Genomic DNA, 115,343 nt, shown 5'->3' with positions numbered 1-115,343 from the left:
ACGTGTAGGTGCTGGTCCATTCCCAACTGAGTTGCATTATGATGCTGCGACAGATACAGGTGATGCGATTGGTCGTCATTTGGGTACAGTAGGTCATGAATTTGGTGCGTCTACTGGTCGTCAACGCCGTTGTGGTTGGTTTGATGCGGAAATTCTACGCCGTTCAGTTGAAGTGAATTCGTTGTCTGGTATCTGCCTAACCAAGCTTGATGTATTGGATGGTTTAGAAGAAATCAAAATCTGTGTAGGTTATGAAGATGTTGATTCAGGCTGTGCAGGTTCTTCTGATGCAGTTTCATTTGAAAGCTTAAAACCAATCTATGAAACAATGCCAGGTTGGAGTGAGTCTACAGTAGGCTTAACCCAAATTGATCAACTTCCTGCGAATGCCTTGGCTTATGTAAAACGTCTTGAGCAGCTCATTGAATGCCCAATTGATATCGTTTCTACAGGTCCAGACCGTGCGGAAACCATTATTTTACGTCATCCATTTTCAGCTTAAATTGAATAGATAACGTCAAAAGCCTCTTTTTAAAAGGGGCTTTTTTATTTTTATGAATTTATATATCAAAAATATCTAGCAAAAAATCAGCTTTTTATTCCAGTCATTGTTATTTCACAGCGTGGAAAATCCCCGTTATATTAACTCTACATTCAAACAAAGAGGGGTTTAACCATGACGAAAAAAACAATTCGCTATAATGGATATGAACTGGCATGCCAATGTTAGATTATATCAAGGCGATTAAAAGGGTACAAACCAGTTCTGATCAGGTGGGGAAAGGAATTGGTTTGAACATTTTGATACAATAAGAATAATCCTGAATATTAAATAAAATTTTAATAAGAAATCTAGGGGAATCTATTGATTCCCTTATTTTTTTCTAAAAATAAAAACTCTTATGCTTTGGAGTGGATAGTACAACAGTTGTAATCAGTATACATAATCGTATTGTGAGCTAAATAAAATGGTCTTAGAATTTTAAATTGATAAGATATAAAAATGAAACGGGATCAGCAATGGCAGGTGGTTGGGCACGTGACGGTGCAGAGCAGGAGCAGATTGATGCAACAATTCATGATGCGATTGCAAAAGCAAGACAAGGTCTTTCTCATAATGAAGATGGAGAAGCCGCACTATATTGTGAAGAATGTGGCGAGCCCATTCCTCAAGCCCGCCGTGAAGCGATGAAAGGCGTGAAATATTGTATTCGTTGCCAGCAACAACTTGAGGAAAAGAGCAAAGCACTGGAGCTATTTAATCGGCGGGGAAGTAAGGATAGTCAATTACGTTAAATCTTTTGCCTTGTTAATCTTCTATCTCTTTCACAGCATTATATACAATGCTCGGTTCAATATTGAGCAGCTTTTTACCAAAGCTGCGTAACCACCACACCAGTTGAGACGTAAAGGGAACCGTTGCGTTCACCTCAACAATATTTTCCTCTAGTGCCGTAATGGTCTGGTCTTTGCTCAACTGGCTTTCATAAAAGCTTTTGGCTGTATTTTCCGTCATGGTTAGCTTTAACTGAATTTGTTCAGTTGGTTTGCTGTAATCCACGCGGAAACCCAGTGCACCTGAGTCAATGTAATGATCAATATCAAAATTGACAGGATGCAGTGCCCGACTATCCAGAACCGTGGCTGCCTTAAAACGGTGCAGGGCAAAAGTTTGCACTTCAGTTTTATCATTTCTGGTACAGATTAAATAAATCACTGCACCTTTTTGTACCAGTGCCAGAGGATTGAGGATATAGGTTTTATCTTCTCCCTGATGGGTTCTGGCACGATAGATACATTCAATTTGCTTGTCTTGTAACAGTCCCTCATAAATTGCCTGCTGTGCATGTTTATCCACAATTGGCGGAATGAGCGGCTGTGTCGCTGGAACAATGCGCACACGGTTGATCCATTGTCTGACATTGTTTTGTGTGGAAAGACTGCGTTTTGCCAAGTCGAACCACGGCATCATTTCTTCAAGCAAGCTGGGTGGAAGCAAATGGCGTAAATGCTCTTCCACCATCATAAAGGTGACCGCCTGTGAGCTGGTCATGTGCGGCAAACTCTGGATGGGCGCGTCTGAACGCCAGCGCCATCCTTGCGGAACCGTTTTATTGCTTTCAATGGGAAAGCGTTGTGCAATCTGGTTTAAATCACGCTGAATGGTACGCAAACTAATCTCAATACCCTCACGTTCCAGAATTTCCTGCAATTCACGCGTGCCCATCCATTTACCCGTAGAAAGGCGGGACAAGATTTGCCATTGACGATAAAGGCTGTTTGACGTTTCTTTTTCTTGTATGGATGACATAGGCGTAATATGCAATTCAATGAGCTAGAGCTGACACAATAAAAAAACTCCGATTATTTAGCAAGTACATCACATTTAGATTACGTATTTACGACTGAAACCAATGCAGATTTGCTTAAAACTTTTAAAACTGCTTCAAAAATGATCATTTTATATAGGTGGCATTGAAATTGCTTACTTAACTTAAGAGATAAATAAATGATGAGATGAGGTTTCTATGCCAGAACAAGAACACAATCTAAATATCAGTACAGATTATTATTCTCCAGACCAAACGGCAGCGGTTTCGGTATATTCGTCCACATTTATTCCAGATATTCCAGAGCTGAGCAGTATTACCACTAACCTGTTTGAACAACTCAAATCACAGTTTTTTAATGAAATGCTCGATGATAAGAGCTTTAATGGAGAGGCATCAAAAAAGATTGAACAATGGTTAAGTATCCGTAGCCTTGATGAGTTAAAGGTACTGGGAGCGCAGGCAAAGCAGCATTTTTTGTATCAGGGCATCACCTTTAATGTGTATGGGGATCAGGAGGGAACAGAGCGGACCATTCCTTATGACTTAATCCCGCGTGTCATTGAGAAAAAACAATGGGAGAAAATATCATCAGGCTGTGCACAACGTGTTAAGGCGCTAAATCTATTTCTGGATGACATTTACCATGAACAAAACATTCTTAAGGATGGGCTGATTCCCGCACATCAGGTGATGGCACATGAAGCCTTTCAGCCGCATATGCTCAGGCATCATCTTAAAGGCAAGGTTTATTCACAAATCAGCGGCATAGATATTATTCGAGATGGGCGAGGTGATTTCTTTGTGCTTGAGGACAATTTAAGAACGCCATCAGGGGTGTCTTATATGCTGGAAAGCCGAAAAATCAGCCAAAAATTGATGCCTGATTTGTGCAGTAGCAATAATTTACAGGGGATTGAACAATACCCAACTTTATTAAGGGCTATTCTGGAAGAGAATGCCTATGTTGATAAGCCCTTTATTGTGGTGCTGACTCCAGGCCGTTTTAACAGTGCCTACTATGAACACGCCTTTTTGGCGCGTGAAATGGATGTGCCGCTGGTGACAAGTCGTGATCTTTTTGTTGAGAATGACAAGGTCTTTGCAAAAACCATTCGTGGCCGTCAGCAGGTGGATGTGATTTATCGCCGTGTTGATGATGAGTTTCTAGACCCACTGGTATTCCGTGCTGACAGTACGCTTGGTGTGGCGGGTTTGATGTCGGCCTATCTACAGAACAATGTGGTGATTGCCAATGCACCAGGAACAGGGGTTGCCGATGACAAGTCGATCTACCCTTATGTTGACCAAATGATTCAGTATTATCTGGGTGAAAACCCTATCTTGAGCAATGTGCCAACCTATCAATGCCGAGACAGTGAACAACTGGATTATGTGCTCAACAATCTGGAAAAGTTGGTGGTTAAGGAAGCACAGGGTTCAGGTGGATATGGCATGTTGATTGGGCCTCAAGCGGATCAACAGCAAATTGAGCAATTTAGACAGAAAATTATGCAGACCCCGCATTTATATATTGCACAGCCAACCTTGGCACTGTCAGTTGCACCGACATTGACCACAGATGGCGTTGCTGAGCGACATATTGATTTACGCCCATTTGTTTTGAGTTCACCTTACCGTACGGAAATTGTGCCAGGAGGATTAACACGTGTGGCCATGCAGGCAGGTTCGCTGGTGGTCAACTCTTCTCAGGGTGGCGGCATTAAGGATACCTGGGTGGTGGAATCGCTGCACTCCTAACATCTTTCCTATGCAGCAATAACATTGCACATATCCTTTGTGTGCAGTGCGATATTTCACAGGAATTTATGATTAATAAGGGAGGAGATTTATGCTTTTACTTAGCTCAAGTGCTCAACATATTTATTGGTTAGGTCGTTATTTATTTCGTATTGAGTATATGGCGAGTCATTTGCCCTTTACAGATGACCAACAGGCAGCAAGATTTGCACAGGCATTGTGTCTGCATATTGATGATGCTGAAAGTTTGAACCAATTTATGCTGGATCGGCAACAGCCATATTCCTTGATGAGCCAGCTTGAGATTGCTCGGGATAATATTCAGGAGCTTAGGGGATTGTTGAGTTCTGAAACTTATGCTGAGCTGAACCACTTAATAAAAAATGTCGTGTCTGATGTGCCAACTATCCAGAATATCGTAAAGGAATGTTGTGCAATCCTGAAAACAGAACAAGAGGATATTGCTTTATTTTTCCATATTGGACAGGGTATGGAGCAAATTGATACCTGTTTTCGGTTGCAGCATAATATTCATGATGTGCTGAAGAAGACTGATCCAGTGATTGAACGATTATTTCATTTAGGTTGGGATGACTTGCAACCAAGTTGGAAAATATTGAAAAATCAACCTGACTTGAACCAGTTTTATGCATTTACCTATAAACTGGAAAATCAATTTGAGGCGTTCGCATGAAACTGATGGTGAATCACCAAACGCATTATCATTATACGCAGGCTGCACGGAATAGTGTGCAGTCGATTAAAATGATACCGCAGAGTTCACGGCACCAGTTGGTTGAGTCCTGGCATATTTGCGTTCCAGGGCAATACACCAGTAAACTTGATGCCTTTAACAACCTCTGGATTACGGCAAGCCAGCGACATGACTACCATTACCTGACCATTATGGCGCAGGGGGTTGTTGATTTGTATGATACTGAACTGGGTTATGTGGACACTGGTGTTTCACCAATATTGTTTTTACAGGGCACAAACATGACCTGTTGCGACTTAATGATGCGGGATTTTGCCCAGACCATTGTAAAGGTGAACGACCGCCATCATCTTGTGTTACTGGCAGAGCAGATTTTACAGCACATCCCTTATCAGCCTGAAAGCACATCTGTAACGACTTCTGCAATAGATTCATTTTATGCTGGGCAAGGTGTATGTCAGGATCATGCACATGTGTTCATTGCCATGTGTCGTGCGTTACAATTACCAGCCCGTTATGTGTCTGGCTATTTGTATGACCAAAACCAGCCACACCTTGCCAGTCATGCATGGGCAGAAGTTTTTGTGGAAAATGAATGGTATTGTTTCGATATCAGTAACCAGATATTTACACCCAAAAGTCATATCTATGTTGCAATTGGCCGTGATTATCTGGATGTTGCGCCCGTACGGGGTGTGCGTGAACAGGGTGGCATTGAAAGTATGACATCCAGTGTTCAAGTTTTGGCTTGTTGAGTGTGAAGAGAGAAAGATGACCTATTGTTGTGCATTAAGATTAGAGCAAGGTTTGGTATTGATTAGTGATACTCGAACTAATGCAGGGGTCGATCATATTTCTGTATTTCGTAAATTACATACCTTTGGTATTGAGGGTGAGCGTTTTATTGCATTGCAAACGGCAGGTAATTTAGCAACAACCCAAGCTGTTATTGGTCATTTACAAAATGCTTTAGCATTACATCAAGAGCCAAATTTATATAGCGCAAATACCATGTTTGAAGTTGCTGAATTAATTGGGAAGACTTTGCGTAAGGTGCTTGAGGATGTTACGACTGATACTCAGGAACAGATGAATTATTCCTGTAGTATTTTGGTAGGTGGACAGATACAGGGTGATGAGATGCAACTTTATAATGTCTATCCTCAAGGCAATTTTATTTGTGCCACAACTGATACACCATATTTTCAGATTGGTGAAAGTAAATATGGAAAGCCAATTTTAGATCGTGCACTGCACTATACGATGCCATTAGATGATGCATTACGTTGCAGTTTGATCTCTTTTGATTCAACATTAAGGTCTAATGTTTCTGTTGGATTACCTTTAGACGCGTTGGTCTATCATAAAGACAGTTTTATGATTCCAGAGGGCAAGCGCATCAGTGAGGAAGACCCTTACTTTAGCCAAATTAGTAAGCAGTGGTCTGATACCTTGCGCCGTGGTTTGCAGGAACTACCAAAACCAACAGTAGATTATTGGGGCTAGTCAGCAAAGACAGGCATAATGAACTAAAATGCTTTATAAGTGTAAGAAAAAAATGATATTTCAACTTTGTTATGCCAGTACCAGTACTTCTGAAAAATCATATTTGCCACTTGATTTAAGAGAAGTTTTAAATGAGGCACACCATTTTAATTATGTGAATAATATACATGGTGTGCTGTACTTTGCAGATGGTTATTTTTTCCAGTGTCTGGAGGGAGAACAATCAGTTATTTTGGAACTGCTTGATAAAATCAAGAAAGATCCTCGCCATCATCAGATTTATATTTTTAATCCTCAACGCATCTCACAAGGTCATTTCAAAGATTGGTCAATGAAATTTGTGCGGAAAAATAGTCAAGTTTCAGAGTTTTTCCAGCAGCATCTACAACAGGCCGAGTTTAATCCCTATTTGTTAAATGAGGGTTTGATTGCAGCATTGATTCCATTGCTTGCGGATATACAAATGGATGAAGTGGCTTAAAAATCCAAGATATTGGTTTGTGCTTGTTTTTGGTTTAAGCTAATTTTTATAATACATCGAATAGGTCAGTGATCATAAATTCCTGACCTATCTTTTAATCTGCTTAATACAAGAGTTGACGTTTTGGACGTTGGCTCAGGCGACATAGCAGTTCATAGCCAATGGTGCCATTTGCGGTAGCGACATCATCTACCAAACGGTGTTTGCCCCATAATTCAACTTGCGTGCCTAATTCAACGTCCAAACCAGTGACATCAATGGCAATCATATCCATACTGACACGACCAATAACAGGAACAAGTTGTTCATCAATCGCCACAAAATTTGGTTTGATATAAGCTCTTGGATAACCATCACCATAGCCAATTGAGACGATGGCAATATTCATAGGCTGTGCTGCTGTAAAGGTTGAACCGTAACCTACAGATTCGCCTTGTTGAATAGAATTAAGCGCAATAATTCTAGCACTAAATGTCATCACAGGTTTGAGATCAAGCGTATGGACGTTTTGATCGGCAAAAGGCGTTGCACCATACAACATGATCCCTGGACGAACAAAGTCGAAATGTAGTTCAGGATATTTATAGATTGCCGCAGAATTGCAACACGATGCCAGAATCGGTTCACATGCTTGTTTTACTTGTAGAAACTGGTTTTTTTGTTGTTCATTTAATGGATGATCTGAATCAGCGTTGGCAAAGTGCATGGTGAGTACACAGGTAAAACCATGTGATTTTAAGCGTTGAATCACTTCAATAATTTCTGTCGGTTTAAAACCCAAGCGATTCATACCGCTATTCAGCTTTACCCAGACCTTTAGGTTTAAAGCGTTATAATGATCTTTATGGGCAATTAACCATTCAACCTGCGGGGTCTGATGAACAACACATTCCAGTTTTTGTCCAATCACTTGAATCATTTCATTTTCAGAAAAAACACCCTCAATCAGGGTGATGGGCTGTGTATATCCCAACTCTCGGATTTCTAAGGCTTCTTCAACGCAAGCGACACCGAAAGCATCGCTATCCTTTAAGGCTGCTAAGCATTCTTTTACACCATGTCCGTAAGCATTGGCCTTGACCATGCTGACAATTTTCGCTGTTGGGGCAAGTTGTTTGACACGGTTTAAATTATATTGCAGTGCCTGACTGTCAATATAAACTGTTGCTTGGCGCACCCTCGTTACTCCTTGGGAATGACAATTGGTAATTTGTGTTAGATACACTGTTGAGTGATAAATAAATACTAAAAATAGTTCTATTTAAAAATATTCACTATTGTAGACTTATCAAGCTCAAATAGACACGAACATCTAAGTTTTTGATCATAAATTAACTTAAGATCGAAAAATATATAGGTTATTGATTGCAACTAATTTGTAAAAGTTTCAGGCTTTATTTTTATATAAAATTATACATTCTAAAAGCTATCATGGCGTTAGATGCTCTCACTTAGGAAAATTCTGAACTTTACGAGTTAGGGCAAGAATCAGATGATGGTGGAGCGTGGGTTTGTAATTTAAATGAACTCAAAGAGAGATTAAACAATGCATTTTAAACAAGGATATGCTGAATAAATGATGAAAATATTTTGTTATCTGGGATGGAGTACATTATTTTTCTGTCAGTCAGTTATGGCTTGTATGCCACATTCACCCAATGACGTATTTATTGCCCGTTACCACGATTCATTGGCATTACAGGGGAGTTCAGACTTCATCTTTCAACTCAGTTCAGGTCAATTTATTTTTCGCTCAAAACTAGATGAAGTTAAATATAAAAAACCTACACAATGGAAAAGTGCATTTTCTAGTCAAAATATTGAAAAGGGCAGTTTGATCATAGGTTTAGCTTATACTCCCGATGGTGCTAAACCTGAACAATATCAAATTGCTTCATTTGCAACTTTGAGTTGTGCTCATAATCAGCTCAGTGTTTCTAGACCAGTGCAGCCGTTTTTAGCTTGGAATCGACAGATGGCAAAATGTACAATCGGGGGGCGGAAAACAATTGGTATCTTGGATGGGTTTATACAATATGATCAATCACATTACTTAGCAAAACTTCAACAAAAATATCCAACATGTGAACAACTCAATAAAGCATTTCCATCATTTGAAATGGAAGAAAATAGCCAAGATTCGAATTTACTCTCAAGCTGGAAACTATGGTGGGCAAAGTTAATAAGTCAGATTAAATCATGGTTTTAATAAAAAAGAGCAATGCAGGCATTACTCTTCATCATCATACTGAGCATAATACTCAGGAGATAAGTTACTAAAACGCGTATATTGTCCTTCAAAAGCAAGACGCACCGTACCAATTGGGCCGTTACGCTGTTTACCAATAATAATTTCGGCTGTGCCTGCTTCTTTAGATTCTTTATTGTAGACTTCGTCACGGTAAATAAACATGATTAAGTCCGCATCCTGTTCAATTGCACCAGATTCACGCAAGTCTGACATCACAGGGCGTTTATTAGGTCGGTTCTCTAAGGAACGGTTCAGCTGTGAGAGGGCAATCACTGGACATTGCATTTCTTTTGCCAATGCTTTCAGGCTTCGGGAAATTTCCGAAATCTCACCAACACGGTTATCACCCATACCTGGCACTTTCATTAACTGCAAGTAATCGACCATGATGCAGCCAATTTTACCATCGTGCATTTTAGCAATACGTCTGGCGCGTGCCCGAACCTCTGTAGGTGGCAGAGCAGAGGAATCATCAATATAAAGATGTTTTTCCTGTAACTGCAAAATCGTGCCTGTGACCTTTGACCATTCATCTCCATCCAGCTTACCTGAACGCAGATGGCCTTGATGCACTTTGCCATAGGAGGAAATCAAACGCATGGCGATAGAATCCGCAGGCATCTCCATTGAGTAAACAAGGGCAGGAAGATTGCTGTTAAATAAAACGCTCTCAACTAGATTCATGGCAAATGTGGTTTTACCCATAGAGGGACGAGCCGCCACAATAATTAAATCACCTGCCTGCATCCCATAGGTTTTATTGTCCAGTTCAAGGAAACCTGTGGAAAGGCCTGTGATATTGCCATCCATTTTGGACAGCTCATCCAGTTTGCTAATTACATCCGCAGTGACTGAACTGATTGATTTTGGGCCTGAATCCTTTTTATTGTTGTTATGCTGTTCTGCCAAAGAGAAAATATTGGTTTCAGCCAAGTCCAGAATTTCGCTGACAGGACGGCCCTTGGTGTCATAGGCATTTTGTAAAATATCTGTGCTGACCTTGATCATGCTGCGTAAGGTTGAAAATTCCTTAATCTTACTGGCATAGATTTCAAGGTTATAGAAGCTTGATGGAGAATCTGCCATCAATTGCATTAAATACTCTTCACCACCAATCGCATCCAGCAGGTTTTGCTTGAGTAACCAGTCATTGACCAAAACAGCATCGTAAGGGGAGTTTTCCTGTGCCAGTTTTTCAATGGCACGGTAAATATATTTATGGCGTGTGGCGTAAAAATCATTTTCCTTAAGCAGGTCACCGACTTGTTCAAATGATTCAGCGACCGTCATTAAAGCCGCCAGTACTGCCTGTTCAATCGCCAGATTGTGCGGTGGCGTTCTAAATTCTTTCAATTGACCTGAGTCATTCACGTTACTCTCTGTCTTTGGAGTATTTTTTGCAAAATTGGCATTTGCCTGTGACATAACAAGACCTAATAAAAAGATGAAACCGTAAAAGAGTGACTATCTTAATCCAAATGGATGCAGACAGGAGCGTTTAATTGGAAGAAAATTGTGTAAGTGGTGAAAATACAGCTTGATGGTTTTGGCAAAATTGAGACGTAAAAAAGGGCATGTAAAAACATGCCCTTTTCTTTGCAAAAATTACTCAGATACGATTGTAACGAGAACTTCAGCAACAACATCATGGTGCAATTGGATTGCGATGTTGAATTCACCAGTGTGACGAAGCGCACCGTTCGGTAAACGAACTTCTGCACGGTCTACAGCAAGACCAGCATTGGTCAAGGCATCAGCGATGTCACGAGTACCGATGGAACCGAACAGTTTACCTTCATCACCAGCTTTAGCTGTGATGACGATATTCACTTCGTTCAATTGGTCAGCACGTGCATTTGCAGCAGCCAAAATAGCAGCTTCCTGTTTTTCAAGTTCAGCACGACGAGCTTCAAAAGCAGCAGTGTTTGCTTCAGTTGCAGCTACAGCTTTACCTTGAGGGATTAGGAAGTTACGACCGTAACCAGCTTTAACTGATACTTTGTCGCCCAATTTACCAAGGTTCTTAATGCGTTGTAATAAGATAATATCCACGGCTCAACCTCACTTATGATTGTCAGTGTAAGGAATCAACGCTAAATAGCGCGCTTGTTTAATCGCTAACGCTAATTGACGTTGATAACGAGCTTTAGTACCTGTAATACGGCTAGGAACGATCTTGCCGTTTTCAGTGATGTACTGTTTTAAAGTGTCGATATCTTTGTAGTCGATGTACGCAACTTTCTCAGCTGTAAAGCGGCAGAACTTGCGACGACGGTAAAAACGTGCCATTGATGTTCTCCTTATTCAGCTTCTTGAACTGCGTGTTGTGCTTCTTCACGTTGCGCCTTACGGGCACGTTTTTCTTCAGCACTTTTCGCAAGTAGAGATTCTTCAGTGATTGCGTGTTCACGACGGATGATGATGTTGCGAATGATCGCGTCGTTATAACGGAACAATTCTTCTAGTTCATCAAGAGTCGTTTGACCACATTCAACATTCATAAGAATGTAGTGTGCTTTATGAATCTTGTTAATTGGGTAAGCCAATTGGCGACGGCCCCAATCTTCTAAACGGTGAATTTGACCTTCAGCTTCTTTGATCTGAGAGATATAGCGTTCAACCATACCTACAACTTGATCGCTTTGGTCTGGGTGTACCAATAGTACGATTTCGTAGTGACGCATTGTCAGCTCCTTACGGTTTAAGCAGCCCCTGACTTGATAAAGCCAGAAGCAAGGAGTCATAACTAATTTAGTTATGTCGCAAATTGCGAAGCGACAATTCTAGTCATGTTTGGCTTAAATCGCAAGTTATTATATTGATATTTGGAATTGAGATACGTAGTCAATAAGGATATCTCAAGGAGGTTTCATTGGGTTTGATTCTGGCTATGGACTATAGAATGTTTTTATTGCCCGAAATGATTACAACGAGGGGAGAATAAAAAGATAGAGTGTTCTCTATCTTTTTAAAAAATAGGGAGGAAAGGTGCAGGACTTTTAAAGGTAAAGCTAAAGCTTAGACTAATCACAGTGATGAGGATCACGGAGAATAAGAAAAAGCGTTTTGCCCAAAGCTGGTCATCTTCAGCTTTAAATCCTAAAATACCAATGTAGAACCAATAGGCACAAAGCAGGTTACAGATCACCAGAAAAACAACATTGGTGTATCCATAAACATATAGAGCATTCATCGCAACAGTGAATAAAACCACATAGATCAATGATTCTATTTTCGTTCTATAGATAGAGCGAGCTACAGGTAAGATTGGCACTCCTGCATTTTTATAATCATCAAAACGATAGATTGCAATTGCCCATGAATGCGGCATTTGCCATAAGGCATAGGCTACAAAAATCAGTAGGGCCGCCATATCGAAATGGTGACTTACAGCCGTATAACCAATGACAGGTGGACTCGCTCCAGAAATACTACCAATGACGGTTTGATGGATCGTGGTACGTTTCGTCCACAAACTATAAAAACCGACATAGACGACAAAACCAATGACTGCGAATAAAAATGCATAGGCATTGACATAGAACCAGAGCATGCTAAAACCAATCACACCTAATACAAGAGCATAAAACATTGCAATAGTAGGAGATATGGTTTTCTTAACAAGAGCACGATTCATGGTGCGTTGCATTTTTTGATCGATGTCTTGATCAATCACATTATTTACGACACAACCAGACGCAACCACAAAAGTTGTTCCAATCAGCGTAAGTAATAATAAGAGGCAGTCTATGGAGCCTTGGGCGGCTAAGAAGAAGCCGCCCAAGGTGGTAATAAAATTACCGAAGAGAATTCCTGGCTTAGTCAGGAATAAATACTTTTTAAACATGACGACCAGTTTAGATCATCATGTTGTAGTGTAGGTAGTTCATTACCCACACAGAACCGACTAAAAGTACCGCAATACAAAGAATCGTATAGATAAATGCAATCAGGTTCCAGCGTTGTTCAGATGAGGTATTCATGTGTAGGAAATACACAAGCTGTACAATAACCTGAGCAACAGCAGTGATTGCAATCACAGTCACTAAAACGCCACGACCGAAACCACCTGCCATCACCATCCCGAATGGGATGATGGTAAGGATGACAGATAGGATAAAACCAACCGTGTATTGCTTAAAGTTACCGTGTGATGCACCAGCAGCATTATGGTCATGACTCATTAGATAACTCCCAGTAAGTAAACAACGCTGAATACACAGATCCAAACGATGTCAAGGAAGTGCCAGAACAAGCTTAGGCAAGCAAGACGACGAGTGTTTGGAAGTGTCAAACCATATTTCTTGATTTGGAACATCAACACAAGCATCCATACCAAACCAGAAGTTACGTGAATACCGTGCGTACCAACTAGAGTAAAGAACGCAGATAAGAACGCACTTGTGCTTGGGCCATGACCAGCATGAACTAAATGATTGAATTCATAAAGTTCCATACCAATGAAGGCTGCACCGAATACCCAAGTAACTGCTAACCAAGTTAAAACTTGATTAACATTTTTCTTGTATGCTGCAAGAACAGCGAATCCAAATGTTACCGAAGAGATCAAAAGGGCAAAGGTCTCAGTTAAAACAAAACCTAAAGAATCACCAAAAAGATCTTTCGCACTTGGAGTACCAGGCGGAATATGACTGCTTAATACAGCGAACGCAATGAAGAGTGATCCGAAAAGAATCAAGTCACTCATCAAATATGTCCAGAAACCAAAGACCGTTAAGTCTGTGTCATCGTGTTCGTGATGACCGTCATGACCGTGGTTGTCGTGATGAAGTACTTCAGCCATTTCCTTAGTCCTTCTTCAAGTGTTTTTCAAGTAACGCATAGCGTTCGTTTTCAATACGCTCTACTTCAGCAGCAGGAACATAATAATCAACATTCTTGGTGAATGAGCTTACGATCAAGCTAACAACTGCAGCAACGAATGAAACAACGACTAGCCACCAAATATGCCAGATCAATGCAAAACCAAGAACAGTAATGAACAATGCAATGATGAAACCAGCTGCACGATTAGTCGGCATATGGATATCTTCATATTTAGTATCGCGTGCGTATGCTACACCATTTTCTTTGTCAGTCCAGAAACGGTCAACACCGTCAGCTGCTGGAAGATGCGCAAAGTTATAGAATGGAGCAGGGGAAGACGTTGCCCATTCAAATGTACGGCTATCCCAAGGATCACCTGTATAGTCCATGTTGTCTTTGCGTTGTAGGAAGCCAACGATGATTTGCATAAGGAAACATGCAATACCGATAGCAATCAATACTGCACCGAACAATGCAATTGCCAAATATGGGTCCCATTCAGGGTTGTCATATGTATTCAAACGACGCGTCATACCCATGAAGCCAAGGATATAAAGTGGCATGAATGCAAAGTAGAAACCAATAAACCAGAACCAGAACGCAGCTTTACCCCAAGCTTCATTGAGCTTCCAGCCAAACATCTTCGGCCAGTAGAAGATGATGCCAGCAAACATACCGAACACCACACCACCGATAATCACGTTATGGAAGTGAGCAATCAGGAACAGTGAGTTGTGTACAAGGAAGTCCGCAGGTGGAACAGCCATAAGTACACCAGTTAAACCACCAATACCGAATGTTACTAGGAAGCCAAGCGTCCATAACATTGGAGTAGTAAAGGTGATGCGACCTTTATACATGGTGAATAACCAAGAGAAGATTTTCACACCTGTAGGAATCGCAATAATCATGGTCATGATACCGAAGAACGCATTCACGTTCGCGCCAGCACCCATGGTGAAGAAGTGGTGAAGCCATACAACAAATGCAAGTACAGTGATTGCAATTGTTGCATACACCATTGACTTGTAACCGAACAACGCTTTACGAGAGAACGTCGCCACGATTTCAGAGTATAGACCAAATGCTGGTAATACCAGGATGTATACTTCAGGGTGACCCCATGTCCAGATCAGGTTTACGTAAAGCATTGGGCTACCGCCAAGCTCATTGGTGAAGAAATGGAAGCCGAAATAACGGTCTAGCGTCAACATTGCAAGTGTACCTGTTAATACAGGGAATGATGCAATGATCAGTACTGCCGTACAAAGTGAAGTCCAGGTAAAGATTGGCATGTCCATGAGTTTCATGCCAGGTGCACGCATTTTAATAATGGTAACGAAGAAGTTAACACCTGTTAATAGCGTACCTAAACCTGAAACTTGCAGTGCCCAAATGTAGTAGTCAACACCTACACCAGGAGAATATTCGATGCCAGATAGAGGTGGATAAGCCATCCAACCTGTCGCAGCGAATTCACCTAACGCTAGTGAAGCCATCATCAAACCAGCAGCACCAGCAAATAACCAGAAACTTAGTGAGTTCAATAATGGGAATGCAACGTCACGAGCACCAATTTGCAATGGAACACAAATGTTCATCATACCTACAACGAGACCCATTGCCACGAAGAAGATCATGATTACACCATGTGCGGTAAAAATCTGATCGTAGTGTTCTGGGTGTAGGTAACCTTCACCACCGCCTTTAGCGAGGAAAAGTTGTAAACGCATCATGATTGCATCAGCGAAACCACGCAATAGCATGATTACAGATACAAAGATATACATGATACCAATTTTTTTATGGTCTACAGATGTGAACCATTCGTTCCACAAGTAGCCCCATTTTTTAAAGTAGGTGATACCAGCAACAACTGCGATACCGCCAAGAATCATCATTGCAACTGTAACCAATACGATTGGATCGTAAGGAATTGCATCTGGACCTAACTTACCTAATAAGCTCATGTCTTATTCCCCTTGAGAAGCAGTCGCATGTTCAACTGCTACATGAGTTTCAGAAGCAGGCGCTTCACCAGCCACTACTGGAGCTGAATGGTCAGCACCATGGTAGTTACTCATATAGTTATTGATTACTGATTCAAACAAGCCTTGCTCAACAGAAGAGTAATAAGTCACAGGATGTGGCTGAGTCTTATATGGACCTTCTTTTAAAGCTGTTGCAGCAAGTTTTTTCTCTAATTCAGTTTTGGCGTTACGAACCATTGCATCAATTTGTTTCTGTGAACGGTTACCATCACGTAAAGAAGCAAACTCAGCTTGATCTAAAACTGTTTTTTGAACAGCTTGAGGATTGATAGTCGTACCTTGACCCGCTTTAACAGCTTCTACCCATTGTGCAAACTCTGGTTCAGTTACGCTATGCGCCTTGAAGCGCATTTGTGAGAAACCATAACCTGAATAGTTTGCTGAGAAACCACGGAATACACCAGGTTCATCTGCCAATAAGTGAAGGTGAGTCTGCATACCCGCCATAGCGTAGATCTGACCACCTAACTGTGGAATGAAGAATGAGTTCATTGTGAAGTTAGAGGTGATCTTGAAGCTAATAGGTGTTTTTTCTGGGAAGCGTACTTCGTTTACCGTTGCAATGTTTTGCTCAGGATAAATAAAAATCCATTTAAACTGTTCAGCGACGGCTTGAATAGTTAAAGGCGCTTTATCTGACTCTAACGGACGGTAAGGGTCGTACTTGTGGGAACCCCACCAAGTTAACCAAGCTAAAATACCAATAATAATGACAGGTACACCCCAAACAACGATTTCAATTGTCGTAGAGTGTGCCCAAGTAGGTTTATAGTCTGCATCTTTATTCGATGCGCGATATTTCCAACTAAACCATAATGCCATCACGATTGATGGAATTACCACCAAAAGCATTAGATAGATCGCAGTCATCATGAGGTCACTTTGACCTTGACCAACTGGACCTTTAGTGTTTAGTAGTACCATATCACCGCCACACCCAGTCAAGAGTGCAGCCATCGTTGATAAAGACAATACAGCTAAAATCGTTTGTCTCATTTTACAACCTCGGTGAAGAGTCCCATTCCCTAATTAAATTATGGGATAGCGATTAAAGTGTCGCACGATTGATAAGAAATAATTGTGAATTGCTTAGTAATCATGCGACACCGCTACGTTGTAGGGCATTATGCCTCATATTGAAAAACTAAGCTACTGATAAAGTGGTCTGAAATACTTGTTTTAAAACCCGATTTATTTAGCAGGGATTGGATTAAAGCCTGATCTTTTTTTTATATATCAACACGCTATATTGAAAGGCTGTATAAAATGTATTTTATATACAGCTTTGTGCAAATAATTGATGAGGCTTATTTCTGAACCACTTTGGTCTTTGCCAATTTGTCATGTAATGCCTGACGATTTTTCCCTAATGCAAACAGCGATTCAATCACGGAAATCAATGGCACAATGATCATGTTTAAAATAACAAAAACCATACTTCTGAGCCAGAATGCCCTTACTGAGCTGACAGGAGCAGAGGTTTCAGCATCCACAATCTTGATTTTTAGCAATTTTTTGCCAATGCTTTGACCTGATTTTCCAATCAGGAAAGCCTGTACCATAAGCATGGCAATGATATAGACACACATGGCCATCCAGGCTTGGGTGGGAATAATCGCAAGAATTTCAGTCTGGACTTTCTGGGCTAGGGCAATGTCTGATGAGCGGTCTGCCATTAGTCGAAACAGTTGTTCATTCAACTGGGTAAACTTTTGTGCCTGTTCGGGTGTAAAAAAAGCGGTGAGTAGGAATGTTGCGGGAAACCATAAAAATACATCAATCAGTTTTGCAAAAAAACGTGAATGGATGGAGGCTAACTGAGATGTCTTTTGTTCGACTTTGATATTAAATGCTGAGTTGGGATGAGTCTCAGTTTTAATCTGGGCACTAAAGGGAGCGTAACCGACAGGTTCGTATACCAGTTTCCCTTGTGTAAGTTCACCAAGCGTTTTCCATTCTGCCATACCCTTATGCCAGGCCAAATCTGTGAGTAGAACTTGTTGACTGGCAAGCATTTGGTTCACTTGTTCTAAACTATAAGGTCCCGCTTGTTGGTTGTTACGAGCCAAGTAAATTTGCATAATTTTAAAATCTCAATGACTAAAGATAAAAAAGACCCTGCGAAAGAGGGTCTTTTTCTAAAAAAAGACTAGGCTTTCTTGATTTGTTCTTCAGCAAGGAAGAACCAGGTATCAAGCACTGAATCAGGATTCAGTGACACAGATTCAATACCCTGTTCCATGAGCCATTTAGCCAGGTCAGGGTGGTCTGAAGGACCTTGACCACAAATACCAACGTATTTTCCTGCTTTACGGCATGCATGAATTGCCATAGAAAGAAGGGCTTTAACCGCTGGATCACGCTCATCAAATAAGTGAGATACGATACCAGAATCACGGTCAAGACCAAGTGTTAATTGTGTTAAGTCATTTGAACCAATTGAGAAACCATCAAAATGTTCAAGGAATTGCTCAGCCAATAATGCATTGGTTGGCAATTCACACATCATGATGATTTTCAAGCCGTTCTCACCACGTTTCAAGCCATTTTGAGCAAGTAGCTCAATCACACGTTTCGCTTCATTTACAGTCCGAACGAACGGGATCATGATTTGAATATTGGTGAGACCCATTTCATCACGTGCTTTTTTCAAGGCACGGCATTCAAGCTCGAAACAGTCGCGGAAATTGTCAGAAACGTAACGGCTGGCACCACGGAAGCCCAACATTGGGTTTTCTTCTTCCGGTTCGTATAACTTACCACCAATCAGGTTTGCGTATTCATTTGACTTAAAGTCAGACATACGCACAATCACTGGTTTTTCAGCAAATGCGGCTGCCAGCGTTGAAATGCCTTCCACCAGTTTTTCAACATAGAATTCGATTGGGGAAGAATAACCCGCAGTACGTGTCATTACAGCGGCACGCGTTTCACGTGGCAGGCTCTCAATATTCAACAATGCTTTTGGATGCACACCAATCATACGGTTGATGATGAACTCAAGACGTGCAAGGCCAATCCCTTCATTTGGAATCTGGGCAAAGTCAAACGCACGGTCAGGGTTACCCACGTTCATCATGATCTTGAACGGAAGCTTCGGCATCGAGTTGATCGAGTTACGTTGAACCTCAAAGTCCAGTGCACCCTCATAGATGAAGCCCGTATCACCTTCGGCACAGGAAACAGTCACTTCCTGACCATCCGTTAACAGTTCAGTGGCATTGCCGCAGCCCACAATTGCAGGAACACCCAGTTCACGTGCAATGATTGCCGCGTGACAGGTACGTCCACCACGATTGGTGACAATCGCAGCGGCACGTTTCATTACTGGTTCCCAGTCTGGGTCAGTCATGTCAGATACAAGTACATCACCGTCTTGTACTTTATCCATTTCTTTAATCGAAGTTACGACACGAACTTTACCTGAACCGATGCGTTGACCAATAGAACGACCTTCACAGATAACCGTACCGCGTTGCTTTAACAGGTAACGTTCCATTGTGCCGACATTTTGGCGACTTTTTACGGTTTCTGGACGTGCTTGAACGATGTAGATTTGACCATCATCACCATCTTTTGCCCACTCGATATCCATCGGTGAACCGTAGTGTTGTTCAATGATTAATGCTTGTTTTGCAAGTTCATGAAGCTCATGGTCGTTTAACGCGAATTGTTGGCGCTCAGGTTTTTCAACATCAACTACAACAACAGATTTACCCGCAGCACCTTCTTCACCATAAATCATTTTCTGGTGCTTGGAACCCAGGTTGCGGCGTAGGACAGCGTGTTTACCACCCTTTAAAAGTGGTTTTGACAGATAGAATTCGTCAGGGTTGACGGCACCTTGCACCACCATTTCACCCAAACCGTATGATGCAGTAATAAATACCACGTCACGGAAACCCGATTCTGTGTCTAGTGTAAACATCACACCCGCAGCACCCGTTTCAGAGCGAACCATGCGTTGCACGCCCGCAGAAAGAGCAACCACACTGTGTTCAAAACCTTGGTGTACACGATATGCAATCGCACGATCGTTATATAATGATGCAAAAACTTCTTTAATCGCGATCAGGATATTATCGATACCACGAATATTGAGGAATGTTTCCTGTTGGCCTGCAAATGAGGCATCTGGTAAATCTTCAGCGGTGGCAGAAGAGCGTACAGCCACGGCAATGTCTGGATTACCGTTTGAAAGTGCTGCAAATGCTTCACGAATTTCTTGTTCTAATGCGGCAGTCAGTGGAGTATCAACAATCCATTTACGGATTTTTGCACCTGTTTCAGCAAGTGCAAGCACATCATCAACATTCAGTTGAGTTAGTTCAGCCTGAATTCGAGCATTTAAGCCGCTTTGATCCAGGAATTCACGATAGGCAGCGGCAGTTGTTGCAAAACCACCTGGTACCGATACACCAGCATTGGATAAATGACTGATCATTTCACCCAGAGATGAGTTTTTCCCACCTACGAGTTCGACATCGTGTTTCCCTAATTTTTCCAGACCGATTACGCGCGCTTCCAAAGTATTTACTCCACTTTTTTTGCAGTATGAATGACTATCATTGGTATGAAATTATACGAAAGTGCCTAGATATAGTGTTTACTAAGCGACAGTCATGTTAGATGAGTTTACTATAAAGATTATAGTGCACTAAGACAAATGTTTAAGGAGAATTTTGATGCCCGAAAGTAAACAAATTAAACGGAGCGTATTTTTTATATCAGATGGTACGGCAATCACCGCGGAAACCCTTGGACATTCACTACTTGCGCAATTTCCAAACGTGGATTTTGACATTCATATCATGCCTTATATTGCCACTGAAGAGGCTGCTATGGTCGCGGTTGCAGAGATCAATGCATGCCAGTCCCGTGATGGTTCCCTACCACTGGTTTTTGACACTTTAGTTGATCCATTGGTACGCGATATTATCAATACTGCCAAAGCCGTTAATCTGGATGTGTTTGAGGGTTTGATCAGTAAACTTTCAGAAGAGTTGGGAACGTTGCCAACCACATTGGTTGGGCAGACCCATGCGGTGACTGACTCTGAATATTATAAGGCACGTATTGATGCGGTTCATTTCGCGCTGGACAATGACGATGGTGCCCGAACACGTCACTACGATAAAGCCGATATTATCCTGATTGGCGTGTCACGTTCGGGTAAAACACCAACCTCGATCTATTTGTCATTACAGTTTGGTATCCGCGTGGCAAACTATCCACTTACTGAAGAAGACTTAGACGACAACCGTTTACCAAAAGTTTTAAAAGAGCATAAAAACAAGCTGTTTGGTTTGATGATTGATGCGGAGCGTCTGGTTGCGATTCGTAATGAACGTAAGGCCAATAGTCGCTATGCAAGTTTTAGCCAGTGTCAGATGGAACTGCGGGCGATTGAGGGGATTTATATTTCAGAAGGCATTAAGTATTTAAATGTCACTGAAATGTCGATTGAGGAAATCTCAACCCGTATTTTACAAATGACAGGTTTAAAACGCCGTATTGGCTAAATATGATATTCAAATGAGAAGCGTGGGGATGGGGGTGGTGAAATAAGCATTGCGGAACAGGGCAATGCTTATTTGAAAATAGGATTGCCTACTGGTTTTTCAGCTCCATGAGTAAGCTAAAGTTTTCCAGACGTTTATGTGTGTCGTAAATATCACAGGTGAAGATAAACTCATCCACATCATATTGTGCGGCAATTTTTTCCAACCCCGCTTTGACAGTTTCCTGCGAGCCAATTTGAGCCATTGCATGGAAATTCTGAATAGCGAGTTGCTCAGCGCTGCTTGCCAGACCTTGTATTGATTCAGTTGGCGGTTTGAGTTTTAGACTGTGCCCCCGAATCAGGTTTAAAATACGCTGATAAGAACTGGTAGCTAAATATTGTGCTTCTTCATCAGTTGCCGCAACGACTGTTGGTACGCCCATTGACACATAAGGTTGATCCAAATACTCAGACGGCTGGAAATTATCCCGATAAATCTGGATGGCCTGTCCCAGCATTCTTGGCGCAAAATGGGAGGCAAACGAATAGGGAAGTCCCAACTTTGCAGCAAGCTGTGCGCTAAACAGACTTGAACCTAGCAACCAGACAGGTACATGAGTGCCTTGACCTGGGGTGGCAATGATTTTTTGGTTGGGTTGCGGGTCTTTAAAATATTGCAGAATTTCCAGTACATCCTGCGGGAACTGATCTTCAGTTTCCTGACGGCCACGGCGTAAGGCCCGCATGGTCAGTGGATCAGTTCCAGGGGCACGGCCTAAGCCAAGCTCAAAACGGTTTGGGTAAAGTGTCGCCAGTGTACCAAATTGCTCAGCCACTACCAAAGGTGCATGGTTTGGAAGCATGACACCACCTGAACCTAGGCGAATCTTTTGGGTGTGGGCGGCAATAAATCCTAATAGAACGGCAGTTGCCGAACTGGCGATACCATCCATGTTGTGATGCTCAGCTAACCAAAAACGTTCATATCCCAGCTTTTCAGCATGTTGAGCCAATTCAAGTGCGTGGCGTAGAGAAAACTCAATATTTTTATCCTCTCTAACAGGTGCCAACTCTAGAATGGAAAACTTTATGTCTTTTAATATTTTCATCGCTGATTCTCGAAACTATATATCGAAATAATACGATATAAGTTTGGTTTTGTATATCGTTTTTATTCGATTTAATGTTTCTATATTTGTACATGAAAATATATAAATAAAAAAAGGCACTCGAAAGTGCCAAAGGGGTAAGGATAAAATCTATTAACGATGTTTGTACCAGCCATGGTGCTTGCCATTGTCATGACGATAGTTATAGCGTGAGTTGTAGTAGCGGCGGTCATTGTACGAACGGCGGTTGTCATAACGACGGTCATAGCGTTCCTCTTCGGCACGATCCTGACCTACTTTTTGACCCAGTGCAGCACCACCAGCCGCACCCAGTGCCGCACCGATATAGCCGCCATTGGTTCCACCCATGTTACGGCCTACGGTATAACCACCAGCACCACCTAGACCACCACCAATTGCGGCTTCAGTACGGTCACGCTTATTGCTGGATGCGGCGGCCCCACCTGCGCCACCAAGCGCAGAACCAATCATGGCACCTGTTTGTCCACCAAGCTGTTGACCAATCGCGGTACCGACCACACTACCAAGGGCAGAGGTTGCTGCAACACGTGTTGCATTGTCCGCATGTGCAACAGACACTATTGATGTGGTTGCTAGGATAACGCTATATAACCAGATATTCGATTTCATGGGAAAACTCCTTGTCCTTTGTTTTGGGACAGCATTTTTTTACTTGAGACCAATTTAGCAGGACATTTGAGTGAAAATGTGGAGCAGCTCGTCCTGTGTACGATGTTTTAATGAGGGTTTTGTATCTGTTATATTGCAGATGGAGGAAATATGAACAAATTATAAAAATAAAGAATGAATGTCCAGCGAACAGCAGCGAACAGTTTAATCGAGTACAATAAAGTGATTTCGCTTAGGGTACTTTTATGCTGCTGGAAAAAATTTTGCAATCTCAAGGCTTTGGTTCACGTAAATATTGCCAGCAGTTGATTAAGAATGGCTCTGTCCTTATTGAAAATCAGGTTTATGACAATCCCAAACAAAACTTGAATACGGATGATCTTAATTTCACTGTTTTTGGTGAACCATACCAATATAGGGAAAATGTCTATATTGCCTTGAATAAGCCACAGGATTATGAATGTTCGCATCAGGCGACACATCACCAAAGCGTATTTAGTTTACTACCTGAAATCCTGATTCATCGCGGCGTGCAATGTGTGGGGCGCTTAGATCAGGATACGACAGGATTATTATTATTAACGGATGATGGTCAGTATCTACAGTCACTGACGCATCCCAGAAAGCATGTACCCAAGATTTATCATGTCACCACAGCCGATCCAGTGACTCCTAAACAAATTCAGGCTCTGGAGCAGGGTGTCGAACTTCGTAATGAAAAAGGGATTTTCGCTGCAACAGATGTACAGTTGATTTCTGCGAACCAGCTTTGCATGACCGTTCATCAGGGGGTATATCATCAAGTTAAGCGTATGCTTGCAGCTGTAGGCAACAAGGTTGACGCGTTGCATCGCCATCAAATTGGGCAGCTTGAACTACCTGATTTAGCGGAGGGTGAATGGATATATTTAACGGCTTGGCAAAAACAGTTAAGTCAAAATATTGTGCTGGATTACTAGACTGCTTGCAAAACCCCCTATAATTCCCCCTTGGCAAGGGGGAAAACAAAGGGGTTTCGCAAGCAGTTTACTGATTATTTTAAAAAACAGTGGAAAATCTTGAACTCATCGTCCCGAATAAAGCCCATCTGTTCATAAAGACGATGGGACTGGTAATTGTTCTTTTGTGTTTCGAGGCTGATACGCTGGGCATTTTCATGGCGTGCGAAGAGAATGGCTGTATCAATCAATTGTTTCGCTGAACCTTGTTTGCGATAAGTGGGAGTCACATAAACATCATCCAGAATATAGTAGGTTTCACAGGCCACAGAGGAAAAAGCGAGATAAAGCATAACAAAGCCTGTAAACACATCATCCTTAACATGGATAAAAATGACACTGTCTTTATTGTCGAAACGATGTTTGAGAAATTGATAGGATTGTTCAATATTTGATGATGCGCCATAGAACTGACGGTATTCGTCAAACAAGACAGCAAGTTGATGAAGATCTTCTTTGTTGGCTCGCTTAACAATCATCCTGACCTACCCTTAACCTTATTATTTTAGTTGGAATTACAGGATAGCGAAAAAAAATCAGCTTAAAAAATAAAAACTTGTGTATAAATGCAACATTGTTAAGTTTTGTCACTTTCACCTAAAAGTGCGTTGAGTTCTTCAAACAGGTCTTCGTGGTCATCTTCAAGGTGATTGGAAGCTGAATCTTCGGTTGTTTGGTTTGCTTTGGATTTACGCAGTTTAAGCAACTGTTCCATATTGATATTCTGGTTTTCAATCGCAAAGGGAATGGATTTGGTCAGTACCACCTGTTTAAAGAAAAGTCGCACAGCCTGAGCAGGGGAGATACCGAGCTGCTTAAAAACGGCAAATGCCTGTTTCTTTTCCTGAGAATCAAGACGAACCTGATAAACTTCTGTTTTTCGCATGAAAGATATGACCAAATATTTTTAGTTATCGCCATGTATTTTAAACGATCACAGGCTAATTTCAATATTTTTGAAGTGAAAATAGTAATTTTTTGTCATTACGTTGTGTTTACAGTGTGAGTTCAAAATTGGAAATAAAATGCATTTTCTGTTGGGAAATGGGATCAACAAACTGAATCTGCTTGGCCAGTAATTGCAATGGGCAGCTAAAGTCATCATCTGCCTTATGCTGGACAGTTGGGTAAAAAGGGTCGTGGAGGATTGGGATACCCAGGTAATTGAGGTGTACACGGAGTTGGTGTTGTTTGCCCGTTTTGGGTTTAAGCAGATATTTGGCTTTGTGCTGTGTATGTTCCAACAGTTCTATGTGTGTTTCTGTATTGCTTGGTTTTTCTGGCTTAATTTGCATGGTGTAAAAAGGATTACCCTTTTCTAGATGCAGTTGAACAGTCTGTGGAAATTTGAGTTTGGGATGATAGGCAGCAATCGCATGATAGACTTTCTGAACTTTGCGTTCGGCAAAAAGTTGTTGGTAGATTCCCCGCGATTCAGTTTTTTTGCTGAATAAAACCACGCCTGCCGTTTCCCGATCCAGTCGATGAATCGGGGTTAGGTCTTGATTAGTTGTTTGTCTTTTCAGGCGAACCAGTAAGGTTTCCTGAACGTATTGTCCAGTTGGTGTCATGCTCAGGAAGTGAGGTTTATCCACCACCAGTAAATTTTCATTTTCAAATAAAATTTCATGTTGAAAAGGCACATGAATTTCATGGGCCAGAAAACGATAATAAAAAATATGGCTATTGGGCGTATAGATACTGTCTATTTTTAATTTTTCACCGTTCGCAGCATAGATTAATTCATCGCTAAAACGTTGTTGCCATTCGCTTGATTGAATATGTGGAAAGTGTTGGCAAAGATAAGCAAAAATGGTAGGTGCAGAAATGTCATCGGGTAAAAAGACTTTACTGGCACTGACAGCATTGATGAGAGGCGGGGAGAAATTTTTATTGTTAAGTTTCATCTTCAATACAATGTTGCACTAATTTTTCTGTTTCTTTCGGAGGACTAACTTTCCATTTTCATAGGAAACCTCATCATATTCTTTGTAAACAGCAATAATGAGAGCAAGCCCAATTGAAGCAGCTGCGATAATAGCTACAATTTCAACTCCTGTTAGTGCCGCTACTGGTGCAGCAGCAAAAGCGGTTATACCACCTGTAAATGGTGTCGCAGCTAATGCTGCTGTTAATATCCCAATTGTTACAGTACCAGCAAAGGCAATTTTCTTTGATTTTTTGAGGTCATTAGCAAGTTTGCCAGTAATAATGATCTCTGTAATACCTTGTTCTTTAGCTGACTTGAGTTCTTCTTTTGTTGAAACAATTTTAGGTGTCATGAGTTCCTCTTTTAAAAATAGGTTGCATGTTAAATGTATATTAATTGATAGGGCTATTAATTAACAAGTTAGGCTTTACCTCAGGGCAATGTTATCATAGCGGTTATCCCAATTTTATTCTATTTGCCATGTCATATTCAGTGAAATTTACTTTAAATCATGAACAAGACACTCAAAAATTTGCGAAAGTGCTCTCACAACAAGTGCATTCAGGCGTTATATATTTGATTGGTGATTTAGGTGCTGGGAAAACAACATTCACCCGTTATTTCCTACAAAGTTTAGGGCATCAGGGTTCTGTTAAAAGTCCGACCTATACTTTGGTTGAACCGTATAGCATTCAAGGAAAAGAAATTTTTCACTTCGATTTATACCGTTTAGATGATCCCTACGAACTGGAACTGATGGGAATCCGTGATTATCTGGAAACACCTGACGCTTTATTCCTATTTGAATGGCCATCCAAAGGTGGTGATGAAATTCCTCAGGCCGATGTAATCATTGATATTCAGAAATCGGATGATGAACTGACCCGTTTTGTGACCTTAAGTGTAAATTCACAAGCGTTAGCTCAATCTTTGCAGGAACAATTGAATGGCGCATGATGCAATCCGCCGTATCCACACCCTTGATGCTGCTCTGGCCAACCAGATTGCAGCAGGTGAAGTGATTGAACGCCCAGCTTCAGTCATCAAGGAACTATTGGAAAACTCAATTGATGCAGGTGCAACTGAACTGATTATTCGGGTTGCTCAGGGTGGTTCAACGCTGATTGAAATCATTGACAATGGGCATGGTATTCATCCAGACGATTTACCTTTAGCAGTCATGCGCCATGCCACCAGTAAAATTAGAAGCTCGGAAGACTTGCATGCCATTGTGAGTCTGGGATTTCGGGGCGAGGCATTGGCCTCGATCGCGGCGGTATCCCGTTTAACCTTAACCAGCTGTCAGGATGAACAGGGGGTGGGTTATCAGGTTGAGGTCAATGGCACCGCTTTTGACCATCAACAGGTTCAGGCGGTGGCGGCAAAAAAAGGCACACATATTCGTGTACAAGATTTATTTTTTAATGTGCCTGCACGCCGTAAGTTTTTAAAAAAACCAACTACAGAATTTGGTCATATTGAAGAAATTGTACGCCGATTGGCTTTAACTCATTTTGAAATTCGTTTTGTACTCGAACATAACGATAATATTCGTTTAAATTTGCCGATTGCTGATAGTGGTGAATTACGTTATCAGCGTGTCCAGCAGTTATTAGGTCAACAGTTTATTGAAAATGCCTACTGGATGGATGCAGAAAGTATCAATATGCGTTTGTCTGGTTGGTTGGGGCATCCTTCAGATGCACGTGCGCAAGCAGATTTACAATATGTATATGTGAATGGGCGTATTGTGAAAGATAAAACCATTTCGCATGCTTTGCGTATGGCCTATGAAGGCATTTTGCATGGACACCAATATTCCTCTTATTTGCTGTTTTTAGAGGTTGATCCTGAAAATATCGATGTCAATGTACATCCAACCAAGCATGAAATTCGCTTTTTAAATCAACGTGAAGTGCATGAGTTTGTACGGCATTATGCTAAAGCAACATTGTCGCAATTTCAAACAGCAAGCACTGATTTAGCCCAAGCTATGAAAATGGATGATGCCGCGACAGAGAATTTTAATTATCAGCCACAACCGAAATACCAAGAACAATTTAATTTACATCGTGCAATTGTAGAATCTGAGCCACAAGCCAATCAGCAAGTAGAAATATCAACAGATTTGCTGACTGAGTTTAATCAAAGCCGTCCGCAAGCAGTTCAATATAATGCATCGCAACCACAACAGCCGCGTTACAGTGGTTCCGTACAACTCAACAATGCCTTAAAAAGTTATCTGGCTCCCTTGCGTGAAGAGGTTGATTCTGAGCAGGATCAAACAGTAGCAAAGGTAGATGAATTTCCACTGGGTATTGCCATTGCACAACTTCATGGCATTTATATTCTGGCGCAAAATACTGAGGGTTTAATCATTGTTGATATGCACGCTGCGCATGAGCGGATTTTGCTACAGCAGATGAAAGCGGCGTGGGATAAGCCTGAATTCTGGGTGTCACAGCAACTACTGATTCCAAAGGTGGTTTCGATTACTCGTATGCAGGCTACACGTATTGAGGACTTGCAACCTCAATTGCAACGGCTGGGGCTGGAAATTGACCAATATGGTGATGAACAAGTGATCGTGCGTGGTGTGCCAGCCATTTTGCATAAGGCAGATTTTGGCAATTTAATTCCAGAACTGTTAAATGACCTTGACCCGAATGATGAGGCGAGAGGGTTATTGCAAAAACGTGATGAACTGTTGGCTGGAATGGCCTGTCATGGGGCTGTAAGAGCACACCGACAACTCAGTCTGTCTGAAATGAATGCATTGTTGCGCCAAATGGAGCAAACCGAGTTTGCCAGCCAGTGTAACCACGGTCGCCCCACCTGGCGGTCATTTCCACTACATCAACTAGATAAATTATTTGCTCGAGGAGAGTAGGGTTTCATGTCAAATCAATTGCCCGTGATTAATTTAATGGGGCCTACCGCAAGTGGTAAAACCGCTTTGGCATGTGAACTGTATGAGCGTGGAAATTTTGAACTGATTTCTGTCGATTCAGCCCTGGTCTATAAGGATATGGATATTGGAACGGCGAAACCGACTAAAGAAGAGCAGCAACAATATCCACATCATTTGATTGATATTATTACACCATTGGAAGTGTACTCGGCGGCCCAGTTTGTTGAAGATGTTTGCCCCTTGATTGACGATATGCACGCACGGGGCAAGACACCAATTCTGGTCGGCGGAACCATGCTGTATTTCAAGTCGCTGCTTGAGGGACTTGCCGATAACCTGCCCAATGCGGATCAGGCGATTCGTGATACCATTATTGCCAAGGCTGAACAGGAAAGCTGGCAGGCGGTTTATGATGAACTGGTTGCTGTTGACCCCATCGCAGGTCAAAAGTTTAAGGTTTCAGATCGGCAACGTATTATTCGGGCATTGGAAGTGTACCGAATTACGGGTGAACCAATAACAAAACTACAGGCAGAACAACCTAAAAATCAACCATATCGTTACAATTTTTATAACTACGCCCTTATGCCAGATCGGTTAGAATTACATCAACGCATTGAGCAAAGATTGAGCAAGATGTGGAATATTGGTTTTTTAAATGAAGTAGAGGAATTAATTAAAAAATACGATTTAAATGATAATTTACCCGCTATGCGGTCTGTAGGTTATCGTCAAGCTTTAGATTTTTTATTGAAAAGTGACTTGAGTCTCAAAAATAGGGTTGAAATGGAGACTAGAGCACTATTTGCGACACGACAACTTGCCAAACGTCAATACACTTGGTTACGTTCTTTGCAAGAATTACACGATTTTAAAACTTATGTGACGATAAAGCAGGCGAAAGAAGACTTGCGAAACTTCTTTTGATAACGCAAAATTCGCAGGCTGTCTTTTTATAATTTTTAGTTAAAAAATAAAGATAGTTTTTTGCGCTGATTTAAAATTTTTTGGAGTTAAAAATGTCTAAAGGTCAAACTTTACAAGATCCGTTCTTAAATTCTCTCCGTAAAGAACGTATTCCAGTTTCTATTTTCCTTGTTAACGGTATTAAACTACAGGGGCATATTGAATCTTTTGACCAATATGTGGTTTTACTTAAAAATACAGTAAGCCAAATGGTTTATAAGCATGCGATTTCGACTGTCGTTCCTGCACGCAATCCACGTCCAGCTGGTGCTCAGGGCACTGGTGGCTTCCCTGCACAGGGCGCTGCTGGCGGCTTTGGTGGTGGTCAGGCTACAGGTGGCGGCTTCGGTGGTCATGGCGGCTTCGGTGGTCAGGGCGGCTTCGGTGGTCAGGGTGGCTTCGGTGGTCAGGGTGGCTTCGGTGGTCAGGCTGGCTTCGGTGGTCAGGCTGGCTTCGGTCATCAGGGCGGCTTCGGTGGTCAGGGTGGCTTCGACGGCGAAACTAAATTTGAAGATGGTCAAGAAGACGAAAATAATCGTTAATTGATTGATGATCTTTAAAAAATGCCAATCTGTTTTCAGATTGGCATTTTTTTATGTCTAAAAAGCTAGAATACATCTCATGGAAATTATTGTTGCGGCTGCCTGTTGCAGCGTTATCGTGTCAATTTTGCTGAAATATCTGAAAGAAAAAGGTTTTGATGTTTGGCAAATGATTGCGTGGAACTATTTAAGTGCCAGTGTGTTATGCGCCTATTGGTTTAAAACGGATATCACCCATGTTTCATGGCAGCATACGCGGTGGTGGCTGATTTTAATTTTGGCGGTGTTGTTACCTAGCATCTTTCTATGTTTAGCCAAGTCATTGCAGTTTGCGGGTATTGTGAAAACGGAGATTGCCCAGCGTTTGGCAGTGATTCTTTCTTTATTGGCTGCCTATTTTATATTTGGTGAGCAGTTTAGCCTGTTAAAGCTGATTGGCGTTGCTTTAGGTGTGGTGGCAATTTTTTTCATTATTCTTGGGCAGGCGGCGGAGAAAGCCACACAAGGCCTAAATCTAAAATCTGCCCTATTTCTGTTTTGTGTCTGGGCAGGTTATGCTGCGGTTGATATCTTACTTAAATATAGCAGTAGCCTGGGTCTACAGTTTGCAGTCACATTAAATCTCATCTTCATTGTGGCGTTTGTTTTATCAATTGCGTATCTCGCCATCACCCAGCCGAATTGGCAGCCCAAGAATATTTTTGCAGGTCTAGTCCTTGGTGCGATCAATTTTGCCAATATTGCCCTGTATGTGAAAGCACATATGATGTTGAAAGACACACCAGCGATTGTGTTTGCAGGCATGAACATTTTTGTGGTGATTTTTGGGGTAATTAGTGGGGTGGTGCTGTTTCGGGAACGGCTTAAAGCCTATACATGGATTGGCCTAGTATGTGGAGTACTGGCTGTATTGTGTTTGGCAAAAGCGATGATGTTGTAGCGGTTAATGGTCTCATTCCAGCAGAACACAGTTTAATTTGGGTAGATGGTTATCTGCCCTTACAAACAACCTCAATCGTTATGATAATTATAAACGGGTAAAAATCACATCATCCGCAAGGCGTGATTTGGGTAGCTTCGCATTAAAATCATTTTCGCTACGATAGCCCAAAGCCACAATCACGGAGGCTTTCAAGCCTTTTTCAGCCAAACCAAATTCCTGATTAATAATATTTCTGTCAAAGCCTTCCATTGGTGTGGCATCAATGTGTTCAAGGGCTGCGGCGAATAAGAGTTGTCCGAGCGCGATATAAGTCTGGTTTTCCATCCATGCTGAAAGGTTCTTCAATTCATTTCGGTAAAACTCAACATAACCCGAACGGGTATCTCTTTGTCCCTGTTTTGCTGCCTCATCCTTAAAGCGGCCACTGACATCATCTTGTTCAAGTAACTGCTCAAGATATTCATTGGAAATATCGGTACGTGTACAGAAAACCAGGGTATGTGAAGAATTGAGCACTTTTGCGGCATTATAGGCATAGCTACCTGTTAAACCTGCTGCAATACGTTGTTTTGCCTCATCTGTTTCTGCGATCAGAAAATGCCAGGGTTGAATATTTACCGAAGAGGGGCTGAAACGTAAAATTTCTAATAATTTTTCAAACTGTTCTTTTGGAATCTTTTTACTCGCATCGTATGCCTTGATGGTGTAACGTGTTTTTGCGGTGTGTAGGGAATCCATTTATGATTAACCAAAATAACAAAATCAGTTTATTTTACTGGATCTAGCAGGTAGGAAAAGTGTCTAAATGTGATTTGAATATAGATAAAAGTTGAATGGAATAACGATCAATAGGTCCACTTTTTAAAATCCAGGCTGCTATTTTCTTGTTCGTTAATTTCTAGAATCCATGCAGAGTCTGCTCGCCAGTCACCCAAAACAAAACGCTGTTTATTGCCCAGTGAATGAATTTCTGGACGGTGGGTATGACCGTGAATTAAAAAATCCACCTGTTCTATCACTGAATCTACAGCCTGAGCATTCACATCCATGATGTCATAGTTTTTGAGCTGTTTGGTTTCACTGCTCTTTTTACGGAAACCATTGGCAAGTTTCTGTCTAAAGCTTAATGGGGTCCGTTTCAATAAACTCAGCAGAACTGGATTGCGGATTACACTCCTAAAACGTTGATAGGCAATGTCATCAGTACAGAGGGCATCGCCATGCTCCAGACGGAATTTTTGATGGTTAATTTCCAGCGTATAGACATCAGGGAGTAGGATTCCATTAAATTGGTTGAGGAAATTTTTTCCTAAAACAAAATCACGATTACCGACCTGAAAATAAACCTGATTGCCTGCCTGATTGAACTCTTTTAAAGCCTGAACGATTTCACCTAGCCAAGGGGCGGTGTAGTCGTCCCCAATCCATGCGTTAAACCAGTCACCTAAAATATAGAGCTGGGTATTTTTATCTTGATATTGTTTTAGTAAGTCTAAAAACCCCCGAACCAGTCGAGGGTGATCAGGTGACAAATGCAAATCTGATATAAACAGATGGGTCACAAAGAATCCTGTTGGATCAAATTATTCAGAGATAATTTTAGCAGATTCAATCACGACGTTCTCTAAAGGAACATCTGCGTGATAACCACGGTTACCTGTACGTACGCCTTTAATTGCATTTACAACGTCCATGCCTTCAACAACCTTACCAAATACCGCATAACCCCAGCCTTGTGCAGTTGGTGCTGTATGGTTCAGGAAAGAGTTGTTTTTAACGTTGATGAAGAATTGGGCAGATGCAGAGTGAGGCGCCTGGGTGCGTGCCATTGCAATGGTGCCTTCATCATTGCTTAAGCCGTTGTCTGCTTCATTTTCGATTGAATCACGAGTTGCCTTTTCTTTGAAGTTTTCGTCCATGCCACCGCCCTGGATCATAAAACCATCAATCACACGGTGGAAAATCACACCGTCATAGAAACCGTCACGTACATATTCTAAGAAATTTTCAACCGTTTTTGGCGCTTTTTCAGCGTTAAGCTCAAGAACAATACGACCTTTATTGGTATTTAATTCGACTTGAGGAAAACTCATTACATTAATCTCCTAAACATGGGCTTGTGACCATGGGTTTTTGGTTGAGAGAAGCATAAGCAAACTGTAAACTACAAGGCAAGTAAAAAACGTTAAAATCTTTGATAAAAAGCAAAGATTGCGTTTTTATGTTCTATTTTTTTACCGTAAGAAGTGATTTACACCCTATGAAGCCAAATGATGTTGTTTCAGACCTGCCAAAGACCCCGACACCGAATACTCATGCCTCTGTCGATGCTGCGCAGCAAGAACAACAGGCAGGCTTGGACTTTATACGTCAGGTGATTACCGATGATTTAAAAGATGGCCGCACCCAGAAAGTGGTGACACGTTTTCCACCTGAACCAAATGGTTATCTGCATATCGGCCATGTCAAAGCAATTTGTTTGAACTTTGGTATTGCCGAAGAGTTTGACGGCGTATGTAACCTGCGTTTTGACGATACCAACCCTGATGCTGAAGAGCAGGAATATGTGGATGGCATTGCCAACGATGTGAAATGGCTGGGTTTTCACTGGAATGGTGAACCTCGCTATGCTTCAAGCTACTTTGACCAGCTTTATGCATGGGCTATTCAATTGATTGAACAAGGCGATGCCTATGTGGATTTGCAGACACCTGAAGAAATCAAGTTGAACCGCGGTAGCTTTGTGGAGCCAGGTAAAAATTCGCCATACCGTGATGCGACGGTGGAAGAAAACCTGTCTCGTTTTGAGCAGATGCGTAATGGTGAATTGGGCGAGGGTAAAGCGGTTTTACGTGCCAAAATTGATATGGCAAGCCCGAATGTACACATGCGTGATCCAATCCTTTATCGTGTGTTGCACTCAGAACACCACCAGACAGGTGACAAGTGGAAAATGTATCCAATGTATGACTATGCTCATCCATTGTCTGATGCAATTGAGGGTATTACCCATTCACTCTGTACCCTGGAGTTTCAGGACCATCGTCCGTTCTATGACTGGGTGATTGAGAAAGTGCACTCTCAGGCTGTGCCACGCCAATACGAATCATCGCGTTTAAACATTGACTATACCATCACATCTAAACGCAAGCTGCGTAAGCTGGTTGAGGGGAGTTATGTCAATGGTTGGGATGATCCGCGTATGCCAACTGTGGTGGGGATGCGTCGTCGTGGTTTTACCCCAGAGGGCTTGCGTGATTTCTGTAAGCGTGTGGGTGTGTCAAAAACCGATGGTATTGTGGATGTGGCTATGCTGGAGTTCTGTATTCGCCAGTCTCTTGAAAACACCGCAGCACGTGGTATGGCGGTGCTTAATCCACTCAAGGTCACCTTGACTAATTTGCCAGAAGAACTCGATTTAACCCATGCACGTCATCCAAACGTTGATATGGGCGAGCGCGTGATTCCCTTGACACGTGAAATCTATATTGACCGTAAAGACTTTGAAGAAGTGCCACCAAAAGGTTTCAAACGTTTAATTCCAGAGGGTGAAGTGCGTTTACGCCATGCCTATGTGATTAAATGTGATGAAGTCATTAAGGATGCCAACGGTGAAGTGGTTGAATTGAAGTGCTCAATTGACCCTGAAACTTTAGGTAAGAATCCTGAAGGGCGTAAAGTAAAAGGCGTGATTCATTGGGTATCGGCAACAAAAGGTATTCCAGCCGAAGTTCGTATTTACGATCGTTTATTTACCGCAGCTGCACCTGATGCCGATGATGATTTCCTGGCAAATCTAAATCCTGAATCATTAAAAATCGTTCAAGCGGTGATTGAACCAGCTTTGGCACAGGCAAAACCAGAAGATCGTTTCCAGTTTGAACGTGAAGGTTATTTTGTGGCAGACCAGCATGATCATGTTCTTGCAAAACCTGTATTTAACCGTATTCTTGATTTAAAGGATAGTTTCAAGGTCGAGAAGAAATAAGACTGATTTAATAATGGATACTCAACCGAGTTAAGCGATTAACTCGGTTTTTTATTTATTCATGGATTTGATATAGGCATATTCAAATTATCTAGAGCTGTTTATCCAACAGCGTGTAAGAAGTTGCCCTTGCCAATGATGTGATTGCACAAAAGCAAGCCATTTAGGGTGGAGTGGTTTATGCTAGACTATGAGGAATTGAATGTAATGTTATAAATACTTTTAACATGACACATCTTGATAGATGAAAGGAATAAATAGCGAAGATGATCGGGCGGCAGCGAAACATATTGGTAACTTTGGGAATAGATGTTTGGATTCCTCGAGAGGTCGTATGCGAAAAAAATATCGCGCCGAGCTTATGGCGAGATCAAGAGGCTGAACAGATTCAGTCCTTGCCAATACAATTCGAAACGCCAGCACAAAACAAGCCTGAGCTGCAAATAAAGCCTGAGCCTGTTCAGCCGATCACGATGGTTGAACCGCAGGATAATATTGAAATCATTGTAAAACCCAAGGCTGTTGAGATGATGCCTGACAAAGAGCAGGTTATTGTCACAACACAGGTTCAAAGCTTTGAGTTGCAAATGTATATTCTGGAAAGCTGTGCAATTTTAGTGGAAAGCAGTCGATTCAATGAAACACAGCAACAACTCTGGCACAATATTCAGAAAGCGAAACTGGGGCAGTATGCCGAGTTAAAATGGCCTTTTCCATTGGCTGATTTTCAGGAAAGCCGCGGCTTGCCCTCCTATATTCAGGGCTTTCTGGATGCGACTGCCATGAATAAAAAGATTCTATGTCTAGGTCATCTCGATTTTATCCAGCACTCTAATATTCTACATTTAGCAAGTTTAGAAGAAATGATTGCCCAGCCTTTATTAAAAAGACGACTGTGGCAACTGATGCAATAAAAGATCGGAATTGTAACAATGAAGAAAGTTGTCGTATTCAGTCAAATAGATCAAGATGTTCTAGCACGGTTACAGCAAAATTATCAGGTGGTAGTGCTCAACCCAAAACTCGGTGAGATCAATGAGCAAATCCGTACTGAAGTGGTTGATGCCGATGCCATGATTGGTGCAGGACGTTTACTCAATGAAAGCAATCTGGCACCTGCACAAAAACTCAAGATTATTTCGACCGTCTCCGTTGGTTATGATAATTATGATGTGGATTATCTGAATCAGCGAAAAATCTGGCTGGCAAATACCCCGCATGTGCTTACCGAAACCACCGCCGATTTAGCCTTTAGCTTACTTTTGAGTGCAGCACGTAAGATTCCACAACTGGATGCATGGACCAAACAGGGGCAATGGAAGCGTACCGTTTCGACTGAACAATTTGGTGTGGATGTATTTGGTAAAACGCTGGGAATCATTGGTCTGGGCCATATTGGCGCAGCCATTGCAAGACGTGGCTTTTATGGCTTTAACATGAATATTCTGTACCATAACCGCCGTGAAAAAATTGAGGTGGCCCAGGCTTTCAATGCGCAATATCGTAATTTAGACCAGCTTCTACAGCAGTCTGACTTTATTGTGGTTGCGGTTGACTTAAATCATGATTCACAGGCACTGATTGGAGAGGCACAGTTTGACCTGATGCAGAAACATGCTGTATTCATCAATATTGCGCGTGGTTCGGTGGTTGATGAAAATGCGCTTATTGATGCGTTGCAGCAAAATAAAATCTTTGCTGCGGGTTTGGATGTATATGCCAAAGAACCATTGCAAAGCTCTGCATTATTTGAACTGGCAAATGTTGTGACTGCACCGCATATTGGTTCAGCTACTGTCGAAACGCGCAAGAAAATGGTCGATCTGGCCTATCAGAATCTAATTGATGCTTTAGAAGATCGTACACCCCGTTATCTCGTCAATCCAAAATTTGAATAAATGCTTACAACTTGATTGCTGAATTATTCATCTACAGCATTTTTTTAAACTGGTGAATATTGATACACTTGCGCCCTTTGTAATTTATTTTGGGGTGTCTGCTTGTGTTTGAGAAATTGGCTGAGAAAAGTTTAAATTTAATGGGGTGGGAACTGGATAATCACTGGGACCTAGATGTGGACCAGTGTGTCATGATTGCCGCCCCACATACCAGCAACTGGGATGCTTTATATGCGCGTCTGGGATTGAAGGCATTGGGTGTCAATGTACGTCTGACCATTAAAGACAGTTACATGAAACTGCCATTTGGCCCTTTTGTTCGTGCAATGGGCGGTATTGGGATCGACCGTAGTGTGAAGCAAGCGGGGCAGGAACGTCCAAGCATGGTTCAACTGATGAGTGACCTGTTTAAAACGCATCCTAAATTGGTGATGCTGGTGACACCAGAGGGGACACGGGCAAAACAGGAGCAGTGGAAAACGGGTTTTTACCATGTCGCCATGACGGCAGGCGTACCGATTGCTTTAGCCTATATGGATTATGCCAAGAAAAAAACAGGGGTTGGAAAAATTGTCTATCCAACAGGAAACTATGAACAGGATATGGCGGAGATCATGGCGTTTTATGCCGAAATCAATGCAAAGCATCCTGAAAAATTTAGCGTTGACCAACGCTATGCGAATAACAAATAGTTTGGTTGATTTCAAAAATATAAACTAAGGCGGGATTTTCCTGCCTTTTATAACACTTCGTTGCAAATTTCTCCTATTTTCAATGCTATAGTCATTTTTTATTCATACCTTAGAGAAACCACTTGAGATCTTTATTGCTCGCATGTGGCCTTTTTGCCACCACCCAACTCAGCCATACCCAGATTTTTTTGCCTACGCAAAATATGGGTCAAACAGAAGTGCCTGACATTGGAAGCGGTATTGGTTTGCTTGATCAACAAAAAGAAAAGCTCATTGGTGAAAAGGTATATCGTGAAGTGCATCGCCAGATGCCCACCATTCAGGATGCATGGCTAGAAGATCAATTTCTACAGGTATTCTCAGGTATTTTAAGCCAAACCCAACTAGGGCAACCGATTGGACTGGTGATTATTAAAGACCCCCAGATCAATGCATTTGCCGTACCAGGTGGCTTATTTGCACTCAATACGGGACTCATTACCTCAGCAAAAAATCTTGATGAGATTGCAGGGGTAATGGCGCACGAAATAGCACACGTTGCTCAACGACATTATAGCCGTTCGCAAGAGGCATTTAAGGGACAGGGGCTATTGGCCTTGGCTGGTATTATTGTCGGGGCTGCGATTGCCTCACAGGCAGATAGTGATGTGGGTTCCGCCGTCATGCTTGGAACGCAGGCTGCCTTAATGGACAAGCAACTCAGCTATAGTCGGAATCAGGAACGTGAGGCTGACCGTATCGGCATGCAGTTTATGTACGCGGCAGGCTATAATCCACAAAGCATGGCTGATTATTTTGAAACCATGCATCGGGCAACCAGTCGAGTTAGTTTTTTGCCTGATTTCTGGCTTACCCATCCACTTACTACAGAACGTATGAGTGAGGCGCGGTTACGTGCCAATCAGTTGCCTCAAGTCAAGTCTAAAATCTATGATCTCGATTTTGACATATTAAAATGGTACACACAGGTTGTCTCAAATCAGGCGACAGAAATCCAGTTACAGGCACTGGCCAATCAGAAGAATATCGCGGGCTTATTGGCGCTTAGCAAGTTTTATCTGATGCAGGGAGACTATACTCAGGCACAGTCCAACCTTGATCTGGTCAAGATAAAATTAAAATCGCATATCCTTGTTCCCCTGATTCAAACCGATATTTATCTGGGACAAAACAAGTTCGATCAGGCATATGACAGCATCAGTTCACTACAAAAAACCATGCCTGAAAATCGGGCTTTATCCTATAAATTGGTTGAGGTTTTAATCCGCCAAGGCAAGATTGATCAGGCACAAACTCTGGTACAGCGCTTTATAAGAAAAAATCAGCGTGATATACAGGGATGGCAGCTTTTACAGCAGGCGACTAATCTGGATAAAAGTTCACCACTGCAAGCGGTAAATGTGTTGTGCTATCGTGCGGAAGCTGAATATTGGTCTGGTTATGAAGAAAATGCGATTAAATCCATGCTACATGCCCAACGTTTGGCAAAAGGTAACTTGGCAATGTCAGCAAAAATTGACTCACGCTTGAAACAGATGCAAGATGATCGCCGTATGAAAATTTAAAAATTAGGAGAAATAGAAATGATTAAAGGGCAGTGTCTATGTGGGGAAATCGAAAATAGTATTTTGTGTTATTGCACAACATTGTGCCAGTCCAATCTATTCTTATCGTACCGATTTACCGAATATCATCCGCTTGCGTTTGGGAGCGGTGACGGAGGGGCATCTTCCAGCACCGAAAGAAGAATTTTTTACTGAACATAAGCCAGATTTTATTGAATTAAGATAAAATGCTAGTGATAAGTCATATTCATTGATGAAGTTAAAAGATTTATGAAGAAGTTTGTTTTTATTATTTTGATGACGGGTTGTATGGGGAACAGTTTTGCTGCATCCATTGAGCAATATGTCAATGCTGTACATAAAATCAGGGAAAGCTATGCACAGGACTTGCGTGGATTCTTGCGTAGCCTAGACCCTCAGCTCACTCAATTTAGTCCTGAGCAACAAGCTAAATATTGTGGCATTAACCAGCGTTATATTCAGGATATGTCAGGTGCAATTGAACAAAACCGTTCATCATTACCACCGCAATATGCGAATATGAGCAGGCAGGATTTAATTAAACAAGTGGTTGAGTCTAAAGAGATGCAGATGCTTGCTAAATATAATGTTCAGTGTGATTTTAAATAGTCGAAAAACTTTGGGTTCATTGTTAAAAATGAATCCAATTTAGAAATAAATAGCGGATATAAATAAAGAGGATTTAAGCTAATTAGCTTAATTTTGCTTTAATTTTGGCAGAAACTTGTGCAGGATCGGCACGTCCGGCTATGATCGGACGTAGAGAATTCATCACCTTACCCATATCTTTCATGCTAGTAGCTTCTTGAGCAGCAATCGTTTGCTCAATGATAGAATCAAGTTCTTCCTCAGTCATAGCGGCTGGTAGAAATTGAGAAATAACCTCAACTTCGGCTTGTTCCTTACTAGCTAAATCATCTCGACCAGCACCAGAAAAGGCCTTGATCGATTCTTTACGTTGTTTAATTTGCTTTTCAATGACCGCAAGAACCTGAGCATCGTCAAGCTCAATGCGTTCATCGACTTCGATTTGCTTAATCGCTGCCTGTACACCACGAATAACCGTTACCGTTGCCATGTCTTTGGCACGCATAGATGATTTTAATACGTCGGTAATCTGGTCTTTTAAAGTGGTCATATCAGCAGTCAATCACAAATTAATTAGTAAAGGCGAGTAGTACGTACAGATTCGCGAGTCAATTTCTTTTGATAACGCTTAACTGCAGCAGCTTTTTTGCGCTTACGTTCCTGAGTTGGTTTTTCATAGAACTCACGCTTACGAACGTCAGCTAAAACACCCGCTTTTTCGCATGAACGCTTGAAACGACGGATAGCTACGTCTACTGGTTCGCCTTCTTTCAATTTAACTTGTGGCATGTAAAATCCTCTAAGATGATGGGATAGATCTAACGTACCATTACGCCAGATCACAAGTGAAGGTCAGTATTTTACTCATTTACAACTCAGATCACAAGTCTATAATAGCCCCGACATTATTTTTAAACGATGTAAAGGCAGTTAAATGATTGTTTTGGGCTTGGAAACTTCGTGTGATGAAACTGGGTTGGCACTCTATGATAGTGAACTCGGCTTGCGTGGACAGGTTTTGTATAGCCAAATCAAACTGCATGCCGAATATGGCGGTGTTGTGCCTGAACTGGCTTCGCGTGACCATGTCCGTAAAATGATTCCCCTGATCAATCAACTGCTTGAACAAAGTGGTGTTCAGAAAAACCAAATTGATGCGGTTGCCTATACGCGTGGTCCAGGACTCATGGGTGCCTTGATGACAGGCGCATTGTTTGGTCGTACTTTAGCATTTGCCTTTAATAAGCCTGCAATTGGTGTACATCACATGGAAGGGCATATGCTTGCACCATTACTTTCAGAGACTCCCCCAGAATTTCCATTTGTTGCATTATTGGTGTCTGGTGGACATACACAGTTGATGGCAGCCTACGGTATTGGTCAATATGAATTACTGGGTGAGTCAATTGACGATGCAGCAGGTGAAGCCTTTGATAAAGTCGCAAAAATGATGAAGCTACCTTATCCAGGTGGGCCAAACATCGCAAAACTTGCATTGCAAGGGGATGCCCTGGCATTTGAGTTTCCTCGTCCAATGTTGCATCAAGGTTTGGATTTTTCATTTAGTGGTTTAAAGACAGCGGTTTCTGTGCAGTTAAAAAAACTGGGTGAAGAAAACCGTGATGCTGACGTTGCTGCCTCTTTTCAGGAAGCAATTGTCGATACATTGGTTAAAAAATCGGTTAAAGCCTTAAAGCAAACAGGTTTAAAGCGTTTGGTGATTGCAGGTGGGGTGAGTGCAAATTTGCGTTTACGTGAGCAATTGGAAACCTCACTGAAAAAAATTAAGGCGCAGGTTTATTATGCTGAACCTGCCTTATGTACCGATAATGGCGCAATGATTGCATTCGCAGGTTATCAACGTTTAAAGGCTGGGCAGCATGATGGTTTGGCTGTCACTACAACGCCAAGATGGCCGATGACTGAGTTGCAACCAACCTGAAAATTGAATTGATGATTCTTGTTGGTTGATAGGGTTTAGGTCGGTTTACGTTCTTATTTTATTTAAAAATCAAACCATTATTTATATACATGGCAATGGCTTGGAATCAACGCTATTGTGTTAAAGTATTGGATAAATTATTTATTTTGATGAGCCAAAACTCATTAGCGGAGTTCAAAAGTTGAAAATTTCTTATGTTTTTACCTGTGGTCGATTAGAGTCTTTGTTTAAGATTCTAAATCTTATCCAATCTAATGAAAATAAAGAAAAAAATGATAAAGTGATTGAGCAGTTTAGAAAGGATATTTCTTTAGGGCGAACTTTTGAGGAAACTGAACTTTATCAAGTAATAGAAGACAGCGAAGAAAAAATTGTGATCAATCGCTTGAACAATATTCTTCGAGACAAACCTGCTCATCAGAATAAATTTGATTTTCAGGAATATAAAACGGGTGCCTGGTCTGAGTTTAATGACTATAAGCTGGCAGTTCGTTTCTCTAATGCCAAAACAGAGTTAAGTGAAAAGCACTTTGAAAAAACGGGTGAATACATGACCAGCCGAGGTATTGCAAAACTGACAGGTTTCAATCCAGCGAATATCAAGAATATGTTGCAACATAAAAGAGCTATCGTGAAAAAAATGCTTATCACATTGGAAAAATTAGCAAAAGAATATTGATAATCTATAAAATAAAAAAATTGATGCAGAGAAAATTTATTTTTCTGCATCGAGATTTAATTTCTGAATAATAAGAAGAATGATAGCAATTTATTCAAGATTGTTTTTACTATGGATAAAAGCTAATCCATATACAGGCCATTTCTTCTCTGACTTAAGATTATTGACTAAGTAAGCAATACACACCAATGCAATTGAACCTGATAGCACAGGGAAAAATAAGAAACCCCAGTGATATTGAATGGTATTTGCAGTTAGCAATATCACCAATGGATTAGCACCTGCGGGTGGATGAACACAACGTAAAAGTTGCATTGCTGCGATTGCACAACCGACAGAAAGAGCGATGCTCAAGGTGGGTGTACCAAAAAATTTAAGAAATAATAAGCCAATAAATGCTGAGACCAAATGTCCTAAAATTACATTTCGAGGTTGTGCCAAAGGTGAATGTGATGCGGCATATAATAGAACACAAGTGGCTCCGAAAGGTGCCATAATAAAGATATTATGGGTAAATTGACTTAAAAATAATAACACTAGAATACTTAGACTTCCCCCAACAAAACTTCTGATGAGATCAATCGATTGCGGTAAAGGTGCTAAATGTTCTTTGCCATTGAGAATTGGTCGCATTGTTTTTCCTCTGATCTTGATTTTTGCTGATCATAATCCTAAAATTATAAATAGTACAGATCTGTACTATTTTTATTGGGTAAATTTTTTATGTCAAAATCAGCTAACAAAATTTTAGATACAGCAGAGAAGCTTTTTTACGAAAGTAGTTTTGCTGGAGTGGGCGTAGATTTGATTCGGGATGAATCAGGATGCTCAAAAACTACAATGTATACTTATTTTAAAAATAAGAATCAGTTGGTTAAATCTGTTTTGGAGTTAAGAGATATTCGTTTTAGAAAAAGTCTCCAAAGTTATGTTGCTGAGGCTACAGGTCGGGAAGCCATCAATAAGATTATTGATTGGCATTTAAAGTGGTTTCAGGAAGATAATTTCAAAGGCTGTCTATTTGTACGGGCTGTTGCAGAATCACATTCCGAAAATAATGAAATTATTCAAATTTCAAAAGAACATAAAATATGGGTGAGGAATCTGATTAATCAACATATAAATGCAAATCAGTATCAAGAGATATTAACCACTATGATCTATACTCTGATTGAAGGTTTATTTAGCCGATTTCTAGTTGAAGGTTATGATAAACAAGTGGAAACTGATATAAAAAATTCAATAAATACACTATTTGAAAAATTGGTGCTGTCCTAAACAGTAGGCTCACCAAAAGAGCGAGATAACAAGGTACATGTTTTAAATGTCAATAGACCGTAATTAAAAGCTTGGTCAGTTATCACATGATTTTATGAATTGTCATTTAATGGTCATGGTTTTGTCATTTCGGAAGATTAGGCTACAGCAGTAATTTTATGGGGTAGCTATTATCATGAAGCAGAAAGTATTATTGATTTCAATTCTTACCAGTTTTACATTAATGGGCTGTGGCAGTGACCATGATGACAATCAAAATACAGCAAAAATGTTAAGTACCGAGCAGACATTAAACTTTGGCGATCGAGATTGCTGGTTGGGTGGTACAGTTAAATTGACAGGGCAAGATAAAAATAATAATGGAATTTTAGAGACTGATGAAATTCAGCAAACCACGCCGAGTTGTATCACAGAAAATGCTTTCGCTCGGGGTGTGCAGCTCACTTATCAGGTGATGGATCATCTGAAAGGTATTGCAGATGGGGCAAAGGCAGGCAATACCATTGAGTTTAGACAAGGTGGTTTCGGTTCTGATCTGGTGGCGCATCCAACCAATAAAAACCAATTTTATGCCATTACAGATCGAGGCCCCAATGCCGATTACAACTTAAATAAAGACAATGGCAAGATGTTTCCTGATCCAGCATATGTGCCGCGTATTGGTCTATTTGAAGTACAAACCAATGGCACACTGAAAAAGATCAAGGAAATTTTACTTAAGGATCGTAATGGGCAAAATATTTCGGGCCTACCTAATGCCAATTTTGGTGCAACCAAAGAAGCAGCTTACGACATTTATGGCAAATTATTAAGCCGTCAAACAGATGAATATGGTCTAGATGCAGAAGGTTTGGTTGCCATGAAAGATGGTAGCTTTTGGGTGAGTGATGAATATGGCCCACATATTGTTCATTATGATGCCAATGGTGTAGAAATAGACCGTATTAATGCTTTTGAAAAAGATACCCGCCGTATTGGTGGTTATTTACTGCCTGCGGAATTTGCCAATCGCCGCCCGAATCGTGGTATGGAAGGTTTAACCATTACACCAGATGGGAAAACCCTAGTGGGGATTATGCAATCCACGATGGATAATCCAACAACAGCAGTGAATAAATCAGACTTAACCCGTATTGTAACTATTGATCTAGAAACTAAAAAGGTGAAGCAATATTTATATAAACAGGAAGGTGGAGCAAAAGCTTATTCCAACTCTGCAATTACAGCTTTAAGTAATACCAGCTTTTTAGTTTTAGAGCGAGATGGAGATTTTTATCGAGATAATCCAAGCGCTTTTAAACGTGTTTATAAAATTGATTTGCGTAATGCAACCAATTTAGAAGATATTGCTGAAACAGCTCAGATTAAACAGGATGCTAAACTGGGTTTAACTATTGATGGACAGACTTTAGAACAATATGTTTTAGCAAAAGGTTGGGATGGGTTAAAAACACAGGGTATTTTACCCCCAACAAAAACGTTGGTTTTAGATATGATTGAGAAAGTCAAATTCCCTCATGATAAAATGGAAGGGTTGTGGCTGATTGATGATAAGCGTTTAGGTTTAATCAATGATGATGACTTTGCACTATGGGTAACTAATGGTGTTCTGGAGCAGAAATATTTAGATCAGGATAAGAAAAAAATTGACAGTAATACTTTATATATTATTGATGGATTGGATTTAAAAGCAGTACCGTAAATTTTTGAGATGAAAAAGCCATCAATTGATGGCTTTTTATTTGAGTAATTATACCATTTTTAATTGCTGCGAGCCGATCCAGTGTTTTGAGAACTGATATGCCGCACGGCCTGAACGCTGTCCTCGTGCCTGACACCATCTCAGTGCCTCAGCCCGTACTGTGTCATTATATTCCAGATCAGCTTTTCGAATATAATGTTCCACAATGTCCAGATAGAGCTGTTGATCCATTGGATAGAATGAAAGCCATAGTCCAAAACGATCAGAAAGTGAGATTTTTTCTTCAATCGCTTCCTGTGGATGCAACTCAGTATATTGCGGAACATCAACCTTGCGCACTGGTGTATTTTCGTGCATAAATTCAGGCAATAGGTGGCGGCGGTTACTGGTTGCATAAATAACGAAGTTGGTTGAACCAGATTGAAGCGAACCGTCCAAAACACTCTTTAAACTACGGTAATTTTCATCTTCCGCATTAAAGGCCAGGTCATCACAATAGACAATAAACTTTTCTGGGCGCTCGGCAATCAGTTTTTGAATTTTTGGTAAATCTGATAAATCGTCACGTTCAATTTCAATCAGGCGTAAACCCTGTGCTGAGTACGCCGTGAGCAGGGCACGTACAATGGAGGATTTGCCTGTACCACGGGAACCTGTCAGCAAAATATCATTGGCGGGGAAACCATTTAAAAACTGCAAGGTATTTTGGATAATCTTGTCTTTTTGGCGTTCAATTCCTTTTAAATCTTCCAGATACATTTTTTTAGTTTGTTGAATTGCGACCAGTTGCTGATTTTCCCAACGAAAAGCAATTGCTGAAAAATCAGTGGGTTGTCTTGGAGCAGGGAGGACTTGCTGGAGCTGTGTTAAAACACTGGATAATGACTGGAGAATAGATTCGGGTAAATCAAGGATAGCCATAAATACAAACCAAACTCAGTGATCAATAAATAGGGATACTATCACTGCTATAGTTAAAATAAAGAAAATATCATCAAGAATATGGAAATAAGCTGATTTTACCCTTGATTATTACAATAGGTTTTTGCATTGTATAAGTGCAGGATTAGAAAAATATGATGCGCATCAGGATAACGAATGCTAAATAAGGTCCAAGAAAAAAAGGATACATATCAAACATATAGAATAGATATGTTGCAGGAGCAATTACAACATGCCAGCTCTTATGAAGAATGGAGGGAAATTGCACTCAAATTGGACGAGGAATCAGGCAGGGAAGTATGGAAATATGACAATGAATCGCCTTATTTTGATGCTGAAGTTTTATCCAGGCGTTACAACCTGCTAAAAAGATATCGGCTGCATCACCGTACCCTTGACCTGATCTATATATTGAGGGATGGACTAACCTACGATTTTGCCAATATTGGCCATCCCATGCTGTTTGCTGAAACGTATATCGGCACCAAAAAAATTATAGAAAATTATGTGGATGAGGTCAGTGACTGTTTGCGTTATTTGGCATCCAGCGAATGTATAACGTTTCAGCTCAAGGAGAAAATTAAGTTTTTTGAGGAATGTCAGAAAGCCTATGGTCAGCCTGCCTTGATGCTTTCTGGTGGCGCAACTCTGGGACTGTTTCATACTGGGGTGTGTAAGGCATTGCTGGAACAGGACCTGTTGCCGAAAGTGCTGTCAGGTTCAAGTGCGGGCGCAATCATGACGGGGATGTTGGGTACCTCATCCGCTGATCAAATTCCAGAATTATTGACAGGAAAGCATTTCTTTCATGAAGCATTTCGTTTTAGAAAGGTGATGGAACTCATTAAGGGGCATGGCGGTATTGCCGATGTGATGTACCTTAAAAAATTCCTGATTCACAATATGGGAGACCTGACCTTTGCAGAGGCGTATCAGCGTTCTGGTCTGCATATCAATATTGCGGTTGCACCTTACAATGCATCACAAAACCCGCTTATCCTCAATGCCTTGACTGCGCCGAATGCTTTGGTCTGGAGTGCGGTGATGGCTTCCTGCGCGGTTCCTGTTCTGTTTCCACCCGTTCATCTGACCAGCAAGCGCTACGATGGACAGCATACGCCCTATATGTCAAACACCAAATGGGTGGATGGGAGTATGCGTAGTGATTTTCCACAAGAAAAAATGGCTCGTTTGTATAATATCAACTACACCATTGCTAGTCAGGTGAATCCGCATATTGTTCCATTTATGCAGAGTGACTTACAGCGTTATCGTAATGATGTGTTGAGCTGGCCTGAGCGGATTATCCGTCATCAGGGTAAAACCATTGCACTGGATGTGATGGATTTAACCCGCCATTATGTGGGAAGATTTTTCCCGATTCGCCGTGCCCTGGATCATGGTTATGGTATTTTAGGACAGCGCTATTATGGGGATGTCAATATTATTGCCAAATATGGACTGCGCCACTATGGTTATATGCTCAAGAACCCTCGTCCCAAGTTGTTTAAGATTTTGCAGCAGGAGGGTGAACGGGCGACCTGGCCTAAAATCGCTTCTATTGAAACCCATGCGCGTATTGGTAAAACCATTGAACATTGTTTGGCATCATTGCGCAAACAGGCAGAAAAGCAGCAGAATGAGTTTTATTACGTGGACCTTTGATTCGCAACTTCCGTTGGATGATCTTGTATTAAAAACCAAACCCCAAAGTTATGCCTTTGGACGGCGTTTATATACATTCCAGATCGAACAGCAAAAATATTGGCTTAAATTTCATCAGGCCCATAGTTATCACGTTTTGGAACATGCTTTTCTGCATGAATTGGATTTTTATCAGCAGAATTCAATCTCCAGACAGCAATTCATTGTTCCCCACCGCATTATTCAATTTGAACAATCTACACAGTTTCATGAACTTGCTTTAAGTGGGCAAGGACTAATTCTAGTAGATACCGAAAATTTCTTTAGCTGTGTGCCCAGTGATGTGGGAATAATTCAGCAGCAAATATTAAAGGCATTGGAAACTCTGGAAAATATGCACCAGCTAGGATGGGTGCATGGTGACCTTAAAGTTGAACATTTTCGTTGCTATGAAAATAGCTGTAAGCTGATTGATTTTGAGCAGAGCTTTAAATCACCTCATGCAACCCAGAATTTAACTGCCACACCGCACTATATGGCGCCAGAGCTTTTTCATGCAGAAAGGAAAACAGTTCAGAGTGATTTATATGCCTTTGGTATTATTCTGTATGAATGGCTGACTCAAATAAAATTACAAGCTAAAACCTATCATGAATGGGCGGTATTGCATTGCCAGCAACTGTATATCCAGCTTCCTAAACAGCTTGAATACTTTTTGCCCTTACTGAATGGGTTGATACAGAAGCAGGTTGAACAGCGTTTTAAGTCTGTTTCAGAGGCAAAAGACTGTCTAAACTCGACTATTTTGCTGTAAAAATAAACATAAATACTTGATTTGAATATTATATGTTCATTTGATTGGTTTTTTTAACAGAAACACTTGTCATCAAGGATGTTTCTCACTAATATGCATACCCATCGGGGGCGTGGCGAAATTGGTAGACGCACTGGATTTAGGTTCCAGCGCCGCAAGGTGTAAGAGTTCGAGTCTCTTCGCCCCCACCATATTTAAAAAGCAAGGATAACTTGCTTTTTTTATGGTTAAGTCGTTATGATTTGATCATGCTGTTATAGAGGATTGGTGTAATGGTAGCATGACGGTCTCCAAAACCGTTCGTCAAGGTTCGAGTCCTTGATCCTCTGCCAAATTTAAAAGGGATTTTTTAGGAGTCCCTTTTTTATTGCCGTAATTTTTTATCTGTATATTAAAAAAGCATTAAGTTTCAGATGCATGGTTTTTTATAAAAAGGGCTTGTCATCAGAAACGTTTATCTCTAATATACACATCCATCGGGGGCGTGGCGAAATTGGTAGACGCACTGGATTTAGGTTCCAGCGCCGCAAGGTGTAAGAGTTCGAGTCTCTTCGCCCCCACCATATTTAAAAAGCAAGGATAACTTGCTTTTTTTATGGTTAAGTCGTTATGATTTGATCATGCTGTTATAGAGGATTGGTGTAATGGTAGCATGACGGTCTCCAAAACCGTTCGTCAAGGTTCGAGTCCTTGATCCTCTGCCAAATATTAAAAAAAGCCCTTGTTTTTTACAAGGGCTTTTTTATGTTCATCTTTTCAGATGACTTTTCTTTTGAAGTGGTCTACGTGTATTCTGCTAGTCTAGAGCCACTAGTTTAATACTTTTTTGAATCCGTCAATGCGTAAGTCTTATTCTAATTCAAGGAATAAAATGTAGCTCTTATCAAAAACAGGTTTTTGGGTCGTATTGGATTAATGAGGGCCTTTGATATTTTGCAGGCCCTCATTTTTAGTGATTCATTTAATAGCTATACTTTTCAAGTTTAATTGGGTGGTAACAGCATTAAAATGGCATCATTCAGCAACTGGGCAATCTCTTCCCGTATTTCAGTATCATTCAACTGTTTATCAAATATCAGGCTTTTACCATTGGCCAAGTGCTGTAGTTGTTTTTCAAACGCTTTAGAAACACAAACAGGTTCGCCATTTGCCCAAAACTCTAATGATCCATTTTGCTGTCTGTAAAGTAGTTTCATCGCTGGTTCCAGCATCAGTGCATAGCCTGCATCCACGATTTCAATCAGGTCATTTGCCTCAATTTCTTCTGGTTCAGGAATATTGTCTGGATATTTGACTTCGCTCATATATGCCATAATTGCAGCATCAAATTCAGGCGCCTGACAGAGATAATCGAGTAACTGGTTTTTTAAATAGCTAAATTCGCTATCGTTGATTTCACCGATTGTCGTTGCAGGCTGGCGGGGAATATCCAGCAAGGGATTTTTCAGTAAGCTATTTTCTGCAAACTGGTCACTGATTCGATCCATCATTTCTGCGAGGTTGGGCATACGGAAACCAAATGAAAAAGTCAGGCATTCATCTTCCGCAACACCGTAATGGGAAAGTCCAGGTGGTACATAAAGTAAATCACCTGGTGCAAGAACTTCATCAAAATGAACATCCATTTCAGGCAATAATTTTAAAGGTTGATCTGGCACAAACTCGGTTGATTCGTCACACATTTGACCCAACTGCCAGCGGCGATGACCATGTCCTTGTACCAGAAAAACATCATAAAAGTCGAAGTGTTTGCCAACTGATCCGCCTTTGGGTGCGTAGGACACCATAATGTCATCACGTCGCCATTGCGGAATAAAAGGAAACTTTTTCCAAAGCTCTGAAATATCAAAGGAATAGTGATCAATCGCTTGAACTAAAATTGTCCATAAATTTGGCAGTTTTTGAAAATCACCTCTGGTTAAAGGTGAGGATTTAACGTGCCATTCATTTGGGTTCTTGTTTTTTTGACGGATCAAACGTGCGCTGACGTGCTCTTCCAATGCCAGTTCCTTAACATCATCAGGTTCAATCAGCCCAACAATTTCGGGCATTGCGTTACGCACCAGCAGTGGTTTTTTTTGCCAGTATTCAGTTAAAAATTGTTCTGCGGTAATACCGCCCAATACCGTTAAAGGTTGTGACATGATGATGAAGCCGAAAATAAATCAATAACGTGTATTGTCCCTTGAGTTGAAAGGCGGTGCAAGCCTTGTATCACAGCCAACAAACCCTAATTTTGATCAATCAGTTCGGGATTCATTCACAGCTTCTTAAAAACACAGTATGCTAAAGCGGCTATAAGGAGTATCCATGTATCAAGTATTGGCAAGAAAATACCGTCCACGTAATTTCAATGAGTTAGTGGGGCAGAATCATGTCTCCCGTGCGTTGACCAGCGCATTGGAGCGTGGAAGATTGCATCATGCTTATTTATTTACAGGGACGCGTGGTGTGGGTAAAACCACAATTGCCCGTATTTTAGCCAAATGCCTGAACTGTGAAACAGGTGTGACCTCAACCCCATGTGAAGTTTGTGCCACCTGTAAGGCCGTGAATGAAGGGCGTTTCATTGATTTAATCGAGATTGATGCTGCGTCACGTACCAAAGTTGAAGATACCCGTGAGTTACTGGACAATGTTCCTTATGCACCAACTCAGGGTCGCTTCAAAGTCTACCTGATTGACGAAGTGCACATGCTTTCAACGCATTCATTTAATGCTTTATTAAAAACGCTGGAAGAACCGCCAGAGCATGTGAAGTTCTTGTTTGCAACCACCGATCCACAGAAATTACCCATTACGGTGATTTCTCGTTGTTTGCAGTTTACCCTGCGTCCTTTGGCTGTTGATGAAATTACCACGCATTTAACCGCTATTTTAAATAAAGAACATATTGAAGCTGATCAGGATGCGATCTGGCAAATTGCTGAATCGGCACAGGGTTCATTACGTGATGCGCTGTCTTTAACGGATCAGGCCATTGCCTATGGTCAGGGAGCTGTACATCATCAAGATGTCAAAGACATGCTGGGGCTGATTGACCGAACCATTATTTATGACCTGATTTTAGCAATTCATCACAACCAACAAGCGCATGTCAGCCAGTTGTTGTTGCAGTTTAGGCAACAGGCTTTAGATGTTTCTCTGGTTCTGGATCAGTTGGTTTCAACCTTGCATGAGTTGGCGTTGTTGCAGTATCTGCCTGATCTTGCCTTGAAATACAGTGAAGAAATCAATCGAAAAATTCTACATTTGTCCAAACTGATTTCTGCTCAGGATTTGCAGCTTTACTATCAGATTGCATGTAAGGGACGATCTGATCTGCAACTTGCAGTCACGCAAGAGCAAGGTTTTGAAATGTGTGTCTTGCGTTTGCTCGCATTTAGACCGTTATCTGCTGGTGAAATTACTGTTGGGGGCACAAACCCACAAAATATTGTAGTTTCTCATCAGCAAGTCGTTTCAACTGAGCCAAGTCCAGCAGAAATTCAGCAATTGCAGCAAGTTACTATTGTTGAAGAACAGCTTGTGGTTCAGCAGGAAATGGTTAGTGTTGAACCTGAACCTGAACCTGAACCTGAACCTGAACCTGAACCTGAACCTGAACCTGAACCTGAACCTGAACGCATTATTCAGAATGAAAATGTTATGGTTTTTGATGCAGCGGATGGGCAACTGATTGGGTTGGATCATTCAGCTATCCATCAGCAAAATGCTCATTCCAGTGAATTCAAAGAATCAGATGAGGTATTGATTTTTCCCGTAGAAGAACAAACTGAAGTTACACAAATCATCAATCAAGCACCTGAGCCAAACGTTAAGGCTGAACCTGAATTGTTTGAAGAAACATTTATTGCTACGGAACAGCAAATTGACAACCAATTTGCCATGCCTGTGGTTGATGTAGTTCAACAGGTTGAAACGATGCATTTGGCAGACCAAGCTAATCTCATGCCTCAAGATATTCTTAAACTTCGTGAACAGGTTTTGGAGGGTGAGTGGAATCTGGATAAATGGGAATACTGGTTTAGAAATAGTGAACTTTCGCCAGCCGTCCAGGAGTTGGCACAGCATGGCATCATGCAGGGGCATATTAATGGCTCATCTGTGTTTCATATTCCGCAGAAATACGAGGGCATGTTGTCACAATTAAGGCAGGCGTTGGAAGATGCACTTAAGTCACAGTGGCCGAATACGCAGTTTAATGTGCAATATCAAGATATTGATTCGATAACACCTTTTACCATGCAGGTCATGCGTAAGGAAAAGGCGTTTCATCGGGCTGTTGAGTTATTACAGCAGGAACCTGCCATTAAAAGTTTAATTGAAACCTTTGATGGTGAGTTACAGAATATTCAACTCAAGTCCTGATGCTTGAGTCCCCTTAAATTTAATATTTGGCTTGTGGTTTCTATCTAACTGCTTGTTGCAAATACTTATTAAACATACAGAATTGTCTATTTATTTTAAGTAATTAAGGGCTGGTGCATAGTAGAACCAAAAAAATTATGTTAAAAAAAGAAAGCGAATAATATACTGAAAATAAGGAAAAATAATAATGCGTCGTTTGCCTGTTTATATTTTATTGGATACTTCGGGGTCAATGCGAGGAGAGCCAATTCATTCCGTGAATGTTGGATTGCAGTCGATGCTTAGTGCATTACGGCAAGACCCTTATGCACTGGAAAGTGTGCATTTAAGTATCATTACCTTTGATTTAGAAGCAAAGGTCTATTTGCCACTGACCCCACTCGATCAGGTTCAATTGAACAATATTGATGTGCCAAGTGCAGGGGCAACCTTTATGGGCGCTGCTCTGGAGTTGTTGGCAGAACAAGTGAGCCATCAAATTCAAAAAAGTAGCGATGAAATTAAAGGGGACTGGAGACCTTTATTATTTGTCATGACAGATGGCTCACCCTCAGATGTGTATGCATATCAGCAAGCAGTTTCTGTGATTCAGCAATTAAACTTTGCCAGTATTGTTGCCTGTGCGGCAGGGCCCAAAGCCAAAACTGAACATTTATTGCAACTGACAGATAAAGTTGTGGTATTGGATACCATGGATGCTGCATCATTTTCAGGATTCTTCAAATGGGTATCGGCAAGTGTGGTGGCAGGCAGCAGCAGTGCAGGCATTTCAAGCTCGATTTCATTGCCACCACCACCGCCTGAAGTGCAACTGGTTTTATAGATAACAGTCTAAATTATTAAGGATATTCAGCTAGATGCGACGTTTACCTGTTTTTTTTGTGTTGGATTGTTCTGAATCCATGGTGGGGAAAAATATTGAGCAGATGCAGCAGGGTATTCAACTCATCATGCAGCAGTTACGCAAAGACCCTTATGCCCTGGAAACAGTATATGTGTCAATGATTGCCTTTGCGGGAATTGTGCGTACCTTGGTGCCTTTGGTGGAAGTGTTTGCTTATTATCCAGTGAAATTACCTTTGGGCGGTGGTACACACTTAGGTAAAGCGCTGGAACATTTAATGAATGAGTTTGATCGTCATTTGATTAAGACCACAACAGAAACCAAAGGTGACTGGAAGCCAGTCGTATATTTATTCACTGATGGTCGACCAACCGATGAATGCAAGGATGCAATTTATCGCTGGCAAAAAAAGTATGCCCGCCGTTGTACACTGATTGCACTGGGAATGGGTAGAAATGTCGATTATCACACTTTAAAGCAACTGACGGAACACTGTATAGCCTTTGATGAGTTGAATGAAAAAGATTTCCAAAAGTTCTTCCAATGGATCAGTGCCTCAGTCGTCGCGCAAAGTAAAAGTGTGGGAGATGGTGAACAGCAGCAACATCTACCGCCTTTGGATGAGCGCTATATGCGTCTGGTTAAAGATGTTCAGCCACGAACTTTGCTGGATGAGCAGTGTGCAACTTTTGTTGGGCGTTGTGGAAAGTTAAATCGCCCTTATTTGATGAAATTTGAACGTGAAATTCAGTATCAGGCCCCTAAAGACTTAGATATTAACCTCAATTTGTATCACTACCAACTGAAAGAGTGCTGCAAAATTGATGAGGATTATTTTACCTGGTCAGATCAAAGCCAACACCAACAGCAAATCAATACCACTTTGCTTGAAGGCACGCCTGAGTGCCCACATTGTTTGGCAGAAACGGCATTTGCCATGTGTGGCTGTGGTCAATTAATGTGTTATGACGGTTTTAGTGAAGAAGTTAGTTGTCCGTGGTGCCGCCGTCAGGTGAGTTTTGGCTATGGCGGTTCGGATGGGTTTGATGTGCAGCGTGGTCGAGGCTAAGACATCTGTCTTAAAGGTAAAAGGAAATTTTGTTTATGCTTCAGCCATTAACACCAGAATTACAACAGGCTTTTGCTGATACATTGGCACAACTTTTAAGCAATACAACCCAGCCATCGACTCAGATGCAAGATCAGGAGTGGTGGCAGAAATGTGTGCAAAATAAGCGTCTTTATAATGCCTACCATGATTTGGCAGAACAGCTTTATGATGTGCTGGGGTTCCAACTGGAACAATTGCCAGACTTTCAGGGATGTTTGTTACAACAGATATTGCAACAGGGGCGCTTGGCGATTTATGCTCCTGTGCAAAATAGCCTATGTGAAAAGCATGGGGTGTCAAAAAATGCTGTAGAATATCTGGGCTTTTATCCACAGCCTGATACCGTTCAAGCAGAATCTGTGCACCTTGAATCAGAACAGAAACAACCTTTGACAGCACCAAATAATGACAATCAATCCATATTATCCGAAATCACAGATTTGTCTGACTCTAATTCGGTTGTGCCTACACATTTACCGTTGGTTGTAACGACTCCAATCATTGAAAAACAATCCAGCCCTATTCCAGACAATACCTCAACACCCCTGCAAACTGGGGTAAAAACGGTGAAAAAGATGCCTCACTTTCAGATTCCCAACGCTAGAGTGGGACAGGACTATCAAGCCAGCATTCAAATGCAATATCCCGTGAAACAGGATGTGCAGATTCATCATGAAAGTGTCAGGATTCCTGAAAATCTGGGTATTTGTTTTGATGCGGTGACACAGCAACTTTCAGGCATACCCACACAGGCAGGTGAATTTAAACTCATTTTTCAATATAAAACGGCAAATGAGCAGGCAGGATGGTTGTCAGGGGAAGTCACGTTTATTGTCACGGCTGACCCGCGTAGTTTATGGCAGGTGAATGAGCCTGATCCAAATGCGATGTATTGGAAAGCAAATAATCATTGTCAATTGATTAAGGCGGCAGATTTTAATATTGCTGCGTGTAGTCAGCGAGGACGTTCACATGAACATGCAGGAACGTTCCGTGATGATGACTTTTTTATTGCACAGGTCGCGGATAGTAATTGGTCGGTATTGGTTGTGGCAGATGGTGCAGGAAGTGCCGAATTTTCCCGTGAGGGGTCGAGGGTTGTGGTGAATACTGTTGGTGAGTATTTAAAAGCTTTCATGCAAAAACAATCAGGTGAATCTGACCGATTGCTGGCACAGTGGCAAATCGGAGCCAATGATGATCCTGAAACCAAAAATGCAGCGCATCAGTTAGGCAATCAATTTAGTGATGCGTTTTATTCAGCCGTAACAGAAGCCATTGAACAAATTGAACATGAAGCCACTCGACAAGGTGTTGCTTCTAAATTGTTTGCTACAACATTATTGTTTGCAGTGGTACGGCAACAAGACAATAAAACCTTTATAAGTAGTTTTTGGGTCGGTGATGGAGCGATTGCAGTTTATGGTAAGGACCGCGTGCGGTTAATGGGTAAACCTGATGGGGGGGAATTTGCAGGACAAACCCGCTTTTTAGATTATGGTTGTTTGGTACGAGATTTTAAACAGCGAGTCCATATTGGCTATTTTGATGACGCTCAGGCAGTAATTCTCATGACTGATGGGATTTCTGATCCACGTTTTGAAACGGATGCAGGGCTGGAAAATCAACAAAAATGGCAGGCACTTTGGCAAGAAATTGAACCACACTTACAACAGGAAAAACCTGAACAGGCTTTACTGGAATGGTCAAAATTCTTTAGTGCAGGACATCATGATGATCGAACATTGGCGATTTTATGGCAAATGCTACAAGATGATCAAATAAGTAATATGACTGTACCAGATGACTCAGTAGGGGTGCTAGATGAGTAAAGTCATTCAATGTCAAACGCTCGATGGCCGTCCAATCGCTTTTGTAGATGAAGTGATTGGTTCGGGTGCGATGAAAGATGTCTATTTTTCGCCTGATAAATCTTACGTTGTATGTTTTTTTAGCAAGGAAAAAAACCATTTTTATCAGTCTCAGGCTGAACTGGAACGGCAGAAAGATCGGTTAAAAGAAATTGTGGGCAATAAATGGCAAGGTATTTTTAACGGTGCGGGTGGTGATTACTGGAAAAATGTGTTTTGCTGGCCTGATGGCTTGGTGGAATACAATGGTTTGCTTGGGATTACAGCACCTACCTATCAAAAACCATTTTTCTTTGAGTTTGGTTCTAAAAATAATGATTTTTTGGGGATTAAAGGGAAAGAAAAAGAGGGAAAATGGTTTGCCAGTGCCAATAACCAGAACCGCTTTCTGGATGAACGAGAAAAAGGCACATGGCTGAACTATCTCAAGATTTGTATTTTAATTGCGCGTGCAGTGCGCCGTATGCATGCGGCTGGTTTGGCCCACTCCGATTTGTCCTATAAAAATATTTTGATTGACCCTGTCATGGGGCGTGCTTGCGTTATTGATGTTGATGGTTTGGTTGTGCCAGGCAAATATCCGCCTGATGTGGTGGGAACACCAGATTTTATTGCGCCTGAAGTGGTGATGACCAACCATCTTAAAAAAGATGATCCCCAACGGCATTTGCCCAATATCATGACGGATCGTCATGCTTTGGCTGTGCTGATTTATATGTATTTGCTCTATCGCCATCCATTACGTGGTGGCAAAGTACATGATGTCAATGACCCACAAAAAGATGAAAATCTGGCAATGGGTGAAAAAGCATTATTTATTGAACACCCAACGGATGCAGGTAATCGGGTTAAAGTGGCGCAGGTTCGTCCGAGTGCCTTGCCATGGGCAGATCCCGAAAAAATTCCATTTACGGTGACAGGGCCGTATTTAAAGGAACTCTTTCTACAGAGTTTTGTTACAGGTTTACATCAACCGCAGCAGCGTCCATCTGCCAATGACTGGGAAACGGCGTTGGTGAAAACGGTTGATTTAATGCAGCCATGCCTAAATTCAGATTGTGGTCAAAAATGGTATGTATTTGACAACAGCACCAAACCTGTATGCCCATTTTGTGGCACGGCATTTCACGGCAAATTGCCTGTATTAAACCTATATTCGGCACGCAGAGAGGGTAACTTTAGGCCTGATAATCACCGTTTGATGGTCTGGACAGGCCAATCAATTTATCAATGGCATGCCAATAACTTAATTGCGCCAAATGAACGTTTAAGTGTAGAGCAAACCAAACGGGTGGGTTATTTTATTTTCCATCAACAGCAATGGTGGCTGGTTAATGAGAATTTACCTGAACTGATGGACGTGGCAAGCAAAGAGATTATTCCGATAGGTGGAAAAATTGAATTGACCGATGGCAAGCAGATTTTATTGTCACGCCAAGATGGCGGACGCTTAGTGGTTGTACAAATGGTGCAATGTGAATGAATGCAACTTTACAAGTGATGGGAACAAATACAGAAATGAATATCGTTGAAAACTCTATTGGAATCTGGTTTACCCAGGCCCATTCCTGTCAGCGAGATTTAATTTTTGCAGCAAAACATACACCTTTTAATCTGCCTATTCATGTGGTGGCCTCCCATCCCGATTGGCGGCCTGAAATCACGTCTGTTGCAGATATTGCGTTACAGGAACCTGCTTTAGCTGAGCGAGTGGAATGGGTGCTACAACAGGCACAGCGCCTAAAGGTAAAGCTAATTATTGCAGGGCGTTTTGGACGAATTTATCTGGAACAGAAACACCGTTTTGAGGCTTTGGGCATTCGGATTATGGCTGGCTGCGATCACATGGAGCAGATTGCCCAATTACATGATAAATCAGTATTTACCCAAACCTGTTTAGACCATCAGATTGCGGTTGTCCCTGCCACCACTGTATATCATGCTGAAGAGTTGCAAGCCGCCTATGAAAGCTGGTCGAAGAAAGGTGAAGTATGTGTAAAGCCTGTGACAGGTGTATTTGCATCAGGTTTTTGGCATCTGGATACAAAGGCGACATCATTTGATATGTTTGCCAATAGTCAGAATTTTAGGGCGCATCCACAAACATTTATTGAAAGTTATCGACAATCACCCAATCCGCCTGCCTATTTGGTGATGCCATTTTTATCGGGTCAGGAATGTTCAGTGGATATGTTTTGTGTGCATGGGCAAGTCCGATGTGCGGTTGTCCGTTGTAAACAGCGCGGTGGCTATCAGCAACTGAAACTCGAAGATGAGGCCATTGAACTGGCTAGACAGGTTGCTGAATTGTTTGGCTGTGATGGTTTGGTGAATATGCAGGCCCGTTATAATGATCGTGGGCAATTATTTATTTTGGAAGTTAATCCTCGCCCTTCGGGTGGAATAGGGCACACATTCTATAGTGGTGTCAATCTGGTACACGCTGCTATTGCAGAAACATTCGGATTGGATTATCAGCCTGAAAAAATTGAAAATACTGTCATGGTTCGACATATTAGCCAAAGTGTTTGTGTGGTATAAAGAACGGTATAAATATAATTTTTAAGCTAGATTTAAGATAAATATGGTTGAGATTGAATTACAGAGGGGAGTATTAAGCTTACAACCCAATGACAATAGCCACTGGAAATGGCAGGATTTATTGGGTTTTGCCGAGCGCATTAATCCAAAGCGTGCATTCTTATTTGTATCAAAAGTATTAGGGCGGCATATTCCCGTCAGTCCTCACATTATGCGCCATGCCTTTACTGATTTGGCTGAGCTGGTTCCTGATGATTTACCTGAACCTGTGTTGGTTATTGGCATGGCGGAAACGGCGGTTGGGCTGGGCGCAGGCGTTCATCAGGTGTTGCAGCAACGTTATCCTGAAGCGATTTATGTGACAACAACACGCCATCCAGTACATGGTGCGCCATTACTGGCACGTTTTTTAGAAGAACATAGCCATGCACAGGATCAATTGTTATATGGTTCACCTGATGCAGAGCTTCAACAACAGATTCTAAACAGCAAAAGCATTGTACTGGTAGACGATGAAGCATCAACTGGCAAGACCTTTGTCAATTTAATCCATGCTTTACAACAGGCAGGGCTGAATCAAATTTCTCATGTGGTGACTGCCACGCTGGCAGATTGGTCATCAGGCATTCATATTGCCGATCTAAACTGTCAGTCTGTGGCATTAATGACAGGCAAATGGCAATGGCGTGATGCTGAGCATCCAATCCAGATCAATATGCCAAAGGTCGATACAGTTGCTTTTGGCGCGTTTGCTACTTTAGCAGAACCGACTTGGGGACGTTTACCCATTCAGGACAGTGGCGCGCATATTCGGTTGGCGGTACAGCCTGATGAACGTATTTTGGTGCTGGGCAGTGGCGAGTATGTCTGGTCTTCTTTCTTGTTGGCAGAGTATTTGCAGCAGCAAGGCGCAGATGTGAAATTTAGTGCAATTACCCGTTCACCGATTGCTGTGGGACATGCCATTCAGTCTGCTCTGGCATTTTCGGATAACTATGGTTTAGGTATTCAGAATTTTGTCTACAACATCAATCCACAGGATTATGACCGAGTGTTGATTACTGTCGAAACCGCAACACATTCAGTCGCGAAAAGCCTACTTGAAGCGTTGCCAAATGCCGAAGTGATCAGTGCTGTGGACTATCCTCATCAAAATTTTAACTTGTGTGTTGTAAATGACTGATTTTTTATTTGACTCCAGTGAAATTCGTACACCCTTAATGCTGGTGGATCTGGATGACACGTTGTTCCAGACCCATCGCCGCATTACACCTGAAGCTGACTTTAAAATGGTCACCACAGATAAACAGGGACAAGCTCTGGCCTATATGAACCCGATACAACAGCATTTTGTACAGTGGCTATTTCATAGTACCCATGTGATTCCAGTGACTGCACGCTGTGCCGAGGCTTTATCCCGAGTTCATTTACCCTTTCAGTATGGGGCGGTCTGTTCTCATGGTGGAACAGTGCTGAATGCGGACCTTAGTGTCAATGCTGAATGGCATGGAGAGATGCAACAGGCTTTACAACCCTATCAGACACGTCAGGAAGCCCTGATTGAAGCTGTGCAGCAGCATTCCAGACATTTTGGTTCAATTCGGACATGGGTGGTTGAGGATCAGGGATTGGGGTTGTATGTTGTGGCAAAGCAAAATACAGAAAATGACAATCCCTATGCACCGAATTTTTTGCCCCAGTTGCTCAATAGCCTTGATGTGAATTTATTGTCAGGTTTTTACTTCCATTTAAATGGCAATAACCTGGCATTGATTCCACAGCCTGTGAGTAAGGCCAATGCGGCCAGGTTTCTTTTGCAGCAACTTGGCGCACAACAACGCCCAATTTTAGGCTATGGCGACAGTTTGTCGGATGTTGAGTTCTTGAATTTATGTCACTGGTGGGGAATGCCAAACCATAGCCAGTTGAATCGTTGGGTAAAACACAATCTAACGCAGCAATATAAACAAGAAGGGTATTATGGCGATTACCAGTAAACCAAAAATTAGTAGGGAAAAAGCATCAGAACTCATTTTAACACAAGGGTTTAGTGGAAGTTATCAGCCTGAGCAAGTCACATTTTTATTAAAACGTACCCAAATTCGACCAACAGACACATTGGAAAAGGAACGCCTGATTCAATCAGGTGAAAAACATTATTCACAGATGATTGGTCAGGAGAATCCACCTACTGAACGTCATTTACAGTTATTTGAACAGGCAATGCAGTATGGGCAGCAACGTTTGGCAAAAGAAGTGCAGCAATTGGCACAAACACTGTCAGCAGAGTTTGCCGAATCCATTGTTCTGGTCAGTTTCGTACGTGCTGGTGTGCCATTAGGTGTACTACTTTATCATGCATTGCAGGATATGGGACGTGACTGTGTGCACTATGGCATCAGCATTATCAGGGATCGTGGTATAGATTTTGCCGCACTTGAAACGATTATTGCCAAGCATGGTCATCAATCTTTGGTTTTTGTGGATGGCTGGACTGGAAAGGGCGCCATTCAGAAAGAATTGCAGCGAAGTCTCGCAGATGACCCTCGTTTCATTGATCGACCTTTGCCCTTGGTGGTGTTGTCAGATATTGGTGGATGTGCTTGGTTGGCAGCCAGTGGTGAGGATTGGTTGATTCCATCAGGTGTTTTAGGCTCAACTATTTCAGGATTAATTTCCCGTAGTATTTGTGAGAATGAGGCTTTGCAATTCAACGAGGTTGAGGAAAGTAATCTTGGTCAGTGGCATGGCTGTATTGAATATACGCATTTAAACAGCTTTGATATGTCACAATCATTTGTTGGACAAATCAATCAGATACGCCGAAAAATTAAATCAGAACAAAATGCTGTTTGGACAAGCGCCCAACAGCAATTACAAAAACGGCAGAGCCAAGCTGTGGTTAAACAGTTGGCAGAACAGTATCAAATTACCAATATCAATCGGATTAAGCCAAGCATTGCTGAAGCAACACGGGCGATTTTAAGGCGTGTACCTGATCTGGTTCTGTTAAGGGATGCGAATGACGCTGACACGGCATTATTACGTCATTTAACAGAAGTGACACAGACACCAGTCAAGGTGGTCGGTGATCAAATCGCACCTTATCGAGCAATTACCCTTATTCAGAAACTGGGAGCAGGTTGATGTTATCGGCATTATCTTTAGGTGCAACACTTTATATGCCTGCGACCAGACCCGATTTATGGCAAGTGGTGAATGGGGAAAAGTACCCTGAGTTACGTTCTCTGGTCATCTGTCTGGAAGATGCGGTTTCCGAACATGAGGTTGAGGCTGCAAAAGTCAACTTAAGGCAGTTGTTGCGACAGGTTCAGGATCAACCACGTCAAGCACAACATCCTAAAATCTTCATACGCCCTCGCCATATTGCAATGGCGGAAGAATTGGCACAGTGGCAGGAACTGATCATGGCGGATGGCATGGTATTGCCAAAATTCTGCTTAAATCAATTACGACAATGGCAGCAGATATTGCCTGACTTTATTCAGGTGATGCCAACACTTGAAGATGCAGAAACCTTTGATATGGGCGCTATGCGTGAATTACGTCAGGCATTGCAACAGGACTTTCGTCAGGTTCTGGTGCTGCGAATAGGCGGCAATGATTTACTCAACTGTCTGGCTGTGCGCCGTCCAAGTGATTTGACCCTGTATCAAACGCCTATTGGGGTATTAATTGCAAATCTGGTGGGGCAGTTTTTACCTTATGGCTTTGCACTGAGTGCGCCTGTCTGTGAGCATTTTACTCAGGTGAAGTTATTGCAGGACGAGTTATATCTGGATTTACAACATGGTTTATCTGGAAAAACCATTATTCACCCTGCACAGATTGCGATTGTGCATCAGGCCTATCAAGTCAATGAGATTGAATTGAAACAAGCTCAGGATATTTTAAGAGATTCTGGTCAGGCTGTATTCGCCTGTCATGGAAGTATGCTGGAGCCTGCTACACATCGCCGTTGGGCAGAACGTATATTAGAGCGATCACAAATATTTGGCATGAAGCAATAACACTAAAAAAAGAGGATAATGAATAATGCAACAATTGACTGCGGGTGCAAATCTGGTACTGGCACAACCTCAGTGTCAGATTAAAATCAAAACTGCATTACCTGCACATATTGATTTAGATGTAAGTGCATATTTACTCAATGCCCAAAACAAGGTTCGTGGTGATGCGGACATGATTTTTTATGGACAGAAACACACTCTAAACCGTAGTGTTGAGTTAATTGAGGCAAATGCTAAAACACCTTATTTGGCGCAATTCAATTTAAATACCCAATTGCTGGATCTGGAACTGAATAAGATCGCTTTGTGTGCCACCATTGATGGACAGAGTGCAATCAATGCGCTTCAGAATATTGAGGTTGAGTTATGGCAAAATGGACAATTAAGTGCCACAGCGATTGTCAATAGTGCTGAAAAGACTGAAAAGGCCCTCATTTTGGCAGAAGTATATCGTTATAAGGATCAATGGAAATTCCGCTTTGTCAGTCAGGGTTTTAATGGTGGATTAAAACCCCTTGCCGAATATTTTGGTGTTGAAATCAACGATCAACCCAACACGCCGCCGCCAGCACCTGTTGCTACACCGCCTCAGTCTAAAATAAACCTCAGTAAAATTACGCTGGACAAAGGCAACAGTCGAATTAATTTAACCAAACAGACACAGGGTTTTGGTGAGATTAAGATTAATCTCAACTGGAATCAGCGTTCTATACAGCCCCAATCGGCAGGCTTCTTTAAAAAACTGCTCAACCAGAATCAGGGAATTGATCTGGATTTAGGCTGTCTGTTTGAAATGCAGGATGGCACCAAGTCGGTGATTCAGGCTCTGGGCAATCGCTTTGGGGATTTTAACGGTTTTCCATTTATTCAGCTTTCTGCGGACGACCGTACTGGTGCATTACAAGGTGGTGAGTGGCTGAGGATCAATGGTCAATACTGGCAAGAAATTCGCCGTGTCGTGTTATTCGCATTTATTTACGAGGGTGTGCCCAATTGGGCTGCAACAGATGCTGTGGTCACCATTTTTGTGCCAGACCAGCCTCCTATCGAAATTCGTTTAACTGAGGGGCAGCCTCTGGGTATGTGTGGCATTGTCGAACTAACGAATCAGGCTGGCAATATTCAGGTGCAGCGACATGTTCGTTATGTACCTGGTCATAAAGAACTGGATCAGGCTTTTGGTTTTGGCCTGCGCTGGGTAGCAGGTAGTAAATAAAAACCTATTGACTTTTAACTCCAATTAAATTTCTATCATGATGCAATGAGGGAGAGAAAATATGGCAATTAGCTTAAATAAAGGGGGAAATCTTTCCCTAAGTAAAACAGATCCAACTTTGGTCCGTATTTTAATTGGTCTGGGCTGGGATGAGCGTGCAACAGATGGTGCTTCATTTGACTTGGATGCTAGTGCATTCTTATTGACAGCATCAGGTCGAGTTCGCGGTGACCATGACTTTATTTTTTATAACCAATTGAAATCGCAGGATGGCTCGGTTGAGCATACGGGTGACAACCGTTCAGGTCAGGGCGATGGTGATGATGAGTCTTTAGTGGTTGATTTATCTAAAGTTTCTCCTGAAATTGAAAAGATTGCCATTACGGTCACCATTCATGATGCCCAAAGTCGTGGACAGAATTTTGGACAAATTGCCAACGCTTTTATCCGTGTCGTCAATCAGGATTCAGGCATAGAAATTGTTCGTTTTGATTTGGCTGAGGATTATTCAACCGAAACCGCCATGGTATTTGGTGAGGTCTATCGTCATAATGGCGAATGGAAATTTAGAGCAGTCGGTCAGGGCTATGCGGGCGGACTTGCTGCAATGTGTCAACAATATGGTATTCAAGTTGGCTAAAACCGATATCTCAAAGCAGACAAGATGTATGTTTTGAGATTTTTTTTGAAAGGGTAACAATGAAACATTTTCGTTTCTCAATTATTTTTACCGTGATTTGTCTGGCGTTATCTGCATGGTGGGGCTTCAGTCATGGACCAGAGGCAGGGGTGCAGGCAATGCTTCGGGTATTGCTGATCACTACGATTTTGGCTGTGATGGAAGTGTCGCTATCTTTTGATAATGCTGTGGTCAACGCATCAATATTGCGTCACTGGGATGAATTCTGGAAAAAAATCTTTTTAACTGTCGGGATTCTCATTGCCGTTTTTGGTATGCGCCTGATTTTCCCAATTGTAATTGTGGCCATAACCGCAGATATGGGAATGGTCGAAGTTGTCCAGATGGCACTCAACGATCCAGTTCAGTATTCTGAAAAGTTATTGGCCCACCATGCGGAAATTGCTGCCTTTGGGGGCATGTTCCTGCTTTTGGTTTTCCTCAACTTCCTGTTTGATGATGGTAAGGACACGCATTGGTTTCATTGGCTGGAATCACGTTTAGCAAATTTAGCGAATGTTCCCGCCATGTCAGTTTTCGTTGCAATGATCGCCCTTCTCATTATGGTGGGTTTTGTTGCGCCAGAGACGAAATTGGTGGTGGCGATTGCAGGCATCTGGGGTATTGTGGTTTATGTAGGTGTTCAGGCACTTGGGCATTTACTTGAAAGCAGCCAGTCAGAAGAGGCAGAGGAACCACAGGAAAGCGTAACTAAAGGTGCATCAAGTACGGTTGTCAAGGCTGGTATTGGTGGTTTCCTTTATCTGGAAGTGCTGGATGCCTCATTCAGTTTTGATGGTGTGATTGGTGCTTTTGCAATTACAACTGATGTTGTTGTGATTATGCTTGGTCTTGCGATTGGTGCAATGTTTGTACGTTCCATGACCATTTATCTGGTGGAAAAAGGCACATTGGAAGCCTTTATTTATCTGGAGCATGGTGCAATGTATGCAATTGGAATGCTGGCAGCAATTATGCTATACACAGGTACAGGTGGGCATGTGCCAGAAGTGGTAACAGGCCTGATTGGAGTGGCGTTCATTATATGGGCAGTTCTCTCATCAATTGCCTATGAAAAAAGACAGACACAATCTTGATAAAATCCTGGGATATAACAAAACTGTTATATCCATAAAATATAATTTAGCAATGAGATAAGGAGAATAACTCATGGCAATTAGCTTAACCAAAGGTGGCAATGTTAGCTTGACTAAAGAAGCGCCAGGAATCACTAAAACAACAGTCGGTTTAGGCTGGAACCCTCGCGTGACAGATGGTCAGGCTTTTGACCTTGATGCGATTGCATTCCTTGTTGGAGAAAATGGTAAGGTACGTGCAGATACTGACTTTATTTTCTTCAATAATTTGACTTCATCTGACGGTTCAGTAAAACACAATGGTGACAACCGCACAGGTGAAGGCGATGGCGATGATGAAACTTTAAGCGTTGATTTAAGCAAAGTTCCTGCTGATGTGAGCAAGGTGATTTTTGCAGTGACGATTTATGATGGTCAGACACGCAACCAAAACTTTGGTCAGGTTGGTAATGCTTATATCCGTGTGATCAATGACGCAGGCGGTAGCGAAATTGCACGTTATGACTTATCGGAAGATAGCAGCACTGAGACAGCAATGATCTTTGGTGAGCTTTATAAAAATGGCAGCGAATGGAAATTCCGTGCCATTGGTCAGGGTTTTGCAGGTGGTTTAGGGCCTTTAGCAGCCTCTTATGGCGTAGCAGTTTAAGTCGGCAAACCTGCTTGGGAAAAATAGTGTTTAGGCACTATTTTTCCTTACCTGAAAAAATAATGATAAAATAGGCTATTAAAAGAAATGCTGAATTTAATTCGTGGACAAAAAATAAAATTAAATGATTTATTGCAGGGCCAAAACGCTTTTTATATTCAGATTCAATATCAAGCCAGCTTTATACTTGACCTTGCCAGTTTTGGTCTGGATGCTCAATATAAATTGAGTGATGAGCGTTATATGACGTTTTATAACCAGCCTAAAACACCGTGTCAGGCGGTACAGTTACTCGATAATCAGCTACAACAGAGTCGTTTCTTGGTCAATCTTGATCAGTTGCCAAACACCATTCAATATCTTGTCTTAACTGCTGCAATTGAAGGGCAGGCAGTAATGTCACAGTTGCAACATGCTACGATTCAAATTTTAAATTTACAATTACAGCCGATTGCTGAATTGAAATTAGACGGGCAGCTCTTTGCTCAGGAACGGGCTACGATGTTGGTTGAAATTTACCGTAAAGATAATATTTGGCGTTTGGCTGCAATTGGGCAAGGATTCAATGCAGGTTTGGCTGCATTGATTCAACATTTTGGCGGTCAAGTGGCGGAAGAAAATAGTACGCCACTTGCTGCACCATCACCACAGCCAACTGTAGCACCAACGGCTGTCACTTCCCAGTTGGACTTAAAGAAAAAACTTTCGCTGGAAAAAGCTGAAAAAACAGGCAATGCCTCAATTATTGATCTGACTAAAAAGTCTCTGGTTCAATTAGAAAAGAAAAACTTATTGGGTTTGACAGCACGAGTGGCATTGGTACTCGATGCCTCGGGTTCGATGGACGGACAATACCGCCGTGGTGACGTGCAAAAAGTGGTGAATCGTCTCATGCCACTGGCAATTCATTTTGATGATGATGGTTGTTTTGAATGTTGGGCATTTGCACAAAAAACCACACAACTGGATAATGTCACCCTAAACAATGTCAATGACTTTATCAACACCACACAAAGGGGCTGGAAAAATTGGCACGTTGGGGCGCGCTACAATGAGGAAATTCCTGCGATTGAGGCCGTCATTGCGTATTTCCAAAAAATGAAAGACCAGATCCCAACCTATGTGCTCTTTATTTCAGATGGTGGTGTGGGCAGCCGCCGACAAATGCAAAAATTATTAACGAAAGCAGCCGAACTGCCGATTTTTTGGCAATTTGTTGGCATCGGTGGTCGAGATTATGGCGCATTGGAAAAACTGGACGAAATGTCAGGGCGTATTGTCGATAACTGCAATTTCTTCAGCCTTGACCGAATTGAAAGTGTTTCTGACGAGCGTTTATATGAATTGTTATTGGAAGAATTTCCCGATTGGCTTAAAGTAGCTCAGCAAAAAAATATTGTTCAGAACTGAAGGAATAGAGAAATGGCACAATTTAGTCTGGTTGGTTCACCTGAACCATTTTTACATGTGGCAATGCGTCGTGGTGATAAAATTTACTGTGAAAGTAATGCGATGGTCATGATGGAAGCTCCTTTAGAACTGAAAGGACGTTTACAAGGTGGCTTAATGCAGTCATTATTGCGCCGTTTTGCCAATGAGGAATCATTATTTCAACAGCATATTGAAGCAGTGCGTGGTGATGGTGATTGTCTGCTTTCTGCTGCACTGGATGGTGATATGCAGATTCTTGATGTTGGCGCAACACAATATATTTTAAGTGATGGGGCATTTGTAGCAGCACATGATTCCGTAGAAATCAAGGCACGTTTAAACAGCAGTATTGGCGGTGCTTTTTTTGGAAATACAGGCGGATTTCTGGTCATGGAAACCAGTGGGCAGGGACAGGTGGTAGTTGCGGGTTGCGGTACATTGTTTGAACTGGAAGTGGAACCAAATAAAGAGGTTGTGATTGATAATGGTCATGTGGTGTGCTGGGACTCACGCTTAAACTATAACTTATCTGTTTCAACCTCACAAAGTAGTGGTTTGTTGGGAAACCTGATGAATAGCGTCATGAGTGGCGAGGGTATGGTGTTACGTTTTTCAGGTAAGGGTAAAGTCATTATCTGTTCACGTAATCGTCAGAACTTTCTGGCATGGTTACAAAGTAAGTTAGGTCCATCACGTTCAGGTCAGTAATTTTTTATAATGAATGATAAATCATTGAAAACGTTTATTTCACAAAGAGGAGAAAACAATGGCGATTAATCTGGAAAAAGGTCAGAAAATTAATCTTGAAAAAGCGGATGGAAGCAGCTTACAACAAATTTTTCTGGGTGTAGGCTGGGATGTTGCCAAAAGCAAGGGTTTATTTGGCTTTGGTGGCAGCAGTGGAGATATTGATTTAGACGCGTCCGTCATTCTGTTTGATGAAAATAAACAGGTTGTAGATGTGGTTTATTTTGGGCAATTACGCAGTAAAGATGGCAGTATTGTACACTCAGGTGATAACCTGACTGGTGCAGGCGATGGTGATGATGAAGTGATTCGGGTGAATTTGAATCAAGTTCCAAGTCATGTCAAGTCATTAGCATTTACTGTAAGTAGCTTCCGTGGGCAGACTTTTGAAAAAGTGGAAAACGCATTCTGCCGTTTGGTTGATCAAAGCAGTAATCAGGTGATCGCAAGTTATAAACTATCTTCACAAGGCGCACATACTGGTCTGATTATTGCCAAAATTTACCGCCATAATGGCGCATGGAAAATGCATGCTATTGGTGAAAATGTGAATGGACGTACCTTTCAGGAAATTGTTCCTCATGTGTTACCGTACGTTTAATAATTAAGCAACCCACTTTTCCGAGTCATAATCTGGAAAAGTGGGTTTGATTTATGCCATATTGACATGGCCGTAAATGTCATTATCCGCCCATCGGGTCTGAATTGGAAAAAAGAATTTAAACTGTTCGCGTGTTTTTAAATTGGGTTTACTCATGCATAAATCGCCTGATAAATTTGTAAAGCATCTTGTTCGGTCATTTCTCTTGGATTGTTCTGCAACAGTCGGGTTTGCAGCATGGCATCCTTTGCCAATTGCGGTAATTTTGCCTCGGCAATATCCAATTCCTTGAGTTTCAGGGTAAGACCACTTTGATCCAGATGGTTTTGCATGTGGTCAATAAATAAATCACACAGGCCATCGGTACAGCCTGTACTGCGAGGGTCTAATAGCTGCATTAAATCTGCATAGTGTTGTTTTGCTTTTGGTGCATTGAATTTTAGCACTTCAACCAACACCAGTGCATTGCTATGCCCATGTGACAGATGGAAATGCCCACCGAGTGGATAGGCCAAGGCATGAACCGCACCCACAGGCGCATTGGCAAAAGCCTGACCTGCCAACATTGAACCGACCAGCATATTTTGCCGTGCTTCCAGATCAGCGCCATTTTTTAACACCTTGGCAAGGTTATGGTTAAGCAGTTGCAAGGCATTTTTCGCCAGCATATCGGCATAAAAATTCTTCTTGATATTGGAGGTATAGGCCTCAATCGCATGTACCATCGCATCAATAGCTGTCGCGGCAGTAATATATGCAGGTAAACCCTGGGTGAACGTTGCATCTAGGATGGCAACATCGGCATAAAGGATAGGAGAGACCACACCCATCTTGGTGGTTGCACCAGTGGTGACAATCGAAATTGGCGTGACTTCTGAACCCGTTCCAGCCGTTGTTGGAATCAGAATAAGCGGTAAGCGGGGAGCCTTGGCCTGATTAACCCCATAAATCTCACTGAGGTTTTGTTTTTGTTCAGGATGAGCAAGTAGGGCAATGATTTTGGCTACATCCATGGAACTACCGCCGCCAAAACCGATGATGACATCAATTTTTTCCTGTTTGGCGAAATCAACCGCTTCTAAAACAATATGTTCAGGTGGGTCGGCCTGAATATCAGAATAAATGATAGTCTCAAGACTGAGCTGATCCAGAATGTCTAGAATGGGTAAATGAAGCTGGTGCTGAATCATGCCTGCATCAGTGACCAGAAGCACTTTTTTATAATCATGTTGTGACAAGATGGTTTTAAGTTCTTGTATTGAGCCTAAACCCGCAATAATGTTGGGAACGGTCTGGAACTGAAACTGGTTCATACATACATCCTTATTTCTATCTTTTGATAAATCATTGTCCATACCTGACCTATGTCGCAATCCTAGAAAAAATGCCAACAAATTCTAATAAATACAACATTTTTATATAAGGCAACTATAGGTTTCAGTGCACAAATAAATTACCATAAGATGCTCTAAAAAGTGTAGTTTTGAGGTGATTATGCCATCCCCAACGCCCTATAAGGTGTTATGTGTCTGTTTAGGAAATATATGCCGTTCACCCACAGCGGAAGCAATTCTCAGACATTATTGTGATGTGCATGGTTTAAATGTATGGGTCGATTCGGCAGGGACCAGCAATTATCACCCAAACAAGGCACCTGATGCGCGAAGCCAAAAACATGCGCTACAGCGTGGTTATGATTTATCGGGCTTACGTGCCAGACAAATTCGTCTTGAAGATTTTATTGAATTTGACCTGATTCTTGCAATGGACTATGAGAATTTTGATGATATTCAGTCACTTCTGTCGAAAGCGCTACGCCAGTTTGGTGCTGAACAGATTCGTGCCAAAATTGCATTGATGAGTGAGCATGATCCTCATTTTAACCAGCAGGCGGTTCCTGATCCTTACTATGGTGAGGCAGATGGTTTTGATCGGGTTCTGGATCAATGCGAATCAAGCAGTCAGGCATGGATCAACATTCTTAAAAAGCAAATGCAGGCAGGGCAATAGGATTTTTCAACATGCATGTACAACAGCAGGTTCAACTCAAAAGTTTAAACACGCTCAATTTAAATGCCACTGTTTCGCATTATGCCCAGATCAATCATCCTGATGATGTGGTTAAGGCATTGGCATTTGCTGAACAGCAGCAGCTTAATGTCATGATTTTATCGGGTGGAAGCAACCTGTTATTACCACAGCATATTCAGGCATTGGCAATTCATTTAAATATTCAGGGCATTGAAGTTGTTGCTCAGGATGACCAAACCATTACAGTTAAAGTAGGTGCGGGGCAGGTCTGGCATGATTTTGTTTTATACAGCACCCAGCAGAACTGGTTCGGTCTGCAAAATCTGGCCCTAATCCCAGGTTTGGTTGGAGCATCACCTGTACAGAATATTGGTGCCTATGGTGTTGAGGTGTGCGAGTTTATTGAGTCGATACAGGTGTATGACCGTGAACTGAAATGCTTTGACTCCATTTTAGCTCAGGATTGTCATTTTGCTTACCGTCATAGTATTTTTAAAGACTTTCCTGATCGTTACATCATCATTAGTGTAACCTTTAAGCTGTTAAAACATGCCAGTTTAAAACTGAGTTATGGTGATTTAAAGCAGGCGGTTGGAGATGAACAAACGGCTGAGAACCTGCAAAATCAGGTGATACAGATTCGTCAAAGTAAATTGCCTGATCCCAGAGCGTTTCCGAATGTGGGCAGTTTCTTTAAAAATCCCGTTCTAACTCAGGCTGAATTTGAAAAACTTTCTCAACACTTTCCCAACATTCCGCATTATCCCCAAGCCAACGACAATGTTAAGGTGGCGGCTGGATGGTTAATTGATCAGGCGGGCTGGAAAGGTAAACAATTAGGCTGTGTCGGCATGTTTCATAAACAGGCACTGGTTTTAGTCAATTATGCCGATGCAACGCTGGAAGATGTGAAAAATACCTATACTGCTGTACAAAATGATGTAAAACAAAAGTTTAGTATTCAGCTTGAACCTGAACCTGTGTTATATAGTGAGCAAGGTTTGATTCAACCCCATACTGTATAAGGAGTGATATGGCACAAGTACACTGGATGGTTAGTTTAGTGCGGATAGTCACCATACTATTTGTGCTATTCGGCTGCTTTGTGCTTTTTTTATATTCTCCATTTTACTCACAGCTTGTGGTGAAAGGGTTAAATTATTTTGTACCTGTTGATGTCAATGAGGTGGCCGCTGAAAGCCAGAAAGCAGCGGCTTTAAGTGAGCATGAGAATCTGGAACCTGGTTCCAACTTATGGATTGCGCGTCAGGCCTATTTAAAGTTGATGGAAAAAACCTTTGAGTCAGAAAAGCCTGAAGATTTAAGGTTGATACAGGCACGCTATAAATTGCTGCAACAAACCATTATTGATGAACAGGAAAAGGAAGAGCAAAAAGAGAAGAAAAACAACATTCCATTGCTAAACCAAAAAGCCGAGCAGGATCAGGACAGTTCAGCCGTTGTGATCAGTTCTCCAACGGATTTCTTACAAGGAAATACACCTGATAATCAGGCGCTCATGGGCAAGTATCTGGCATTTTTAGAAACCTATCCTGTTGCATTGCCTGTAAATGAGGACGAAAAGGACGAGACCAATAAAGACCTGGTTGAACTTAAAAAGAATAAAGATGATGGTTTTGAGCCTAAAAATACCTCACAGCCTTATGCGATTGTGGTGCTCGGTGGAGGGTTGACCCTTGCTGAAAATGGTAAAGATATTGTGGTGAACAACTACACACGCTTACGTCTGGAAAAGACCTTGAGTGTGGAAAAAAAGTATAACTTGCCAATTGTGTTAAGTGGTGTGGAAGCACCGTATATGCAGGCATGGTTAAAAGAGCGTGGTATTGAGGCCAAGCTACTTGAGAATAGAAGCATGAATACCTGTGAGAATTCCAGATTCAGTTCTTTGCTTCTGCAAAAGAAAGGTGGAGCACCGACGGTGATCCTGATTACTGATGAATATCATATGCCACGGACACGCCGTTTATTTGCCTTGAATGGTATAGAAACCGTTCCTGTGTTTGCACCCATGCCAACCAGCTTGACCCGTTGGCGCCCTAGCCAACAAAATTATGACCATAGTCGCCGTGCCAATTATGAAATGCTGGCTACGGTTCGTGATATGTTATTTGGCTCTAGTGATTGTCGGGAGATACCATAATGTCCAATATTCCTTTTTTAAATCCGACAATACTCAAACAACTGGATTTACCTGTTCCGAATCGTGAAACCACACCACAGGTTTTGGAACCACTGGATTTATCAACCACAACTGAACCCTCTAAACCTTTACAGGCCTATCGCAAGCTTTATGGCTTACACTTGCTTGATTGTGAGCATTGGCAGGGTTATGTGGAAATGCCGTTGTTCCGTTTGCATGTACAGGTATTTCAGCCAAGACAACAAAAGATTCAGGGGACAGTCTGCCTGCTGCATGGCTATTTGGAACACAGTGGAATCTATCAGCCGATTATCCAGGAAATCCTGGATCAGGGATTTAGTGTGATTACCTATGATCTTCCTGGGCACGGACTAAGTAATGGTTCACCTGCCAGTATCCAGAATTTTGATCATTACCAACAGGTTTTACATGCAGTATATGAAGCGGTTCGTGGGGCCAAACAGTTGCCTAGACCGTGGTTGGGCATTGGCCAAAGTACAGGTGGTGCAATCTGGATGCATCATTTACTGGAATTTGCAGAACGCCGTGAAGATCCAATTGTTGATCGGGTTCTGTTGCTGTCACCACTGATTCGTCCCGCTAAAACCGCCTGGTGGCACAACTCAGTTGGTTTGGGTATTATTCGGCGCATTAAAACCCAAGTGCCACGACATTTTCGCCGTAATAACCATAACCCAGAATTTTTGCGTTTTGTACGCTTAAAAGACCCATTACAACCGCGTATGATGGGTATGGACTGGATTCTGGCTATGTCAAAATGGATGCTGGAAATGGAACAGCGTCCAGCCTGTCGTATTCCTGTGTGGTTAGCGCAAGGTGCACTCGATCAAACAGTCGATTGGCGCTATAACATTGAATATATTCGCCGTAAATTTAGGTTGCAGACTTTATTGATGCTGGAAGAAGGATCACATCAATTGATCAATGAACGTGCTGATATACGTGCTGCACTGACAGGTTTGATTCCTGCTTTTTTACATGCGAAGCCAAATCACCACTATTATTAGTGGTGATTTGTTATTTAAATTCTTCTGTTAAAAACGATTTGCATCCGCCAGTTTCCACATCCGATAATAAAAGTTTTCATCATCATCCAAATTATTTTGCAGTAATTCATTCTCTTTGAGGAAAAAATGAATCTGGGCATAATTTTTAATTTCACGATCATTCAAACGCTGCGCCAAATGATGCGCCTTAATATCTGAAGGATGACGTAAACCCGCGGCGGCGATCATTTCAGAAAGCGCATGCAGTGTATTTTTATGAAAATTAAAAACACGTTCCGCCTTGCTGGGTACATCAATGGCTTTTTGTCGGTCTTTATCCTGTGTGGCAACTCCAACAGGGCATTGATTGGTATGGCAACTTTGTGCCTGAATACAACCTACAGCGAACATAAATCCCCGTGCGGAATTGACCCAATCCGCGCCAAGTGCAAATGTACTGGCAATGTCAAACGCGCTGATAATCTTTCCACTGGCGCCGATCTTGACCTGACCGCGTAATCCTGCACCCACCAAAGTGTTATGGACAAAACGTAAACCCTCCCGTAAGGGAGTGCCAATGTAGTCACTAAATTCAATGGGTGCAGCGCCCGTTCCACCTTCAGAACCATCCACCACCACAAAGTCAGGAATGATCCCAGTTGCGAGCATAGCCTTGACGATACTCATAAATTGCCAGGGCTGCCCAATACACAGTTTAAAGCCAACAGGTTTGCCACCAGACAGGTCCCTCAGTTTTTGAATGAAATGCATCATTTCAATGGGAGTGTTAAAGCTTGGGTGACGAGAGGGAGAAATACAGTCGTGGTCTCTGGAAATGCCACGGATACGGGCAATCTCCTCAGAGATTTTATGTTTGGGTAAAATGCCACCATGACCTGGTTTGGCGCCCTGTGAAAGCTTAAGCTCGATCATTTTAATTTTTGGATTTTGCGCCTGTAGGGTAAATTTCTCAGGATCAAATAATCCCTCAGGTGTACGACAACCAAAATAACCACTGGCAATTTGCCAGACAATGCCGCCGCCATTTTCCAGATGGTAAGGGCTTAAACTACCTTCACCCGTATCGTGGTAAAAGTTGCCCAGTTGGGCACCCTTGTTTAAAGCCCGAATCGCATTGGCACTTAGGCTGCCAAAACTCATGGCCGAGATATTCATGATTGAGGCGCTATAAGGCTGGCTGCATTGCGCATTGCCAATCAGAACACGAAAAGTGGATGGATCGGCAGGTGGGCAGGGTGCCATCGAATGCATAATAAAACGATAGTTGGGTTGATAGACATCAATGATGGAACCAAAGGGCTTGTCTGCATTTTCATTTTTCGCACGCTGATAAACCAAGCTGCGTTGCATTCTGGAAAAGGGCAATGCATCCTGATCGGCTTCAATAAAATACTGGCGAATTTCGGGGCGCACATCCTCAAAAATAAAACGGAAATGTCCCAGAATTGGATAGTTTCTTAAAATCGCATGCTTTTTCTGGAGCAGGTCATATAAACCAACCACACTGAGCAGGCTGGTCACAAGCCAAAGCCCATTCAATAAAGTGTCGGAAATAAAATAATAAATACTATGTGGCGTATAAATGGTCTTGAACCAGCTAATAGTCAGCGTGATCAGGATACAAAGGAACCAAACCGAATGTCTTGAAAAGAAAGTATTGAGTAGTTTATGTCTTATAGCTTGTGCAGGGCTAGCCATAGGCAGGAGATTCCTATAATTAAGCAATCCACAAACCATGCCAAGAACAGTCTCTAACCACAAGTAATGAATTGTTAGACTTGAGAATTATTCTCTTAAATCAGCTAAAATTCAGTTCAACCTATCTGAATAAATTTTCCGATTTTTTTCAATATACATTTGTTGATAAGGCCCTTAAATTGTTGCAATCCCTGAATATCCAGACCCGCTTGGGTGGTTTCTACCTGTTCTACTATTCCATAGTGGGAACGTTTATGCCTTATTGGAACCTTTATCTGCAAGATCAGGGTTTTAATTATGAGCAAATTGGAATTTTATCTTCGATTGCAATTATTACCCGTTTTTTTGCACCCTTGATCTGGGGCTGGATTGCAGATAAATCAGGCAAGCGGATGCTACTGGTACGAATCGCAACATGGATGGAAGCCTGTATCTGGTTTGCAATTTTTATTATTCCGAATAGCTTTCAATCGATTGCCTTATTGATGCTGGTTTTCAGCTTTTTTCAGAATGCGATTCTGGCACAGTTTGAGGGGGTGACTTTATTCTGGCTGGGTGAAAAGCGGGCTGAGTTATATGGCAAGGTTCGGAAATGGGGTTCAGTCGGCTTTATTGTTGGGGTATTTGCCATAGGCGCGTTATTGGAAATCATTCCAATTTCAATGTTACCTATTCTATTGTTATCAGTCTCATTTTTGGCCTTTTTATGGTCATTTAGTATTAAAGAGCCTGAACATGCGCCAAGCTCGCAAAAGAAGCTGGAACCTTTATTGCCAATTTTAAAAAAACCAATGGTGGCTGCCTTTTTTGGTATTGAGTTTATTTTACTGTTTTCACAGGCACCTTTTTATAGCTTCTATAGCAATTTCCTGAAAGAAATCGGTTTTAGTACCATGCAGATTGGAACTTTATGGGCGACAGGTGTGATTGCTGAGATTGTGATGTTTGCAGTGGCGCAGAAAGTCTTTTTTATCCGCTTTTCCTGGAGAACATTGGTTGCTGCCTGTTTGATCTTGACCAGTTTACGCTGGTTGTTGGTGGGTATGTTAAATACGCATTTTATTGGGCAGCTTTTAGCACAATGCCTGCATGCATTTAGTTTTGGGCTTTTTCACCTGATTGCAATGAAAGTCATCTTCCAGAATTTCTCTGCTGAACAGCAAGGACGTGGGCAGGCACTTTACAGTACCATGTGGGGGCTTGGTGTGGCATCGGGAAGTTTATTGGCAGGGCATTACTGGCAAATTCTATCAGGTGCCACCATTTTTTTATGTGCCAGTGTGGTCGTTCTTCTAGGCTTGATTTTGGTGGTCTGGCTGCCGAATCAAATTGAAACGACAGCGTCTAAGTTAAATCAAAGCTGAATATTTTTATATTGTGGCATCCACGGTTGTGCCTGCTCAAGCTGTGCAGCGAGTTGAAGTAAACGATCTTCACGCCCAAATGGTGCAATAAACTGACTGCCTAAAGGCAAGCCATTTTTATTCCAGTATAAAGGCACAGACATGGCTGGTAAGCCTGTGACATTCGCCAATTGGGTAAAAGGCACCCAGCTTAAGTTCTCTTGCACCATTTTTTCGACCAGTTTACCTTGTGCAAGATAATGGGCTTTTCCAACTTTTAAGAAGCCTTTTAGGATAGGCTTTTGCCAGCTAGGCATTGCAACTTCACCATTTTGGGGTGCAACTGATGCGGTGGTTGGGGTTAGGTAAAGATCATATTGTTCAAAGAAGATATTCATTTGGGTACTATACATTCCCCAATTCTCCAGGGTGTGAATATAATCTGTTGCTGTGGTTTTCGCGCCAAAGGCTGCCAGGGCATTGGAGTCAAGCTCAAAATCCTCATAGGTCGCACCTGACATGTGTTTAATTTGTGCCTGCATGTAGGAAAACTGGCTAAACCATGTGGTGATAAAGTCTTTAGCCAGTTCGAGCCCATTTATTTGCGGACGGTCTTCAACCACGATATGTCCAAGTGACTCTAGAAGTTTGGCTGTTTGCTGAACCGCTTGAATCGCATCTTTGGAAACTTTGGTGCCAATCGGTGACTGGGTATTAAATGCGATTGTTAATTTTTTCGGCATTTGCTGGATAACGTCCAGATATTTCTGGGTTGGGGATTGAATGATAAAAAGTGAGGCTTGTTCTGGACCTTGAACCGCATCCAGCATGGCGGCACTGTCCCGAACGGTTTTACAGAGTACATGTTGCATGGCCGCACCATGCATGGCCTCACTAAACTGTGGTCCCCACGGTGTACGTCCTCGACTCGGTTTAAGTCCAAACAGTCCACAATAGGAGGCAGGGATACGGATTGAGCCGCCGCCATCACCCGCTCCAGCAACAGGAACCAGACCGCCAGCCACTGCTGAGGCAGATCCACCCGAAGAGCCACCACTATTATGCTTTAAGTTCCACGGGTTATGACATGCACCCCAGGCATCAGGCTCAGTAATGCCCTTGATGCCAAACTCAGGTGTATTGGTACGGCCAAAAGTCACAATTCCTGCTTTTTCCCAGCGATTGACAATTTCTGCATTAAAGTCAGGTGTGTAATTGATTCTTTTCAGTGCATTGCTGCCATAGGATGTGGGTACACCTTGATATTCCTGAAACAGGTCCTTGACCAAAAAGGGAACACCTGCAAATGTGCCCGTAAGGGGTTGCTGGGCACGCTGTTTAGCCTGTTCATACATCGGGATAATGATGGCATTCAGTTTTGGATTGGCTTTGTGGGTATGTTCCAATGCCACCTGTAACAGTTCAGATGGGTGAACTTCCTTGTCCTTGACCAATTTGGCCAAACCGAGTCCGTCATATTGAATGTATTCAGAAAATTTCATGGCTTTTATCCCTAAAGCTAAACCGTTAATAAAATGGAAAATTTTAACTGTGATTCTGGATAAGAATACCTGAAAAAAATGCACAACAATCAAATAAATTGCATACTAAAAATATTGTGTTTATATGCTGTTATGATTGCGGGATTTTCTTTAAAAATATGCTAAGTTAAGCCACTGCAACGTTTAGATTACGACTTAATTAAATCTATGAAAAATATTTATATTATTGGATTGTTATGGGCTTGCTCAACATGGACTATGGCAGATACGGTTGTGAATGCGAAAACAGTGACACCCCAGCAAATTGCAAAAGCAAATGCAATTCGTGTCACCAGCCGCCCAGAAATTATGGGTTTATGGGGAATGGAAATTACCAATAACAAGAAATGTATCGAATATTATAACTTCCGTGGCATGAGTGATGTGGTGATAAAAAGTGGTCAGGAATGGTCTTATGGCCTGTATGATTACCAGCCCTCTGAAGATCACAAGGAACGTTTGCCTGCACTGATCTTACAGATTAAGTATGACAATAATCAGATGGACTGTTCTGGTCAGCAACAGGATCAAACAGGTGAGGTTTCACAATATTTTGTGAAATGGACGAATGACAATACCATTGATTTTTGTGCCAATGAAAAAGGCGAAAAGTGCTTTGCAACCTTACGCCGTGTTTTACCATAAAGAATCAAGATCAATAAAAAACCTCTTATAATTTTATAAGAGGTTTTTTATTTAAGCAGTTTCGGCCTGTTGTGCCAACTGTTTTAATAAATGCTTCTCAAGATAATGGATATCCATTGCCTGTTCACAGAAATTGGCATCCTGCAAAATCAGGTCTTTATGCAGTGGAATATTGGTTTTGATTCCTGTCAAAATCATTTCATCCAGCGCCTGACGCATACGGGCCAACGATGTTTCGCGATCTTTGCCATGTGCAATCAGTTTGGCAATCATGGAATCATAGTAAGGCGGAATGCTATAACCTTGATAAATATGAGAGTCTAGACGGATACCTGCGCCACCTGGTGCATAGAAAGTTTCAATTTTTCCAGGGGATGGCAAGAACGTGGTTGGGTCTTCTGCATTGATACGACATTCAATGGCATGACCTTTAACCTCAATTTCATCCTGTTCAAGGTTTAGACCTAAACCCGCAGCAATACGAAGCTGCTGTTCAATAATGTCCACACCTGTGACCATTTCAGTGACAGGATGTTCAACCTGTACCCGTGTATTCATTTCAATGAAGAAAAATTCGCCTTCTTCAAATAAAAACTCGAAAGTACCAGCACCGCGATACTGCATCAATTTACAGGCATTGACACAGGCTTCCAGAATATCTGCACGTGCCTGTTCTGGCAGATTTGGCGCAGGTGCCTCTTCCAGAACCTTTTGATGACGGCGCTGTAGCGAACAATCACGGTCATACAAATGGATTGCATGGCCATTGCCATCGCCAAGGATCTGAACCTCAACATGACGGGGTTTTTGCAGGAAACGTTCCATGTAGACGGTATCATCGCCGAACCACATTTCTGCATCACGCTGGGCAGCCTGCACAGATTCAAGCAAGGTATCGACACGCTCGACAATACGCATACCACGACCACCACCGCCAGCCGCAGCCTTGACAATCAATGGAAAGCCAATTTGTTTGGCTTCTGCAAGTGCGTTGTTGGGTGTTACCGCATGGGCAGAACCTGGCACAGTTGGCACCCCAGATTTCTTCATTGCCATGATTGCTGAAACCTTGTTACCCATCAGGCGGATATGTTCAGGACGTGGGCCAATGAAAATGAAGCCAGAGTTTTCAACAATTTCAGCAAACTCGGCATTTTCCGACAGGAAGCCATAACCAGGATGAATGGCATCCGCGCCTGTAATCTCTGCGGCGGTAATAATGGCAGGAATATTCAAGTAGCTTTCACTGCTTGCACCTGGGCCAATGCAGACCGCTTCATCAACAAAGCGTAGATGCATTAAATCCTTGTCGGCATCGGAATAAATTCCAACGGTTTTAATGCCAAGAGTTTTACAAGCCCGCGTAATTCGTAAAGCAATTTCACCACGGTTTGCAATGAGTACTTTTTGCAACATAGGAATCCCCAGACTCATTAGGCACGGTAGCGGAAAAGCGCTTGACCGAATTGAATCACTTCACCATTCTTAACCAAAATCTCTTCAATTACACCACTTTGAGTTGCCTCAATTGGATTCATGATTTTCATGGCTTCAATAATACCCAGAGTTTCACCCGCAGAAACTGTTTGGCCTACATTGACAAATGGGGGTTCACCTGGACTTGGTGCTGAATAGAAAACGCCAACCATCGGAGAGGTCTCAACCGCACCACGTGGTGTTTTTGCAGCTGGCGCTGCTGGCGCTGAAGTGATTGGTGCTGCAACAGGAGCCGCTGTGTATACAGGCGTTGGACGAGTCAGTGAAATGGATTGGTCGCCTTCCTTAACTTCTATCGCTTGTAAGTCAGATTCAATCATCAGGTCGATGAGTTTCTTGATTTTACGGATATCCATGACTGAGCATTCCTAAATGTGTAAATTAGTTAGAAGATTGAATTTTTTCGATGGCATAATCGAGTGCAAAGGAATAACCCCTGGCACCTAATCCACAGATCACGCCAATAGCTTTATCTGACAGGTATGAGTGATGACGAAATGCTTCACGGGCGTGAACATTTGACAAATGCACCTCAATAAATGGGATGGCAACACCAAGTAGGGCATCACGTAAGGCCACAGAAGTGTGGGTAAGGGCGGCAGGGTTGATAATGATAAATTTTATATTTTCATTTTGTGCCTGATGGATGCGATCCACAATTGCGCCTTCCCAGTTACTTTGAAAGGTATCCAGTGTCAATGACGAATTTTTAGCCTGAGCAGTGAGTTGCTGGTTAATATCCTCTAGGGTGAGATAACCATAGACTTCTGGTTCGCGCTTTCCTAGCAAGTTTAAATTCGGTCCATGAATCACCAAAATGGTTGAGCTCATTCAGCCTGCTCCAATTCTAAAACTGCAAATATGTTTTGCAAGATGTCTGCAAAGTTTGCTTATTATGGCACAAAATTCTGCAATTTTTTTATAATTTATTTTAATCTATGAAGAAAGTTGCATACCAAGCATGCTGCATATAATGAAAACTTTGCAAGGAATTGGCAATGTTAAAATATGACAAATTTTAGGGTGTTGTGCTTTTTCATTATTTTAAACTGAATTGCCACTTTTCGTTCATGGGATTTGTGTAACTCAATGGTCAAAATCGCCAAATGATGATTTTTAAACTACATGCAAACTCATCATAAATTTCAACCAGCATGTACGATTTTGATTCAATAAGGATTAATTTTTATCTTAATTTATTGTTTTTATTTATTTTAGTTGAAATATATTGTTTTGGATTAATTTATATGGATAGCATCTGTATTAGGTTTGGAACAGGCACAAAAGGTTTTAAAAAAAGTGATTGTTCGTTGTATAGCTTTAAAAAATTTAGAGTTGGCAAAAATGATGATTTTTTCATTTCGGGATGGCTGCTAATGACATAAAAATGTCCGAAAAAGATAACCTTTGTTAATTAAGATGGTGAGTACTTAAGAGATTACTTTTGATTGGCGTAATCTCTTATGGGTCTTTCAATGCTGTCTTTAATTTTAAAGACAGCTTTTTTTGCCTATTGTTTGATGGTCTGTAATGCGATGTGATGTATATCAAGCAACAAACAGTTTTGAGCCTGATGATTAACAAACATCACGTCCTGATCAGAACCATTCCATTTCTGCATTTGTTGAAACAGCCATTCAAAGTCACTGAGCTTGGGTTCAGCATTCTCTTGGACAAAATTCCGAACAATATTTTGAATGGTGTAGTATTTTTCGACATGCACTTCTGTAGAGCAGTTGAACTGAATCACATCAAACTCAATCAGTAATTGCCATATAGGTGCAAAATCATCTAGTTCCCGAAGTTCCTGCTGTGCTTTTAGAATGGTAGCTGTTAATACAACTAAAGTATTTGGATGTTGTTGTGCCCATTCCTGAGTCACAGCTAAAACCTTATCTGCCACATTTGGAATAATATTCTGGCTTGAACAGACAATATGGCTTAGTCCTTGCAGCTCAGCTTGTGTATTCCACGGTTCTCCCACGCAGAAACCATCAATCAGATGATTGCTCAAGGCTTCAACCATATACGGTGGGGGGAGTGTTTTCATTGAAATTGACTGGGCCAGTTCTGGATCGGCCAGTGCCAGCCATTCCCTTAAACAATAATGATGAATGGAATATTTAAACACATGGGCTAAGGCAACCGTATGATTCTGTTTGATATAACTGAGCAGTTTTTTTGCAGATGTCTCTGCGGAATTATGTTGTTGAATATCAAGCTCATAACAGAGTTTTTGGCTTAAACTAATAAATGCACGGTTTTCGCTCAGTACTAAAGGGGTTTGTAAGGCGATACCAGTTTGATCAGCACCTGCGGCTGCGGCTGGTAGCATGGCTGATAAACAATGCGCTGCATCCAAAAGTCCAAAGGCAAGACGGTCACGTAAACTTGCCCAGGATGCTTCTTTCACTAGTGTGACATCCAGTCCAGCATCATCAAAAAAACCACGATGTTTTGCCCAAAGCAGTGCAATACAATCCAGCAAAGGAATATAGCCAAGTTGCAGTTTAGTTTTTTCCACTTTCTTTAATTCGACTAAATGACTCATCTATTCATCCTTTAGCTGGCTATTTAATTGATTACTTAAAAGTTGTTGTGCATCGAGTAAACGGCGTGCCATTTCTCCAATAGTCATGCGATGGCTCATGGCGTTTTTGCGCAGTAATTGAAAGGCGGTATCTTCCGTTAAGCCATGCAACTGCATCAGCAATACTTTGGCCTTTTCGATATCCTTGCGGTCAGCAAGTTTGGTTTTGGCATCCTTAAGGTCACATTCCAGTTTTTTGTGCTTTTTATATTGTTCAATTGAAATATCCAGAATGGTATGCAGGCGGCTAGGATCAATACCATCTACAATATAGGCGGTAATGCCTGCATCAATGGCCTGTTTAATAGTGTCTTTATCAGTATTTTTGGTAAACAGGACAGTGGGCAGGTCAAAATTACTGACACAACTCTCAATCACATCACGGTGGGGATGGTCCATATCCAGCAGAATCACATCTGCCTGTAGATGTTCGAGTTTAAAAATATTCAGGTGATCAAGTGTAAAACAGGCAATCACATCGAAGTCGTGTTCAATCAAACACTTTTTGATGTACTCAGCCCGAGCCTGATCATCGTCAATGAGTGCAATTTTAAGTTTCGGCATAAGTGTACAGGGTCAACAGTAGATAGTTGCACATTTTAGGTCGTGCTAGGAGTAGATCTTATGGGCATTTCAACTGCGAAATATGAAAGATCCTATAATTTTTTAAGCAAAATTAATGCCATAAAGTATGTTTTTAATTGTCTTATTCGGTGCAATTGCTCTCTAACTTATATGGTTTATGCGCTTTATTGTATCGTTACCTCTCTATTCAAGAAATGAAAATCTGCATTTAGCTATGGAAAATAAGTTTGTGTTCGTTTTTAGTGCATAAAAAGAGTTATTTTAAAGCAGGGTGAATTGTGCTTTAAAACAGGTCAGTGCCTGCTAAGACGGTATGAGAATCCATTGGTTTATCTACCGATATTTATTTTATATCTATAAAGTTTATAAAAAACAAAGGTTAATAGTAATTATGTAAATGTGTTGTGTAAGTTGGCACAGCATTTGCTAATTATTCTGTAAGTCGAAGATGACTTTTTAAAATTGTAAGACGGCCAACGATGTCCGATCTGATCGGTTTGTTTACACAAGTGAATTGTGTCAGCAAAGCAGTATACGTTCAGTATGGGAGATGGCAATGTCTTTTTTATCTACAAATAAAGTAATCGTAAGCCTACTTAAAATTTTAGTTCCAGCGTCGCGAGCTCGCTCAACAGGGCGGCTCGCTTTTTTATCTGTTCTGGTGCCAGCTGCACATTATTCAATTTCGCAAAACATTTCCAGTTCTTTATCCGAATTACATGCCATGCAAATGCAAGCAATGGCGTGTGGATAAATTCTGCCTTGGTTTTGCAAATCCTTATACCAGATATATCAGCAACAACAGGAACGCAAGCAACCGCTAGCTGAATAAATAGAGAAGAATTGAGGAGAGACACAATGAAATTAGTGATGATTGGTCACGGTATGGTGGGGCACAAATTCATCGAAGCCATTCTGGAGAAAGCTGATGATAAACTGGAAATTACGATTCTTGCCGAAGAGCCACGTATTGCATACGACCGTGTACATTTGACTGAATATTTTTCAGGTAAATCAGCGAAAGATTTATCACTTGCTCGTTTCGATTTTGCCGATGCTCATGGTATCGATTTAAGACTAAACACCAAAGCCATCGCCATTGATACCGCTGCGCAAACGGTCACTACGAGTTTGGGCGATGTGCTTCACTACGACAAACTTGTACTGGCAACTGGTTCATATGCTTTCGTTCCGCCAATTGCAGGTAATGATCGTGAAAATTGCTTTGTATATCGTACCATCGAAGATTTAGATGCGATCCGTGCTGCAAGCCTAAACGCGACATCAGGTGTGGTGATCGGTGGTGGTTTACTCGGTTTGGAAGCGGCTAAAGCTTTACGTGATTTAAATCTTGAAACACATGTCGTTGAATTTGCTCCACGTTTGATGGCGGTTCAAATCGATGATTTGGGTGGTAAAGTATTACGCCGTAAAATCGAAAACTTAGGTGTAAAAGTTCACACACAAAAAGCAACGCAATGTATCGAAGCTGGCAATAATGCTAAGCATGTAATGAAATTTGCTGATGGTAGTGAGCTTGAAACGGATGTGATTTTATTCTCTGCGGGGATTCGCCCACGTGATGAATTAGCACGTTCAAGCGGTTTAGCACTTGGGGAGCGTGGTGGTATCAAGATCAATGATTATTGTCAAACATCCGATGAGCACATATATGCGATTGGTGAATGTGCGCTTTGGGACAATAAAATCTATGGTCTCGTTGCGCCGGGCTATGACATGGCGCGTATTGCAGCCAAGCATATCTTAGCTGAAGAAACACATTGTTTCGCTGGTGCTGATATGAGCACTAAGTTGAAATTGATGGGTGTAGATGTGGCATCGGTTGGTGATGCACATGGCATGACACCAAATTCGCTTAGCTATTTCTATGCTGATGAAGATGCATTGGTTTATAAGAAAATCGTTGTAGATGCAGATAAAACCAAATTACTGGGTGCTGTACTCATTGGTGATGCAAAAGAATATAACGATCTTCTGCAAATGATGCTGAATGGTATCGCATTGCCAGAAACACCTGAAAGCTTAATCATGCCAGGATTTGCTGATTCTGGTGCGAAGGCGGGCGGTAGCGGTGTTGATTTACTTCCAGACAGTGCAACGATTTGTTCATGTAACAATGTATCGAAAGCAGATATTTGCCAAGCTATTTGTGATGGTTCCACCTCTTTAGGTGCTTTAAAGAAATGTACTAAAGCAGCAACAGCATGTGGTGGTTGTGCGCCATTAGTTACTCAAGTTTTAAAGTCTGAGTTACAACGTCAAGGTGTAACGGTTAATAACCATGTATGCGAACACTTCCCGTACTCACGTCAAGAGATCTATCACTTGGTGCGTGTCAATAAAATCAAAACATTTGATGATTTGATTCAACAACATGGTCATGGTTTAGGTTGTGATATCTGTAAACCAATGACAGCAAACATTTTGGCATCGTGCTGGAATGACTTTGTATTGGAACCAACGCACGCAGGTTTACAAGACAGTAATGACTATTACTTAGGAAATATCCAAAAGGATGGTTCATACTCAGTTGTACCGCGTATGGCAGGTGGTGAAGTCACGCCAGATGGTTTGATTGCGGTAGGTCAAATTGCTAAAAAATATAACCTGTATACCAAAATTACAGGTGGTCAACGTGTTGACTTATTTGGTGCGCAACTGCACGAGCTACCATTTATTTGGGAAGAGTTGAATGCAGCAGGCTTCGAGTCAGGTCATGCTTATGGTAAATCATTGCGTACAGTGAAATCATGTGTAGGTAGCACTTGGTGCCGTTATGGCGTAGATGATTCTGTTGGTTTAGCGATTGAATTAGAAAACCGCTACAAAGGCTTACGCTCACCGCACAAACTAAAAATGGCTGTGTCGGGTTGTACGCGTGAGTGTGCTGAAGCACAAGGTAAAGATGTTGGTGTCATTGCGACAGAAAAAGGTTGGAACCTATATGTGTGTGGTAATGGTGGAATGAAACCACGCCATGCAGAGCTTTTAGCTTCTGATCTAGATACTGAAACTTTGATTCGTTATATCGACCGCTTCTTTATGTTCTATATCCAAACAGCTGATCGTTTACAACGTACGAGTGTATGGCGTGACAACATGGAAGGTGGTTTAGATTATCTCAAAGCTGTGATTGTCGATGATTCGCTTGGTCTTGCAGAAGAACTTGAAAATCGCATGGCACATGTAATTGGAACTTATCAAGACGAATGGCGTACTGCGGTAGAGAATCCTGAGATTCGTAAACGCTTCCAAACTTACATTAATGCAAGCGCTGAAGAGCAAGCTGATCCATATATTCAATTTACTGAAGTGCGTGATCAGATCCGTCCATTAAATGAAGCTGAACGTTCAGTTGATCGTATCCCGATGGTAGAAGCATAAGGAGAATCAAAATGACAAATCTAAAAGACATGAATATGCTTCCAGAAAATCAATGGATTGATGTGTGTCATCTTGATGACATCACGCCAAATACAGGTGTAGGTGCACTTATTGCGGGTCAATCCGTTGCTTTATTCCGCGTAGGGAACGAAAAACGTATTTATGCATTAAGTAATAAAGATCCGTTTAGCCAAGCAAATGTAATGGCGCGCGGTATTATTGGTGATTTGCAAGGTGAGCGTGTTATTGCCTCACCGATTTACAAACAACACTTCAGTTTAGCAACAGGTCGATGCCTAGAAGATAAAGATCAAAAGCTTTCTGTTTTTCCAACCAAAATCGAAAATGGTCGAGTTTGGGTAGGTACTGTTCCGCAAAAAACTTATATTACCAATAATGGTGTTTCTCAAGAAAAACTGAAGCTCGTTTTGATTGGTAATGGTTTGGCTGGAATGCGCTGTCTAGAGGATTTACTCGACATGGCACCTGATCGTTATGATGTGACGGTGATTGGTGAAGAGCCTTGGGGTAACTATAACCGTATCATGCTTTCACCCGTGCTTTCTGGTGAGAAAACCATTGATGACATTATGTTGCATCCACATGCATGGTACAGCGATAAGGGCATCAAATTTATTGCTGACGATCCTGCTATAAAAATCGATCGTACTCGTAAAGTAGTGCATACACAAAAAGGCGAAAGTGTCGATTACGATCGTTTGATTATTGCAACAGGTTCATCTCCATTTATCCCACCTGTACAAGGCGTGGATTTGAAAGGTGTAATCAGTTTCCGTGATATTTATGATGTGAATACCATGATTAAATATTGCGAAACGAAGAAAAATGCTGTGGTGATTGGTGGTGGTCTGCTTGGCTTAGAAGCAGCTTACGGTCTCAAGCAACGTGGCATGAATGTCACTGTTCTTCATTTGATGGATCGCATTATGGAGCGTCAGCTTGATGGTCGTGCGAGTCGTATGTTGCGTCAAAGTATTGAAGAAAAAGGGATTAATATTATCACTGAGGCAAATACTGAAGCATTGATTGGTAAAGATGGCCATGTTAACCAAGTACGTCTGAAAGATGGCACAGTGTTGGATGCCGACCTTGTCGTATTTGCTGTAGGTATTCGTCCAAATATTGCTTTGGCTCAAAGTGCTGGTTTACGTTGTAATCGTGGTATTTTGGTCAATGATACGATGCAAACATTTGACCCAAGTATTTATGCAGTAGGTGAATGTATTGAGCATCGTAATCAGACTTTTGGTCTCGTCGAACCATTGTGGGGACAAGCATTTATCTGTGCAACACACTTGGCAGAACACGGTAGTTTAACTTTCAAATCACCAACCGTTCCGACTCAGCTTAAAGTGAGTGGTGTTGATGTATTCTCGGCTGGAAATTTTGAACCGAAAGAAGATTACGAAGACATTATCCTGAATGATGAAAAACGACAAATATACAAGCGTATCATTATTCAGAAAGATAAAGTCATCGGTGCGGTACTGTTCGGTGATACTGAAGATGGCATGTGGTATGCGGAATTGATTGCAGATCAAACACCAATTTCAACATTTAGAAATAAATTGTTATTTGGTAAGGATTTTGCAATGAAGAAAGCAGGTTAATCATCTTTGGGGTTTAGGTTCCTCGGTGCCTAAACCCAAACAGAACGTGAAATTCAGGCATAGATGAAATAGGTGAAGGGGCAGTCATAAACAATATTCAAAATTTAGAACACAGTCGCTCCGATCAAGCAGAAACAATCATTACAAAAACAACATGTCCCTATTGTGGGGTTGGATGTGGTGTTGATGTCACGGTAAATCATAAAGCACAAGGAACAACGGTTCAGGTTGCTGGTGATTTGGAACATCCATCTAATTTTGGACGCCTTTGTATTAAAGTAGGGTAATTTGTATCTGGTGACCAAGATACATTAGTGTATATTTTATATTGATTCACTTTTTAGTGTTAGGGTTCAAGGTGTGGATTATATACCTTATAAGTTTGAAAAATGATGGGTGATAATAATGAAATGGGATGAGATTGGCGATCAGCCATGTTCAGTGGCGCGGACGCTTTCAGTATTGGGTGACCGTTGGACCATGCTGATTTTGCGCAACGCATTTATGGGTATACGCCGTTTTGATGAGTTCCAGCGTAGTTTGGGAGTTACGCGTCATGTCCTTTCAGAACGGTTAAAACGTCTGGTTGAATATGGAATTTTAACCAAAGTTCCCTATGTGGAGCGTCAGGAACGTTTTGAATATCAACTTACCGATAAAGGGTTGGACTTGTACCCGATTATTCTGACAATGGTGCAATGGGCCGATAAATGGATGGACATGGGTTTGGGCAAACCGATTGAATTTACTCATAAAACCTGTGGACACAAATTTAGTTCTAAGGTTGTTTGTTCAGAATGTAATGAACCCATTGATGTAAAAGAGGTAAAGGTCGCTGCTGGCCCAGGTTATTTTGCGTTTATGCAACAAAAGCAAAATAGTGCCTCATAGATCATTTTCAATGATCTATAAACAATTGGCAGGTTTGGGAACGCCAGCCAAGCGACTTAAATGTCGAGCCACTAGACCTGTATTAAACTTTTGCTGTAGCTCAGCATTACTGATTTCAGGGCTTACTGTTTTCATGAGAAATTTGATCAACGGACGTGTTGCAGGTGAATGTCCAAACTGCTGATAAAACTGCCGTACAGCATTGAGAATATCAAAGTGCCAATCTGTCAGCTCTAAATCGAGTGATTTAGCAAGTTCCTGTGCAACTTCTGGATTCCAAATGGTGTAATCAACTAAATGACCGTCTTGGTCTAACTCTAACCGCATAAAATAGCCTAAGTAGGGGCGTATTGTATACGCCCAATAATTTATGGGTATCACTCAATTAACGATATATTCATTTCAACGTAATACAACGTTGAAACTTTAATACTAAATTTGCAAATTGAGCATATTCCAGAATGTTTACACGTTTTTTAAGACCATACTGCAATAGGCTTTGTTCATTGCTTAGACAATAGATATTCGGGTAAGTATCCACAACGGCATCTGTGACTTGTAAGACTGAATCACCCATCATCACAATATGGTCATCCGCTTTTGCCATGTGTGCTAACTCATCTAAAATTTTATTGACATTGTTATAAGGAGATTGGACGAGAAACAAGGTTGAATTTTTCATGAGCGAATCCCTTACCAATACAGTACATGATCAAATGACTGAATAAATTCAGGATGAATATCAATAAATTCAATATCCTGATCTGTATTTTTGACGATAGCTAATTGTTGATTTTTGCTTTCAACCAAAATTGGGGTTAAATCGTAAAACTCAAAACTTTCCACCATATTGGCGGCAATTTTAAAGGCATGCGTGAACTGATCGAACGCTAGTTGATTGTTCAATAAACTCAGTGCGGCATCTTTTAATAATACTTTGACAGAAATACCAAAGGTTGCTAAAACCATAGTTGCAGACAAGCTTTCATTGACCTGCAAACTGGTTAAATTAGGCTGCGTTAGGATGACGAGTACAGTTTTCACACAATTTACCTTTTAAAAGCAACACGCTATATAAAGAACTTGATCTAGAATTGAATTAGACGAGAACAGCTTTGTACGGCATCAGCAAGTTCTCCAAGCCCAACCAGCTCAAAACCCTGGGCCAGGTTGTGCTGCTGAAGTGAATGACGTTGTGCATTGCTGGCATCCGTGATTCCCCGAGCAAGCGCGGCACTGACACAGACAGGGAGTCGAACGCCAAGCTTTTGCCATTCCAGTTTCAGGTTGCGCTGATCATCAGGAAACCACTGTAAATCGTTGGCAACCTGAACACCGTCCTGGTAAAAGAAGACACGAAATTCCTCATGCTTATTTTGTAATGCCTGTGCTAAACCAAATGCATGCCAGGCCATCATTGAAGTAGGTGATGAGGTAATTAACAGTAGTGTACTCATGGAACATTCACTATGGTCATAGGCAAAAATAAAGATGGACATATTAAAAAGAAGGTAATTATACAATGATTTTGGTGACAGGTGGTTTAGGCTTTATCGGTTCACATATTGCTTTGAGTTTGCTGGCTCGTGGGCACGAAATCGTCATTGTTGATAATCTGGCCAATTCCACATTACAGACTCTGGAACGTCTGGAATATATTTCAGGCATGTATATTCCTTTTGCAAAGCTTGATGTACGCAACACGCCTGCCTTAAATAAGGTGTTTGAACAATATTCCATAGATGCGGTGATTCATACTGCAAGCTTTAAATCGCTGGAGGAATCGGTTTTAAAACCTCTTGAATATTATAATGATAATGTCAGTTGTATCATGAGCTTATTACGTGCCATGCAACGCATGGGAGTGAGACAGCTTATCAACCTATCCAGCGTGGCGGTCTATGGAAAGTCTGATTCGGAACTTTCCGAGGAGACTAAATTTAATTATCACTATGCTAATCCCTATATTCGTACCCAGCAAATGGTGGAGGATATTATTGCGGATACCTACAGGGTTGACCATGAATGGAAGATCATTAACCTGCGGTTATCCAATATTGTCGGTGCCTTTGAACATGGGGTATTGGGTGAATATGTCGTTCAATTACCGAAGAATATTGTGCCTCTAGCCTTGCAGGTGGCCGCAATGCAACGTGATTGCATTGAGTTGCAAAATCAGGCACAGACTAAAGATGGTACGGTTGAACGAAGCTTCTTGCATGTGCTGGATGTTTGTGATGCCGTACTGGCAGGCTTAAAGTGGCTGGAAACACAGGTTGGCTGTTTGGAGGCATTTAATATCGCCCACTCAAAAACCACCTCTATCCTAGGTTTGTTAGATGAAGTTGCCAAAGTAACCCAATCCGAAATTCGGGTTCAGCCCGCAGTTTATCAACATGAGGAATTGGCTCAACTGGGGGCAAACATTGATAAGGCAGAAAAGGTGCTTGCATGGACACCGAAACGATCCTTAACACAAATGATTGGAGATGAATGGCGTTTTTACCTAAATACGTTAAAAGGTAACTAAGTCTGCTATCGCTTTATGATTACGAATACAGTCCATTAAAGCTGGCAATATGTTTTAGATAATGATTATTATTTACATTTTTAAGCCATTTGGGGATAATACGGCGGTTTGTTGAATATCCTTGATGAACATTCAATATGAGCTAGCCAAGGCATCTATTTGCTTCAGCCCGTGAAAATTCTTACCAAGATAGAGCAGAGGTTGTTATGCACATACGAATTGAACACGATACCATGGGTGAAATTGAGGTTCCAAATGAAGCCTTGTGGGGCGCGCAAACGCAAAGAAGTTTACAAAACTTTAAAATAGGTCAGGAGCGTTTACCCCGTGCGATGATTCGTGCAATGGGACTTGTAAAAAAAGCTGCTGCCATCACCAATGCAGAACTTAAACAACTGCCTGAAGAGTTAAGTCAATATATTGTGGGTGCTGCTGAAGAAGTCATTGCTGGGCAATGGGATGCTCAGTTTCCATTGGTGGTATGGCAGACAGGTTCTGGTACGCAAAGCAACATGAACTGTAATGAAGTGATTGCCAATATTGCTAACCAGAAATTAGGGCAAGCTTTGGGGGCGCAAAAACCTGTCCATCCAAACGATCATGTCAACCGTGCGCAATCCACTAATGATTCTTTCCCAACCGCGATTCATGTTGCCGCAAGCCTGCAAATCAATGAATTACTAATTCCTGCGGTTGAGAAACTCAAACAAACTTTACAACGTAAATCTGAAGAGTTTGATGATATTGTCAAAATTGGACGTACCCATTTACAGGATGCGACCCCATTAACGCTAGGACAAGAATTTAGTGGTTATGTGTCGCAACTGGACCATGGCTTAAAGCGTCTACATCAGGCGCTTGAGGGTTTATATGAATTGCCTTTAGGTGGAACGGCGGTGGGAACAGGACTCAATGCTCATCCTGACTATGCCGTAAAAGCCGCAGAACAATTAGCTGGGCTGACAGGCCTACCATTTGTAACGGCACCTAATAAATTTGAAGCCTTGGCAGGGCGTGATGCGGCAGTATTCGCTTCTGGTGCATTAAAAACTTTGGCTGCTAGTTTAAATAAAATTGCCAATGACATTCGCTGGTTGGCAAGTGGTCCACGTTGTGGTTTTGGGGAAATCCGTATTCCTGAAAATGAACCAGGCTCAAGTATTATGCCTGGGAAAGTAAACCCGACACAAAGTGAAGCCATGACCATGGTGGTGGCTCAAGTCTTGGGCAATGATACGACTATCAATATTGCTGGTGCGTCTGGTAATTTTGAGCTCAACGTGTTTATGCCAGTGATTGCTTATAACTTGTTGCAATCAATCCAGTTGCTTGGTGATGCATGTAATAGTTTCAATGACCACTGTGCGGTAGGAATTGAACCAAACCGTGAGAAAATTGATTATTTCCTGCATAACTCACTGATGTTGGTGACTGCACTCAATCCCGTCATTGGTTATGAAAACGCTGCCAAAGTCGCCAAAACAGCGTATAAGGAAAATAAGACCTTAAAACAGGTTGCGGTTGAACTAGGCTTGGTAACTGCGGAACAATTTGATGAAGTGGTTCGTCCTGAGCAGATGATTGCACCGAGTAGTAAATAATCATGAGTGGTAGGGGCGTATGGTATAGGCCCTTATTGTTTTGAGAGGCGTGTGATGGTTGCCCTTGCGAAGTGTACTTCTCTCCTGCAAGTGCGTACAATATCCGTTTGATTGACTAGACCATTGCTTTTATTATGCTTAATATTTATTTGACAGATACTCAAACTCATATTCAATATTCTGGTCTGTCTCATGAAAATCCTGTCAAGTTTTTGTTGAATCTAAAGAAAATTTTTCCAAGTACGGCAGACCTTTTGTTACCTGTCTTACCAGAAGACAATAATCTGGAAAATGTGACATGGGAAGCAACGGCCAAAGATTTTGAAGTTTTTAAAAAATTACTAGAGTGCTGGGGCATTATTGAGCTTCGTTTAAGTGCAATTACCACCTATAAAGATAAAAAATTTGCCAATGAATTGGTAAAAAAAGCTCAAGTTAGACGCAAGCAAATTTCCCAGAAATATCCTGAACTCTCAATTATTGCTTTGGATTATATACTCATGCATGAAATTCATGCCTTAATTGATGCTGAATTGGTCATGATTGGGGAAAAATTCTATTTGCCGACTTTGCGTGAACAATGGAAAAGTCTGTTCTCAGAGCAAATTCTGCAATGTAAATTATAAGATGGGTAACGTGAATTCGGGATAAGGACGTTGTAAAAAGATAGGCATTTAAGTCAAAATTTAATCATGACAAAAAACAATGATCTCAAAATGCCTATCGATACACAGCTTACAACACTTTTCTGCCTAATTGATGATTTCTGCACTGATATTTCAGAGCGGGTTGAGCAATACATGCTCACTTGTGGCAAGATTAATCATATATTTGCCGATAGTGCAACTCGGGGGAAAACTTCTGTCGATTGGTTTTATGGTTTTAAGATTCATATTTGCTGCTTTAACATTATATGCTTTGATGCTTGTAAATGGATATAAGTCTGGGATTCAGCAGATTTTAAAACCGATTGAATTAAAATCTGCTTAAACCAAATTCACGTTGGGTAAGCAGACTTAGGTCTGCTTTTTTATTGACTCATCTTTATAGAACCACATGGTTATTGTTCTACAAACAATTACAAGGTTTTAGTGGCTGTATGTTTAGGCGTAAGCCCCCGCTGAACCCCATGCCTATTTTTTTAATTCGGTTCAGGTTTCTAGCGGTGTGGTAGCAATTCTTCTATTTGGGTCACTTTATGGGTCGGCAGCCTTTTCAGCACATCACTGAGATAGGCATACGGATCCAGTCTATTCAGCTTTATTCGATTTTCTACTTTTAAACTCAATTATTTTTTTGGGGGATTACCTTTCAAATCTTTGTGCAACAAAGCCTATTTCAAATAAAAGTTAAAATAAAAAACCGAGGTATTACCTCGGTTCTTTTGTTCATCATGAAAAAGTTATTTTTCTACAAAAGCACGTTCAATCACATAATCACCCATAACACCCATACGTGGTGATTCAACCAGGCCATGTTGATCAAGCAGGGCAGCCACATCTTTCAGGAATGCTGGGCTACCACAGAGCATGGCACGGTCTGTCTCACGGTTAAAACGTGGTAAACCGATTTTTTCAAACAGTTCACCAGTTTCAATGGCAGTGGTGACACGACCTTGTGTATGGAATGGCTCGCGGGTTACGGTTGGGTAATAAACCAATTTATCCTTGATGCCAAGCTCTTCAAAAAATTCATTGTTTGGCAATTCATTCAGGATTAAATCCTGATAGGCAAGCTCTGAAACATAGCGAGTACCATGAACCATGATCACTTTCTCAAACTTTTCGTAAGTTTCAGGATCACGAAGCAGGGAAAGGAAAGGAGCAAGGCCTGTACCAGAAGATAAAAGGTATAAATTTTTACCTGGTAATAAATCGTCGTGTACGAGCGTTCCTGTTGGTTTTTTAGAAATCAGGATTTCATCACCAACCTGTACTTTTTGTAAAATGGAAGTCAATGGACCGTCTTGTACCTTAATTGAGAAGAACTCCAGTTCTTCTTCATAATTCGCGCTTGCAATCGAATAAGCACGCATTAAGGGCTTGCCATTCACTTCAAGACCGATCATGACGAATTGACCATTTTTGAAACGTAGACTGGTGTCACGTGTTGTTTTAAAACTAAAAAGTGTGTCATTCCAGTGGTGAACATGAGTAATGCGTTCAACGTTAAAAGCAGCCATTCAAGGTCTCGATCACAGTTAAAAGAAACAGGTTGCTATTCTAATCTAAATTCATTCTCGATAAACTGAATATATTTAATTGTGTTTATAAGAAAAAGTGATGAGCAATTCAGTTGAGATGCCGATTATCGGTTACATGCACTCTCCCTACCGTGAAAAGTTTGGTATTCCGAGGCAGCCAAATCTGGTGCAGGTCGAGTCTTATATGGAGATGGTGGCACCTTATAACGATATTTTGGCATTCGAGGGAATTGAGGCATTTAGCCATTTATGGCTGTTGTGGCAGTTTCATGAGAATAAACAAAATGATAATGCACCAAACCAAATAGCTGGATTTCGCGCGCAGGTACGTCCACCACGCTTGGGTGGAAACCAGAAAATGGGGGTGTTTGCTACCCGAAGTATGTATCGTCCGTCTGCAATTGGTTTGTCTGTGGTGCATTTTTTACGAGTAGAAAAGCAAGGGAAAAGCGTGCGACTTTATGTAATGGGTAGTGATTTACTACATGGCACGCCGATTCTGGATATTAAGCCCTATATCCAGTATTCGGATGCAGTGCCAGATGCAAGTAGTGGTTATGCCCAGGATGAGCCTGTACGTAAATCAGTGATATGGACGGAAACTGCACAAACACAACAACAGCAATTACTAAAGCAGGCTATTTTAAATAAAAAGGTATTCGATGAACTGGAACAGGTGTTATCTTTAGACCCTCGTCCTGCCTATCAGGAAGATGCTGAACGAGTTTATGGAATGTGTTTTGCAGACTTGAATGTTCGTTTTAAAGTCGATGCAAGCAATGTCACAGTCATTGCTGTGGAATAGGCAACTTAAAAATATAAAATCATAAATTTGGGGATTTGACGGTTATGCAAGCGCAGGCAAAATTTGCAAGTTTTTCTTTTTCAATTGATGTGACGTGGTGTCTGGAACAATTACAAAAAGATGGACGGATTACTGAACGGGATAAACTTTTTATTCAAACTACACATCGGCAAAAAGACCAGTTGAAATGGCATCCCTTACAGTGGGTTGCCAATTTTAATTTAAAGGATCAACTTAATCCTGCCACAACCTTAACCCTGAATCGTTTATGTCAGTGGTTAGCTGAAAAAGCCGAAGTTCCCTTATTTGTGATTGATCCACTAAAAGCTGATGTGGCGGCATTAACCAGCGTTATGTCACAGGAATTTGCGGTACGGAATCATATTCTGGCCATTGAAGTACATTCAGATCGGATTTTGATTGGGACAGATCAGCCGTTTTTAACGGAATGGCAGAATAATCTGGAGCGTAGTTTAGCGCCCAGAAAGATTGAACGAGTGTTACTCAATCCTGAGCAATTACAGCGCTATCTGGTGGAATATTATCAGGTTAGTCGTGCGGTCAGTTCATCACAAAACACCAGTGCCTTTGACCGTGATAATAAAGGCGTTGAGGCCTTGTTACAGTTGGGCGATACCCAGAATCCCGATGCCAATGACCAGCATATTGTCAAATTGGTGGACTGGGTGCTGCAATTTGCCTTTGAACAGGGGGCTAGTGACATTCATCTTGAACCCCGAAAAGACAAGGGTAAGGTGCGTTTCCGTATTGATGGCGTGTTACACACCATTTATAACATGCCTGCCAATACACTGACTGCAGTGATTTCCCGTATTAAAATTCTGGGTCGGATGAATGTGGCGGAAAAGCGTAAACCACAGGATGGACGTCTAAAGACACGAACACCAAAAGGTCAGGAAACCGAATTGCGTCTCTCCACTTTGCCAACTGCCTTTGGTGAAAAGCTGGTGATGCGTATTTTTGATCCAGAAGTATTGGTACGCAGTTTTCAGCAGTTGGGTTTTGAGGGACATCTCTTACAAAGCTGGCAACAACTGACCCAGCATAGCCACGGGATTATTCTGGTGACAGGGCCAACAGGTTCTGGTAAAACCACCACACTTTATTCATCGCTTAAACAACTGGCAACGGAACAGGTCAATGTCTGTACCATTGAAGACCCGATTGAAATGCTGGAACCAAGTTTTAACCAGATGCAGGTCAATCCAAACATTGAGCTAGGCTTTGCCGATGGGGTGCGTGCCCTCATGCGTCAAGACCCTGACATTATTATGGTTGGGGAAATTCGTGACCATGATACTGCCAATATGGCGATTCAGGCAGCTTTAACAGGACATTTGGTACTCTCAACCCTGCATACCAATGATGCGCCATCTAGTTTGACCCGTTTGCATGATTTGGGGGTGCAGCCATTTTTGACCGCAGCCACGATTTTGGGTGTATTGGCACAGCGTCTGGTGCGTCGCCTTTGCCCGCATTGCAAACAGGAAACAGCGATCAATGAGCAGCAATGGGAACACCTGACTTTTGACTATATGATGGATATGCCCACCACCATGTATAAGGCCGTGGGCTGTGAAGTGTGTCGCCAAACGGGTTATAAAGGGCGTGTCGGGATTTATGAGTTTATGCCAGTCAGTCTGGAATTAAAGTCCATCATTAGTGCGAATGGCACACTGGATCATTTACGTGCGCAAGCCAAGAAAGAGGGTATTGAACCGTTGCGTATTGCAGGGGCACGCAAGGTGATTGAGGGTATGACCACACTGGAAGAAGTGCTTCGGGTTGTGCCATTAAATTAAGCAGTTTTTAGTTCTTCAGATTCACCTCATCTTGTTTTGTTTTAATGACCATATCGAGATGATCAACAAAGATGAGGAAATTAAAATGAACGTATTTTCTAAAGTTGCTGTAATTGCAGGTCTGGTTGGTGCGACAACATTTGCGGTTGCGAATACGACAGCAGTCAATCAGCAGGCATTGGCGCCTACACAAATTACTACGGTGAAACAGGCATTGACCTTAAAAAATGATACGCCTGTTAAGCTTAAGGGTTATGTAGTCAAAGCAACAGGTGATGAAAAATATCAGTTTAGCGACCAGACAGGCAGCATCACCGTCGATATTGATGATGATTTATGGCAAGGGCAACCTGTTTCAGCCAAAACTCCTGTGACCATTATTGGTGAAATCGACATTGATTATAAACCGACCAAACGTGTAGAAGTCGATGTAGATCAGGTGAAATTCTAATCATTGAAATATCATCAAAAACCACATGTTTAGCATGTGGTTTTTTGCCTGTTGCTTATTTAAAAGCCATGATGAATATTAATGGATCAGACAAGAGTGCGGCTTTATGCGAATTTTACTGGCTGAGGATGATGCCTCTCAGGCGGAAAGTATCAAGGATTGGCTGGAACTGGATGGCTATAGTGTCGATTGGGTAGAACGGGGTGATCATGCGATACTGGCGGCTGAGCAGCATCAATATGATTGTATCCTGCTGGATCGGGGTTTACCCAAGGCTTCGGGTGATGACATTCTAAAAAGCATTCGCCATCAAAACGCCAATACGCCCGTCATTTTTATTACCGCCAAAGATGCCATTCATGATCGGGTGGAGGGGCTGGATTTGGGTGCCAATGATTATCTGGTTAAGCCATTTAATCTGGAAGAATTGTCAGCACGGGTGCGCACACAACTGAGGCAACACCAGACTCAGACAGGCCAGTATTTGACTTTTGCCAATCTCCAGCTTGATCCGCAAGCCAAGACCCTGACGCAAGCGGGTCAAGTCATCAACCTGACTGCAAAAGAATTTCAGATTTTACATAAATTAATGCAAAAACCAGAACATATCCTGACCCGTGAGCAACTGGAAGAATCACTGTATGCCTGGGGCGAGGAAATCGAGAGTAATGCCATCGAGGTGTATATCTACCAAATTCGCAAAAAAATTGGCGGACAATATATCAAAACCATTCGTGGTTTAGGCTATCGGATGCATCAGGATTAAGTTTATGAAAGTGGTGTCGCTACAAAACAGGCTGATTAAAACCTCACTGATTAGTTCAGTGATTGCGGGTTCTGTGGCATTGCTTCTATTTGTGGTGATTTCAATCTATCAAACCATGCAGGTTCAAGATGAAATCATGGATGAAATCTCAGATATGTTACTGATTGCTGATCTGACCTCAACTTCGGGGCCGCAGATTGATGAACTGAGTGACCAGTTTGATATCCAGTATCGCCTGAGCTACCAGCAACAGATTCTGGCCCAGTCCGAGGATTTTCAGCTTGAGCAACAGTATTACACCTTAAATACAGGTGATGATCAATATAGCTTTATCTGGCAGGAGCGACAGCTCTGGCGTAGTTATCGGGTGGAAGATCACCAGTCCCACATGCAGGTATTGCTATTACAACCTTTGGGTGATCGCTTTAAAGAATTGATGCATAGCTTTGCTGGTATTCTGTCATTCTGATCATGTTGTGGCTGATGCAGTGGATCATGCTGCATGTTCTGGTCAAACGGCAGTTTAGGGCGATTCATCAATTATCCGATCAAATCTCGCAGAAAAACGCAGATGATCTAACGCCAATCCAGTCCTCCAGCATTGAATTTAAAGAATTGCAGCCGATGCTGGGGCAGTTAAATCACTTGTTGCAACGTCTGGATCAATCGCTAAAAGCCGAACAGCGTTTTACTGCGGATGCCTCGCATGAATTGCGCTCGCCCTTATCCGCGATTCAAATGCGTTTACAGCTTTTACAACGTAAATATCCAGAACGCGCCACTGATTTTGCCTCCATGCAACAGGATATTAGTCGAGGGACCCAAACGCTGGAAAATTTGCTATTGCTGGCACGTTTAGACCCTGAATATGCTGAAAACCTTCCCAAGACACATTTTGCCTTGCACACGGTGATTGACGAGGCGATTCAGGCTCTAACACCCTTTATCAAGCAAAAGGCAATCCAGATTCAGCAGCAGATGGTAGTGGTAGAGCACGAAGATATGATTTTTGCCAATCAACAACTGATTTTTACCTGTATTCGTAATGTGCTGGACAATGCCATACGCTATACGCCAGAAAAAGGCTGTGTCTATATCGCTTTAGATAAGCAGGGACAGTATTTACAGCTTATTATTGAAAATGAGGGACAAGGTATCGACCCAGAACTATTGCAGCATTTGGGAGAACGTTTTTATCGTGCGTTGGGAACCAAAACCCAGGGATCAGGCTTAGGCTTATCCATTTGTAGGAAAATTATCGAACTACATCATGGGCAAATGGAATTGTTGCCATCTTCATATGGCGGATTAAAAGTCGTGATCAGATTGCTTGTCTAAAGCTTTATTTTGGTTTCTAGATGAATTAAAAAGCAGTACGCGCTGACATACTGCTATTTCCACGTTTATTATTATCCGATTACTATTATTTTACTTGGTTAAAATCAGACGGTTGTTACGGGTGAGGCGTAGGCGATACTCTTCACCAGCGTGCATAATGCGAATTTCGCGGCCTAAGGCAAATAGGTTGTTTGAATGCAGCATTGGTAAGGATTGAGTTGCATCAGTGCTACGAGTAAATAGGTTAAATGGTGCGTTCATTTGTTATGCTCCGTGGTGTATTATCTATTTTTTAAATGATAATCATTATCGAATATACCTGTCAACGTAAATTTGAATAATTTACAAAATCGTTTATAAGTTTTTTCAGAACGATGTGCAAATTGATGAATGACAGGGATTTACTCTGTAGAGATGAGGGATGTGGACTGTGATAGCAAAGAATGTCATTGATGTCGCAATTGCAATTTTATTGCATAAATCCAAGGTATTGGTGGGGTGGCGTCAGGCCAATCAACATCAGGGCAATAAGCATGAATTTCCTGGTGGCAAAGTTGAGCAGGGAGAAACACCTGAGCAGACCTGCCGCAGGGAAATTTATGAAGAGGTGGGCATTGGCTTAAAGGACTGGCATCGTTTTGATGTGATTCGCCATGAATATGATGATGTGATTGTGAACTTGCATATTTTTCATGCCTATGTCCCTGATGCGTTACTGGAACTGATTCACCAGCCTTGGGCTTGGTACAGTCGTGACCAACTGAAAGAATTAAATTTTCCTAAAGCCAATGACGTGATTCTGCAACGTTTGGTGTGGCCACATCTGATTAAGGTGAATGAACAGTTGGTCAAACTCCCGCAGCAGGAAAGTTTATTTTATTGGCGGACACAGGATGAAAATATTGATGCGATTGAGCAGCAGTTAGAAACACTCACTGATGAGCAATATCAAAAACTCATTGTGAATTTTGAAATCTGCAATCAGCTGGATTCAGCATGTCAGGAAAAAATTAACACGGTTCATCTAAAACAATCACAGCTGATGGGATTAAAGAAAGGAGAGTTAATTGTAGGGAAACGTTTTATTGCAGCGTGCCATGATGCAGTTTCATTGCAACATGCACATCATATTGGCTGTGATGCGGTGCTTTTAAGTCCTGTGAATATAACTGAGACTCATCCAGAAACAAAAGTGTTGGGATGGGACGGTTTTGCTGAACTCGCTGGAAAAAGTGATATTCCTGTTTTTGCTTTGGGTGGTGTTGCGCCTACTGATCTGGAACAAGCCCAAAAACATCATGCTTATGGGCTTGCGGGGATTCGCCAGTTTGAATCAATCCAGTAACAAGGCTCTAAAGTGACTGAATTGCTTTTTTCGCTTCCTGTGCCTTGACTGGATGATTACGTGCTTCGCTGGCACGAAGCACAATTGTCCAAAGCTGCTTTTTCATGGCATTGCTCTGTGCATAGCTTAAACCACGGCGCGCCAAAGCCTCGGCATTGGCATACTCTTTTCGCTGGTTGGCGATTAGACCCAGATATAAATAGGTTTCAGAAGCCTGTGGTGCAATCCGTTGAGCTTGAAGCGCATAACGTTCTGCTTCCGCAAGTTGCTGACTTTTATACGCGGTCTGGGTTTTTTGCATCAGGGTCCTAAAGGCGGGGAGTTGAGCACCATCATTACTAAACTTCTGCTTCACCTTTTGTTCAGGTACCACCACCTGTGGTGTCACGGTTTGCCGTTTAATCTCTTTTTGGTCATATGGAATGACCTTTACACCAGAAGCAGGCGGAGTCACTTTTTTCTTCTGCGTATTCGTGCCTGCTGGTGGATTAACAGGTTTAGTGGTCGTGACTTTTTCTGGAGTGGCAGTACAGCCAGCCAGTACAAGTACACCAATTGCGAAAGTTATTTTCTTGATCATGTCCAAATCCCAGTAGAAATTAATTTTCAACGCTGTAGCTACCACTGGAAATGATGCGTGTTGGCGTATGATTTGATAAATCATTGTCCATCTGGTTTTCGCTTTCCCGAATATAATTGTTTGTGCCATCATCATGATCATTTTCTGATGTACCACCCTGAGGCATATAGGTTGGTTCAACTTCATAATGAGACTGACCGCAAACCGTTGCATGGCGAGGTACAGTTTGACGAAGCAATGGAATATACAATGCGCCATCACAGCCCTCGGCAGAAAGGTCACCGCTGGCGCTATCAATCCACTGCCATTGAACGTTGTCGGTTTGACGAAGATTTACAGGTTCCTGACGAAGCTGTTTCATGACATTGGTCCAGACTGGCAATGCACCAGAGGAACCTGTCAGACCAGTAACCTTGTTGTCATCCAGCCCTAACCAGACCACAGCGACATGATTACCAGAATAACCTGCAAACCATGAATCCCGTGTATCGTTGGTTGTTCCTGATTTTCCTGCAAGATTCAGTGATTCAGGCAAGCTCCCATAGGCAGAGCGGCCTGTACCTGAACGCATGACTTGCTGTAAACCATAATTCAGGATGTAGGCGGTGGCGGGGTCAATGGTTTGCTGTACATTCAAACCATAACGCTCCAATAAATGCCCTTTTGCATCCACAACAGTGCGGATAGAACGGGTAGGGTATTTAAAGCCACCTGTGGCAAAGTTTCCATAAACGCTCAGCACTTCCATTGGTGACATATTCACCGCCCCCAGATAAATGGATGGATAGGCTGGAATATCTGAACTTACCCCAAACTGTCTGAGCTTATTTGTGAATGTAGATAGGCCAAACTCGTTCGCCAAACGTACAGTAGAAAGGTTGTATGAATTTGCCAAAGCCTGCTGCATTGGAACCACACCATGCTCACCACCACTATAATTTTTGGGTGTCCAGTTTTTATAACCATCAATTGGAATACTGATGGCTGTATCTTCAATTGGGCTAGCCCATGTATAACGGCCTGACTCAAGTGCACTTAAATAGATGACAGGTTTCAGTAATGAACCCACTTGACGTTTAGCATCCAGTGTACGGTTAAAACCTGTAAAGTCTTGAGTCGATCCCACAGCGGCAACCAGTTCACCATTGTCTGGATGAGCGACAACAATGGCACCTTGTAAGTTCTTTAAACGGGCAGGATTGGCATTCGCCAGACGATCAACTGAATTTTTAAACGCATTTTGCACCTGAATCTGTGTGATTGGATCTAGTGTGGTAAAAATTCTTAAACCCTGATTGGTAATGTCACTTTCCTGATATTCGGTGCGTAGCTGACGACGGACAATATCAAGGAAATCAGGGAATTTCGCAGGTCCTAGAGTCGGTTTGCTCACTACATTTAAAGGACGTGCAATTTCATCCTGATATTCCGCCTCACTGAGATAGCCCATAACTTTCATGTTGTTCAGTACAACATCACGGCGTTTTTTTGCCGCTTCAGGATTACGCCAAGGGTTATATAAAGAAGGGCCCTGTACTAAACCAACCAAATAGGCTTGTTGGGAAATATTCAATTCACGTAAAGGTAAACCAAAATAGAACTGTGAAGCCAGACCATAACCATTGATGGAATAACTGCCATTTTGACCTAAATTCACTTCATTCAGATAGGTTTCAAGAATTTCATCCTTGCTATAATGCAGTTCAATCAATAAGGCCATCAGCGCTTCATTGACTTTACGTTTCAGGGTTTTTTCAGGGGAAAGATAAAAGTTTTTCACCAACTGTTGTGTGAGTGTTGATCCACCTTGACGTTTACCACCCGTCACATTGCTGACTAGAGCACGTGCAGTGCCACGAACTGAAACACCGTGATGGTGATAGAAGTTGCGGTCCTCAGTTGAGATCAAAGCCTCAATCAGTGTTTTTGGTACTTTATCTAGTTTAATGAGTACGCGGTCTTCATTATGCTGAGGGTAAATACCACCAATCAATAAAGGTTCCAGCCGTGCAATGCCTGTACTTGATGGTTTAGTGGAACGGATTTCACCAACCTGCCCATTCAGGAAACCAATTTCAAGCACCTGTTCAGGTTCATTGCTGTCACCATAGTCAAAACCACGTGTATGGACATACATCTGGTTGCCTTGGGTGACATAGCTACCTGATTTTTCATAGTTTGCCGTATTTTTATAACCCAGTAATTTCAGTTCCTGAATGAAGTTTTCCTGAGTAATTGGCGCATTTGCATAGATTTCTAGAGGACGAGCAAATACCTTGGCTGGAATATCCCAGCGCTGACCTTCAAACTTATTGCGAATAATATTATCCAGACGGATTAGATAGATACTAAAGGCAATAAAAACACCAATCACTAAAATGGAAAAAATTAGCGCAAGAAAACCGATACCACGTTCACACTTCATAGATTTGCGTTAAAATCAAAACAATGGGGCTAATGATGCGATAGCTTATGCGCAATTTGCAATCGTAAAACTGTGAATAAATAGCAACATGCAATAAAAACTTTAAGAATGTGTTGACATTAAGTGGGTAAAAAAACAACGAATAGACATTTTTATACTTTTTAATCAATCGTCAACGAAATTCTGATAGTTAATGATATGATAGTCAGGAAGCGCAGCGGAGCTGAATTATTCGTGCAAATTTCACATAAATCCTTTCGAAATATTGGTTTGATTGGGCGACCAGATAAAGATTCTGTAGTAGAAACCTTATGTTTGATTCATGATCACTTGATCACCTTAGGTTTAAATCCTGTCTTTGATCAGGAAACAGCGAAACTCGTACCTTATAGCCATGGACAGACTGTCAGCCGTAATTTATTGGGCGAAGTCGTGGATTTAGTGATTGTAGTGGGCGGTGATGGGTCGCTACTACATGCTGCACGTGCCTTGGTTCGATACAATACTCCTGTAATTGGGATTAACCGTGGGCGACTGGGCTTTTTAACCGACATTAAACCTGCCGAAGCAATCTTTAAGCTAGATCAGGTGTTGCAGGGACATTTTCAACTGGATCGCCGTTTCCTGCTGGAAATGGAAATTCGGTCTAATGGTGAAACCATTTATGATGCAATTGCATTAAATGATGTGGTTCTACATTCTGGACGATCAGTCCATATGATTGATTTCGAACTCAGTATCGATGGGCAATATGTCTATCGTCAGCACAGTGACGGTTTAATTGTTTCCACACCAACGGGTTCGACAGCATATGCATTGTCTGGTGGTGGACCTATTTTGCATCCAAGTATGGATGCGATTGCATTGGTGCCCATGCATCCGCATACCTTGTCCTCTCGTCCGATTGTGGTTGGTGGACAAAGTGAGATTAAAATTACCATTCGTGAAAATCGGGTTTTACCCATGGTCAGCGCCGATGGACAACATAGTGTTGCATTAAATGTGGGTGACACTGTGCATATTCGCAAACATCCATTTAAACTAAGCTTATTACATCCGCCTGGGTACGATTTTTATATGGCTTGCCGTACTAAACTGGGCTGGAATCAAGATTTCGAATCTTTTCAACAGGATGACTCATGAATATTGAACAAATGCTCGCTGTTTTAAATCCTGAAATTGTTGAGCGCTTAAAAACAGCCGTTGAAATTGGCAAATGGCCAAATGGTATTGCATTGACCAAAGAACAACGTGAAACCTGTATGCAGGCTGTTTATGCATGGGAAATGAAACATTTACCAGAAGAACAGCGTAGTGGCTATATTGATCGTGGCACAAAGGAAGAGGGTGAGGAATGTGATGATGACCATCACAAACACGAACCTGAATTTAAACCGATTCGGTTTGTTTAATTTAAAGACCCAGTAAAAACACTGGGTTTTTTAATGAATGAAGCCTAAATTTTTCGACTTTCCCAAAGCGCCTTTGCTTTAATCATCGCCTCATCAAAACTACTGACCACACCCATCGTATATAAAGCGATTCCGATGGTTTCAGTGACAGCCATTTCACCATATTCATGTTGCTGCTGACCAAGCCAAACCGCTTTAAACACTTCAAGATCAAGCTCTTCTTCAATAGGGCTACGTTCAGGTGTCAGTTTGGGTAATTCATACTCATATAACTCACCATTTTTAATCCCACAAATCAGGGTTTTTGCATCAGGGTTACGCTCAAATTCACCTCCTTCACCTTTAATCACCGCACTATTTTGATAACCTAAACGAAACGCAGTGCGTTGATGTGAGGTTCGATAAGCAGGGTGGAAAATGGCCTGTAAAGTGGCTTTGGCATTAAAAGGATTAATCAGGCGTACCAGGGTATGAATGGGTGAACGTAAGCCCATCACATTTCTCAATGAAATCAGATCACTTAAAATTGGTGAGATCACTTCAAGAGGCAAATAGGCAAAGTTATGTCTTTCTAGTTGTTGTTTGACATCTTGTTCATTTTGGCAAATAGAATAGCCTAAGTATGGTAAAACCTGTTCTGTATAAACACGGTTAATGGTATGACCAGATGCACCATGCATCACGATGCTATAGCCGTGATGGGCCAGTGTTAAGGCTGCCAATAAAAACCACGGATAATGTTTACGTTTCCCTGCATATGATGACCAATCCAGATCAACATCTAGCGGTTGAAAATTAAGTTGATCACGCGTTGCCTGAACAAAGCCAGCCAGTTCATCAACAGATTCTTCCTTAACCCGTAACAACATTAAAAAAGCACCCAACTGAACATCAAGCACTTCATTTTTTAAGATCATGCTAAAAGCCTGATAGGCCTCATCATAAGTCAGTGAACGCGCACCCGTCTTACCTTTACCAATGATTCGTATGTATTGGGCGAAAGGATGTTCAGCATCTTTGTAAATATTGCGTTTGGTATTCATGATCGTATTTGCAGTCATGGTGAAGAATTAAAATTAATATGACATAAAAGTGATGCATTTAGCGTAAAAAAATCAGAGCTTCTGTTTATTCAATAAGCAATTGGGTCTCGAAAATAACCACTGCAAACAAAATTATTGACCGCATCAGTCGGGTGATTTGATGCAAAAGGGACATGACATCCCACCTAAAAATCATTAGCATGGCTGCGAAGCAAATTTTCAAGAAAAATGAAAGCGAAAGGAAATAAAGATGTTAGCTTACGATGCAGATTTGGAACTCTTCCGTGACAACTTTAAACGTTTTATGAGTGAACACATTGCACCTCATTATGAAAAATGGGAACGTGAGGGCATTATGCCGCGTTCTGTCTGGACATTATTGGGTGAAAATGGCTTCCTGTGCGTAGACGTGCCAGAAGAATATGGTGGTTATGGCGTACCAACCCATTATTCATTGATGCTGGTTGAAGAATCTGCGCGTGCTGGTTATTGTGCCTTATCAACTGGTATTTCGTGTCACTCTGAAATTGCTGCACCATATATCCAACATATTGGGTCAGAAGAACAGAAACAGTATTGGTTGCCAAAAATGGTGTCTGGTGAAGTGGTGGGTGCAATTGGTATGACTGAGCCAGGTGCTGGTTCAGACTTGCAGGCCATGCGTACCAGTGCAATTTTGCAAGGTGATCACTATGTGTTAAATGGTTCTAAAACCTTTATCTCAAATGGTCAGCATGCTGATGTTGTGGTTCTGGCAGTGAAAACTGATCCGCAAGCTCGTGCCAAAGGTGTGTCTTTATTATTGGTTGATACCCATTTGGAAGGCTTTAAAAAGGGCACGAACTTAGACAAAATTGGTCTGCATTCACAAGATACCTCTGAACTTTTCTTTGATAATGTGAAAGTACCTAAAGACCAGTTATTGGGCAATGCAGGTTCAGGTTTTGCTTACTTGATGCAGGAATTACCACGTGAGCGTACTGCAATCGCAGCGACCTCTTTGGGCGCAATTCGTGGCTCAATTGATCTTGCGACCCAATATGTGAAAGAGCGTCAGGCATTTGGTCAGGCGATTGCTAACTTCCAGAACACACGTTTTGTCTTAGCTCAGGCGAAGATTGATGAATTGGCAACTGCTGCTTTCTATAATCAAAACGTGGCCTTATATAATGAGGGCAAACTGGATGTTGAAACTGCGGCTGCACTCAAGAGCTTCAGTACTGACATGCAAATGAAAGTTGCTGACAACTTGCTTCAGTTATTTGGTGGCTATGGTTATATGACTGAATATCCAATTTCACGCTTCTTTGTTGATGCACGTATCCAGCGTATTTACGGTGGTACCAATGAAATCATGAAAGAAATCGTGGCACGTGGATTGATTGGTAAAGCTTAATTAATCTTGATAAATCAGCCTGCTTTCGAGCAGGCTGTTTTTTGATAGATACTATTTTTCTATTGGGGTAGGCTTTTTTGCATAAATATTTTGCAAGATACTGATTTCCAAGGTTTTTCCTAGAATTTTAATAAAAATAAATATAATAAAATCATAGTGTTAGCTATTTGTGCAACAAAGCCCACGAGAACTGAAATTTAGCATCAAACATATAATGAAAATCATTATCAATAACGTTGAGTCATGAAAAGAGTTAAAACTCAGCGTGTTTAATAGCTTAAAGTCTTGTTATACTAGCCCAGATAACCAATTCACAGATGAATTGTAATCCATTCTTATAGATGATTTTGCTGAGGCTGCATTCAATGGTAAACGATGGACAAAACACATCGAATTCACTTAATTTAGAACAAATTCGTAACGATATTGATAGTGTTGATCAACAAATCCAGGAATTACTCAATCGCCGTGCCACATTGGCGGAAGCCGTAGCCAAGGCGAAGTTTGCAGCCGAAGACAACCCACTGTTTTATCGCCCTGAACGTGAGGCACAGGTGCTGCGTAAAGTGATGGAACGCAATCAGGGGCCATTGTCCGATGCGACCATGGCACGCTTGTTCCGTGAAATCATGTCGGCATGTCTGGCACTTGAAGCGCCACAAAGTATCGCATTTTTAGGGCCAGAAGGAACCTATACCCACTCCGCGGTACTGAAACATTTTGGTAATGATGCAGTGGTTCGTCCATTGCCAACCATTGATGAAGTGTTCCGTGAAGTGGAGGCGGGTAGTGCGCATTATGGCGTGGTTCCTGTTGAAAACTCATCAGAAGGAATTGTTAACCATACACTGGACTGTTTTAAGGCTTCTAGCCTGAATGTGATTGGTGAAGTTGAATTGCGTATTCATCATCAATTCCTTGTTTCTGAAAATACCCGTAAAGACAGCATTAAGCAGATTTATGCCCATCAACAAACCTTGGCTCAATGCCGTAAGTGGTTAGATGCGCATTATCCTGGGGTAGAGCGTGTTGCACTAAACTCAAATGCGGAAGCGGCTCGCCGTATTCGTAACGAATGGCATTCTGCTGCAATCGCCTCTGATATCGCAGCCAGCATGTACAACCTTGAGATTTTATATAGCAATATCGAAGATAATCCTGAAAATACCACACGCTTCCTGGTGATTGGTCGTGAGAAAATTCCACAAAGTGGCAATGATAAGACCTCATTGTTGATCTCAGCACATGACCGTGCTGGGGCATTGCTGGAAATTCTTGCACCATTTGCCAAGCATCAAATCAGCTTGACCAGTATTGAAACTCGTCCAGCTTTACCAGAAAAATGGGCCTATGTGTTCTTCATTGATCTGGAGGGGCATATTGATCAGGACAATGTGGCGGCTGCACTAGATGAAATCCGTCCAATGGTCAAAGAGTTGCGTGTACTGGGTTCTTATCCAATCGCTGTTTTATAAAACTGTTTTATCGTATGGATAGGTGGATGAATCATCTATCCATATCAAAGTCTTCTCATTAGGCAAACATCTTTTATGTCTCAAGCATCTGTTTCTAAAGTATTGTTTAAAAAAGTTGCATTTATTGGACTTGGGCTGATTGGGTCAAGTCTTGCGCGTGTGATTGTGGCGGAACAACTTGCGTCTGAAATTGTGGCTTCAACACGCTCAAAAAAAACATTGGAAGATGCCAAAGCACTCGGTCTAATTCAACATGGTTATACAAATCCTGAGGAAGCGGTTCAGGGTGCGGATTTAATTGTTTTGGCATTGCCTGTTCGTGCCACACAAAAAGTGTTGGAACAGATCAAGCCTTATCTTGCAGAGAATGTTATCATTACCGATGTGGGTAGTACCAAAGGCAATGTGGTGGATGCGGCCAAAGCAGTGTTTAGTGAAAATCTGCCTGTTGGTTTTGTACCTGGGCACCCAATTGCAGGTGCGGAACATACAGGTGTACATGCAGGTAAAGTCGATTTATTTGCCAATCATAAAGTGATTCTAACGCCATTGCCAAGTAGTGCAGATTGGGCAGTGCAGAAACTGATCCTGCTTTGGTCTGCGGCAAAAGCAGAAGTGATTTGTATGGATGTGTCGAAACATGATGAAGTGTTGGCACATACCAGTCATTTACCGCATTTGATGGCGTTCAACTTGGTTGAGCAACTGGCCAACCGTGAAGATAATCTGGATATTTTTCGCTATGCGGCGGGTGGTTTTCGGGATTTTTCTCGGATTGCGGCCAGTGATCCACAGATGTGGCATGACATTTTCTTTGCCAATAAAAACGCAATTCTCAATGCCGTTGCTGGCTTTGAGCAGCAACTTTCTGTTTTAAAGCAACTGATTGAAAATGAAGATTCTCAGGCGTTGATGGGGCTGCTTGGACATGCGCAAGCGGCACGCCAACACTTTAACCATATGTTAGCCAAAAAACCTTTGATGGAGAAAAACAAGGTGACACAGCAATTTACCATTTTACCAGGCAAGAAAACATTTACAGGTAAATTCACCGTGCCAGGTGATAAGTCAGTGTCACATCGCTCCATCATGTTTGGGGCGATTGCTGAGGGTACAACCCATGTGACTGGCTTCCTTGAGGGTGAAGATGCGTTAGCAACTTTACAGGCATTCCGTGATATGGGGGTCAGCATCGAAGGCCCAAAAAATGGTGAGGTGACCATTCATGGCGTGGGCATGCAAGGTTTAAAAGCACCTGCCAGTGCCTTATATATGGGTAACTCAGGCACAAGTATGCGTCTGCTATCTGGTATGTTGTCAGCACAAAAGTTTGATTCGGTGATGACAGGTGATGCGTCATTGTCTAAACGTCCAATGGAGCGTATTGCAAAACCATTACGTTTAATGGGTGCGCAAATTCAAACCACAGGTGAGAAAGGTACGCCGCCAGTCAGCATTACAGGCAGTCAAGCTTTAAAAGGTATTCAATACGATTTGCCAATGGCTTCGGCTCAGGTGAAATCAGGGATTTTACTGGCAGGTTTATGGGCTGAGGGTGAGACTTCTGTGACTGAACCAGAGCCGACCCGTGACCATACTGAGCGTATGTTGCGTGCCTTTGGTTATGAGGTAAAAACCGAAGGCAATAAAATCTCGCTTGTTGGTGGTGGTAAACTGGTTGGTACAGATATTCAGGTGCCATCAGACATTTCATCGGCTGCATTCTTCATGGTGGGTGCTGCGATTACTGAGGGTGCTGATGTGATCCTTGAGGCGGTGGGCATCAACCCAACCCGTACAGGTGTAATTGAAATCCTCAAGCAAATGGGTGCGGACATCAGCGTTGAAAATGAACGTATCGCTGGCGGTGAGCCGATTGCCGATATTCATATCAAGGGGTCTCGTACATTAAAAGGTATTCACATGCCTGAAGATCAAGTGCCTTTGGCGATTGATGAATTTCCTGCCTTGTTTATTGCGGCGGCTTGTGCGGAAGGTCAAACCGTATTAACAGGTGCGGCTGAGCTTCGCGTGAAAGAATCTGACCGTATTCAGGTGATGGCGGATGGCTTGAAAGTCATGGGTATTGATTGCACCCCAACTGAGGACGGCATTATCATTGAGGGTAAGGGTAAGTCTGGTGACTGGTCAGCAATTTTCACAGGTGGAAAAATTGAATCACACCATGACCATCGTATTGCCATGAGTTTCAGTATTGCAGGGTTACGTACTTCGGGCGAAATCATCATTCACGGTACGGAAACAGTGGCAACCAGTTTCCCAACCTTTACCGAACTTGCCAATGCGGCAGGGCTAGATTTACAGGTTGTAGATCAATAAGTTAATCGGAAAATGCAGTGTCTGGCTTGCTCAAATGCTGCATTTCTTATTTACTTATCAATAAAAATAGGTCGTTTATCATGATAATAAAACGTGTAAATAATAAAAATGTTGGGTTTGGATATGTACATATTTAATCAGGTCTAAATTTATCAATTTAACAAAAGAAGTAAGACAATTGGCTAATCAATTAAAGACAATTGTATATATAGGACTTAGGCACCGCTATTTATAGACTTTTTGTGGTAGCAGATGATTTTTATCGAGAATAAAGTCATCAATGAAGTTTTTGATCATTGGTCTAAATAATTTCTTCTGCCAACGATATACATTTTCAAAGATCC

The 115,343-nt window shown here is 41.7% G+C and carries 110 protein-coding genes, 4 tRNA genes and 8 pseudogenes (1 of these 122 cut by a window edge); 75 read left to right on the top strand and 47 right to left on the bottom strand.

Going from position 1 to position 115,343, the window contains the following annotated elements; genetic code table 11:
• Together F967_RS08880 and F967_RS08875 are read left to right on the top strand one after the other, a co-directional pair.
• Positions 1-502: the 3' end of an adenylosuccinate synthase gene (locus F967_RS08880; protein ID WP_004682514.1), read on the top strand. It extends 818 nt beyond the left edge of the window; 502 of the gene's 1,320 nt are visible here — the last part of the coding sequence; its start codon lies beyond the left edge, outside the window; the stop codon is at positions 500-502.
• A 518-nt stretch (positions 503-1,020) separates the two neighbouring features.
• Positions 1,021-1,296 carry a DksA/TraR family C4-type zinc finger protein gene (locus tag F967_RS08875; protein WP_004676973.1) on the top strand — a complete coding sequence of 92 codons (276 nt, stop codon included), beginning with the start codon at positions 1,021-1,023 and terminating at the stop codon, positions 1,294-1,296.
• 13 nt (positions 1,297-1,309) lie between these two features.
• Here the strand turns inward: F967_RS08875 and F967_RS14370 are convergent, their stop codons facing one another.
• On the bottom strand, positions 1,310-2,311 hold the full coding sequence (locus F967_RS14370; protein ID WP_004799402.1) for a helix-turn-helix transcriptional regulator: 1,002 nt from the start codon (positions 2,309-2,311) through the stop codon (positions 1,310-1,312).
• 217 nt (positions 2,312-2,528) lie between these two features.
• Between F967_RS14370 and F967_RS08865 the strand changes: the two genes are divergently transcribed.
• The 5 genes from F967_RS08865 to F967_RS08845 all read left to right on the top strand — a co-directional run bounded on the left by F967_RS08865 (position 2,529) and on the right by F967_RS08845 (position 6,793).
• A complete protein-coding gene (locus tag F967_RS08865; RefSeq protein WP_004799400.1) occupies positions 2,529-4,091 on the top strand; it encodes a circularly permuted type 2 ATP-grasp protein in 1,563 nt (520 codons plus the stop codon).
• A gap of 91 nt (positions 4,092-4,182) precedes the next feature.
• Positions 4,183-4,785, top strand: coding sequence for an alpha-E domain-containing protein (locus tag F967_RS08860; protein ID WP_004761522.1), 603 nt, complete (start codon positions 4,183-4,185; stop codon positions 4,783-4,785).
• Positions 4,782-5,561, top strand: a complete 780-nt coding sequence (locus F967_RS08855; RefSeq protein ID WP_004799398.1) for a transglutaminase family protein — start codon at positions 4,782-4,784, stop codon at positions 5,559-5,561. Before F967_RS08860 ends, F967_RS08855 begins: the two co-directional genes overlap by 4 nt.
• A gap of 16 nt (positions 5,562-5,577) precedes the next feature.
• On the top strand, positions 5,578-6,312 hold the full coding sequence (locus F967_RS08850; RefSeq protein ID WP_004682506.1) for a proteasome-type protease: 735 nt from the start codon (positions 5,578-5,580) through the stop codon (positions 6,310-6,312).
• Between the two features lie 52 nt (positions 6,313-6,364).
• Complete coding sequence (locus F967_RS08845; protein WP_004799395.1) at positions 6,365-6,793, top strand: BLUF domain-containing protein; 429 nt, start codon at positions 6,365-6,367, stop codon at positions 6,791-6,793.
• A 103-nt stretch (positions 6,794-6,896) separates the two neighbouring features.
• Here F967_RS08845 and alr read toward each other — a convergent pair whose 3' ends face one another.
• Positions 6,897-7,970, bottom strand: a complete 1,074-nt coding sequence (gene alr, locus F967_RS08840; RefSeq protein WP_004799393.1) for an alanine racemase — start codon at positions 7,968-7,970, stop codon at positions 6,897-6,899.
• A 465-nt stretch (positions 7,971-8,435) separates the two neighbouring features.
• Between alr and F967_RS08835 the strand changes: the two genes are divergently transcribed.
• Entirely contained in the window at positions 8,436-9,002 is a 567-nt protein-coding gene (locus F967_RS08835) for a hypothetical protein (protein WP_051060432.1), read from the top strand.
• A gap of 21 nt (positions 9,003-9,023) precedes the next feature.
• Here F967_RS08835 and dnaB read toward each other — a convergent pair whose 3' ends face one another.
• The 11 genes from dnaB to ppsA form a co-directional block, all read right to left on the bottom strand.
• Positions 9,024-10,469 (bottom strand): replicative DNA helicase, encoded by a 1,446-nt coding sequence (gene dnaB, locus F967_RS08830; protein WP_004761494.1) that lies wholly within the window; start codon positions 10,467-10,469, stop codon positions 9,024-9,026.
• 180 nt (positions 10,470-10,649) lie between these two features.
• Complete coding sequence (gene rplI / locus F967_RS08825) at positions 10,650-11,096, bottom strand: 50S ribosomal protein L9 (protein ID WP_004757753.1); 447 nt, start codon at positions 11,094-11,096, stop codon at positions 10,650-10,652.
• A 9-nt stretch (positions 11,097-11,105) separates the two neighbouring features.
• Positions 11,106-11,333 (bottom strand): 30S ribosomal protein S18, encoded by a 228-nt coding sequence (gene rpsR, locus F967_RS08820; RefSeq protein WP_004676982.1) that lies wholly within the window; start codon positions 11,331-11,333, stop codon positions 11,106-11,108.
• Positions 11,334-11,344: 11 nt separating this feature from the next.
• Positions 11,345-11,728, bottom strand: coding sequence for a 30S ribosomal protein S6 (gene rpsF, locus F967_RS08815; protein WP_004676984.1), 384 nt, complete (start codon positions 11,726-11,728; stop codon positions 11,345-11,347).
• Between the two features lie 284 nt (positions 11,729-12,012).
• Positions 12,013-12,891 carry a heme o synthase gene (cyoE, locus tag F967_RS08810; RefSeq protein ID WP_004799390.1) on the bottom strand — a complete coding sequence of 293 codons (879 nt, stop codon included), beginning with the start codon at positions 12,889-12,891 and terminating at the stop codon, positions 12,013-12,015.
• A gap of 10 nt (positions 12,892-12,901) precedes the next feature.
• Positions 12,902-13,228, bottom strand: coding sequence for a cytochrome o ubiquinol oxidase subunit IV (locus F967_RS08805; RefSeq protein WP_004799389.1), 327 nt, complete (start codon positions 13,226-13,228; stop codon positions 12,902-12,904).
• Positions 13,228-13,848: a cytochrome o ubiquinol oxidase subunit III gene (gene cyoC / locus F967_RS08800; RefSeq protein ID WP_004799387.1), complete on the bottom strand. Its 621-nt coding sequence runs from the start codon at positions 13,846-13,848 to the stop codon at positions 13,228-13,230. Before cyoC ends, F967_RS08805 begins: the two co-directional genes overlap by 1 nt.
• A 4-nt stretch (positions 13,849-13,852) precedes the next feature.
• Positions 13,853-15,841, bottom strand: coding sequence for a cytochrome o ubiquinol oxidase subunit I (cyoB, locus tag F967_RS08795; protein ID WP_004799385.1), 1,989 nt, complete (start codon positions 15,839-15,841; stop codon positions 13,853-13,855).
• A gap of 3 nt (positions 15,842-15,844) precedes the next feature.
• Complete coding sequence (cyoA, locus tag F967_RS08790; protein WP_004799383.1) at positions 15,845-16,918, bottom strand: ubiquinol oxidase subunit II; 1,074 nt, start codon at positions 16,916-16,918, stop codon at positions 15,845-15,847.
• A gap of 311 nt (positions 16,919-17,229) precedes the next feature.
• On the bottom strand, positions 17,230-18,003 hold the full coding sequence (locus F967_RS08785) for an RDD family protein (protein WP_004799381.1): 774 nt from the start codon (positions 18,001-18,003) through the stop codon (positions 17,230-17,232).
• A 68-nt stretch (positions 18,004-18,071) separates the two neighbouring features.
• Positions 18,072-20,450 (bottom strand): phosphoenolpyruvate synthase, encoded by a 2,379-nt coding sequence (gene ppsA / locus F967_RS08780; protein ID WP_004676997.1) that lies wholly within the window; start codon positions 20,448-20,450, stop codon positions 18,072-18,074.
• A gap of 157 nt (positions 20,451-20,607) precedes the next feature.
• Here ppsA and F967_RS08775 point away from each other — a divergent pair, with 157 nt between their 5' ends.
• Positions 20,608-21,444 (top strand): posphoenolpyruvate synthetase regulatory kinase/phosphorylase PpsR, encoded by an 837-nt coding sequence (locus F967_RS08775; protein WP_004676999.1) that lies wholly within the window; start codon positions 20,608-20,610, stop codon positions 21,442-21,444.
• Positions 21,445-21,532: 88 nt separating this feature from the next.
• Here the strand turns inward: F967_RS08775 and F967_RS08770 are convergent, their stop codons facing one another.
• Entirely contained in the window at positions 21,533-22,534 is a 1,002-nt protein-coding gene (locus tag F967_RS08770) for an LLM class flavin-dependent oxidoreductase (protein WP_004761486.1), read from the bottom strand.
• 153 nt (positions 22,535-22,687) lie between these two features.
• Positions 22,688-23,185, bottom strand: a complete 498-nt coding sequence (locus F967_RS08765) for a glycine zipper domain-containing protein (RefSeq protein WP_004799378.1) — start codon at positions 23,183-23,185, stop codon at positions 22,688-22,690.
• Positions 23,186-23,430: 245 nt separating this feature from the next.
• Between F967_RS08765 and F967_RS08760 the strand changes: the two genes are divergently transcribed.
• Entirely contained in the window at positions 23,431-24,144 is a 714-nt protein-coding gene (locus F967_RS08760) for a pseudouridine synthase (RefSeq protein WP_004682469.1), read from the top strand.
• Between the two features lie 74 nt (positions 24,145-24,218).
• Here the strand turns inward: F967_RS08760 and F967_RS08755 are convergent, their stop codons facing one another.
• The 4 genes from F967_RS08755 to F967_RS08740 all read right to left on the bottom strand — a co-directional run bounded on the left by F967_RS08755 (position 24,219) and on the right by F967_RS08740 (position 26,465).
• Positions 24,219-24,662, bottom strand: a complete 444-nt coding sequence (locus F967_RS08755) for a GNAT family N-acetyltransferase (protein WP_004682468.1) — start codon at positions 24,660-24,662, stop codon at positions 24,219-24,221.
• A gap of 98 nt (positions 24,663-24,760) precedes the next feature.
• Positions 24,761-25,069, bottom strand: a complete 309-nt coding sequence (locus F967_RS08750; protein ID WP_004677009.1) for a type II toxin-antitoxin system RelB/DinJ family antitoxin — start codon at positions 25,067-25,069, stop codon at positions 24,761-24,763.
• 109 nt (positions 25,070-25,178) lie between these two features.
• Positions 25,179-26,090 carry a pseudouridine synthase gene (locus tag F967_RS08745; protein ID WP_004799376.1) on the bottom strand — a complete coding sequence of 304 codons (912 nt, stop codon included), beginning with the start codon at positions 26,088-26,090 and terminating at the stop codon, positions 25,179-25,181.
• 18 nt (positions 26,091-26,108) lie between these two features.
• A complete protein-coding gene (locus F967_RS08740; RefSeq protein WP_004799374.1) occupies positions 26,109-26,465 on the bottom strand; it encodes a hypothetical protein in 357 nt (118 codons plus the stop codon).
• Positions 26,466-26,593: 128 nt separating this feature from the next.
• Here F967_RS08740 and tsaE point away from each other — a divergent pair, with 128 nt between their 5' ends.
• The 5 genes from tsaE to F967_RS08715 all read left to right on the top strand — a co-directional run bounded on the left by tsaE (position 26,594) and on the right by F967_RS08715 (position 31,472).
• Positions 26,594-27,070, top strand: a complete 477-nt coding sequence (gene tsaE, locus F967_RS08735) for a tRNA (adenosine(37)-N6)-threonylcarbamoyltransferase complex ATPase subunit type 1 TsaE (RefSeq protein ID WP_004761478.1) — start codon at positions 26,594-26,596, stop codon at positions 27,068-27,070.
• Positions 27,060-29,003, top strand: a complete 1,944-nt coding sequence (mutL, locus tag F967_RS08730) for a DNA mismatch repair endonuclease MutL (protein ID WP_004799371.1) — start codon at positions 27,060-27,062, stop codon at positions 29,001-29,003. The genes tsaE and mutL overlap by 11 nt, the downstream gene beginning before the upstream one ends.
• 6 nt (positions 29,004-29,009) lie before the next feature.
• Positions 29,010-29,951, top strand: a complete 942-nt coding sequence (gene miaA, locus F967_RS08725; RefSeq protein ID WP_004677019.1) for a tRNA (adenosine(37)-N6)-dimethylallyltransferase MiaA — start codon at positions 29,010-29,012, stop codon at positions 29,949-29,951.
• A 92-nt stretch (positions 29,952-30,043) separates the two neighbouring features.
• Entirely contained in the window at positions 30,044-30,532 is a 489-nt protein-coding gene (hfq, locus tag F967_RS08720) for an RNA chaperone Hfq (RefSeq protein WP_004799370.1), read from the top strand.
• 79 nt (positions 30,533-30,611) lie between these two features.
• On the top strand, positions 30,612-31,472 hold the full coding sequence (locus tag F967_RS08715) for a DMT family transporter (protein ID WP_004799368.1): 861 nt from the start codon (positions 30,612-30,614) through the stop codon (positions 31,470-31,472).
• Between the two features lie 87 nt (positions 31,473-31,559).
• On the opposite strand, the gene nfsB is transcribed toward F967_RS08715, so the two are convergent.
• The 3 genes from nfsB to F967_RS08700 form a co-directional block, all read right to left on the bottom strand.
• On the bottom strand, positions 31,560-32,213 hold the full coding sequence (gene nfsB / locus F967_RS08710) for an oxygen-insensitive NAD(P)H nitroreductase (protein WP_004799365.1): 654 nt from the start codon (positions 32,211-32,213) through the stop codon (positions 31,560-31,562).
• A 107-nt stretch (positions 32,214-32,320) separates the two neighbouring features.
• Positions 32,321-33,037 carry a UDP-2,3-diacylglucosamine diphosphatase gene (locus F967_RS08705; protein ID WP_004799363.1) on the bottom strand — a complete coding sequence of 239 codons (717 nt, stop codon included), beginning with the start codon at positions 33,035-33,037 and terminating at the stop codon, positions 32,321-32,323.
• Between the two features lie 21 nt (positions 33,038-33,058).
• Positions 33,059-33,568: a peptidylprolyl isomerase gene (locus F967_RS08700; RefSeq protein WP_004677029.1), complete on the bottom strand. Its 510-nt coding sequence runs from the start codon at positions 33,566-33,568 to the stop codon at positions 33,059-33,061.
• 167 nt (positions 33,569-33,735) lie between these two features.
• Between F967_RS08700 and F967_RS08695 the strand changes: the two genes are divergently transcribed.
• The 7 genes and pseudogenes from F967_RS08695 to F967_RS08665 all read left to right on the top strand — a co-directional run bounded on the left by F967_RS08695 (position 33,736) and on the right by F967_RS08665 (position 40,248).
• Positions 33,736-35,463, top strand: coding sequence for a glutamine--tRNA ligase/YqeY domain fusion protein (locus F967_RS08695; protein WP_034431244.1), 1,728 nt, complete (start codon positions 33,736-33,738; stop codon positions 35,461-35,463).
• 533 nt (positions 35,464-35,996) lie between these two features.
• Positions 35,997-36,377: pseudogene (locus F967_RS14745) on the top strand (hypothetical protein); the annotation flags it as partial.
• Between the two features lie 18 nt (positions 36,378-36,395).
• Positions 36,396-37,361 carry a 2-hydroxyacid dehydrogenase gene (locus F967_RS08685; protein ID WP_004799357.1) on the top strand — a complete coding sequence of 322 codons (966 nt, stop codon included), beginning with the start codon at positions 36,396-36,398 and terminating at the stop codon, positions 37,359-37,361.
• A gap of 104 nt (positions 37,362-37,465) precedes the next feature.
• Positions 37,466-38,053: a 1-acyl-sn-glycerol-3-phosphate acyltransferase gene (locus F967_RS08680; RefSeq protein WP_004799355.1), complete on the top strand. Its 588-nt coding sequence runs from the start codon at positions 37,466-37,468 to the stop codon at positions 38,051-38,053.
• A gap of 182 nt (positions 38,054-38,235) precedes the next feature.
• The gene (locus tag F967_RS08675) at positions 38,236-39,618 is read left to right on the top strand and encodes a M48 family metalloprotease (protein WP_228127280.1); all 1,383 of its coding nucleotides are present in this window, start codon (positions 38,236-38,238) and stop codon (positions 39,616-39,618) included.
• A gap of 18 nt (positions 39,619-39,636) precedes the next feature.
• Positions 39,637-39,844 (top strand): annotated as a pseudogene (locus F967_RS08670) (hypothetical protein).
• A 44-nt stretch (positions 39,845-39,888) separates the two neighbouring features.
• On the top strand, positions 39,889-40,248 hold the full coding sequence (locus tag F967_RS08665) for a hypothetical protein (protein ID WP_004677043.1): 360 nt from the start codon (positions 39,889-39,891) through the stop codon (positions 40,246-40,248).
• Between the two features lie 82 nt (positions 40,249-40,330).
• Here F967_RS08665 and F967_RS08660 read toward each other — a convergent pair whose 3' ends face one another.
• Together F967_RS08660 and rpsU are read right to left on the bottom strand one after the other, a co-directional pair.
• Positions 40,331-40,777 (bottom strand): GatB/YqeY domain-containing protein, encoded by a 447-nt coding sequence (locus F967_RS08660; protein ID WP_004677044.1) that lies wholly within the window; start codon positions 40,775-40,777, stop codon positions 40,331-40,333.
• Positions 40,778-40,800: 23 nt separating this feature from the next.
• Positions 40,801-41,016, bottom strand: a complete 216-nt coding sequence (gene rpsU, locus F967_RS08655; protein WP_004652785.1) for a 30S ribosomal protein S21 — start codon at positions 41,014-41,016, stop codon at positions 40,801-40,803.
• Between the two features lie 145 nt (positions 41,017-41,161).
• On the opposite strand from rpsU, the gene tsaD reads away from it, so the two are divergent.
• On the top strand, positions 41,162-42,169 hold the full coding sequence (tsaD, locus tag F967_RS08650) for a tRNA (adenosine(37)-N6)-threonylcarbamoyltransferase complex transferase subunit TsaD (RefSeq protein ID WP_004682440.1): 1,008 nt from the start codon (positions 41,162-41,164) through the stop codon (positions 42,167-42,169).
• A 181-nt stretch (positions 42,170-42,350) separates the two neighbouring features.
• Positions 42,351-42,848 carry a hypothetical protein gene (locus F967_RS08645; protein WP_004677046.1) on the top strand — a complete coding sequence of 166 codons (498 nt, stop codon included), beginning with the start codon at positions 42,351-42,353 and terminating at the stop codon, positions 42,846-42,848.
• Positions 42,849-42,938: 90 nt separating this feature from the next.
• On the opposite strand, the gene F967_RS08640 is transcribed toward F967_RS08645, so the two are convergent.
• Positions 42,939-43,481, bottom strand: a complete 543-nt coding sequence (locus F967_RS08640; protein WP_004757786.1) for an HPP family protein — start codon at positions 43,479-43,481, stop codon at positions 42,939-42,941.
• A gap of 90 nt (positions 43,482-43,571) precedes the next feature.
• Between F967_RS08640 and F967_RS08635 the strand changes: the two genes are divergently transcribed.
• Both F967_RS08635 and F967_RS08630 read left to right on the top strand, forming a co-directional pair.
• Positions 43,572-44,126 (top strand): TetR/AcrR family transcriptional regulator, encoded by a 555-nt coding sequence (locus tag F967_RS08635; RefSeq protein WP_004757788.1) that lies wholly within the window; start codon positions 43,572-43,574, stop codon positions 44,124-44,126.
• A 175-nt stretch (positions 44,127-44,301) separates the two neighbouring features.
• On the top strand, positions 44,302-45,828 hold the full coding sequence (locus tag F967_RS08630) for an esterase-like activity of phytase family protein (RefSeq protein WP_004799350.1): 1,527 nt from the start codon (positions 44,302-44,304) through the stop codon (positions 45,826-45,828).
• 48 nt (positions 45,829-45,876) lie between these two features.
• On the opposite strand, the gene F967_RS08625 is transcribed toward F967_RS08630, so the two are convergent.
• A complete protein-coding gene (locus F967_RS08625; RefSeq protein ID WP_004799347.1) occupies positions 45,877-46,749 on the bottom strand; it encodes an ATP-binding protein in 873 nt (290 codons plus the stop codon).
• A 177-nt stretch (positions 46,750-46,926) separates the two neighbouring features.
• On the opposite strand from F967_RS08625, the gene F967_RS08620 reads away from it, so the two are divergent.
• The 6 genes from F967_RS08620 to F967_RS08595 all read left to right on the top strand — a co-directional run bounded on the left by F967_RS08620 (position 46,927) and on the right by F967_RS08595 (position 49,932).
• On the top strand, positions 46,927-48,435 hold the full coding sequence (locus F967_RS08620; protein ID WP_004799344.1) for a DUF3336 domain-containing protein: 1,509 nt from the start codon (positions 46,927-46,929) through the stop codon (positions 48,433-48,435).
• Positions 48,410-49,228, top strand: a complete 819-nt coding sequence (locus tag F967_RS08615; protein WP_004799343.1) for a protein kinase domain-containing protein — start codon at positions 48,410-48,412, stop codon at positions 49,226-49,228. Before F967_RS08620 ends, F967_RS08615 begins: the two co-directional genes overlap by 26 nt.
• A 106-nt stretch (positions 49,229-49,334) precedes the next feature.
• A tRNA-Leu gene (locus F967_RS08610) sits at positions 49,335-49,419 on the top strand.
• A gap of 67 nt (positions 49,420-49,486) precedes the next feature.
• Positions 49,487-49,560 (top strand) — tRNA-Trp (locus F967_RS08605).
• 146 nt (positions 49,561-49,706) lie between these two features.
• Positions 49,707-49,791, top strand: a tRNA-Leu gene (locus tag F967_RS08600).
• A 67-nt stretch (positions 49,792-49,858) separates the two neighbouring features.
• A tRNA-Trp gene (locus tag F967_RS08595) sits at positions 49,859-49,932 on the top strand.
• Between the two features lie 279 nt (positions 49,933-50,211).
• On the opposite strand, the gene F967_RS08590 is transcribed toward F967_RS08595, so the two are convergent.
• Positions 50,212-51,372 carry a ribosomal protein uL16 3-hydroxylase gene (locus F967_RS08590; RefSeq protein ID WP_004761447.1) on the bottom strand — a complete coding sequence of 387 codons (1,161 nt, stop codon included), beginning with the start codon at positions 51,370-51,372 and terminating at the stop codon, positions 50,212-50,214.
• A 166-nt stretch (positions 51,373-51,538) separates the two neighbouring features.
• On the opposite strand from F967_RS08590, the gene dnaX reads away from it, so the two are divergent.
• From dnaX to F967_RS08505, 17 genes are all read left to right on the top strand, one after another.
• Positions 51,539-53,599, top strand: coding sequence for a DNA polymerase III subunit gamma/tau (gene dnaX / locus F967_RS08585; RefSeq protein WP_004777235.1), 2,061 nt, complete (start codon positions 51,539-51,541; stop codon positions 53,597-53,599).
• A 187-nt stretch (positions 53,600-53,786) separates the two neighbouring features.
• Positions 53,787-54,422, top strand: coding sequence for a vWA domain-containing protein (locus tag F967_RS08580; protein ID WP_004799339.1), 636 nt, complete (start codon positions 53,787-53,789; stop codon positions 54,420-54,422).
• 34 nt (positions 54,423-54,456) lie between these two features.
• On the top strand, positions 54,457-55,512 hold the full coding sequence (locus F967_RS08575) for a TerY-C metal binding domain-containing protein (RefSeq protein ID WP_004682427.1): 1,056 nt from the start codon (positions 54,457-54,459) through the stop codon (positions 55,510-55,512).
• Positions 55,513-55,547: 35 nt separating this feature from the next.
• Positions 55,548-57,386 (top strand): PP2C family serine/threonine-protein phosphatase, encoded by a 1,839-nt coding sequence (locus tag F967_RS08570; protein ID WP_004799337.1) that lies wholly within the window; start codon positions 55,548-55,550, stop codon positions 57,384-57,386.
• Complete coding sequence (locus F967_RS08565) at positions 57,379-58,908, top strand: helix-hairpin-helix domain-containing protein (protein ID WP_004761441.1); 1,530 nt, start codon at positions 57,379-57,381, stop codon at positions 58,906-58,908. The genes F967_RS08570 and F967_RS08565 overlap by 8 nt, the downstream gene beginning before the upstream one ends.
• The gene (locus tag F967_RS08560) at positions 58,905-59,966 is read left to right on the top strand and encodes an ATP-grasp domain-containing protein (RefSeq protein ID WP_004761440.1); all 1,062 of its coding nucleotides are present in this window, start codon (positions 58,905-58,907) and stop codon (positions 59,964-59,966) included. The genes F967_RS08565 and F967_RS08560 overlap by 4 nt, the downstream gene beginning before the upstream one ends.
• A 43-nt stretch (positions 59,967-60,009) precedes the next feature.
• Positions 60,010-61,149, top strand: coding sequence for a phosphoribosyltransferase domain-containing protein (locus F967_RS08555; protein ID WP_004761439.1), 1,140 nt, complete (start codon positions 60,010-60,012; stop codon positions 61,147-61,149).
• Positions 61,142-61,963, top strand: a complete 822-nt coding sequence (locus F967_RS08550; RefSeq protein WP_004761438.1) for an HAD hydrolase family protein — start codon at positions 61,142-61,144, stop codon at positions 61,961-61,963. The genes F967_RS08555 and F967_RS08550 overlap by 8 nt, the downstream gene beginning before the upstream one ends.
• Positions 61,947-63,113, top strand: a complete 1,167-nt coding sequence (gene stiP / locus F967_RS08545; RefSeq protein ID WP_004761437.1) for a cysteine protease StiP — start codon at positions 61,947-61,949, stop codon at positions 63,111-63,113. Before F967_RS08550 ends, stiP begins: the two co-directional genes overlap by 17 nt.
• Positions 63,113-63,997, top strand: coding sequence for an HpcH/HpaI aldolase/citrate lyase family protein (locus tag F967_RS08540; RefSeq protein ID WP_004799333.1), 885 nt, complete (start codon positions 63,113-63,115; stop codon positions 63,995-63,997). The genes stiP and F967_RS08540 overlap by 1 nt, the downstream gene beginning before the upstream one ends.
• A 25-nt stretch (positions 63,998-64,022) precedes the next feature.
• Positions 64,023-65,213 carry a TerD family protein gene (locus tag F967_RS08535; RefSeq protein ID WP_004761434.1) on the top strand — a complete coding sequence of 397 codons (1,191 nt, stop codon included), beginning with the start codon at positions 64,023-64,025 and terminating at the stop codon, positions 65,211-65,213.
• 61 nt (positions 65,214-65,274) lie between these two features.
• Positions 65,275-65,853: a TerD family protein gene (locus tag F967_RS08530; protein ID WP_004799330.1), complete on the top strand. Its 579-nt coding sequence runs from the start codon at positions 65,275-65,277 to the stop codon at positions 65,851-65,853.
• A gap of 59 nt (positions 65,854-65,912) precedes the next feature.
• Complete coding sequence (locus F967_RS08525) at positions 65,913-66,989, top strand: DUF475 domain-containing protein (protein ID WP_004679771.1); 1,077 nt, start codon at positions 65,913-65,915, stop codon at positions 66,987-66,989.
• Between the two features lie 73 nt (positions 66,990-67,062).
• A complete protein-coding gene (locus F967_RS08520; protein ID WP_004757812.1) occupies positions 67,063-67,638 on the top strand; it encodes a TerD family protein in 576 nt (191 codons plus the stop codon).
• An 87-nt stretch (positions 67,639-67,725) separates the two neighbouring features.
• On the top strand, positions 67,726-69,048 hold the full coding sequence (locus tag F967_RS08515; protein ID WP_004757814.1) for a VWA domain-containing protein: 1,323 nt from the start codon (positions 67,726-67,728) through the stop codon (positions 69,046-69,048).
• Positions 69,049-69,060: 12 nt separating this feature from the next.
• Positions 69,061-69,777: a TIGR00266 family protein gene (locus tag F967_RS08510; protein ID WP_004757815.1), complete on the top strand. Its 717-nt coding sequence runs from the start codon at positions 69,061-69,063 to the stop codon at positions 69,775-69,777.
• Positions 69,778-69,835: 58 nt separating this feature from the next.
• Complete coding sequence (locus tag F967_RS08505; RefSeq protein ID WP_004757817.1) at positions 69,836-70,417, top strand: TerD family protein; 582 nt, start codon at positions 69,836-69,838, stop codon at positions 70,415-70,417.
• A 60-nt stretch (positions 70,418-70,477) separates the two neighbouring features.
• Here the strand turns inward: F967_RS08505 and F967_RS13860 are convergent.
• Both F967_RS13860 and F967_RS08500 read right to left on the bottom strand, forming a co-directional pair.
• Positions 70,478-70,573: pseudogene (locus tag F967_RS13860) on the bottom strand (acyl-CoA thioesterase); the annotation flags it as partial.
• A complete protein-coding gene (locus F967_RS08500; protein ID WP_034431110.1) occupies positions 70,570-71,730 on the bottom strand; it encodes an iron-containing alcohol dehydrogenase in 1,161 nt (386 codons plus the stop codon). The pseudogene F967_RS13860 and the gene F967_RS08500, both read right to left, overlap by 4 nt.
• A gap of 181 nt (positions 71,731-71,911) precedes the next feature.
• Between F967_RS08500 and F967_RS08495 the strand changes: the two genes are divergently transcribed.
• Genes F967_RS08495 through F967_RS08480 form a run of 4 tightly spaced genes read left to right on the top strand, consistent with a single transcriptional unit; the run spans position 71,912 to position 75,640 of the window.
• Positions 71,912-72,427, top strand: coding sequence for a low molecular weight protein-tyrosine-phosphatase (locus tag F967_RS08495; RefSeq protein WP_004682396.1), 516 nt, complete (start codon positions 71,912-71,914; stop codon positions 72,425-72,427).
• Between the two features lie 11 nt (positions 72,428-72,438).
• Positions 72,439-73,473, top strand: a complete 1,035-nt coding sequence (murB, locus tag F967_RS08490) for a UDP-N-acetylmuramate dehydrogenase (protein ID WP_004682395.1) — start codon at positions 72,439-72,441, stop codon at positions 73,471-73,473.
• An 8-nt stretch (positions 73,474-73,481) separates the two neighbouring features.
• Positions 73,482-74,612, top strand: a complete 1,131-nt coding sequence (locus F967_RS08485; protein WP_004777229.1) for a YdcF family protein — start codon at positions 73,482-73,484, stop codon at positions 74,610-74,612.
• A complete protein-coding gene (locus tag F967_RS08480) occupies positions 74,612-75,640 on the top strand; it encodes an alpha/beta hydrolase (protein ID WP_004799324.1) in 1,029 nt (342 codons plus the stop codon). Before F967_RS08485 ends, F967_RS08480 begins: the two co-directional genes overlap by 1 nt.
• A 27-nt stretch (positions 75,641-75,667) precedes the next feature.
• Here the strand turns inward: F967_RS08480 and F967_RS08475 are convergent, their stop codons facing one another.
• Positions 75,668-77,338, bottom strand: coding sequence for an FMN-binding glutamate synthase family protein (locus F967_RS08475; protein ID WP_004799322.1), 1,671 nt, complete (start codon positions 77,336-77,338; stop codon positions 75,668-75,670).
• A 179-nt stretch (positions 77,339-77,517) separates the two neighbouring features.
• Here F967_RS08475 and F967_RS08470 point away from each other — a divergent pair, with 179 nt between their 5' ends.
• Entirely contained in the window at positions 77,518-78,702 is a 1,185-nt protein-coding gene (locus F967_RS08470; RefSeq protein ID WP_212749256.1) for an MFS transporter, read from the top strand.
• Here the strand turns inward: F967_RS08470 and F967_RS08465 are convergent.
• Positions 78,693-80,183 carry an amidase gene (locus F967_RS08465; protein WP_004799319.1) on the bottom strand — a complete coding sequence of 497 codons (1,491 nt, stop codon included), beginning with the start codon at positions 80,181-80,183 and terminating at the stop codon, positions 78,693-78,695. The genes F967_RS08470 and F967_RS08465 overlap by 10 nt on opposite strands.
• A 207-nt stretch (positions 80,184-80,390) precedes the next feature.
• On the opposite strand from F967_RS08465, the gene F967_RS08460 reads away from it, so the two are divergent.
• Positions 80,391-80,867 carry a hypothetical protein gene (locus F967_RS08460; protein WP_004682385.1) on the top strand — a complete coding sequence of 159 codons (477 nt, stop codon included), beginning with the start codon at positions 80,391-80,393 and terminating at the stop codon, positions 80,865-80,867.
• A gap of 51 nt (positions 80,868-80,918) precedes the next feature.
• Here F967_RS08460 and accC read toward each other — a convergent pair whose 3' ends face one another.
• The 5 genes from accC to F967_RS08435 all read right to left on the bottom strand — a co-directional run bounded on the left by accC (position 80,919) and on the right by F967_RS08435 (position 85,518).
• Positions 80,919-82,283 carry an acetyl-CoA carboxylase biotin carboxylase subunit gene (gene accC, locus F967_RS08455; protein ID WP_010589275.1) on the bottom strand — a complete coding sequence of 455 codons (1,365 nt, stop codon included), beginning with the start codon at positions 82,281-82,283 and terminating at the stop codon, positions 80,919-80,921.
• A gap of 17 nt (positions 82,284-82,300) precedes the next feature.
• Positions 82,301-82,720, bottom strand: a complete 420-nt coding sequence (gene accB / locus F967_RS08450; RefSeq protein ID WP_004679741.1) for an acetyl-CoA carboxylase biotin carboxyl carrier protein — start codon at positions 82,718-82,720, stop codon at positions 82,301-82,303.
• Between the two features lie 25 nt (positions 82,721-82,745).
• The gene (gene aroQ, locus F967_RS08445; RefSeq protein ID WP_004682383.1) at positions 82,746-83,195 is read right to left on the bottom strand and encodes a type II 3-dehydroquinate dehydratase; all 450 of its coding nucleotides are present in this window, start codon (positions 83,193-83,195) and stop codon (positions 82,746-82,748) included.
• Between the two features lie 679 nt (positions 83,196-83,874).
• Complete coding sequence (locus F967_RS08440) at positions 83,875-84,915, bottom strand: ABC transporter substrate-binding protein (RefSeq protein ID WP_004761328.1); 1,041 nt, start codon at positions 84,913-84,915, stop codon at positions 83,875-83,877.
• On the bottom strand, positions 84,916-85,518 hold the full coding sequence (locus tag F967_RS08435; protein WP_004761327.1) for an ANTAR domain-containing response regulator: 603 nt from the start codon (positions 85,516-85,518) through the stop codon (positions 84,916-84,918). It lies immediately after the preceding gene.
• 577 nt (positions 85,519-86,095) lie between these two features.
• Between F967_RS08435 and F967_RS13855 the strand changes: the two genes are divergently transcribed.
• The 5 genes and pseudogenes from F967_RS13855 (at position 86,096) to F967_RS08415 (ending at position 91,466) form a co-directional block, all read left to right on the top strand.
• Complete coding sequence (locus tag F967_RS13855; protein ID WP_004679734.1) at positions 86,096-86,293, top strand: hypothetical protein; 198 nt, start codon at positions 86,096-86,098, stop codon at positions 86,291-86,293.
• A gap of 104 nt (positions 86,294-86,397) precedes the next feature.
• Complete coding sequence (gene nirB, locus F967_RS08425; protein WP_004799315.1) at positions 86,398-88,944, top strand: nitrite reductase large subunit NirB; 2,547 nt, start codon at positions 86,398-86,400, stop codon at positions 88,942-88,944.
• 11 nt (positions 88,945-88,955) lie between these two features.
• Entirely contained in the window at positions 88,956-90,575 is a 1,620-nt protein-coding gene (gene nirD, locus F967_RS08420; RefSeq protein WP_004761324.1) for a nitrite reductase small subunit NirD, read from the top strand.
• A gap of 86 nt (positions 90,576-90,661) precedes the next feature.
• Positions 90,662-90,853: pseudogene (locus F967_RS13850) on the top strand (hypothetical protein); the annotation flags it as partial.
• Between the two features lie 127 nt (positions 90,854-90,980).
• The gene (locus tag F967_RS08415; RefSeq protein ID WP_004682373.1) at positions 90,981-91,466 is read left to right on the top strand and encodes a winged helix-turn-helix transcriptional regulator; all 486 of its coding nucleotides are present in this window, start codon (positions 90,981-90,983) and stop codon (positions 91,464-91,466) included.
• Positions 91,467-91,481: 15 nt separating this feature from the next.
• On the opposite strand, the gene F967_RS08410 is transcribed toward F967_RS08415, so the two are convergent.
• From F967_RS08410 to tusD, 4 genes are all read right to left on the bottom strand, one after another.
• Positions 91,482-91,793 carry a TusE/DsrC/DsvC family sulfur relay protein gene (locus F967_RS08410; protein WP_004799312.1) on the bottom strand — a complete coding sequence of 104 codons (312 nt, stop codon included), beginning with the start codon at positions 91,791-91,793 and terminating at the stop codon, positions 91,482-91,484.
• A gap of 70 nt (positions 91,794-91,863) precedes the next feature.
• On the bottom strand, positions 91,864-92,148 hold the full coding sequence (locus F967_RS08405; protein ID WP_004682371.1) for a hypothetical protein: 285 nt from the start codon (positions 92,146-92,148) through the stop codon (positions 91,864-91,866).
• 11 nt (positions 92,149-92,159) lie between these two features.
• Positions 92,160-92,510: a hypothetical protein gene (locus F967_RS08400; RefSeq protein ID WP_004682370.1), complete on the bottom strand. Its 351-nt coding sequence runs from the start codon at positions 92,508-92,510 to the stop codon at positions 92,160-92,162.
• A gap of 44 nt (positions 92,511-92,554) precedes the next feature.
• The gene (tusD, locus tag F967_RS08395) at positions 92,555-92,923 is read right to left on the bottom strand and encodes a sulfurtransferase complex subunit TusD (protein ID WP_034431242.1); all 369 of its coding nucleotides are present in this window, start codon (positions 92,921-92,923) and stop codon (positions 92,555-92,557) included.
• A 65-nt stretch (positions 92,924-92,988) separates the two neighbouring features.
• Between tusD and galE the strand changes: the two genes are divergently transcribed.
• The 4 genes and pseudogenes from galE to F967_RS13845 all read left to right on the top strand — a co-directional run.
• A complete protein-coding gene (gene galE, locus F967_RS08390; protein WP_004761318.1) occupies positions 92,989-93,996 on the top strand; it encodes a UDP-glucose 4-epimerase GalE in 1,008 nt (335 codons plus the stop codon).
• 206 nt (positions 93,997-94,202) lie between these two features.
• Positions 94,203-95,597 carry a class II fumarate hydratase gene (gene fumC / locus F967_RS08385; protein ID WP_004799310.1) on the top strand — a complete coding sequence of 465 codons (1,395 nt, stop codon included), beginning with the start codon at positions 94,203-94,205 and terminating at the stop codon, positions 95,595-95,597.
• 134 nt (positions 95,598-95,731) lie between these two features.
• Complete coding sequence (locus tag F967_RS08380; RefSeq protein WP_004799308.1) at positions 95,732-96,223, top strand: hypothetical protein; 492 nt, start codon at positions 95,732-95,734, stop codon at positions 96,221-96,223.
• A 90-nt stretch (positions 96,224-96,313) separates the two neighbouring features.
• Positions 96,314-96,508, top strand: a pseudogene (locus F967_RS13845) (transposase); the annotation flags it as partial.
• 248 nt (positions 96,509-96,756) lie between these two features.
• On the opposite strand, the pseudogene F967_RS13840 reads toward F967_RS13845, so the two are convergent.
• Positions 96,757-96,858 (bottom strand): annotated as a pseudogene (locus F967_RS13840) (transposase domain-containing protein); the annotation flags it as partial.
• A 141-nt stretch (positions 96,859-96,999) separates the two neighbouring features.
• Positions 97,000-97,779 carry a ferredoxin--NADP reductase gene (locus F967_RS08375; RefSeq protein WP_004679719.1) on the bottom strand — a complete coding sequence of 260 codons (780 nt, stop codon included), beginning with the start codon at positions 97,777-97,779 and terminating at the stop codon, positions 97,000-97,002.
• 100 nt (positions 97,780-97,879) lie between these two features.
• On the opposite strand from F967_RS08375, the gene tsaA reads away from it, so the two are divergent.
• The 5 genes and pseudogenes from tsaA (at position 97,880) to F967_RS08350 (ending at position 102,983) form a co-directional block, all read left to right on the top strand.
• Complete coding sequence (gene tsaA / locus F967_RS08370) at positions 97,880-98,605, top strand: tRNA (N6-threonylcarbamoyladenosine(37)-N6)-methyltransferase TrmO (protein WP_004757840.1); 726 nt, start codon at positions 97,880-97,882, stop codon at positions 98,603-98,605.
• A gap of 44 nt (positions 98,606-98,649) precedes the next feature.
• The gene (locus tag F967_RS08365; RefSeq protein ID WP_004799305.1) at positions 98,650-100,428 is read left to right on the top strand and encodes a type IV pilus assembly ATPase TfpB; all 1,779 of its coding nucleotides are present in this window, start codon (positions 98,650-98,652) and stop codon (positions 100,426-100,428) included.
• Positions 100,429-100,513: 85 nt separating this feature from the next.
• Entirely contained in the window at positions 100,514-100,879 is a 366-nt protein-coding gene (locus tag F967_RS08360; RefSeq protein ID WP_004757842.1) for a NirD/YgiW/YdeI family stress tolerance protein, read from the top strand.
• A 106-nt stretch (positions 100,880-100,985) separates the two neighbouring features.
• The gene (locus F967_RS08355) at positions 100,986-101,645 is read left to right on the top strand and encodes a response regulator transcription factor (protein ID WP_004799303.1); all 660 of its coding nucleotides are present in this window, start codon (positions 100,986-100,988) and stop codon (positions 101,643-101,645) included.
• A 4-nt stretch (positions 101,646-101,649) separates the two neighbouring features.
• A pseudogene (locus F967_RS08350) lies at positions 101,650-102,983 on the top strand (sensor histidine kinase).
• 90 nt (positions 102,984-103,073) lie between these two features.
• On the opposite strand, the gene hemP reads toward F967_RS08350, so the two are convergent.
• Positions 103,074-103,244 carry a hemin uptake protein HemP gene (gene hemP / locus F967_RS08345; RefSeq protein ID WP_004679713.1) on the bottom strand — a complete coding sequence of 57 codons (171 nt, stop codon included), beginning with the start codon at positions 103,242-103,244 and terminating at the stop codon, positions 103,074-103,076.
• A gap of 160 nt (positions 103,245-103,404) precedes the next feature.
• On the opposite strand from hemP, the gene F967_RS08340 reads away from it, so the two are divergent.
• Positions 103,405-104,328 carry a thiamine phosphate synthase gene (locus F967_RS08340; protein WP_004799297.1) on the top strand — a complete coding sequence of 308 codons (924 nt, stop codon included), beginning with the start codon at positions 103,405-103,407 and terminating at the stop codon, positions 104,326-104,328.
• A 7-nt stretch (positions 104,329-104,335) separates the two neighbouring features.
• Here the strand turns inward: F967_RS08340 and F967_RS08335 are convergent, their stop codons facing one another.
• Positions 104,336-104,908: a tetratricopeptide repeat protein gene (locus F967_RS08335; RefSeq protein WP_004679708.1), complete on the bottom strand. Its 573-nt coding sequence runs from the start codon at positions 104,906-104,908 to the stop codon at positions 104,336-104,338.
• Between the two features lie 19 nt (positions 104,909-104,927).
• Complete coding sequence (mrcB, locus tag F967_RS08330; protein ID WP_004799294.1) at positions 104,928-107,333, bottom strand: penicillin-binding protein 1B; 2,406 nt, start codon at positions 107,331-107,333, stop codon at positions 104,928-104,930.
• Positions 107,334-107,567: 234 nt separating this feature from the next.
• On the opposite strand from mrcB, the gene F967_RS08325 reads away from it, so the two are divergent.
• Positions 107,568-108,476, top strand: coding sequence for an NAD(+) kinase (locus F967_RS08325; protein WP_004679704.1), 909 nt, complete (start codon positions 107,568-107,570; stop codon positions 108,474-108,476).
• Complete coding sequence (locus tag F967_RS08320) at positions 108,473-108,745, top strand: YeaC family protein (protein WP_004679703.1); 273 nt, start codon at positions 108,473-108,475, stop codon at positions 108,743-108,745. Before F967_RS08325 ends, F967_RS08320 begins: the two co-directional genes overlap by 4 nt.
• Positions 108,746-108,789: 44 nt before the next feature.
• On the opposite strand, the gene F967_RS08315 is transcribed toward F967_RS08320, so the two are convergent.
• Positions 108,790-109,788, bottom strand: a complete 999-nt coding sequence (locus tag F967_RS08315; RefSeq protein WP_171063075.1) for a glycosyl transferase family protein — start codon at positions 109,786-109,788, stop codon at positions 108,790-108,792.
• 250 nt (positions 109,789-110,038) lie between these two features.
• On the opposite strand from F967_RS08315, the gene F967_RS08310 reads away from it, so the two are divergent.
• The 3 genes from F967_RS08310 (at position 110,039) to F967_RS08300 (ending at position 114,999) form a co-directional block, all read left to right on the top strand.
• Complete coding sequence (locus tag F967_RS08310) at positions 110,039-111,184, top strand: acyl-CoA dehydrogenase family protein (protein ID WP_004679699.1); 1,146 nt, start codon at positions 110,039-110,041, stop codon at positions 111,182-111,184.
• A gap of 365 nt (positions 111,185-111,549) precedes the next feature.
• A complete protein-coding gene (gene pheA, locus F967_RS08305; protein ID WP_004799289.1) occupies positions 111,550-112,659 on the top strand; it encodes a prephenate dehydratase in 1,110 nt (369 codons plus the stop codon).
• A 75-nt stretch (positions 112,660-112,734) separates the two neighbouring features.
• A complete protein-coding gene (locus F967_RS08300; RefSeq protein ID WP_004799287.1) occupies positions 112,735-114,999 on the top strand; it encodes a bifunctional prephenate dehydrogenase/3-phosphoshikimate 1-carboxyvinyltransferase in 2,265 nt (754 codons plus the stop codon).
• Positions 115,000-115,224: 225 nt separating this feature from the next.
• On the opposite strand, the pseudogene F967_RS14195 reads toward F967_RS08300, so the two are convergent.
• Positions 115,225-115,343: pseudogene (locus F967_RS14195) on the bottom strand (IS701 family transposase); the annotation flags it as partial.

Source organism: Acinetobacter sp. CIP 102637 (assembly GCF_000368425.1).
GTDB lineage: Bacteria > Pseudomonadota > Gammaproteobacteria > Pseudomonadales > Moraxellaceae > Acinetobacter > Acinetobacter parvus.
Note: the sequence above shows the minus strand (reverse complement) of the source record. Positions and strands in the feature narration are given on the sequence as shown.

Coding starts and splice junctions, on each gene's coding strand:
- F967_RS08460 (WP_004682385.1), top strand. CDS start 80,391: ATGAAAAATATTTATATTATTGGATTGTTATGGGCTTGCTCAACATGG.
- F967_RS08855 (WP_004799398.1), top strand. CDS start 4,782: ATGAAACTGATGGTGAATCACCAAACGCATTATCATTATACGCAGGCT.
- F967_RS08480 (WP_004799324.1), top strand. CDS start 74,612: ATGTCCAATATTCCTTTTTTAAATCCGACAATACTCAAACAACTGGAT.
- fumC (WP_004799310.1), top strand. CDS start 94,203: ATGCACATACGAATTGAACACGATACCATGGGTGAAATTGAGGTTCCA.
- nirD (WP_004761324.1), top strand. CDS start 88,956: ATGACAAATCTAAAAGACATGAATATGCTTCCAGAAAATCAATGGATT.
- F967_RS08745 (WP_004799376.1), bottom strand. CDS start 26,090: ATGAAACTTAACAATAAAAATTTCTCCCCGCCTCTCATCAATGCTGTC.
- F967_RS08340 (WP_004799297.1), top strand. CDS start 103,405: ATGTGGACTGTGATAGCAAAGAATGTCATTGATGTCGCAATTGCAATT.
- F967_RS08590 (WP_004761447.1), bottom strand. CDS start 51,372: ATGTCACAACCTTTAACGGTATTGGGCGGTATTACCGCAGAACAATTT.
- F967_RS08635 (WP_004757788.1), top strand. CDS start 43,572: ATGTCAAAATCAGCTAACAAAATTTTAGATACAGCAGAGAAGCTTTTT.
- F967_RS08475 (WP_004799322.1), bottom strand. CDS start 77,338: ATGGCTAGCCCTGCACAAGCTATAAGACATAAACTACTCAATACTTTC.
- cyoA (WP_004799383.1), bottom strand. CDS start 16,918: ATGAGACAAACGATTTTAGCTGTATTGTCTTTATCAACGATGGCTGCA.
- F967_RS13855 (WP_004679734.1), top strand. CDS start 86,096: ATGTCTTTTTTATCTACAAATAAAGTAATCGTAAGCCTACTTAAAATT.
- hfq (WP_004799370.1), top strand. CDS start 30,044: ATGTCTAAAGGTCAAACTTTACAAGATCCGTTCTTAAATTCTCTCCGT.
- tsaE (WP_004761478.1), top strand. CDS start 26,594: ATGTCATATTCAGTGAAATTTACTTTAAATCATGAACAAGACACTCAA.
- miaA (WP_004677019.1), top strand. CDS start 29,010: ATGTCAAATCAATTGCCCGTGATTAATTTAATGGGGCCTACCGCAAGT.
- tusD (WP_034431242.1), bottom strand. CDS start 92,923: ATGAGTACACTACTGTTAATTACCTCATCACCTACTTCAATGATGGCC.
- F967_RS08685 (WP_004799357.1), top strand. CDS start 36,396: ATGAAGAAAGTTGTCGTATTCAGTCAAATAGATCAAGATGTTCTAGCA.
- F967_RS08625 (WP_004799347.1), bottom strand. CDS start 46,749: ATGGCTATCCTTGATTTACCCGAATCTATTCTCCAGTCATTATCCAGT.
- F967_RS08575 (WP_004682427.1), top strand. CDS start 54,457: ATGCGACGTTTACCTGTTTTTTTTGTGTTGGATTGTTCTGAATCCATG.
- F967_RS08580 (WP_004799339.1), top strand. CDS start 53,787: ATGCGTCGTTTGCCTGTTTATATTTTATTGGATACTTCGGGGTCAATG.
- F967_RS08380 (WP_004799308.1), top strand. CDS start 95,732: ATGCTTAATATTTATTTGACAGATACTCAAACTCATATTCAATATTCT.
- F967_RS08570 (WP_004799337.1), top strand. CDS start 55,548: ATGCTTCAGCCATTAACACCAGAATTACAACAGGCTTTTGCTGATACA.
- F967_RS08620 (WP_004799344.1), top strand. CDS start 46,927: ATGCTAAATAAGGTCCAAGAAAAAAAGGATACATATCAAACATATAGA.
- F967_RS08765 (WP_004799378.1), bottom strand. CDS start 23,185: ATGAAATCGAATATCTGGTTATATAGCGTTATCCTAGCAACCACATCA.
- F967_RS08540 (WP_004799333.1), top strand. CDS start 63,113: ATGTTATCGGCATTATCTTTAGGTGCAACACTTTATATGCCTGCGACC.
- rpsF (WP_004676984.1), bottom strand. CDS start 11,728: ATGCGTCACTACGAAATCGTACTATTGGTACACCCAGACCAAAGCGAT.
- F967_RS08715 (WP_004799368.1), top strand. CDS start 30,612: ATGGAAATTATTGTTGCGGCTGCCTGTTGCAGCGTTATCGTGTCAATT.
- F967_RS08300 (WP_004799287.1), top strand. CDS start 112,735: ATGTCTCAAGCATCTGTTTCTAAAGTATTGTTTAAAAAAGTTGCATTT.
- F967_RS08435 (WP_004761327.1), bottom strand. CDS start 85,518: ATGCCGAAACTTAAAATTGCACTCATTGACGATGATCAGGCTCGGGCT.
- F967_RS08560 (WP_004761440.1), top strand. CDS start 58,905: ATGAATGCAACTTTACAAGTGATGGGAACAAATACAGAAATGAATATC.
- F967_RS08485 (WP_004777229.1), top strand. CDS start 73,482: ATGGCACAAGTACACTGGATGGTTAGTTTAGTGCGGATAGTCACCATA.
- hemP (WP_004679713.1), bottom strand. CDS start 103,244: ATGAACGCACCATTTAACCTATTTACTCGTAGCACTGATGCAACTCAA.
- F967_RS08565 (WP_004761441.1), top strand. CDS start 57,379: ATGAGTAAAGTCATTCAATGTCAAACGCTCGATGGCCGTCCAATCGCT.
- tsaD (WP_004682440.1), top strand. CDS start 41,162: ATGATTGTTTTGGGCTTGGAAACTTCGTGTGATGAAACTGGGTTGGCA.
- rpsU (WP_004652785.1), bottom strand. CDS start 41,016: ATGCCACAAGTTAAATTGAAAGAAGGCGAACCAGTAGACGTAGCTATC.
- F967_RS08315 (WP_171063075.1), bottom strand. CDS start 109,788: ATGAATACCAAACGCAATATTTACAAAGATGCTGAACATCCTTTCGCC.
- F967_RS08410 (WP_004799312.1), bottom strand. CDS start 91,793: ATGCGGTTAGAGTTAGACCAAGACGGTCATTTAGTTGATTACACCATT.
- F967_RS08415 (WP_004682373.1), top strand. CDS start 90,981: ATGAAATGGGATGAGATTGGCGATCAGCCATGTTCAGTGGCGCGGACG.
- aroQ (WP_004682383.1), bottom strand. CDS start 83,195: ATGAGCTCAACCATTTTGGTGATTCATGGACCGAATTTAAACTTGCTA.
- F967_RS08365 (WP_004799305.1), top strand. CDS start 98,650: ATGCAAGCGCAGGCAAAATTTGCAAGTTTTTCTTTTTCAATTGATGTG.
- stiP (WP_004761437.1), top strand. CDS start 61,947: ATGGCGATTACCAGTAAACCAAAAATTAGTAGGGAAAAAGCATCAGAA.
- cyoC (WP_004799387.1), bottom strand. CDS start 13,848: ATGGCTGAAGTACTTCATCACGACAACCACGGTCATGACGGTCATCAC.
- F967_RS08465 (WP_004799319.1), bottom strand. CDS start 80,183: ATGAAATTTTCTGAATACATTCAATATGACGGACTCGGTTTGGCCAAA.
- F967_RS08515 (WP_004757814.1), top strand. CDS start 67,726: ATGCTGAATTTAATTCGTGGACAAAAAATAAAATTAAATGATTTATTG.
- F967_RS08845 (WP_004799395.1), top strand. CDS start 6,365: ATGATATTTCAACTTTGTTATGCCAGTACCAGTACTTCTGAAAAATCA.
- murB (WP_004682395.1), top strand. CDS start 72,439: ATGCATGTACAACAGCAGGTTCAACTCAAAAGTTTAAACACGCTCAAT.
- accC (WP_010589275.1), bottom strand. CDS start 82,283: ATGTTGCAAAAAGTACTCATTGCAAACCGTGGTGAAATTGCTTTACGA.
- F967_RS08405 (WP_004682371.1), bottom strand. CDS start 92,148: ATGAAAAATTCAACCTTGTTTCTCGTCCAATCTCCTTATAACAATGTC.
- F967_RS08805 (WP_004799389.1), bottom strand. CDS start 13,228: ATGAGTCATGACCATAATGCTGCTGGTGCATCACACGGTAACTTTAAG.
- mrcB (WP_004799294.1), bottom strand. CDS start 107,333: ATGAAGTGTGAACGTGGTATCGGTTTTCTTGCGCTAATTTTTTCCATT.
- F967_RS08335 (WP_004679708.1), bottom strand. CDS start 104,908: ATGATCAAGAAAATAACTTTCGCAATTGGTGTACTTGTACTGGCTGGC.
- F967_RS08525 (WP_004679771.1), top strand. CDS start 65,913: ATGAAACATTTTCGTTTCTCAATTATTTTTACCGTGATTTGTCTGGCG.
- F967_RS08500 (WP_034431110.1), bottom strand. CDS start 71,730: ATGAACCAGTTTCAGTTCCAGACCGTTCCCAACATTATTGCGGGTTTA.
- F967_RS08375 (WP_004679719.1), bottom strand. CDS start 97,779: ATGGCTGCTTTTAACGTTGAACGCATTACTCATGTTCACCACTGGAAT.
- F967_RS08860 (WP_004761522.1), top strand. CDS start 4,183: ATGCTTTTACTTAGCTCAAGTGCTCAACATATTTATTGGTTAGGTCGT.
- pheA (WP_004799289.1), top strand. CDS start 111,550: ATGGTAAACGATGGACAAAACACATCGAATTCACTTAATTTAGAACAA.
- cyoE (WP_004799390.1), bottom strand. CDS start 12,891: ATGTTTAAAAAGTATTTATTCCTGACTAAGCCAGGAATTCTCTTCGGT.
- F967_RS08355 (WP_004799303.1), top strand. CDS start 100,986: ATGCGAATTTTACTGGCTGAGGATGATGCCTCTCAGGCGGAAAGTATC.
- F967_RS08760 (WP_004682469.1), top strand. CDS start 23,431: ATGCTGCTGGAAAAAATTTTGCAATCTCAAGGCTTTGGTTCACGTAAA.
- F967_RS08660 (WP_004677044.1), bottom strand. CDS start 40,777: ATGACCACTTTAAAAGACCAGATTACCGACGTATTAAAATCATCTATG.
- F967_RS08310 (WP_004679699.1), top strand. CDS start 110,039: ATGTTAGCTTACGATGCAGATTTGGAACTCTTCCGTGACAACTTTAAA.
- F967_RS08835 (WP_051060432.1), top strand. CDS start 8,436: ATGCCACATTCACCCAATGACGTATTTATTGCCCGTTACCACGATTCA.
- rpsR (WP_004676982.1), bottom strand. CDS start 11,333: ATGGCACGTTTTTACCGTCGTCGCAAGTTCTGCCGCTTTACAGCTGAG.
- F967_RS08740 (WP_004799374.1), bottom strand. CDS start 26,465: ATGACACCTAAAATTGTTTCAACAAAAGAAGAACTCAAGTCAGCTAAA.
- tsaA (WP_004757840.1), top strand. CDS start 97,880: ATGAGCAATTCAGTTGAGATGCCGATTATCGGTTACATGCACTCTCCC.
- F967_RS08630 (WP_004799350.1), top strand. CDS start 44,302: ATGAAGCAGAAAGTATTATTGATTTCAATTCTTACCAGTTTTACATTA.
- F967_RS08695 (WP_034431244.1), top strand. CDS start 33,736: ATGAAGCCAAATGATGTTGTTTCAGACCTGCCAAAGACCCCGACACCG.
- nfsB (WP_004799365.1), bottom strand. CDS start 32,213: ATGGATTCCCTACACACCGCAAAAACACGTTACACCATCAAGGCATAC.
- F967_RS08865 (WP_004799400.1), top strand. CDS start 2,529: ATGCCAGAACAAGAACACAATCTAAATATCAGTACAGATTATTATTCT.
- F967_RS08700 (WP_004677029.1), bottom strand. CDS start 33,568: ATGAGTTTTCCTCAAGTCGAATTAAATACCAATAAAGGTCGTATTGTT.
- F967_RS08555 (WP_004761439.1), top strand. CDS start 60,010: ATGGTTGAGATTGAATTACAGAGGGGAGTATTAAGCTTACAACCCAAT.
- F967_RS08550 (WP_004761438.1), top strand. CDS start 61,142: ATGACTGATTTTTTATTTGACTCCAGTGAAATTCGTACACCCTTAATG.
- F967_RS08755 (WP_004682468.1), bottom strand. CDS start 24,662: ATGATTGTTAAGCGAGCCAACAAAGAAGATCTTCATCAACTTGCTGTC.
- F967_RS08615 (WP_004799343.1), top strand. CDS start 48,410: ATGAGTTTTATTACGTGGACCTTTGATTCGCAACTTCCGTTGGATGAT.
- dnaX (WP_004777235.1), top strand. CDS start 51,539: ATGTATCAAGTATTGGCAAGAAAATACCGTCCACGTAATTTCAATGAG.
- F967_RS08320 (WP_004679703.1), top strand. CDS start 108,473: ATGAATATTGAACAAATGCTCGCTGTTTTAAATCCTGAAATTGTTGAG.
- F967_RS08875 (WP_004676973.1), top strand. CDS start 1,021: ATGGCAGGTGGTTGGGCACGTGACGGTGCAGAGCAGGAGCAGATTGAT.
- F967_RS08440 (WP_004761328.1), bottom strand. CDS start 84,915: ATGAGTCATTTAGTCGAATTAAAGAAAGTGGAAAAAACTAAACTGCAA.
- F967_RS08495 (WP_004682396.1), top strand. CDS start 71,912: ATGCCATCCCCAACGCCCTATAAGGTGTTATGTGTCTGTTTAGGAAAT.
- nirB (WP_004799315.1), top strand. CDS start 86,398: ATGAAATTAGTGATGATTGGTCACGGTATGGTGGGGCACAAATTCATC.
- F967_RS08640 (WP_004757786.1), bottom strand. CDS start 43,481: ATGCGACCAATTCTCAATGGCAAAGAACATTTAGCACCTTTACCGCAA.
- cyoB (WP_004799385.1), bottom strand. CDS start 15,841: ATGAGCTTATTAGGTAAGTTAGGTCCAGATGCAATTCCTTACGATCCA.
- accB (WP_004679741.1), bottom strand. CDS start 82,720: ATGGATATCCGTAAAATCAAGAAACTCATCGACCTGATGATTGAATCT.
- F967_RS08360 (WP_004757842.1), top strand. CDS start 100,514: ATGAACGTATTTTCTAAAGTTGCTGTAATTGCAGGTCTGGTTGGTGCG.
- F967_RS08535 (WP_004761434.1), top strand. CDS start 64,023: ATGCAACAATTGACTGCGGGTGCAAATCTGGTACTGGCACAACCTCAG.
- dnaB (WP_004761494.1), bottom strand. CDS start 10,469: ATGTCACAGGCAAATGCCAATTTTGCAAAAAATACTCCAAAGACAGAG.
- F967_RS08510 (WP_004757815.1), top strand. CDS start 69,061: ATGGCACAATTTAGTCTGGTTGGTTCACCTGAACCATTTTTACATGTG.
- F967_RS08775 (WP_004676999.1), top strand. CDS start 20,608: ATGCCCGAAAGTAAACAAATTAAACGGAGCGTATTTTTTATATCAGAT.
- F967_RS14370 (WP_004799402.1), bottom strand. CDS start 2,311: ATGTCATCCATACAAGAAAAAGAAACGTCAAACAGCCTTTATCGTCAA.
- F967_RS08785 (WP_004799381.1), bottom strand. CDS start 18,003: ATGCAAATTTACTTGGCTCGTAACAACCAACAAGCGGGACCTTATAGT.
- F967_RS08665 (WP_004677043.1), top strand. CDS start 39,889: ATGAAGAAGTTTGTTTTTATTATTTTGATGACGGGTTGTATGGGGAAC.
- mutL (WP_004799371.1), top strand. CDS start 27,060: ATGGCGCATGATGCAATCCGCCGTATCCACACCCTTGATGCTGCTCTG.
- F967_RS08750 (WP_004677009.1), bottom strand. CDS start 25,069: ATGCGAAAAACAGAAGTTTATCAGGTTCGTCTTGATTCTCAGGAAAAG.
- F967_RS08520 (WP_004757812.1), top strand. CDS start 67,063: ATGGCAATTAGCTTAACCAAAGGTGGCAATGTTAGCTTGACTAAAGAA.
- F967_RS08770 (WP_004761486.1), bottom strand. CDS start 22,534: ATGAAAATATTAAAAGACATAAAGTTTTCCATTCTAGAGTTGGCACCT.
- galE (WP_004761318.1), top strand. CDS start 92,989: ATGATTTTGGTGACAGGTGGTTTAGGCTTTATCGGTTCACATATTGCT.
- F967_RS08505 (WP_004757817.1), top strand. CDS start 69,836: ATGGCGATTAATCTGGAAAAAGGTCAGAAAATTAATCTTGAAAAAGCG.
- F967_RS08850 (WP_004682506.1), top strand. CDS start 5,578: ATGACCTATTGTTGTGCATTAAGATTAGAGCAAGGTTTGGTATTGATT.
- F967_RS08530 (WP_004799330.1), top strand. CDS start 65,275: ATGGCAATTAGCTTAAATAAAGGGGGAAATCTTTCCCTAAGTAAAACA.